Raw genomic sequence first — 112016 nt, 5'->3', positions numbered from 1 at the left:
GTCGCGGCTGCTGGACGGAGAATCCGGTGCGGGCCCGATCACTCAGTTCGACGCTGAGGCAAGCGGGGTCACCACGACCTATGCCTGCGAAGTGCCGCGCGGAGACGGTACCAACGGGACGTTCAACCCCGACGATTGGATGCCGCCGAAAGAGCAGCGCAAGATCGAAGACTTTATCCTGTATTCCATCGCAGCGGCCGACATGGCCTGTGCGGATGCGGGCTGGACGCCCGAGGACGAAGACGCGCGCCTGCGCACCGGCGTTCTGATCGGCTCTGGCATTGGTGGCCTTGGGTCCATCGCGGATACGGCCAACCTGATCCGCGACAAGGGCCCGCGTCGCGTGTCGCCTTTCTTTATCCCCGGTGCGCTGATCAACCTGGCCTCGGGGCAGGTCTCGATCCGTCACGGTTTCAAAGGTCCGAACCACTCGGTTGTAACGGCCTGTTCGACCGGTGCGCATGCGATTGGTGACGCCAGCCGTATCATCCGCGCGGGTGATGCGGACGTCATGGTTGCAGGTGGTGGCGAGGGCTGCATCTGCGAGATTGGCATCGCGGGCTTCAACGCGTGTAAGGCGCTGTCGACCAAATATGCCGATGACCCCAAAAAGGCGAGCCGTCCCTATGATGTCGACCGCGACGGGTTCGTCATGGGCGAAGGCGCGGGCATTGTTGTTCTGGAAGAATACGAACACGCCAAAGCGCGCGGCGCGAAAATTTACGCCGAAGTTCTGGGTTATGGCATGTCCGGCGACGCCTACCACATCACAGCGCCGTCTGAGGATGGCGATGGGGCCGAGCGTTCGATGAAAGCCGCCCTGCGCAGCGCCGGGCTGGAGCCGAAGGACCTGGACTATATCAACGCGCATGGCACTTCGACCATGGCGGACACGATTGAGCTGGGCGCCGTGGAGCGTCTGCTGGGCGACCACGCCAGCAACGCGACCATGACCTCGACCAAATCGGCCACCGGTCACCTGCTGGGCGCGGCTGGCGCGATCGAGGCGATCTTCTCGATCCTCGCGATCCGTGATCAGGTCGCGCCGCCGACGATCAATCTGGACAACCCGGCAGTTGAAACCCCGATTGATCTGGCACCCAACGCCAAACGCGAGCGTGAGATCAACGTGGCCCTGTCGAATTCGTTCGGCTTTGGCGGCACCAACGCGAGCGTGATTTTCGGAAAGGTCAGCTAAATGTGGCGGGCTTTGGCATCGAACGCGCTGACCATCCTGGTGGTCAGCCTGTTTCTGATCGGCGGTCTGATCCTGTGGGGGCAGTCGCAATACAAGGCCGAGGGCCCGCTGCAAACTGCCATGTGCCTGCAGGTCAAAAGCGGATCGAACATGAGCCGCGTCAGCCAGCAGCTTGAAGATGAGGGCGCCATCAGCAGCGCCATGATCTTCCGGATGGGCGCAGATTACACCGACAAGGCCCAGCAACTGAAAGCGGGCAGCTTTCTGGTCCGCGAAGGCGCGTCGATGGAGCAGATCATCGACGAGATCACCAGCAGCGGTGCCAGCACCTGTGGGTCCGAGATTGAGTATCGTATCGGCGTGACACGCGTGCAGACCCGTGTGCGCGAACTGGACCCGGCCACGCTGGACTTTGTCGAGATCGCTAGTTTCGAGGCCGGTGAAGAAGATGCCCCCGCTGAATACACTGAAAAGCGTCAGGACGCCGACACCCGCTATCGCGTCTCGGTCGCCGAAGGCGTGACCTCGTGGCAGGTGGTTGAGGCGCTAAAGGGCATCGACGCGCTGACCGGTGAGGTGTCCGAGGTTCCGGCCGAGGGTATGCTGGCCCCCGACAGCTATGAGCTTGCTCCGGGCGATGACCGGGCTGCCGTGCTGCAGGACATGCAGGAAAAGCAACAGTTGCGGATCAACGCGGTCTGGGAAAACCGGCAGGACGATTTGCCGATCAGCAGCCCCGAGGAGATGTTGATCCTTGCCTCGATAATCGAGAAAGAAACCGGTGTTCCGCATGAGCGCGGACAAGTCGCCAGCGTCTTTGTGAACCGGCTTGAAAAAGGCATGAAACTGCAGACGGACCCGACCGTCATATACGGTGTCACCAAGGGTCAGGGCGTGCTGGGTCGTGGTCTGCGCCGGAGTGAACTTCGCCGGGCAACGCCATGGAATACTTATGTAATCGATGGTCTGCCGCCGACGCCAATTGCCAATCCGGGGCTTGCAAGCCTTGAGGCCGCCGTTGCTCCGGAAGAGACCAATTACGTCTTCTTTGTAGCGGATGGAACAGGCGGGCACGCCTTTGCGGAAACTCTGGATGAGCACAACCGCAACGTTGCCAAATGGCGAGAGATCGAAGCCGAGAGAAACAGCTCGAGCAACTAAGAAAAGGGCCGCGTCGAAAAACGCGGCCCTTTCTCTTTTATGCGGCGGGGCGTCGGCGTGGACGGCGCCGTTTGGACGGCGCGGGTTTTGACGCTTCATTTGCCCCGTGCGGCCTGCGTCCCCGGAACCCGCCACGCTTGCGCGGTTTCTTGGGTTCGGCGAATTCGGGCATGGTGCCGCTGGCGACCGGGATGTCGATCTTCATCAACTTCTGAATCTGGCGTAGTTGATCCAGTTCATCCGGTGCGCAGAAAGCAATGCCTTCGCCTTCGCGCCCGGCGCGGGCGGTGCGGCCAATGCGGTGGACATAGTTGTCGGGCACCTCGGGCAGGTCATAGTTGATCACGTAGGCAACACCTGGAATGTCGATGCCGCGCGCGGCGACATCGGTGGCGACCAGCACGTTGATCTCTCCGGCGCGGAACGCCTTGATCGCGCGGTCGCGCTGACCTTGGCTTTTGTTGCCGTGGATCGAGGCGGCGTTGAACCCGTCCGCCACAAGGCCTTTCATCAGTTTCTCTGCCCCGTGTTTTGTACGGGCAAAGACCAGCGTCAGGGCGTCCATATCCGCTGAAAGAACCTCGCGCAGTTTCCGTGGTTTTTCGGCCCTGTCGAGGAAGTGGACAGACTGTGTGATCTTGTCCGCCGCCTTGCCCGGGGGCGAAACCTGCACCCGTTGCGGGTTGGTCAGATAGGACTGGCTGAGTTCCTCCATCAGCTTCGGCATTGTCGCCGAAAACAGCATGGTCTGACGCGGCGTGCCCAAAGCGGGCTCGATTTTGCGCAAAGCGTGGATAAAGCCCATGTCTAGCATCTGGTCGGCCTCATCCAGCACAAGATGACGTACCGTGCTGAGGTCGACGGCGCCACGCTCCATCAGGTCGATCAGGCGGCCCGGGGTGGCGACCAGAATGTCGGTGCCGCGCGACAGGAACGAGATCTGCTTGCCGATGGATTGCCCGCCGACGACGGTGGCGACGCGCAGTTTCGTTTTCTTGGTCAGGTTGCGCAGGCTCTCGGCGATCTGGTTCACCAATTCGCGGGTCGGCGCCAGGATCAGGGCTTTGACCGTTTTGGGGGCCGGTTTGCTGGGTTGCGCCAGCAGGTGATCAATCAGCGGCAGGCCGAAGGCCAGCGTCTTGCCGGTGCCGGTCTGGGCCAGCCCGAGGATGTCGTGGCCCTGCAGGGCCAGCGGGATCGCCTGGTTCTGGATCGGCGTGGGTTGGGTAAAGTTGGCGCGTTGCAGCGCGTCATTCAGGGCTGGGGCAAGGCCCAGCATGTCGAAGTCGAACAAGTATCATTCCTTTTTGATCCGGGACGGCTTTCCGCACCGGACACAAGCGTAAGGCCACGCAAACAGCGCGACCGGCAGGGTTTATGCGAAGCCTCGGGACATACGGGCGAGTCCCATATGTCCGGCCGTCGCATCAAGAACCCTGCGTGAAGGGGAACTGAGAGATGTGTAGTGCGCTGTGGGGCCGTGTCGGCCAGATGCTCACGCGTCAGCGCTTGGTCTGCGGCACATGCGACTTATGTGCGGGTTTGTCAAGCTTTGATATGGTTCACTGAAGGGGCGGGGGCAGGATAAGACCGCATCCCCGTCATTACCTGACCCCAGCGAGAACCGACCTCCGTGGTTTTGTTCCGACTGCAGCAAGCACGTCTTTCGCCGGGTGTTTAAACTAGACTGAAGAGGCACCGGCATCCTCATCCGCGTGAAGGTTTCATCATCTCATTGGCGACCCGTCCCACCACATCAAAGGAATGCGTTGTGTAGGGAATGTCCTCCTGTCATCGTACCCAGAGTAGCGGCCTGAAATGCTGGCAATCCAACCGTAATGCGCGTGGTCGTTCAGGTATTCTTAACTCGGAGCGTACTCTGGGTGTTGCGCCCCTGTTGCGCAAATCATTGACTTTGCGTGCTTATTCTCGTATAAGTTGTGTCATGCTAGAAGAAGTGGGCAACGGCCCCGGGGACACCCGGCGGCCGTTTTTCGTTTCTCTCGTGCGGAAAAACTCACGCATGAGGTCACAGGCAAACATGACTTTGATTACCCCGGAAGAGCGGATGTCCCAGACGGCGGAACTTTTGCAGTCGCTTGAGACGTCCATTCGCGGTTTGCGCCAAGCAGCGGAAGAACTGCACAGGCAAATCGGAACCGGGGAGGATGCAGACCTGGCTGGTACAGCCAAACAACTCGGGCAGTTAGAGGGGCTGATCCGAAGTTGTCAGAAAGTGGAGACAAGCTTTGTCGAACAACATCACAGACAAGCCGGAATTGCCCAAGGGGGGTATGCGCTCGACCTTGAGCGCGCTCGATTTGAAATCGGGTGCAGGTTGGCTCGCCTCCGCCGATGCTGCGGTTCGGGACCGATTTCTGAGTGAGATCGGGGAGGGGGGGCTATGTGCCCTCCCTTTCCTATTCGAGTTCTGGGCGATGCCGCATCAATTGCCGCCCGAGGGTGACTGGCGGTCCTGGGTGATCATGGGAGGGCGCGGCGCAGGCAAGACACGCGCTGGGTCCGAATGGGTGCGGTCGATGGTCGAGGGGTCCAAGCCGTTGGATAGGGGAGAGGCCAGCAGGGTGGCTTTGGTCGGTGAGACCTTCGATCAGGTGCGCGATGTGATGATCTTTGGCGACAGCGGGATATTGCACTGTTCGCCCCCGGACCGGCGGCCGCAGTGGAAGGCATCGGAACGCAAGCTGATCTGGCCTAACGGGGCCGAGGCGCAGGCGTTCTCGGCGCATGATCCCGAGGGATTGCGGGGGCCGCAATTCGATGCGGCATGGGTGGACGAGCTTGGCTGTGCGGCGATCGACAAAGGGTCCAATCAGCCGAACAAGTTTCTCGATCCCAAATCCTCGGAATCCAGCCTGCCGAAATACTCCAACGGTCTGCGTGACGATTTCATGCAGATGCAGTATCTGAAGGCGATGTTGGGCTATTGGTCCGATCCGGCGATCAACCCGGTTTCGGATGAATATGGTGGGCCGATGGTAGACATGGCGAACGCTTATGTCTGGGCCTGGGACGCACGCCCCTTTCCCACCTTCCCCAACCTCCGCAGCCAGTGGAGCGATGGTGTGAACTACCCACGCGGTCATTGGCTGAACGGGCGATCGGGAACGCGTACTCTGGCCTCGGTTGTCACGGAAATCTGCCACGGCGCCGGGGTGATGCATATCGATGTATCGCGGCTGTATGGCGTGGTACGGGGGTATGCGATTGAAGACGTGTCCAGCGCGCGTGCGGCCTTGCAGCCGTTGATGTTGCGCTACGGCTTTGATGCGATTGAACGGGATGGTGTGTTGCTGTTTCGGATGCGCGATGGTCGCAGACCGGTTGAGCTGGACAGTGATTTGCTGGCCGAAAGTGCGGACATTGAAGGACGTGTCGAATATCGCCGAGAGGCCGAGGCCGAATTGACGGGCCGCGTACGGTTGCGGTTTGTGCAATCGGATGCCGACCATGACGTTGTGTCAGAAGAGGCTGTCCTGCCGGATACCCGCACGCATTCCGTGTCGGTGAACGAGATGCCTTTGTCGATGACACGCTCGGAAGGCCGCCAGACCGCCGAGCGCTGGCTGAGCGAAGCGCGGGTTTCGCGTGAAACGGCCCGGTTTGCGTTGCCACCGTCGATGCTGCATCTGGGTGCGGGTGACGTCGTCACTCTGACCAAAGATGGGCAAGGTGCGCGGTATCGCATCGACCGTCTGGAGCAGGCCGATCTGCAATTGGCTGACGCGGTGCGGATCGAACCCGGCCTCTATGCGCCGTCCGATCTGCCCGATGACGAGGTGACCGCAAAGCCCTTTATCGCACCTGTTCCCGTCCTTCCCGTATTCATGGATTTGCCGCTGATCACCGGGTCAGAAGCACCGCACGCCCCGTATCTTGCGGCGTCGGCTAACCCCTGGCCCGGCAGCGTTGCCGTCTACTCGGCGGCCAGCGACGAAGACTATGCACTGCAAGAGGTCATCTCGGGGCAGGCGGTCATTGGGTTCACCGAAACGCCGCTCAGGCAGGCGGGTGCGGGTATCTGGGACGAAGGTGCACCACTGCGGGTCAATCTGGTCGACGGGGTGCTGGAATCGCGCCCGCGTGAGGCTCTGTTAAACGGCGCCAATCTGGCGGCAATCGGCGATGGGACACCCGGCAACTGGGAGGTTTTCCAGTTCGCAAATGCGACTCTGCAGGAGGCAGGTACGTATACCTTGTCCGGGCGTTTGCGCGGCCAGTTGGGGACAGATGCGACGATGCCCGATATCTGGCCCGAAGGGTCGATGTTCGTTTTGCTGGATCAGCGGGTTTATCAGACAAGCCTACTGCGGTCCGAGCGGCGGGTGACCAAACACTATCGCATCGGCCCGGCGACGCGGGGATATGACGACCCGTCCTTCACTCACCTTGTCGAAACCTTTGATGGCAACGGATTGCGTCCCTATGCGCCGGTGCATCTCAGGGCGGTTTCCTCGGCCACAGGCGACCAGCTGTCCTGGATACGCCGCACTCGGTTGGATGGGGACGATTGGGCCGGTCTGGACGTGCCGCTGGCGGAAGAGAGCGAATCCTACCTTGTTCAAATTCGCGTCAACGGCGCGCCTGTACGCGAACAGGTCGTGAGCGCGCCGAACTGGTTCTATTCGGCCGCGGCACAAACGGCGGATGGGCTCAGCGGGGCCTATGAGGTTCGGGTGGCGCAGGTCTCGGCCAGCTACGGTCCGGGCCTGCCGACCAGCCTGGCAGTCGGGTAAACCGCGACATGCGCCCTGTTTTACACGGAGATGTCAGCGCTGCGGCGCGTGCCCTGCTGGCCGCGCCGCCGGTGGAGCGCAATCGCCTCTGCTCCCGCATGATCCACGAAGCGGAACTGGCCGACAAACATGTTGGCCAGACCGGGCGGATTCATCCAATGTTCGGAAATGGCTCGTTGATGGCAGCGGCGCGCAGCAGGCGGCTGGCGGATGAACCGGGTTTTGACGACCCGCAATATTGTCAGTGTTTTGAAATGGTTCTGCGCCATCTGGTCCGGTTTCAGATCAACCGGACGCGCAGCTGACGCATTTGGTGGCGGCGAGGTCGAGGTCCAGCCGACCTTTGGGGATCTCGTCGCCGCAATCCTCGCAATACCCGAACTCACCTTCCTGAATGCGGGCCAGCGCGGCCTGCAAGCGTCGTGTCTCGATATCCCGATTGGCTTGCTGCGCTTTGGCCATGGCCTGATTCTGCAACGCGTCCATCCTGCTGAGACGGCCAACGGCCTGTTGGTCCAATTCGACAATGGCCTGCGCATCTTTTTCCGAGGCCGAATGATCCGCAATCTCGATCAATCGGGCCTGAATCCTTGCGGCAAAGCCTGCCAATTTGGTTTCATTCATTTTCGTTACCCTGCAAATCACGGGTTTGCGTTTGGTGTTTTTACAACTAAATGGCATTCTAGGCGCAGCAAAGGATCAAAAACCATGTTGGAAAAGCGCAGTCTCGTAAGACCGGTTGATCCGGTCTGGACCCGTATCACCACCGAAGCTCAGGCGGCCGTCGAGAGCGAGCCGCTTATGGGTGGTCTGGTGCACGCCTGTATCCTGCACCACCGCAGCCTTGAACGGGCTTTGTCATACCGGGTGTCGGCCAAGCTGTGCTCGAACGAGATGTCGATGATGGTGCTGCGTGAAATCGTGGACGAGGCTTATGCGGGTGACCCGTCGCTGATCGAGGCCGCGCGTGCGGACCTGATGGCCGTGTATGAACGCGACCCGGCGTGCCACCGCCTGTTGCAGCCGATCCTGTACTTCAAAGGCTATCAGGCGATGCAGGCCTATCGTGTGGCGCATTGGCTTTGGAACAAAGGCCGTCATGATCTGGCGTATTTCTTCCAGATGCGCTCGTCCGAGATTTTCGGGATCGACATTCATCCTGCCGCGAAGATCGGCAAGGGTATCATGATCGACCATGCCCATTCCATCGTGATCGGTGAAACGGCGGTTGTTGGCGACAATGTGTCGATGCTGCACTCGGTGACCCTTGGCGGAACCGGCAAGGAAGAGGAGCAGCGCCATCCCACGATCGGTGATGGCGTTCTGATCGGCGCCGGGGCCAAGGTTCTGGGCAATATTGAGGTGGGCCATTGCAGCCGCATCGCCGCAGGTTCAGTGGTGTTGCAAGAGGTTCCGGCCTGCACGACCGTGGCGGGCATCCCTGCCAAGATCGTGGGTGAAGCGGGCTGTGACCAGCCTTCGGTTTCGATGGACCACATGCTGGGCAAGGACCAGTAAGGATCTAAAGTGTTTTGCGTTTTGTCTGAGGCAAAGCTATCGAAATGCGCGTTCGACCGCAGGGTGAGGCAGCGTATTTCGATTCAAATCAAACGCAAAGCGATCTAGTTCGAGCGGTTGTTGCGCCGCTCCTGCCGCTCGCGCCTGCGTTCCTGGCGCCTTTGTTTCCGCAGTTCAATGCGTCGTTCGCGTTCGGCTTTCTGCTGCGCGATGACAGCGGGGTCGGTCGACTTGAATTTGGAATTTTCGCCGGGATAGCTGTTGGGTTTTGCGATGGCGGCGGCAGGTGCTGTGGTGGCCGTCAGCGCGACCAGAAGCAGGGTCTTGGTCAAATCAGAAAAGCGCATGGTCCACCTTTAAGTTGCAAAGCCGTCTGCATCAAAGGTGGGGGACTGCGGTTGCTTGGGCAACCAGCCGGGCGATCACGCTTGCTCACATCGTGGCGGTGATCGTGAGAGCACCCGCCGGGGCCTGACCCCGGCGGGTGATGTTTGATCAGGCCAGCATGACCATCGGGTTTTCCAGATTGTCGACGATGGCTTGCAGCAGCTCTGCGCCTAGCGCACCGTCAATCACCCGGTGATCGACCGACATTGTGACCGACATGACGGTAGCTACGGCAAGCTCGCCGTCAGCACCGACAACCGGTTTCTTGACGCCGGAGCCCACAGCCAGAATACCGGCATGGGGCGGGTTCACGATGGCGTCGAAATTGTCGATGCCGAACATGCCAAGGTTCGAGATCGCAAATGTGCCGCCCTGATACTCATGCGGCGCCAGCTTGCGTTCACGGGCGCGACCGGCAAGGTCCTTCATCTCGGTCGACAGTGCGGACAGTGACTTGGTGTCGGCATCCTGAAGGACCGGCGTGAACAGGCCGCCTTCGATGGCGACGGCGACCGCCACATCCGAAGGTTTCAGTTGCAGAACGCGATCACTGGCCCAGACCGCATTGCAGGCGGGAACTTGCTGCAGGGCGTTGGCGACAGCCTTGATGATGAAGTCGTTGACGCTGAGCTTCACGCCACGGCCTTCCAACTGCTTGTTCAGTTGGCCGCGGAATTTCAGCAGAGCGTCCAGTTTGATATCGCGGCGCAGGTAGAAATGCGGGATGGTTTGCTTGGCTTCGGACAGGCGCGCGGCAATGGTTTTGCGCATCCCGTCCAGCTTGATTTCCTCGTAGTCGCGACCCTCGTACATTTTGGCGACGGCATCCGCCGATGGGCCAGCCGGGGCTGCGGCTGCCGGGGCGGCTGCGGCAGGTGCAGCGGCAGGGGCCGGAGCGGTTGCCGTTGCGCCTTCGACATCAGCCTTGACGATCCGGCCATGCGGGCCGGTGCCTGCGATCTGTGTCAGATCCAGACCTTTTTGCGCGGCAATACGTCGGGCCAGCGGGGAGGCGAAGATACGACCGCCATCGGCCTTGGCCGGTGCTGCCGGTGCAGGGGCGGGCGCCTCGGACGCCGCTGGCGCGGCAGCCTCGTTGCCCGCGGCGGCTGCGGGTGCAGCCGCGGGAGCTGTGGTGGGTGCAGTGCCAATGTCATCGGCGCTTTCGCCATCTTCCAGCAGGACCGCAATCGCGGTGTTGACCTTGACCCCTTCGGAGCCTTCGGGGATCAGGATCTTGCCGATGGTGCCTTCGTCAACGGCCTCGAACTCCATCGTGGCCTTGTCGGTTTCGATCTCGGCCAGCAGGTCGCCGGACGAGACAGTGTCGCCTTCCTTGACCAGCCATTTGGCAAGGGTGCCTTCCTCCATCGTAGGGGAAAGGGCGGGCATCAGAATTTCTGTGGGCATTAGTGCTTACTCCCTTGGAGCGATCCCGAAAACTCCGGGTATTGATTCAAACGATCTGCAAACCCTGCTTCGATCTGAGCCAGAAGTTGGTCTGTGGAACCCGCGTCCGGGCGGTCTTGAAGCATTCCGTTAACAGCGTGCTGTGCGATATCGGCCAGGATGGAGCCCCAAAGGCGGGGCTCCTCATCGGGGTCAAACAGCCCGATATTCAATGTTATTTGATGCTCTTCATCAGCAATCCAGAAACGAACCATCTCGTGGGCAGTCTCATTAGTTTCTACTTCATCTGGTGGGTCGAGCGGCCGCATGACTGTTCCTTACCGGTAGGTCACTTGTTTGACGGCGGCGATCACCTCATCGGTGGTGATCAGGGCCAGCTTTTCGAGGTTCGCGGCGTAGGGCATCGGGACGTCCTTGCCGGTCAGCGTAATGACGGGTGCGTCGAGGTAATCAAACGCCTCCTGCATCACCACCGAGCTGATGTAGCTGCCGACCGAGCCTTGCGGCCAGCCCTCTTCGACGGTCACCAGACGGTTGGTCTTCATAACCGAGTTGATGATCGCACCGGTGTCCATCGGGCGGATGGTGCGCAGGTCGATCACCTCGGCGCTGATGCCGTCTTCGGCCAGCTTGTCGGCGGCCTCCAGAGCGTATTGCATCCCGATGCCAAAGCTGACGATGGTCACGTCCGAGCCTTCGCGCCAGATACGGGCCTTGCCCAGCGGCACGGTCAGGTCATCCACCTGCGGCACATCGAAGGAGCGACCGTAGAGGATTTCGTTCTCCAGGAAGACCACCGGGTTGGGATCGCGGATTGCCGATTTCAGCAGGCCCTTGGCGTCAGCCGCTGAATACGGCATCACAACTTTCAGGCCGGGAACCTGCATGTACCATGCGGCGTAGTCCTGAGAGTGCTGCGCAGCCACGCGGGCCGCCGCACCGTTGGGACCACGGAACACGATCGGGCATCCCATCTGGCCGCCGGACATATAGAGCGTCTTGGCGGCAGAGTTGATGATCTGGTCAATCGCCTGCATGGCGAAGTTGAAGGTCATGAACTCGACAATCGGTTTCAACCCCCCAAAGGCCGAGCCGACCGCGATACCGGCGAAGCCGTGCTCGGTGATCGGGGTGTCGATCACGCGTTTGGCACCGAATTCGTCGAGCAGACCTTGGGAAATTTTATACGCGCCCTGATATTCAGCGACTTCTTCGCCCATCAGGTAAACGTCTTCGTCGCCGCGCATTTCCTCGGCCATCGCATCGCGCAGGGCTTCGCGGACAGTCTGCTGCGCCATCTCGGCGTCGGCAGGCCAGTCGGGCGACAGGTCCACGACCGGAGCGGCAGGTGCGGCGGCAGGAGCGGGGGCCTCAACCGCCGCAGGGGCGGCCTCGGTCTCCGCTGCGGCTGCGGGGGCAGCCGCGGGCAGGGCGGAGGCGTCTTCGCCTTCTTCCACCAGAACGGCGATGGGGGTATTGACCTTGACGCCTTCGGTGCCCTCGGCGATCAGGATCTTGCCAACGATGCCTTCATCGACGGCTTCGAACTCCATCGTCGCCTTGTCGGTTTCAATCTCGGCCATGATATCGCCCGAGGATACGGTATCGCCTTCCTTGACCAGCCATTTGGCCAGCGTGCCCTCTTCCATCGTGGGCGAAAGGGCGGGCATGAGAATTTCGGTTGCCATGTCTTAATCGTCCTCTCAGGCGTAGATATCTGTCCAGAGCTCGTCCAGCGACGGCTCGGGGCTTTCTTTCGAGAATTCAGCGGCCTGGTTGACGATCTCTTTGATCTCTTTGTCGATCGCCTTCAGGTCATCCTCGGATGCATGTTTGCCGGTCAGCAGCAGCTCGCGCACGTGTTCGATCGGGTCGCTTTGTTCGCGGACCTTCTGAACCTCTTCGCGGGTGCGGTACTTGGCCGGGTCCGACATTGAGTGGCCGCGATAGCGGTAGGTCTTGACCTCGAGGATGTAGGGGCCTTTGCCTGCTCGGCAATGTGCAACGGCTTTCTCACCAGCGGCTTTGACCGCCAGCACGTCCATGCCGTTGACGATCTCACCGGGAATGCCGAACGCCTCGCCACGGTGGTAGATATCCTTGGTCGAGGTCGAGCGCGCCTGGGCCGTGCCCATGGCGTATTGGTTGTTCTCGATCACGAAGATCACCGGAAGGTCCCAGATCGCCGCCATGTTGAAGGTCTCATAGACCTGACCCTGGTTCGCTGCGCCATCACCAAAATAGGTGAAGGTCACGCCGCCGTTTTCCTTGTACTTGTCGGCAAAGGCCAGACCTGCACCCAGCGGGACCTGCGCGCCAACGATACCGTGCCCGCCGTAGAAATGCTTCTCTTTCGAGAACATGTGCATCGAGCCGCCCTTGCCCTTGGACAATCCGCCCTCGCGCCCGGTCAGTTCGGCCATCACGCCGCCCGGGTCCATGCCGCAGGCCAGCATGTGGCCGTGGTCGCGGTAGGAGGTGATACGCTTGTCGCCTTCCTTGGCTGCGGCCTCGAGGCCCACAACAACGGCTTCCTGCCCGATGTAAAGGTGGCAGAACCCACCGATCAGACCCATGCCATAAAGTTGGCCCGCCTTTTCTTCGAATCGGCGGATCAAAAGCATTTCGCGGTAGTAGGTTTTGAGCTCTTCCGCAGAAACGTTTGGTTTCTTTGTGGTTTTTCGCGCAGCCATCGTGGCGATCTCCCCCTTTCGGACAGATAGTTTAGCGTTAAACTATCTCATAAAGCATTTCCTGCTTTCTGGCGAGGGGAAATGTGACGCAGCGTCCGTTCCTGCGGAAACGGGCCGTTTTTTGTTGAATAGGATACTGGCGTGCAGAGAGTTTTCGTTGAAAACTCTGGCCCGGATCAGCGGATGACGATCTCATCCGAGCGGATCATGCCCAGAACCGAGCGTGCCTGTTGATCCAACAGATCGAGATCCAGATAGGTATCCGACAAGCGGCGGGTCAGGTTTTCCATCTCGGTGATCTCAGCCTCGAGCTTGGCGAGGTCGCGTGACAGGGCGTCCCGTTCCGCCGCAATCTCGACCCGTCGGAACAGGCCGTAGTCGCCCTGCACGGCGGCAAAGGTGAAGTACACACCCAGCATAAACGCCACCATGAAGAAAACGACTGCGCCCAAACCGGGCCGATGAGAACGGGACACTCTGTTTACCGCCGTATGAATTGCCTCAATAACGTGCCCTTTGCGAGCATCTGTCCGCACTATGTCACAGGTGATTCGGGTTGTGAATCCCCTGATTCGCAATTTTCCAAATTTGTTGGCGGCGCATTGTCAGCGCCATGCGTTCAGCGCGTGATTGCGGATCAGGGTCTGCTCTTCCATACAGGCCCAGTAGAACATCGGCGCCGCACTGCCGTCGCTTTTCAGTTCAGGCTCACAGGTTGCGTCGCGGGTTTTCAGCCAGGCGCGCTGTTCGGTCAGCAGGGCTTGTCCATTGCCACGCGCATCCGCCAGAGGTTTGACCTCTTTCCAGATACGGTTGAGTTCGCGGTCGGCGATTTCCCATTTTTCCTTGGCGCAGAAATTCGCATCCAGCTGAGTCTGACCACTGCAGCTGGATTGGGCAATAGCGGGCAGGGGAAACAGGGCAATGATCAGGCAGGCAAAAACTCTCATGGCAAAATCTCCACTGAATGTGAGGATTTTACCATGACTTTGAATACACGGCCAATTTGCGCGGTTCAGCCTTCCAGCGCGGCAACACCGGGCAGGGTTTTGCCTTCCATCCATTCCAGGAATGCGCCACCGGCGGTCGAGATATAGGAAAAGTCCTTAGCCGCCCCCGAGGCGTTCAGCGCGGCGACCGTGTCCCCGCCACCCGCGACCGACACCAACCGGTCCGAGCGGGTCAGCGCGGCGGCTTTCAACGCGGCGGCATTGGTGGCGGCGTCGAAGGGCTCGATCTCGAACGCGCCCAGCGGACCGTTCCAGATCAGGGTCTGGCTTTTGGAGAATACTTCGGTGATGGCGGCAACGCTTTCGGGGCCGGCGTCCAGGATCATGCCGTCCTCGGTGCATTGGTCGGTGGGCAGTACCTGATGCGGGGCGCCCGCTTCGAACTTGTCCGCGACGACGATGTCGGTGGGCAGGACGATGGTGCAGCCCGTGCTTTCCGCCTTAGCCAAAATTTCGGCCGCGGTGTCTTTCATCGCGGTTTCGGCCAGAGATTTGCCGACGTTCAGGCCCTGAGCGACAAGGAACGTGTTCGCCATGCCGCCGCCGATCACCAGATAGTCCACCTTGGTGATCAGATTGCCCAGCAGCTCCAGCTTGGTCGAAACCTTCGCACCGCCGACCACGGCGGTCACCGGACGTTTGGGCGCCCCCAGAGCGCCTTCCAGCGCCTCAAGCTCCGCCTGCATCAGGCGGCCAGCGCATGAGGGCAGCAGGCGGGCGATGGCCTCGGTCGAGCTGTGGGCGCGGTGGGCGGCCGAGAACGCATCGTTGCAATAGACCTCGCCCAGCTTGGCCATGCCTGCGGCCAGATCAGCATCGTTCTTGGTTTCAGCCGCGTGAAAGCGGGTGTTTTCCAACAGCAGCACCTGGCCGGGTTGCAGCGCCTCGGCGGCCAGTTCGGCCTCGGTGCCGACGCAATCGGCGGCGAACAGAACTGAGGAGCCAAAGGCATCTTCCAGCGTGGGGACGAGCTGCTTCAGCGACAGGTTTTCGCGCCGTTCACCACCCGGACGTCCGAAATGCGCCAGCAGGATGGGTTTGCCGTCGGCGGTCAGAATATCGCGAACCGTGGGCACGATGCGCTGAATGCGGGTCGCGTCGGTCACGACTCCGTCCACAACCGGCACGTTGATGTCTACGCGCACCAGCACGCGTTTGCCGTTCAAGTCCATGTCGTCGAGAGTTTTCCAGCCCATCGTGCAATCCTCGGAGATGTGAAACAGATTTAGGCGGTTCTTTTCCTGCATTTTGCCCTCAGGTCAATGCGTCACTTGGCATTCGCGCGCCCGCATCATAGGTATTTGCGCAAGTTAAACGACAGGAGGGCCTCATGGCCGAGATCAAGGATCCCGAAAACACCATCATCATCGAACTGAAGGGCGGCAATGTCGTCATCGAATTGCTGCCGGACGTGGCCCCTCTGCACTCGGCCCGGATGAAAGATCTGGCGCGCGGTGGTGAGTACGACAACGTGGCCTTCCATCGTGTGATCGACGGTTTCATGGCGCAGACCGGCGACGTGCAGCACGGCGATATGGAAGACGGGTTCAACCTGCGTATGGCGGGCACCGGTGGCTCGTCGCTGCCGAACGTCCCGGCCGAGTTTTCCAAGCTGCCGCATGACCGGGGTACGCTGGGCGCGGCACGCTCACAGAACCCGGATTCGGCCAACTCGCAATTCTTCATCAACTTCAAGGACAACCACTTCCTGAACGGTCAGTACACCGTTTATGGCCGCGTCATTGACGGGATGGAGCATGTGGATGCCATCGTACGGGGTGAGCCCCCTGCGAACCCGGATCGTATGATCAGTGTGAAGGTGGCAGCCGATGTATAAGCTGGCCGCTGCCTTTGCCCTTCTGGCCAGCCCTGCGCTCGCCACCGGGCTTCAGATCGAGATCGAGGGCGAGGGCGCAAACGGCACCGTCACCGTCGACCTGTTCGAAGATCTCGCCCCCAAACATGTTGAACAGATCAGCGCTCTGGCCGCTGAGGGCAAATACGATGGCGTGGTGTTTCACCGCGTGATCGACGGGTTCATGGCGCAGACCGGCGACGTTGAATTTGGTCGTATCGGTGGTGACATGCGCCGTGCCGGTACCGGTGGGTCTGATCGTCCTAACCTGCCTGCCGAGTTTTCGGATTACAATTATGACCGTGGTGTCGTGGGTATGGCGCGGGCACAGGATCCCGACAGCGCGAACTCGCAGTTCTTCATCATGTTCGAACCGGGCCCGTTCCTGAACGGCCAGTACACGGTTGTTGGTCAAGTGACCGAGGGCATGGATGTGGTCGATGCGATCAAGCGCGGTGACGGCCCGAACGGCGCCGTCATCGGTCAGCCGGACGTGATGAAAAAAGTCACGGTCACCGAATAAAGTAAAAAGCCCCGACGCATTCCGCTTCGGGGCTTTTTTGTATCAGTCGTCGCCCATCGCCTGCCAGATCAGCGCTCCGATGGCGGCGCCGATCAGCGGCGCGACCCAGAACAGCCAAAGCTGACCAAGGGCCGGTGCATCCGCAAACAAGGCCACTCCGGTGGACCGCGCCGGGTTTACCGACGTATTGGTCACCGGGATCGAGATCAGGTGGATCAACGTCAGACACAGGCCAATGGCGATCGGGGCGAACCCGTCAGGCGCAAAGTTGGATGTTGCGCCCAGAATGACGATAATGAAGAACGCGGTCATCACGATCTCGATTACCAGCGCGGACATCATCGAGTAGCCCTCGGGCGATGCCTCGCCATACCCGTTCGAGGCAAACCCGCCGACGCCCTCGAACCCGGGAGCACCGCTGACGATCAGATACAGGACAGCTGCGGCGGCAATTGCGCCGATGACCTGCGCGATCCAATAGGGGATCAAATCCTTGGCCGGAAACCGGCCGCCCATCATCAGGCCAAGGCTGACCGCCGGGTTGAAATGCCCACCCGAGATGTGGCCGACCGCATAGGCCATGGTCAGAACCGTCAGACCGAAGGCAAAGGAAACGCCCAGCCAGCCGATGCCGACATCTGCGACACCTGCCGCCAATACGGCGCTGCCGCAGCCGCCCAGAACCAACCAGAACGTGCCGAAAAACTCGGCCATGAGTTTTGATGACATGAAAATCCCTCCTGAAAACACTGATTTAAGGTTAATTCAATAATCGCATTTTGTGAAATACCGAGAAACGGGGAAATTCTAGACGAGCCGTTCAGAAATGATCCGACGTGTTTGAGTGGGCAGTTATGCCCAACTGACCGGGTCCAGACGGAACAGCTTCGACAGCTGTTCATATACCTCGGGCACGGAGGCTTTCAATTGTCGCGGCTGTTCGAAGAAAACCTCGACCGAGACGGCAAAGAACTCTTCGTGGCCAGTCGCGCCATAGGGATCAATGACAGTGTGTTGGCCGTGTTCCACCGCACGTACATGGGCGTCATAGGCGCTCAAAAAGACGCGTTCCCACTCGGCAAAGCTCTGCCCGTCATTCAGGATTGGAACGCCGTTGGTGCCGCCTGACAGGTCATCAATCTGATGCGCGAACTCGTGCAATACGACGTTTTGCCCGTCATGATCATTTGCCGCGCCTTTCCGGCTGTGTGACCATGACAGGATCACCGGCCCGCGATCCCAGCTTTCGCCGGTACGCACGATTTCCTTTTCGCTGACCACATAGCCGTCCTGCCGACGCTGGCGCGATTTGAAAGCACTGGGGTAGATCAGGATCGTTGTCAGGTGGTCGTACCAGAGGTCGCTGTTCACCAGCAGCAGGCTGGCCTGCGCGGCGATGGCCAGTTCCATCTCTTCGGTGACCTCCAGCCCGTCGCAGCCGTGAAACTGTACCTGATCCAGAAACAGGTTCACCTTGCCATCCAGCTTGGCGCGCAGGTCAGGGGGCAGGCGGCGGATCAGCGGTACCTGCTGTTCGATCACGCGGCGTTGGTGGTCGGTCAGAGGTGTGGCCAGCAATTCTTGCCGCGCCTGTGACCTGGACCAGTGGCGATACAGGAAATAACCCGCGATCAGCAGCAGGAGTGAGAAAAAGATCAACATGTCAGAACCCTATACCGACCGGTCCCATCGGCAAGGGCAAAAGAAAAACGCCGCAGGGTGACCCGCGGCGTTTGATCATTCGGATATCGGATCAGCGTTACTGCTTGACCTCGGCCGCCGGGTTGGCACCGGCCTTGGCGCTGCGGCCCGGGTTCAGCGGGTCGTCCTGACGCTGCACCGACCCTTCGAAATGCGCGCCGCTTTCGATGGCGATGGTCTTGTGGATGATGTCGCCTTCGACACGTGCGGTCGAGGTCAGGCGGACTTTTAGACCACGCACACGGCCCACGATGCGGCCGTTGATCACGACGTCATCGGCGGTGACTTCACCCTTGATGGTGGCGGTTTCGCCGATGGTCAGCAGATGCGCACGGATGTCGCCTTCGACCGTGCCTTCGACCTGAATGTCGCCGGTGGTCTTCAGGTTACCCGTGATGTGCAGGTCCGAGGACAGAACCGATGCCGGAGGCTTGGGCTTGGGCGCGGTGCTGGCCTTGGTTTCCGCCGGTGCAGGGGTCGCCGGTGTGGCCGGAGCGGCAGGTTTCGCCGCCTCGGGTGCATTGGATCCGGGCTCGTTGATTTTGCTCTTAGAAAACATTTCTCGCAGCCTTGATGTAAGTCATTGGGTTAACAGGTTTTCCGTTTACGCGCACCTCATAGTGCAGATGCGTGCCGGTAGACCGTCCGGTGCTACCCATATCAGCAATATGATCCCCGCGCGAGACCCTTTGACCAACCTTGACGCGGATCTTGGTGTTATGGGCGTAAAGTGTCTCAATTCCGAAGGCGTGGCGGATTTTGACCAGCCGCCCGAAACCGGATTGCCAGCCAGCATGTGTTACCACGCCATCTGCGGTGGCGTAGATGTCCGTACCCTGTGGGCCGGCAAAATCGACGCCATTATGCATACGCCGTCCGCCGGTTTTCGGGTCGCGGCGGGTGCCGAAACCACTTGTAAACCGCACCACGGTCTTCACCGGATTGGCGAACGGCGCTTTCTCGGCGGCAAGGCGGTACAGGTTCAACTGATCCATCTGCTGCAGCAGAACATTTGCGCGAATCTCGTCGGGGGTCAGGTCCTCGCCGCGCGTGCTGAATGAGATCGGGGTCAGGGGTCCGCCCATACCGCTGTAACCGCGGCGGACCTCTTCGATAATACGGTCGGTGGGCATACCGGCCTGGCGGAACATTTTGTCCAGTGGTTCGACCGAGATCACCATCGCCTCTTCCAGCTGGCGGAAGATCTCGTCGCTGCGTTCCTGCATCAGCTGGATTTCCAGCTCAAGTTCGTCGCGCTGGTCCAGGGCATCCTTGGCATCGGCCGCAATCTGGTCGCGCTCTTGCGCGGTGCGGGTCAGAGCCTCGGTCATGAAGTTCATCTGTTCGGGGGTGGCCAGAGCGGTCACGTACATTTCGCCGTCATCGGCCTCGACCTGTACGCTGGCCAGTTCGGTGCGGGCCTCTTCGCGCTGTTTCATGGTCGCGCGCAGGGTGGTCTGAATCACCTCGATCCCGGTCTCAAGCTCGCGGCGCCGATTTTCCGAGGCCAGCAGTTCCGACTGCATCGCCGAAATCTGTTTCAGCGCAGCGTTGAACCGGTCTTGCGCGGCCAGTGCCTCTTGAGCGCGGGCGTCGCGTTCAGTGGACAGGATGTTCAGACGTTCCTGATAGGTCGCCTGATCCCGTTTGGCCTGTTCGCGGAAGTTGCCCGACCCGATGCTGTCCATCAGCAGGATCGCCGTGGCGACCGCTGTCCAGCCAACGATCACCGCAACACCGGCGACGGCAGCGACCTGCGTTTCCGAACTGAGCCGGATGAACCGCGTGTCGTTATCGGATTTCAGAAAGACCCGGCGTTCCGGGAAATACCGCTCGAACAGTGAGTGTAGTTTGATTGCCAGACGTGTTCGCACGCGTCTTCACCTCTCATCCCCAAGATCGGGACCGGTTGTGAGTGATGTCCGTCCCTTGGGCGAACTGCATAGAGGGCACTTTTGCTTTGGGCAAGTTTGTTAACCAGTTCACACAAGAAAGCCTCATATTCCCGCCAATTCTCGGCGGGAATTTGCCGATAACGTCAAGTTGAGCGCGTTTATGGCGCGGTTCCGGGCGGTGGCAGGTCTTCGGTCAGCGGCCAGTAGAAGTCAGGCGGCAACCCGGCCTCGGCGCGTTTTTCTTCGTTGAACGGGGGTTTCAGCACCCCGTGGAAGTAGCGCCGCACCAAGTGGTGAAACACGTCCTTGGGGTCGGCATTTTCGCGCCCGCACAGGAAATGGAACCATTTCGAGCCATAGGCCACATGGCCGACCTCTTCGGCATATATGACCTCGAGCGCGGCGATGGCCCCGTCATCCTTGGCCTTGCGGAAGATGTCGATCATGCCGGGGGTGACGTCCAGCCCGCGTGCCTCAAGCACCATCGGAACCACGGCCAGCCGACCCATCAGGTCCTCGGCAGTGTCCTCGGCGGCGCGCCACATGCCGGCATGGGCGGGCAGGGCGCCATAGTGGCTGCCCATGCGTTCCAAACAATCGCAGACCATCTCGAAGTGGCGCGATTCCTCCTCGGCGCATTTGGCCCAGTCGTCATAGAAGCCGATGGGCATCGGTACGTGACCAAAACGGGCGATGATGTCCCAATGCAGGTCCACCGCGTTCAGCTCGATATGAGCAACGGCGTGCAGCAGGGCGATGCGGCCGGCCTCGGTTCCGGGCTTGCGTTTCGGGACCTCGCGCGGAGACAGCAATTCGGGCCGGTCCGGTCGCGCCGGTCGCAGCGGAGGTGTCGCGGTGCCGATCTCAATCGCAGGGGCCTCGCCCTTGCGCGACGCGAACCACGCGGCGGCATGACGCTTGGACAGGGCGGTTTTTTCCCGCCCATCCGCCGTGGTCAGAACTTCGGTCGCCATCTGGGTCAGTGTTTTCGACACCGGGTTTCTCCGCTTGGTCAGGTGTGCGGGTCTTAGACCGGATGGCGACCGTGGTCGAGAGGGGTCACAGGGCGCGGACGGCCTCCAGCACCTCATCCACGTGACCGGGCACTTTGACCTTGCGCCAGACGCGGGCGATCTTGCCCTCGGCATCGATGACAAAGGTCGAACGCTCGATCCCCATCGACTTGCGCCCGTACATGTTCTTTTCGACCCATACGCCGTAATCCTCGCAGACCGAGGAGCCCTCATCCGACAACAGCGGCGTGGTCAGGCTGTGTTTGGCGACGAATTTGTCGTGCTTGGCAACACTATCGCGCGAGATGCCGAAAACTTGAGCACCGGCATCGGCAAAGGCTTGAAGTTGTTCCGAGAAACCGATGGATTCCTTGGTGCAGCCCGGCGTATCATCACGGGGATAGAAGAACAGAACCACGGTGCCGCCGCGCAGGGCCGACAAGGTGACCTCGCCGCCTCCGTCGCGGGGTAAAGTGAAATCAGGGGCGATGTCTGAAACGTCGGGCATTGGAAACTCCGCTAAAGTTTTTTAAGGGCTGCCCGACATCATAGGGCGGCGCAAGCGGGTTGGAAGGCGTGGATAAAAAATTGGTGCAGCACGAAGACAAAAGTGCGACGCAGCCCGGGAAGCCCCGGCGACGTCGGTCGCGCCGTCGGATTGCTGCGCATTTTTCCATCTGGACGTGTCTGTCGATTGGCTTGCTGGTGTTTGCGGGCTGGTTCTTTCTGTTCGGCCAGAACCTGCACGCACCGGAATGGGTGCGCCACAAGGTCGAAAAACGGCTGGAGCAAAGCCTGGGTGGGCTGAAATTCAGCTTTGGCGACGCCAGTTTCATCGTCAACGAAGACTGGCGGCCGCGCCTGAAACTGACGGATGTAACGATCAGCGACGCCGCTGGGCAGCAGATTGCGCGGGTTTCGGACTTGCGCACTCGGCTGTCCATGCGTGGTTTGCTGCGGGGTCAGATTCGCCCGCGCCGCATCACTGTGCGGGGCGCGCAATTTGACCTGACCCGGGGTCTGGACGGGGCCCTGTCGCTGACCGTCGGGTCGGGCAGCGCCCCGGTACAGGAAGCCCCGGATCTAGCGCAACTGATCGAGCAGTCGGACGATGTGTTTCTGTCCCCGATCCTGTCAGGGCTGCGCTCGGTCGAACTTGAATCCCTGACGCTTGACTACAAGGACCTGCGATTGGGCCGCGCATGGGTGTTTGACGGCGGCCATATCACGGCCACCCGCAGCGGTGACGAAATGCATCTGGCCACCGGATTCTCGGTTCTGACTGGGCGCGACTATGCCAGTTCGATCGAGGCGAACTACACCAGTGTTCTGGGCACGCCCGAGGCACGGTTCGGCGTAGCGATAACCGATCTGCCCGCCGAAGACCTTGCCGGTCAGACCCTTGCACTGTCGTGGTTGCAGGTCCTCAAGGCGCCGATCTCGGGCGCGCTGCGCGGTAGTGTTGACGGCGATGCCGCGTTGGGTCCGCTCTTTGCCACTCTGAACCTTGGCGCGGGCGCGGTACAGCCAACGCAAGAGACCCGCCCGATTCCGTTCGAATCCGCCAGCACCTATTTCACCTACACCCCCCACCTTCAGGAGCTGGATTTCAACGAGGTGTCAGTGATCTCGGCATGGGGCGCGTTTCAGGGCGAGGGCAAGGCCTTTCTGAACGGGATCGAAAATGGCGCGCTGGATAGCCTGACCTCGCAGCTGAGCTTCAGCAGCATCAACATCAACCCGGCCAACCTGTTCCCAGAATCGCTGAAACTGGCGCGGGCGGAACTGGACATGCAGATGAAACTGGCCCCGTTCGAGCTGCACCTTGGTCAGATCATGGTTCAAGACGCCAACTACCGGCTGCTGGGCTCGGGCAAGCTGACGGGTGAACCAGAGGGCTGGGCGGTGCAGGTGGATGCGCATCTGGACCACATGAACGCGGATCAGCTGTTGAACTACTGGCCAGAGCGTCTGGCGTCAAAGCCACGGCTCTGGGTTGCGGACAACCTTTATGAGGGGCAGTTCTCGGACGTTGATTTTGCCTTGCGCCTGCAGCCCGAAAACAAGCCCGAGATCTATTTGGATTTCGGGTTCGATCAGGCAAAGATCAGATTTGCCAAGACCTTGCCGCCGCTTGTTGATGCGCAGGGGCAGGCCAGTCTGATCAACCGCCGGTTCACGGCCACGGCGGAATCCGGCGAGGTCATCGCCGATCAGGGCGGTGCGATTGATGCCACCGGCACGTCGTTCATCATCCCCGATACGGGCATCAAGGGGGTGTCTCCGTCGGTCACCCGGATCGCCGCCAAGGGCAGCGTTACGGCGGCAATGTCGCTGCTTGACCGGCCACCGCTTGAGTTGCTGACCAAGGCAAACCTGCCGGTTGATCTGGCAGACGGCGCAGTGAGCCTGACCGGAACCCTGTCGCTGCCGATGAAGAAAGGCTTGAAGTTCGAAGAAACCGAATTCCACTTTGCGGGTCACGTTGATGATGTGCAAAGCGACAAGCTGGTCCCCGGCTTTTCTGTCAGTGCGGCGCGGCTGGAGTTGCAAGGCGACCAGACCGGGGTCGAGGTTTCGGGCAACGGGCTGTTTGGCGATGTTCCGCTTCGGGCCGCATGGCGCCAGCCCATCGGCGGCACCGAACCGCAGCGCAGCGAGTTGACCGGGCAAATCGAACTGTCCCCCCGCCTGATGACCGAGTTGAAAGCCGGGTTGCCAAAGGGGATGCTGACCGGACAGGGTACAGCTGACATCACACTAGGTATCGGTGCGGGGACACCGCCGAAACTAACGGCGTCGTCCGATCTGGCGGGTATCGCACTGGCCATTCCGGAGCTGGGGTGGCGCAAGGGGGCAGGTACGACCGGCACGATGACCGTCGCGGCGACGCTGGGCAGCAACCTGCGGGTAGATGAGCTTAAGCTGGACGCCGCCGGGTTGCGCACCACCGCGTCGATTTCGTTCCGCGACGGGGATTTCGACCGTGTGCAGTTCAGTTCCTTCGATCTGGGCAATTGGCTGGCGGTGCCCGCCGAGTTGGTCAATAGCGGTGGTTCTGTTCCGGACATCCGGGTGCTGGGCGGCGTAATGAACCTTGGGCGCGCGAATTTCGGCAGCAGCGGCGGTGGCGGTACATCCGGCCCCGGACCCAGGCTGGATGTGGCGCTGGATCGTCTGCAAGTCACCGAGACCATAGCCCTGACCGGGTTCAAGGGAACGTTTCAGACCACCGGGGGCGTCAACGGTGCCTTCACCGCCAATGTCAATGGCGGCGCTGCGGTGCGTGGGCAGGTCTCGCCGCGCGCAGGGCGCAGTGCGGTGACGCTGACTTCGGGCGATGCAGGGGCGGTTTTGCGATCGGCCGGTATGATCACGCAGGCGCGCGGTGGGGGAATGGATCTGCGATTGGAGCCGGTCGCGGGTCCCGGCAACTACGACGTGAACCTGAAAATCTCTAACACCCGCATCAAGGACGCCCCGGCGATGGCCGCGCTGCTGAATGCCATCAGCCTGGTGGGGCTGCTGGACGAAATGGCCGGGCAGGGCATCTTTTTCGGAACCATCGAAAGCCGGATGCGTATCACCCCGACTCAGGTCAAGGTTCTCAGCGGCAGTGCGATCGGGCCGTCGATGGGCCTGTCTTTTGACGGCACCATCGACACGGTTAACGGATTGCTGAACCTGCGCGGCGCGATCTCTCCGATCTACCTGATCAACGCGATTGGCAGCGTCTTCACCAAGAAGGGTGAGGGTATTATTGGCTTTAACTATACCCTGACCGGGCCGTTGCAGCAGCCGAAGGTTTCGGTCAATCCGCTCTCGGGTCTGGCACCGCTGTTCCTGCGCAATTTGCTGAGGGCGCCGCCGCCCAAAGTCACCGACGGACCAAACGCAGTGCCGGTCAAACCGGATAAGCCGAAACGAACTTTCGGGGCACCCGCATCAGACCGTTGAACTGGGATGGAGTGCGCTGTATGGCGCGGCCATGAAACTCAGCGATTTTGATTTCCACCTGCCCGATGACCTGATTGCCACGCGGCCCGCCAACCCGCGGTCCTCGGCGCGTTTGCTGGTGGCCAACGGCGATGCGGTGACGGACGCGCATGTGTTCGATCTGCCCGATTGGCTGCAACCCGGCGACCGGCTGGTGCTGAACGACACCCGCGTGATCCCGGCGCGCCTGAACGGGCGCCGTCACCGTGACAGCGCGCAGGGGCCGGTGTCTGCCGCGATTGAGGCCACCTTGCTGGACCCGCAGGCAGACGGCACATGGGCGGCGCTGATCAAACCGCTGAAAAAGGTAAAACTGGGCGAAGAGATACAGTTCTCTGATGACCTCAGTGCCACGCTGGACCGGGTCGAGGACGGACAGGCCTATCTGCGGTTCAACCTGACAGGTGACGATTTCGATACCGCGCTGGAACAGGCCGGCGCGATGCCGTTACCGCCTTATATCGCCGCCAAACGCCCGGCGGACGATCAGGACAAGACCGATTACCAGACGATCTGGGCGCGCAACTCGGGCGCTGTTGCGGCCCCCACGGCCTCGTTGCATTTCGATCAGGCGTTGATGCAGGCGCTTCTGGCGCGCGGCGTGACATTCAGCCATGTGACCCTGCATGTGGGCGCGGGCACCTTCCTGCCGGTCAAGGTCGAGGACGTGACCACGCACAAGATGCACGCCGAATGGGGCAGGGTCAGTGCCAGCGCGGTCGAGGAAATCCGCGCCACCAAAGCCGCTGGCGGGCGGGTCATCCCGGTCGGCACCACGGCGCTGCGGCTGATCGAGAGCGCAGCGCGTTCGGGTCAGATCGAACCGTGGGAGGGCGACACCGACATTTTCATCTATCCCGGCTTCCAGTTCCACGTCACCGACGCGCTGATGACCAATTTCCACCTGCCAAAATCTACATTGTTGATGTTGGTTTCGGCGCTGATGGGGCAGGACCGGATGCGCGACGTCTATGTCCATGCGATTGAACGGAAATATCGGTTCTTCTCATATGGCGATGCGTCGCTTTTGATCCCGTAAAGGGCGCGATGTCGGGATCACGTCCCCGCAATGTCGTAGACAAGCGGGTTCCAAGCCGTTTTTCATATCAAAACGAATCTTTAAGTCCGGTCGGCAAATAATACGGAGACCCCAATGCTTCAGGTCCTTTCCAGCGCGTGGGCGCTTCTTCTTGGTATGGGGCTTCTGATGGTCGGCAACGGCCTGCAGGGTACGATCCTGGGTGTCCGGGGCGAGATCGAGGGCTTTTCAACGCTCGAGATGTCCTTTGTGATGTCGGCCTATTTCATGGGTTTTCTGGGTGGGTCACGACTTGCCCCCGAGATGATCCGGCGAGTCGGGCATGTGCGGGTGTTCGCGGCGCTGGCCTCGTTCATCTCGGCGGTCATGATCCTTTACCCGCTGATGACCAATCCGATTGTCTGGGTTCTGGGGCGCTTCGTCATCGGGTTCTGCTTTTCCGGGGTGTATGTCACCGCCGAAAGCTGGCTGAACAACGCGGCCAGTAACGAAAACCGCGGTCAGGCGCTGTCGCTGTATATGATCTTTCAGATGACCGGCATCATCAGCGCCCAAGGGTTGGTGGTGCTGGGCGACCCGGCCGGGTTTGACACCTTTGTAATCGCATCCATCCTGGTTTCGGTCTCTTTTGCCCCCATTCTCCTGTCGATTTCGCCCACACCGGCGTTTGACACAACCAAGCCGATGACCCTGCGCGAATTGTTCAATAGCTCTCCGCTGGGCTGTGTCGGCATGTTCCTTCTGGGCGGAGTGTTCTCGGCCCAGTTCGGCATGGCATCGGTTTATGGTGCCCGCGCGGGCCTGACGCTGGTGGAAATCTCAACCTTTGTCGCGGCGTTTTATATCGGTGCCCTGGTGCTGCAGTATCCGTTGGGCTGGATGTCGGATCGCATGGACCGCCGTTTCCTGATCATGCTGGTTGCGGGGGTAGGGGCGTGCGCTGCTGTGGTGGGCATGCTGTTCGGGCTGACCTTCCCGATCCTGCTGGGGGCGGCCTTTGTGATCGGTGGCATGTCGAACCCGCTATATTCGCTGCTGATCGCCCACGCGAACGACTTTCTCAATCACGAAGACATGGCTGCCGCGTCGGGCGGTCTGTTGTTCATCAACGGACTTGGCGCCATTGCCGGGCCGCTGATCACCGGTTGGCTTATGGGGGATGCTGTCTTTGGTCCTCCGGGCTTTTTCCTGTTCATCGCCGCGTTGCTGGCCACGATGGCGGCCTACGCGCTTTACCGCACGACACAGCGTGCCGCGATCCCGGTTGATGAGACCGGAACGATGTCGCCGTTCTATCCGACGGCCTCTCCGGTCGCGCTTGAGGTAGCCCAGGAAGTCGCTATTGAGGCCGCCGAAGCCGAGCAGGAAACGCAAGATGTTGCCCATGACACAAGATTATGACGCAAGTGTTGCAATTTTTTACTGTTACAAATCTGTAAAACGTCATTAAATGACCTTACGTCCCTGGGGAGGGCAACACGACGGAGTTAGGGCAATGGTAGGGCCTGAAGACGTATTGAGTTTTTGGTTGGATGAGGTCGGTCCCGAGGGGTGGTATCTGCAAGACGACGCCTTGGATGCTAAAATTCGCGAACGGTTTTTGACCACCTGGGAAGCCGCGAATGAAGGCAAGTTTTCTCTTTGGCTGACCTATCCCAGCGGGGTACTGGCTTACATCATTCTGATGGATCAGTTCCCGCGAAACATGTTCCGCGGCAGCGCCAAGGCGTTCTCGTCAGATCGCGCGGCCCTGTCGGCCGCCAAATGCGCGGTGGACAAGGGGTGGGACCTCAAGATTGACGAACCGGCGCGGCAGTTCTTCTATCTGCCGATGATGCACTCGGAAAACCTGTGCGACCAGGAACGCTGTGTTCGCCTGATGTGCCAGAACATGACGGACAGCGATCCAAGCAATCTGTTGCACGCACGGGCGCATCGCGAGGTGATCCGCAAGTTCGGACGGTTCCCCTATCGCAACGAAGCTTTGGAACGCCCGATGACCGAGCACGAAGCGGCCTATGTCGACATGGGCGGATACGGTGCCACGGTGCGTGAACTGCAAGCCGGCGGCTAGGACGACGGCACACATCCCCGAATTGCGATAATTCGGTCGGCAACCACGTCGGCCGATTTTTCTATGGCGGTGCTGATCAGCATGTCCGGGGACTCGGTGATTTCCGTGATGCGGGCTTGAGAATCCTGCATCCGCGCTTCGAGATTATCCAGCGTCACCAATGCGGTGGAAAGTCGTACTCTCTCGGCGATATCCGTCACGGCGCCATCTGCCTGAAGTTTGGTAAGATCGCTGCGCAGGGCGGCAAGCTCGCCCCGAACACCGCGAATTTCATCCTTGAGGGGCGCAACAACCTCCAGTTTTTCCTCGAAAACCGTGGTGATGCCTTCCACGGTCGAGGCCAGTTTCCACCCCAGAAACAGGCAGAGTGCCACCAGAATGAGGGTGGCGTTGAGCAGAGCAATCAGCAGATCCTTTAGTGTTTTGGCCATGGTAAGCCTTTCGAATGACTTGTGTTAAGGAATGAACGGGCGGACCCGGCCCCTATGTTCTAGCCATTGAGACTTGTCCGGTATAGGCTGAAATCCGCAGAAACTGGTGTCGTTGACCTTGCGTCGCTTTTGTCGCGGGCAAGGCGTGTTGATGCGTTGCGAAAATTAGTTTAATGGTAAACTAAATTTCATTCGACCTGTGCCGAGAGGAAACCATGGCTGCACAATCTTTTGATCTGATCGTAATCGGCGCCGGTCCGGGCGGCTATGTGGCGGCTATCCGCGCGGCACAGCTGGGCCTGAAAACTGCCGTGGTTGAGCGTGAACATCTGGGCGGTATCTGTCTGAACTGGGGTTGTATCCCGACCAAGGCGCTGCTGCGGTCTTCGGAAGTGTTCCACCTGATGGAACGCGCCAAGGATTTCGGTCTGAAGGCGGACAAGATCGGCTATGATCTGGACGCTGTGGTCAAGCGCTCTCGCGGTGTGGCGGCGCAGCTTTCGGGCGGCATTGGCCACCTGCTGAAGAAAAACAAAGTGACCGTGGTGATGGGTGAGGCAACGATCCCCGCCAAGGGCAAGGTCTCGGTCAAGACGGACAAGGGGACCGAGGAACTGACCGCCAAGAACATCGTTCTGGCCACCGGCGCGCGGGCACGTGAGCTGCCGGGTCTTGAGGCCGATGGTGATCTGGTTTGGACTTACAAGCATGCGCTGCAGCCACCGCGGATGCCCAAGAAACTGCTGGTCATCGGCTCGGGCGCGATCGGGATCGAATTCGCCAGCTTCTACAACACGCTGGGCGCCGATACGACTGTTGTCGAGGTCATGGACCGCGTACTGCCTGTCGAAGATGCCGAAATCAGCGCCTTTGCCAAGAAAGCCTTTACCAAGCAGGGCATGACCATCATGGAAAAGGCGATGGTCAAGCAGCTAGACCGCGCCAAGGGCAAGGTCACCGCGCATATCGAGGTGAAAGGCAAGGTCGAGAAACACGACTTTGACACTGTCATCTCGGCCGTTGGCATCGTGGGCAATGTCGAGAACCTGGGGCTGGAAGCTCTGGGCGTGAAGATCGACCGCACCCATGTGGTGACCGACGAGTTCTGCCGGACCGGTGTCGAAGGTCTCTATGCGATCGGCGACATCGCGGGCGCGCCATGGCTTGCCCACAAGGCAAGCCATGAAGGTGTCATGGTCGCCGAGTTGATTGCAGGCAAACATGCGCATCCGGTTAAACCCGAAAGCATCGCGGGCTGCACCTATTGTCAGCCGCAGGTGGCCTCGGTCGGGTATTCCGAGGCGAAAGCCAAAGAGCTGGGGTATGACATCAAAGTGGGTCGCTTCCCCTTCATCGGCAACGGCAAGGCCATTGCTTTGGGTGAGCCTGAAGGTCTGATCAAAACGATCTTCGATGCCAAGACGGGCGAATTGCTGGGCGCGCATATGATCGGCGCCGAGGTGACCGAAATGATTCAGGGTTATGTAGTGGGCCGTCAGTTGGAGACCACGGAAGAAGACCTGATGAATACGGTCTTCCCGCACCCGACACTGTCGGAAATGATGCACGAAAGCGTTCTGGACGCTTACGGCAAGGTCATTCACATGTGATCAGCGCGGTTAGGGGGCTCTGCCCCCGCCGCCCTTTGGGCGACTCCCCCGGGATATTTATAGACAGATGAAGCAGGGGATCCGCACTTCATCTGTCCGAAAATATCCCGGAGCGCGAGGCAGAGCCTCGCTAAATACTCACTTGTTCGTCAGCGCATCCAGAATGCGGGCCCAGGACCGGATGCCTTTGTGAAAGCTTTTCACGTCGTATTTCTCGTTCGGTGAATGGATGGCGTCGTCGTCATTGGCAAAGCCGACCAGCATAGAATCCAACCCGAGTTCGGTGTTGAAGTAGCCCACAACCGGGATTGATCCGCCCATACCGGTGAATACGGCCTCGCGCCCCCATTCATCGGACAACGCGCCGCGGGCGGCCTCGAATTCGGGGCGCTCGAGGTTCATGACCGAAGCCGGTGACCCTTCCAAGTCATTGTCCCATTCGACTGTGGCATCAGTCGACAGGCGCTCTTCCACATGTTTGCGGACCTTGTTGCGTAGGGCGTCAGGGTCCATGTCGCCGACGAGGCGGCAGGTAATCTTGCAATGCGCCTGCGACGGGATCACTGTTTTCGAGCCTGCGCCGTTGTAGCCGCCCCACAGGCCATTGACCTCGAGCGTTGGGCGGGCCCATTGCTGTTCCAGCGTCGAATACTCCTTTTCGCCGTGTGGCTGCGAGTAACCAACGGAACTTAGGTATTCGGCCTCGTCGAAACCGCAGCCTTCCCATTGGCGCAACTGGTCGTCCGGCACTTCGTGGACACCTTCATAGAAGCCTTCGACGGCCACACGCCCGGTTTCGTCATCATAGAAAGAGGCGACGATTTTCGAAAGTTCCCGCAGCGGGTTCAGGCCGGGGCCGCCGTAATGTCCCGAGTGCAGGTCGATACGGGGACCGGTGATGGTGAATTCATCCTTGAGCATACCGCGCAGCTGCGAGGCAATCGACGGCACGCCCCGCGACACCATTGAGGTGTCGCAAACCAGTGCCAGGTCAGCTTTCAACTCGGCGGCGTTTTCGCGCAGGAACGGTACCAGGGAAGGAGAGCCGGACTCCTCTTCGCCCTCGAAGAAAAAGGTGATGCGGCAGGGCAGGGTGCCGTGCACTGCTTTCCATGCTCGGCAGGCCTCTACAAATGTCATCAACTGGCCTTTGTCATCCGAAGAACCGCGACCGCGAATGACCGGGCCGTTGTCGGTGTCTTCGATGGCCGGGTCGAAGGGGTCGCGGTTCCACAGCTCAAGCGGGTCGACCGGCTGCACGTCATAGTGCCCGTAGAACAGGACATGCGGCGCGTTCCTGTCTTCTCCGACATGGCCAACGACCATCGGGTGGCCGGATGTCTCGCGCTTTTCGGCGGTGATGCCGATGCTTTGCAGGTCGGTCACCAGCCAGTCGGCGGCCTGATCCACCTGCGCATTATAGGCCGGGTCAGTGGAAATCGACGGAATGCGCAGCAGTTCCGTCAGGCGGTCGATCGAGGTTTGCAGATCAGCGTCGATGCGGTTCAGAACAGAGTCCAGCGACATGGGGGTCTCCTGCTTTTTGAGATTTGGCGGAACCCTATCAGCGCCACCGGCGCCGTCCAGTGCGCTTTGGCGGGAATATGATATAATGTCGGAAACGCTGGCACAGGCCTGCGTCGTTTCCTCGCGTCCGATAGCCGTAACTTTACTTGTCGGAACCAATGCGACGGGATATTTGATGCAAATCAAATATGTGATCCCAATGTTGTTTATACGTGATGGGCACAGGGGAACGCATCGGCGCTCACTCGGATTCGTTCGAGGCGGGCGTCAGAACAGGATGTCCGGCCGGTGGCGGCATTGGTCGGGCAGGTAAGGAGAAACCGGTGGACTATACTGCTCAGCTCGATACAGCGATTGCCAGGCTGCATGATGAAGGACGCTACAGGACTTTCATCGATATCGAACGCCGGAACGGCCATTTCCCGCATGCGGTCCGGACGCGTCCGGACGGATCGCAGCAGAACATCACTGTGTGGTGCGGCAATGATTATCTGGGCATGGGGCAAAACCCGGTTGTTCTGAACGCGATGCACGAAGCTGTTGAGGCAGCCGGAGCGGGATCGGGCGGCACGCGCAACATCTCGGGCACCACGGTCTACCACAAACAACTTGAGGCTGAACTGGCAGACCTGCATGGCAAAGAGGCCGCACTGCTGTTCACCAGCGCCTATATCGCCAATGATGCGACGCTGAGCACGCTGCCGAAACTGTTCCCTGGTCTTATCATCTATTCCGACGCGCTGAACCATGCCTCGATGATCGAAGGCGTGCGTCGCAACGGTGGCGCCAAGCGTATCTTCCGTCACAATGATGTCGCGCATCTGCGGGAACTGCTTGAAGCGGACGATCCCAAAGCACCCAAGCTGATCGCGTTTGAATCGGTGTATTCGATGGACGGCGATTTCGGTCCGATCGAGGCGATTTGCGATCTGGCGGACGAATTCGGCGCCCTGACCTATATCGACGAGGTTCACGCGGTTGGCATGTATGGCCCGCGCGGCGGTGGCGTGACCGAGCGTGATGATCTGGCGCATCGCATCGACATCATCAACGGCACGCTTGCCAAGGCCTATGGCGTGATGGGCGGCTATATCGCAGCCAGTGAGAAAATGTGTGACGCAGTGCGCTCTTATGCGCCGGGATTCATCTTTACCACCTCGTTGCCGCCGGCGGTTGCAGCGGGGGCGGCAGCGTCTGTTGCTCATCTTAAGACCGCGTCTGAACTGCGTGAGCAGCACCAGACCCAGGCCAAGATTCTCAAGCTGCGGCTCAAGGGGCTGGGCCTGCCGCTGATCGACCACGGCAGCCATATCGTGCCGGTGATCGTGGGGAACCCGGTGCACACGAAAATCCTTAGTGACCGGCTGCTGGATGACTTTGGCATTTACGTCCAGCCGATCAATTTCCCGACCGTACCCCGCGGAACCGAGCGCCTGCGCTTTACCCCGTCGCCGGTCCATGGGCCGGACGAAATGAACCGTCTGGTGGTGGCTATGGACGAACTTTGGTCACATTGTGCGCTAAATCGCGCCGAACTTGCAGGTTAACCTGACGCTAAAGTGTGCATCGTGTTTGTCGCGTGTTAAGCTTACGCTAACAAACTAAGCGGACGAATCGTTAATGGGACGATTCGCCGTTGGCGCGAAACACGCGCAGGCAGAATGGGGCAGCAGGGATGATTGGGCGCAGATCTCAGCGCGATTCCGAAGATGATACCGACGTCAGGCCGAAGGGCTATGACGATTATGAGGTACGGCTTGGCGACAGGATGCGCGGTGAACGCGCCACCATGGGCAAGTCTCTTCTGGATGTGCAGCGGGAATTGCGGATCAAGGCCAACTATATCGCTGCCATCGAAGACGCCGATCCCGAGGCATTCGACACACCCGGCTTCATCGCCGGGTATGTGCGTTCTTATGCCCGTTACCTGGGGATGAACCCGGACGAAACCTTTGCCGCCTTCTGCAAGGAAAGCGGGTTCGAGGTTGCGCATGGCATGTCGGCAGAGGCGTCGGTTGTCCGCAAACCTGCGGGCGGTCTACCCGCGCGGGGGCCGATGGGTCGCGATCCCTTCATTTCGCCTAACACGCCCTTTGTTCCGGGCAAGGAATCCCTTGTCAGTCAGATTGAGCCGCGGGCGATTGGCTCGTCGCTTGTTCTGATTGCCGTCATCTGTGGCATTGGCTATGGCGGTTGGTCGGTGTTGAACAAGATCCAGCAAGTGCAGGTCAGCCCGGTTGAACAAGCCCCGGTGGTTCTGTCCGACCTTGATCCGCTGGACACCGCTGGCACTGCCACGACCGAGGTTGCTGTCGCCGAAACCCCCAGCGCCGAGGCTCTGGACCGTCTGTATCGCCCGCAAGCTCTGGACGTTCCGGTACTGGTCGCCCGTGACGCGCCGATTTCCACGCTTGATCCGCGCACCGTCGGTACATTCCAGCCGCAGGAATTGCCCAAGGTCGAAGTGGCCGAGATTCACACCGTTGAACGCCCAGCCCTGCCGCAGGTGGTCGAGCAGATCGACACAACGCTCAAGATCGTCGCGGTCAACCCAGCCTGGATGCGGGTCACCGCTGCTGATGGCAGCGTGATTTTCGAAGGTACTCTGGGCACGGTCGAACAGGGCAGTGTGTTCGAAGTGCCCCTGACCGAAGAACCGCCTCTGCTGCGCGCGGGCGCGTCGGGGTCTGTGTTCTTCACGATGAACGGCGAACACTACGGGCCTGCTGGTGCACCGGGGACTGTCGCCAAAGGCGTGGTTCTGTCCAAGGATTCGGTTGCTGAGACCTATGCCGTGGCAGATCTTCCGGCCGAGCAGAACAGCACCATCACGCAGTTGATCGCCGAGTTTCAGGCGCAGGACACCGAAGACACCGCCGAGTGATCTAGCCATTGCGATGGCCCTTTAGGCGGACTATTTAAGACCCAACTCAGGCTGTCTTGGACCCGTCCTCATGTCGCTCAATCACGTTCGCCCGTGGCGCAATATCTATCGCCGCAAATCCCGTCAGGTCATGGTTGGTGACGTTGCCATTGGCGGCGATGCCCCAATCGCGGTCCAGACGATGACCAATACGCTGACGACCGATGTGACGGCGACGATCGCGCAGGTGCAGGCGGCGGCCGAAGCGGGCGCGGATATCGTGCGCATTTCTGTCCCGGATGAGGCGTCGTCGAAGGCCCTGAAAGAGATCGTCCGCGAAAGCCCAGTGCCGATCGTGGCCGACATCCATTTCCACTACAAACGCGGGATTGAGGCCGCCGAGGCCGGTGCCGCCTGCCTGCGGATCAACCCCGGCAATATCGGTGACGAAAAGCGCGTCAAAGAGGTGATCAAAGCGGCACGCGACCACAATTGTTCGATCCGGATCGGGGTGAATGCGGGCTCTTTGGAAAAGCACCTGCTTGAGAAATACGGCGAGCCGTGCCCCGAGGCGATGGTCGAAAGCGGGCTGGAACATATCCGCATTCTGGAAGACAACGACTTTCACGACTTCAAGATCAGCGTGAAGGCCAGCGACGTGTTCCTGTCCGCTGCTGCCTATCAGGGCATTGCCGAGGCCACTGACGCGCCCATCCATCTGGGCATTACCGAGGCGGGGGGGCTGGTCAGCGGCACCATCAAGTCCGCGATTGGTCTGGGTAACCTGCTGTGGATGGGGATCGGCGACACGATCCGGGTCAGCCTGTCCGCCGATCCGGTCGAAGAGGTCAAGGTTGGCTATGAAATCCTGAAATCCCTGGGCCTGCGCCATCGCGGCGTGAACATCATCTCGTGCCCGTCCTGCGCGCGGCAGGGGTTCGACGTGATCAAGACGGTCGAAGCGCTGGAACAGCGGCTGGAACACATCAAAACTCCGATGAGCCTGTCGATCATCGGTTGTGTTGTGAACGGCCCAGGTGAGGCCCTGATGACCGATGTCGGCTTTACCGGCGGTGGGGCCGGGTCGGGTATGGTCTACCTGGCGGGCAAAGCCAGCCACAAGATGTCCAACGACCAGATGATCGATCACATCGTCGAAGAGGTCGAGAGAAAAGCGGCAGAACTGGACGCGGCGCAGGAAGCGGCCGAATAGGCATCTGGCATGCCCGCCGTTCCGGGTATTGCGAATACGGCACCGCAAGTTTTTTAGCACCCGCCCAAAAGGGCGGGGCTGACAGTGTCACTTGGCAGAAGAATGCTTGGCGTGCAGATCAAACCAGCCGATGACAACCGCAAACAGGTTGTTCGGCGCGTTCTGCGCAGCGAGATTCAGACCTTTCTGAACCTTCATTGCGTCCTCATAAGACAGCCATTCGCCTTCTAGGTCCTCTCCGAACAGGCCGGACGCCCCGTCAGGGAACTGATAGTCAAAGACCTTGCCGTGCGGTGAGTGACGCGGAATTGTCTGGTAATGCGTGTATTTCTGGTTGGAGAACTTGAACTTGTCGTACCCGTTCTCATACAGAGTCTGCAGCATGTCCGAACTGCCATTCTCGACCGAAATATATGGGGGACGATCAGGCAAAGACATGATTTGCGCCAGGGCAACGCTGTCCAGCCCTTCGATGTCGATCTTGGCATAGCGGATTTGTTCCGAAACATCCTTAAGCAGCTTCGAGACGTCAATCGCCGGTACGACGATCTTTTCCGCACCTTCCGCCCGGCTTCCGATCTCTTCGTCGACCGAACTCCACTCGGTGTCAAACTTGTTCACATAAAATGTGACTTCTTCCGCATCCGAGTCGGTGATCGCGAAATTTTTGATGTCGATACCATCGATACCCAACTCGTCAAACTTCTTGGACACCTCTGCACAAAGGTCGGGAATGGCCTCAACAGAAATGACCTGGAAACCCCTTTTGCGATAGTAATACGAGTCTGTACCGTCATTCATGCCGATATCGACGATGATGCCCTGATCCGCGGGCGGAAACGCCGGTTCAGCGGCCGTTTTGACTTCGGGTATGTTGCTCAGGGGGGCGGTTTTTTGAGCGTTGTTTTTTCCGCGAAGAACACGGCCAGCCTGGCGCACCTTGGCGGCTGCACGGGACAAACCAGATTTTGTGTTATTGCTCATTCGTGCCTCTGGCTTTGGATCAATTACTTTGGTGCGTTCAATGCCCGAGACCAAAGTAGCGTTCAACACAAAAATTGTGAACTTGAAACTTAGTTGGCAGGCCGTTCAGAAAATGCGCTGATTACTGCTGATTGCCGGGCCTTCGGTCATCCTGACTTGGGTGCCGAATTTGGAAAACACCGTTTGTCAGGGCATTGGCCCCATGCCTGTCAAACTCGCGCCTCAATTGCGGATCAAGAACACGCTATAGTTGATTGGAGTGTTCTATGATTTCATTGAGACGCCGCTTATTCCGGGAAAGACGCAGGCTGGTCGCTATTGCATTGATGATGTTCGTCGCGGGGCTTGTCGCCGGTATCAACCAAGACCGTGTTGTGTTTGGAATACCCTTTCAGTTGGCTTGCGCAGTAGCATTCCTATTGCTCTTGACGCCTGTGCTGATGGCCATCGCGCTGTTGTTCCCGAAAGTTCGTACGGCAACGGAGTCCGTGGCATTTTCGTTGCCGGTAATTTGCATATTCCTGGTTATCGAGAAATCGGACAGCAGCTTCACCGAATTCTTTTTTTTGGTCGTCGCCATTATGATCTGTCAGTTGACGTTTGCTGTTTACGGTGGCGGTTGGGTGGATCGGTTCTTTCCGGCTCGCAGCAGGACATTTTACAGCAAAGTCAGAACTCGCCTCGCACCCGAAGAGCTTTGGCCATTCCTTGTCGTGACACCTGATGCAGTGGACATCTACGGAGATGAGAACACGGTGTCGATCGAATGGGTGGAGCCGGGCGCGAGTTTTCTGGAAGTCTCGCAGGTCGACGACCTGAGCCGCGTTGAAGAGTTGCAAACCATAGAACAGTTTGATCCTGGAGTGAAATTCGGAGTGCGCTTTAAGGCAATGAGCTCCAAAGAGGGCACGAACGGCTCAAGCGGAAGAATGACGCGGACGTTCGAAGAAACATCTACCGGCACCGACATGCAGACCACGCGCAGTTTTGACCGCATGTCGCCTATGGCCAGTTTTCGGTTTTGGTTGGATGATGGGTTTGCTCGGTTTGACGACAAGTACGTCGCCCGAGCCGAACAATTGTCCGGACTGTAGAAAGGCAAGGGGCGGTCAAACCGCCCCAATCCATCAGCTCTGATCTGCGCGCACACCGTCGGCGATCTGCTGCATCTGTGCGGCGGGAAGGAAACCGCGTAGCATTTCGGTACCCAGCACAAAGGACGGCGTGCCAGAGATTTTCATCCGTTGCGCCAGCGCGCGGGTCTGGGCGATTTCCTCAGTGACCTGATCGCTGTCCATCGCCGCGATGATTGAGTCACTGTCCAGCCCAAGCCCGTCCGAGATGCGGCGCAGGGTGACCTCGGTCGGTTCTCCGCTGAATTCCAGCAGCGCGTCGTGGACCTGTTTATAGGCATCGTCACCGGCGACGTGTTTCGTGGCAACGGCAAAGCGCGCGGACATGACCGAAGCGTCGCCCAGAATCGGCAGTTCTTTGATCACAAGACGGATATTGCCGTCTTCGGCCAGCAGGCTGGCCACTTCGGGCACGGCCCGGCGGCAGTAGCCACAGCGATAGTCCATGAACTCGACCAGAGTGATGTCCCCGTCGGGATTGCCGCCGACCCAGCTGTAGCCATCATTGAACAGCTCATCGGCGTTGGTCTGAACCAGTTCCTTGTCGGCGGCCGCTTCGGCAACGGCATTGCGCTGTTCCAGGACGTCGATCGCCTCGATGATCACCTCGGGGTTTTCCAGTAGATATTCGCGCACCTGTTTGCCGAACTCGGCCTTTTCGGCCTCGCTGAGGGCATTCAGGTCCAGTGCCTGTGCCGGGCCGGTGATCAGGGAAAGCCCCAGAAGGGCGGGTGCTGCATGTCTGAGGATCATTTCCGTTTCCTTTTTGATTTCGTAGCGCGTTCCGAGGCAATCAGCACATCCTGTGCCCGTTGCCAACCCGGTGACCCTTCGGGCAATTGCCTGACGGCGCGTTTTGCGTGGATGCCTGCATCGGCCAATCGGCCCTGCAAGGCATATCGTTCTGCGGTCACGGCCGAAGCCATGCCGTTGTTGCCGACCTTCGCATAAGCGACCCCGAGGTCTTGCATCAGGCGGGCGTTTCGGTAGTCTCGCTGCCTTGCTTTTTCAAGGGCTTGCAGGGCGTTCTTCGTCTGGCCTTGCGCCAACATGGCCCGTCCGTAACCGGCAAGGACCAAGGCGTTGTTCGGGGCCATGTCGACGGCCTGGCTATAGGCTGCAATCGCCTCTTGCACCTGCCGGTTTTCCAACAGGATCTGGCCTTTGAGCTCGTAATAATACGGATCGTCCGGACGTAGGGCCAATGCCGCGTCGATTGCCGCGCGGGCCCGCGCCAGATCGCGGTTTTGGTGATGGGCTGCGGCCTCGCGCATCAGGCGGATATCCTGCGCGCTTTCTTCCTTTGCGCGGCGCAGGGTCCAGCCCGGCGACCGCAGGAACGCCGACAATTTGCCTTTGACGCGGGCGAACCAGTAATCGGCATTCGGGTTCGGCTGCGCATTGTCCCCGAATTGTTCCATAAACGTCTCGGCAGCGCGCAGGCGTTCCCGGCTGGTGGGGTGCGAGCGCATATAAGGGTCCTGGTTGACCGTGCTCAGCAATTCCTGACCCGCGAATTTGCGATGCAGCGCCACCATGCCGCTGGGCGAGATACCGGCCCATCTGAGATAGCTGGCGGCGCTTTGGTCGGCCGAGGATTCCTCTGCCCGCGTATGCCCCAGAAAGCCGCGCAGCGCGGCGCTTTGGGTGCCCGCAGCAATGCCTGCGGCGGCCTCACCGCCGCCCGCTGCGGCTGCGATCAGGGCAAGGGCGGTGCCCAAGCCCGCATTTCGATTTGCGGCGCGCAGGTTTTCCACCCGCCGCGCCAGATGGCCATTGGCGATATGGGCGGCCTCGTGGGCGATGACGGCCTGCAGCATCTCGGGGCTCTCAACGGTCAGAATCAGCCCGTAATTCACGTAGATCGCGCCATAGTCGATCACGAAGGCGTTGAACGTGCTGTCGTTGACCACCAGTATCCGAACCCGGTTGGTGTTCAGCCCGGCTGCGCGCAGGACGGGAAAGGCCAGCTCACGCAGTCCGTATTCGATATCGGGGTCCCGGATCAGGCTTTGCGCGGTTGACGGCACAGCACTTGCCATCCATGTCGCTGCAACCAGCAACAGGGCCGGGATTGACGCCACCCTGGATAAGCGTTCAAAAGCCATGGCTGCAACATGGGAGATGGGCATGAGAAACTCAACCCGATCCGGGGTCGATCCCTTCATCGTGATGGACGTGATGGAGGCCGCGCGCAAGGCTGAAGAGGCCGGGCGCCACATCATCCATATGGAGGTCGGCCAGCCCGGAACCGGTGCGCCCAAAGGGGCAACCGCTGCATTGGCCAGGGCGATGGAGCAAGCTCCGCTGGGCTATACGGTCGCGTTGGGCCTGCCTGCGCTGCGGCAACGGATCGCACGGCTGTATGGTGAATGGTACAATGTCGATCTGAACCCCGACCGTGTGGTGATCACGCCGGGTTCGTCAGGCGGTTTTCTGCTGACCTTCACGGCGTTGTTCGACAGTGGGGATCGCGTTGGCATCGGCGCGCCGGGCTATCCGTCGTACCGACAGATTCTCAAGGCGCTGGGTCTGGTGCCGGTCGATCTGCCCACCGCGCCGGAAAACCGCCTGCAGCCGGTGCCGGGGGATTTTGCTGGGCTGAACCTGCAGGGGCTGATGGTGGCCTCGCCCGCCAACCCCACCGGCACCATGCTGAATCACGCCGCGATGGGGGCGTTGATCGAGGCCGCGCATGGGCAGGGCGCCTCGTTCATCAGCGATGAGATTTATCACGGTCTGGAATATGAGGCCAAAGCCGTCACCGCGCTGGAACTGACGGATGAGTGCTATGTGATCAACTCTTTCTCCAAGTATTTTTCAATGACCGGCTGGCGCGTGGGGTGGATGGTCGTGCCCGAGGATCAGGTGCGGGTGGTCGAGCGGATTGCCCAGAACATGTTCATCTGCGCGCCCCACGCCAGTCAGGTGGCCGCGCTGGCGGCGATGGATTGCGAAGAGGAATTGCAGGGGAACTTGGACGTCTACCGCCGCAACCGCGCGCTGATGCTGGACGGGCTTCCCAAGGCCGGGTTCACCAATATCGCACCGCCTGACGGGGCCTTTTACGTCTATGCGGATGTGTCCGACCTGACCGACGACAGCCGCGCCTTTGCAGCCGAAATTCTGGACAAGGCCGGAGTTGCCGTCACGCCGGGGCTGGATTTTGACCCGGCGCGTGGGCATCACACGCTGCGGTTTTCCTATGCGCGATCTTCGGCAGATATCGAAGAGGGCCTGCTACGGCTGCGTCGCTTCATGGCCGAGCGCGGTGCGATCACCGAACAGGCCTAGGGCGTTCACAAAACCGCTCGGGTCGGGTAGGCTGGCGGTCAAACGATCTCGGGAAAACTTGAGGCCATGAGCAGGATTTTCTACGTCATAGCGCTGATCTGGGCGCTGACCGGTGTTGCGTACGCGCATGATTTCAGTGCGCTTGCCCGCATCGTACCGGACCAAAGCCGCATCACCGATGACGGGCGTGCCGGTGTTCGGGTTGACCTTGGTCTCAGCCAGGGGGTGCCGTACCGGGTATTCACTCTGCGCGATCCCTACCGCATGGTGCTGGATTTTCAGGAAGTTGACTGGACCGGGCTGGATGCCGATACCTTCTTGCAAACCGACCGGATCAGCGGCGTGCAATTTGGAGCCTATGTTCCGGGCTGGTCGCGCATGGTGCTGGAGCTTGGCGCGCCGCTGGCCGTCGATACGTCGGAACTGAGGGTGGATGAAGTCACGGGGACGGCGCATTTGTCATTGAACCTGCGCGGCACCGATTTCGACAGTTTCACCGCCGGTGCAGGTGCGCCACGCCAGCCAGGCTGGGACTTGCCGGAACCCGCCGTGACACCGGCCAAGCCGGGCCGTGATGGTACGCGTCCCTTGCTGGTGATGCTGGACCCCGGACATGGCGGCATCGATCCCGGCGCCGAGGCTGGCGGTACGGATGAGAAAACCCTGATGCTGACCTTCGCGCGCGAGTTGCGGGAAACGCTTTTGCGGGCAGGGGGGTATCAGGTGGTGTTGACGCGCGTGGATGACCATTTCGTCAGCCTTGAACGCCGCATCGCTCTGGCGCATCGGGCGGGGGCGGATGTGTTCATCTCGCTGCACGCGGATATCCTGTCGGAAGGGCGGGCGCATGGGGCTGCGGTTTACACGCTGTCCGACGATGCCTCGGACGTGGCCAGCCATAAACTGGCCGAACGGCACGATAGGGGCGACTTGATCTCGGGCGTGGACCTCAGCGGTGCGGACGATCAGGTGGCCGACGTCCTGCTGGACATCGCCCGGCAGGAAACCCGACCCCGCACCGATGCGCTGGCGCGGGCTTTGGCCGACGGAATGACCCAGCAGGGCGGTCCGATGAACCGCCGACCAAACCGCACCGCGTCGTTTTCTGTGCTCAAGGCCGCGGACATTCCCTCGGTCCTGGTCGAGCTAGGATTTCTGTCCAGCCCCAGAGACCTAAAAAACATCCAAAATCCCGAATGGCGCAAGGGCATGGCGCTTGGCATTCTGAACGGGTTGGAGCAATGGCGTCAGGACGATCTGGTCAAGCGGTCCCTGATTGGCCAGTGACCCTGCGGCACAAACCGGCTATTATTGGCCATCGTGTTTTGACCCTGCGCCGCGTCATCCCTATATAGGCGGCAGCGCGAGTAAAAGGCAGCAACGTGATCCGTTTCATTCTTTCCGTTTTCGGGGCGATTTTCAGCCTCGTCACCTTGGGTATTTTCATGGCCGCGCTGGTGATTGGCGCGGTGTTCTGGATGTATGGCCGCGACCTGCCCAGCCATGAGTCGCTGGCCCAATACAAACCGCCGACGATCAGCCGGATTTACTCGGGCGAAGGCCAGCTGATCGACGAATTCGCGCAGGAACGCCGCCTGTTCACACCGTCCGAAGAGATTCCCGATCTGGTGAAACAGGCCTTTATCTCGGCCGAAGACAAGAATTTCTACAGCCATCAGGGCTATGACCCGCGTGGGATTGTCGCTGCTGCGATTGAGGCGGTGAAGTCCAAAGGTGAAACACTGAGGGGCGCTTCGACGATCTCACAACAGGTGATGAAGAATTTTCTACTTTCAGGTGACAAATCTGCGGAGCGGAAAATCAAAGAACTAATCCTATCCACTCGGGCCGAACGTGTGCTTTCCAAGGACCAGATTCTGGAACTTTACCTTAACGAGATTTTCCTTGGACAAAATTCATACGGCGTGACCGCTGCTGCGCAGACCTATTTCAACAAAACTTTGTCCGAACTTGCGCCACACGAAGCAGCATTTTTGGCGGCACTCCCAAAGAAACCTACGCATACACACCCAGTTCGCAATAAAGATTATGCGACGGATCGCAGAAACTACGTGCTGCGGGAAATGCAGCAGAACGGCTATATCGATCAGGCCACCTATGAGGCCGAGGTCGAATTGCCCCTGCGCTCAGTCCAGAACGGTGATTTCGAAAGTTTCCGCACCGCGCTGCCGCCACGTGACTACTTTACCGATGAAATCCGCCGCCAGCTGAGCGAGGATTTCGGTGAGGGTGAGTTCTTTACCGGCGGCTTCACCGTCCGCGCCTCGGTTGATGAGGAAATGCAGGTTGAGGCCGCCAAGGCGCTGCGTACGGCCTTGCAGAAATACGACCGGTCGCGCGGTAAATGGCGCGGCACGGGCGAGGTGATCCCCGAGGAAAAACTGGCCGACGAATCTCAGTGGCGCGACGCGCTGTCGATCATGGAGATTCCGCGCGATGTGGTGCTGCCGACGCAGTGGTACCCGGCGGTGGTTCTGAACGTGGCCGACCAGTCGCTGACCGTGGGGGTCGAGAATGGCCCGGCGGATGGTGTCATCCCGCGCTCGGACATCCAGTGGATGCAGGGCGATTTCGCGGCCAATTTCAAACGTGGCGACGTCATTCTGGTGATGGCCGGGGATGAGGGCCAATGGTCCGCCCGTCAGGTGCCCGAAGTGCAGGGCGGCTTTGTCGCGATGGACGTGAACTCGGGCCGTGTTCTGGCAATGCAGGGCGGGTTCTCGTATCAGGACTCGGTTTTCAACCGCGCCACGCAGGCGCAGCGCCAGCCGGGGTCGAGCTTTAAACCCTTCGTTTATGCCGCAGCTTTGGACAGCGGTTATAGCCCCGCGACCATCGTGGTGGACGCGCCGATCGAGGTGAACACGCCGCAGGGTCTGTGGCGGCCGAAGAACTCGTCGAACAAATTCTACGGCCCGACGCCGCTGCGTACCGGGATCGAGCAATCGCGGAATCTGATGACCATCCGTCTGGCCCAAGAGGTCACGATGCCGGTTGTGGCGGGCTATGCTGAACGCTTTGGTGTCTACGACCGGATGGGCGCGTTCCTTGCGAACTCGCTGGGGTCCGAGGAGACGACGCTGTATAAGATGGTCGCCGCCTACGCGATGTTCGCCAATGGTGGCGAACGGGTCGAACCAACTCTGGTTGACCGTATTCAGGACCGGTTCGGCAAGACGATCTATCGTCACGACGACCGCCAGTGTCTGGACTGTAACTCGGCTTGGTTGGAGCCGGATGAGTCACCAACCATCGAGACCAACCGAAGCCAGGTCATGGATGCAATCACGGCCTATCAGCTGACCTCGATGATGAAGGGCGTGGTGGACCGCGGCACGGCTTCAGCACATGTCAATCTGCCGGTTCCGACCGCAGGCAAGACCGGCACGACCAACGAATCCAAGGACGCCTGGTTCATCGGCTTTACTTCGAACATCGTGGCGGGTTGCTATATCGGCTATGACCGTCCGCGCCCGATGGGGCGGGGGGCCTATGGCGGCACAATGTGCGGTCCGGTATTCCAAAGCTTTATGGAAACAGCTGTCGAGAAATACGGTGGCGGTCCGTTTGAAGTGCCCGAGGGTGGCCATTTCATCAAGATCGACCGCTTCAGCGGCGCGCGCTTGCCTGCGGATGCGACCGGTGACTATGTCGTTGCCGAGTATTTCCGCGATGGTGTCGATGGCTTTATCGACCGTGTCTATGACGGTGGCTTTGCCATGGGATCAGACCTGCCGCTGTTCGAGGAAGCCAGCTCGGGCCGTCAGGTCACCACATCGACGGGCAACACCGTCACGGTTGGCCCCAATGCAAGTCAGGGCGATCTGTCAACCGGCGGCCTTTACTGACAACAGAAACGTTTCGGGTCACCGCTGTCTTGTGGTGGCCTGAACCTCTTGCTATCACGCACACCTGATTGAGAAAGTTGGGACAAGACCATGCGCGCCGAAACCCAGAATACCGTGGCGGAAATCGAAAAGTCGCTGGAGCTGCTGGCGCAGCGTATGGACTATGAAACCGCGCCTCATCGCCTTGAGGAATTCAACGCCCGCGTCGAGGATCCCAACCTGTGGGACAACCCCGAGAACGCGCAGAAACTGATGCGAGAGCGTCAGATGTTGGTCGATGCTATCGAGACCTATGAATCCATCAAGACCGATCTGAACGACAATATCGAGCTGATCGAACTGGGTGAGATGGAAGAGGACGAAGAGGTCGTCACTGATGCAGAAGACGCCATCAAAAAGCTGAAAGCCAAAGCCGCCAAGAAAGAGCTTGAGGCGCTGCTGGATGGCGAGGCGGACGGTAATGACACCTTCCTCGAGATCAACTCGGGCGCTGGTGGGACGGAAAGCTGCGACTGGGCTTCGATGCTGGCGCGGATGTATGTGCGTTGGGCTGAGAAAAAGGGCTATACGGTCGAGCTGCAGTCTGAGACCGCAGGGGAAGAGGCGGGGATCAAATCCGCCGCCTACAAGATTTCTGGTCATAACGCCTATGGCTGGCTGAAATCCGAAAGCGGCGTGCACCGGCTGGTGCGAATCTCGCCCTATGACTCGGCGGCCAAGCGGCATACCTCATTCAGCTCGGTCTGGGTCTATCCGGTCGTCGACGACAATATCGAGATCGAAGTGAATCCCTCGGAAATCCGCATTGATACCTACCGGTCTTCGGGTGCGGGCGGACAGCACGTGAACACCACAGACTCGGCTGTGCGGATCACGCATATCCCGACCGGAATCGTGGTGACCTCGTCCGAGAAGTCGCAGCACCAGAACCGCGACATTGCGATGAAAGCCCTGAAGTCCCGCCTGTACCAGCAGGAGCTGGACCGCCGGAACGCGGATATCAACGCGGCGCATGAAGCCAAGGGCGATGCGGGCTGGGGCAACCAGATCCGGTCTTACGTGTTGCAGCCCTATCAGATGGTCAAGGATTTGCGCACCAACCATGAAACCTCGGACACCAAAGGGGTGCTGGATGGTGATCTGGACGGGTTCATGGCGGCAACGCTGGCGTTGAACGTGGCGGGCAAAAGCCGGTCCGAGGCGCAGGGCGAAGGTTAACCGCAAACCTACGGGAAACTCGTGATGAATATGATCAAAGGCCACTGGCAACTGATCGTGATTGTCACGCTGGTGTTTGCGCTCTGGCATACTCCGGTCGTGCTTCCGCTGAAAATTCTTGTCGTTTTTCTGCACGAGCTTTCACACGCGATCGTGGTTGTTGTAACCGGCGGGTCGGTGGAAAGCTTCTCTATCTCTCCGCGACAGGGCGGGCTTGTGACCGCCCGAGGAGGCAATCGCTTTCTAAGCCTGTCGGCGGGCTACCTCGGATCATTGGCGCTTGGCATGGGGCTCTTGTTCCTTGCCCTGCGCACGCATTGGGACCGGGCCGTGCTGGGCGGCTTTGGCGCGGTCATGCTGTTGGTGACCCTACTTTACGTCCGCGAACCATTTGCGATGGTATTCTGTGGTGCTGTCGGTGCCGGGATGCTTGCCATGGCGTGGTATCTGAGCCGGCCGATTTGCGATCTGTTTCTGCGGATCATTGGGCTGACCAGCATGATCTATGTTCCCTATGATATTTTCGACGACACGATCCGCCGCGCGGGCATACGTTCGGATGCGTATATGTTGGCCAAGGAATTTGGCGGCACCACCATGCTGTGGGGCGGTGTTTGGCTTATCCTCAGCTTCTTGTCGATCTTTCTGTGCCTGAAGTATTTTCTTGGGCGTGACAGCAACCTGAGATTTGGTCAATCATCCAGTTGATCGCCGGTGAACATTGTCAAAAGATGTATTCAATCTGTGGGTTTAAATAGAGAATTGCCCCGGCTAGGCTGACCCCCAAGGAGGGACGAGCCAGGGATGGATTTGAGCCAGACGACTGCTATCGACTTGTTGAACGCGATCGCTGTGGGGCGGTTGTCGGCGGTTGAGGTGATGCAAGCGACATTGGACCGGATTGCCACTGTCAACGGGTCGGCAAATGCCATCGTTGCCTTGCGTGACCCGGATGATTTGCTGGCCGAGGCACGGGCATTGGATGCCGGGCCGAGCCGGGGGCCGCTGCACGGGTTGCCGATTGCGGTCAAGGATCTGGTCAATGTTGCCGGGATCGTGTCCTCTCAGGGCTCGCCGATTTTTAAGGATCATGTACCGCAGAGGGACGATCTGATTGCCGCGCGGATGCGGGCGGCGGGGGCGGTCCTGATCGGCAAGACCAATGTGCCGGAATTCGGGTTGGGTTCTCATACCTTCAACCCGGTCTATGGTGCGACACGCAACCCCTACGACGCGACGCGGACCTGCGGCGGGTCGTCGGGCGGCGCGGCCGTGGCGCTGGCGACCGGTATGGTGGCGCTGGCGGATGGGTCCGACATGATGGGCAGCCTGCGCAACCCGGCCGCTTGGAACAATGTCTACGGGTTCCGGCCCAGCTGGGGGCGGGTGCCGTCCGAGCCTGCAGGCGACGGGTATCTGCATCAGCTCTCGACGCTTGGCCCGATGGCGCGCACCCCCGAGGATCTGGGGCTGTTGCTGGATGTGATCTCGGGACCGGATCCGCGGCAGCCCTATGGGGACGCCAGCCCGTCAGCGTCGCCGGTTCAGGCCTGCGATATGCGGGGCCTGCGGATTGGTTGGCTGGATGACTGGGGCACGGCCTATCCGTTTCAGCACGGAATTCGCGAATTATGTCGCAGCGCGCTGGACGTGTTTTCGCAACTCGGGGCCAAGATCACCCCCGTTGCTCCCCCCTTTGCAGCTGAGCGGATTTGGAACAGTTGGGCCACGCTGCGCGCGTGGGGCGTGGCCGCCAGTCTTGCACCGTTGACCGAACGGCGGGCGGCGTTGAAGGATACCGCACAGTGGGAATTGGATCGGGGACAGGCCCTGACTGCGATGCAGGTGCATGAGGCCAGCGTAACGCGATCAGAATGGTTCCGGTGCGCGGCTGAACTGTTTCAGGACTATGACGCACTGATATTGCCCTCGGCACAGGTTTGGCCGTTCCAGATTGAAACGCCGTACCCGACGGATATCGCCGGGACTGAGATGGATACCTATCACCGATGGATGGAGGTCATGGTGCCGGTCAGCCTGATCGGCCTGCCATGCCTGTCAGTGCCTGTCGGGTTCGGGACCGAGGGGCTGCCGATGGGGATGCAGGTCTTTGGCCCGCGGGGATCGGACGCCCGTATCTTGTCAATCGGTGCGGCCTATCACGCCGCGACCAGATGGCCACAAAAACGACCGGCCTGATTTCAGGGCCGGCAAGGGAGGAGAGACATAATGGACAAACCTTTCGGCGTTCCCGACATGGGGCCGGTGAACACAGAGATGCTGCGCGAAGCGCTGCACAGGGCCTGGGTCGATTTCCGGCGTGCGCCGGTCTTTGGTTTGATGTTCGCCGCTTTCTATGTGCTGGCCGGATGGGCGATCGCCTGGGTAACGGTGCGAACCGGAACCTCGTATTGGCTGGTGCTGGCGGCAATCGGGTTCCCCCTGCTGGGGCCGTTCGCTGCGGTCGGGATGTATGAGGTGTCACACCGGTTGGAGCAGGGCGAGCCTCTGGATTTCAGCGCGATCTTTGGCGTTGTCATACAGCAGGGTCGGCGTCAGTTGCCCTCGATCTGCGCGATCATTGTGGTGATGTTCCTGTTCTGGTTCTTTCTGGGGCACATGATCTTTGCCCTGTTTATGGGCCTGTCGACGATGACCAATGTCTCGACGTCGCTGGAAGTGTATTTCACGGCAAACGGGCTGACGATGCTGGCCGTGGGAACTGCCGTGGGCGCGGCGTTTGCGACAATCCTGTATATGATCACCGTGCTTTCAATCCCGATGTTGCTGGACCGCGAGCTGGATTTCGTGACCGCCATGATCGCCAGCTTCAGCTATGTGCGGGATCATTTGGGAGTGATGCTGGTCTGGGGTGCGTGCATTGCCGCCCTGACCTTTGTGGCGATGATCCCTTGGTTTCTGGGCTTGCTGATCGTGTTGCCTCTGTTGGGGCACGCAAGCTGGCATCTCTATCGGTTGATCACGCAGGCATCGGCACAAGGGGCGGGATAGCTCAGCCGACAGCTTGCCGTGCCGGCTGTTCCGAGCGGCGCGCGGTGCGCGCCGCCGCCAGTATCGCCGAGGGGTTTTCGCCGAGATGGCGCAGCAGGATCCGACGCATAGTTGTTGCGCTGGCATTGGTTTTTGACAGGCAGATTGCAACCCCGCGCCAGCGGTCCGCGTTTTCGTCCGATCCGCGCGTTACCAGATAAATCCGGCTGTTCTGCGATTCCCGGCTGGACATCAGAATATAGATCTGCCGACCGGCGCAGGCGGCGATCCCCTGAACCTCGCGGTCGTTCGGGGCCGCTTCCGGCATTCCGGGGCGGGGCTCATACCCGCGCACCAGCGTGCATTGCGGAAGGCGGCGCGCGTGAAACAACCTGTGCCGCGAAGGCTGCGTTTCATCCAACTCGGTTTCGGTGGCATAGTAAAACCCGGCCGGAAACAGGTTCTCGGTCAGAGTTGCGGGACCCGAGCCCAGAAAATCGGTCAGGGCCGAGGCCGCAGGATGCGACGGTGCGCGGTCGATCTCATCCAGGGGTCGCAGCAGAATACGGGCATCGACTTCGAAAAAACGGCAGATACGATCCAACACATCCGGGCGGGGAAAGCTCTCGCCGCCGAGGTAACGGTTGAATTGCGTGCGGTTGATGCCCAGTTGCCGGCACAGTTCGGATACTGACGTGTATTGCCGCGCAAGAAGCCTGAGATTGGCACCGAACATTCGGCGCAGTTCGTCCGGGTTACGGATGTAATCGGTCATAGGCGTCTTCGGTTCCCGCGACTTGTTTCGATATACGCAACATGATCGACCAAGAGGTCGACTCAACGTAGAAATCGTACAGATGACACGAACGGGCGCATCCCAACACCGCGTCTTAATCCGAGGCTAACGTTCAATGCCACAAACGCAATAGGCTTTATCCTGTTTTGCGTGATCTTTTTGGGCTGTATTGCACTGGGGACGGTGAAGACGGCCAAATTCGGCGGACAAACCGGGGTTCCCCCACCCGCGCCAGACACGCCGACGGGGTGGGGGCAGTACTTACTCGCCGCGCAGCAGGGCCGCGACGCCGGTGCGGGCCACTTCGACCAGGCCCAGCGGGCGCATCAGATCGGCAAAAGCGTCGATCTTGTCCGGTGCGCCGGTGATTTCAAAGATGAAAGAGTTCAGCGTGCTGTCGACCACATTGGCGCGGAAGATATCAGCCAGGCGCAGCGCCTCGACCCGTTTATCGCCCGCGCCGACAACCTTGATGATGGCCAGCTCGCGTTCAACGGCGGGGCCTTCGACGGTCAGGTCGTGGACCTCGTGCACCGGGACAATTCGGCCCAGCTGAGCCTTGATCTGTTCGATCACCTGCGGGGTGCCGGTGGTGACGATGGTTATGCGGCTGAGGTGGCCAGTATGGTCCACCTCGGCCACGGTCAGGCTTTCGATGTTATAGCCACGGCCCGAGAACAACCCGATCACACGGGCCAGTACACCGGGTTCGTTTTCGACCAGAACCGCGATTGTGTGACGTTCCTGTACGTCCGAAAAGGTGGGCCGTAGGTTATAGGCCGAATGGCGGCTGGCGCCTTTTTTGATATGTAGGGCAGACATTTACGTCCCTTTCATCATCCTCGTGATGTCGGGCGCGTGGGGCGCCCAACGGTATTTCGTCAAACCAGAACCGATCCTTTGGAATCGATTACGCCCTGCGTTTCCGCCTCACCCAGCAGCATTTCGTTATGTGCCTTGCCCGATGGGATCATGGGGAAGCAGTTTTCATGCTTTTCAACGAGGCAGTCAAAGATCACCGGACCGTCATAGTTGATCATCTCCATGATCGCGTCATCCAGATCGGCAGGGTCCGAGCACAGGATACCCTTGGCGCCAAACGCCTCGGCGAGTTTGACGAAATCGGGCAGGGCTTCGGACCAGGAATGCGAGTAGCGCTCGCCATGCAGCAATTCCTGCCACTGGCGCACCATGCCCAGACGTTCGTTGTTCAGGATGAACTGCTTCACCGGCAGGCGATACTGAACCGCAGTACCCATTTCCTGCATGTTCATCAGCCACGAGGCCTCACCGGCCACGTTGATCACCAGTGCATCGGGATGGGCCATCTGCACGCCAACAGAGGCCGGGAAGCCATAGCCCATCGTACCCAGCCCGCCCGAGGTCATCCAGCGGTTGGGGTCTTCGAACCCGAGGTATTGTGCCGCCCACATCTGGTGCTGGCCAACCTCGGTGGTGATGTAGCGATCATGCTTTTTCGTCAGCTCTTCAAGACGTTGCAGCGCGTATTGCGGTTTGATGGTCTTCTCGCTGTTGGTGTAGGCCAGACAGTTGACCTTGCGCCAGTCGCTGATCTGCGCCTGCCACTTGGCGACCGCCGCCGCATCGGTCTTGCGCCCGCGCGCCTTCCAGACCTTGAGGATATCCTCAAGCACATGACCCACGTCGCCGACAATCGGAATGTCAACACGGATCACCTTGTTGATCGACGAGGGATCGATGTCGATATGCGCCTTTTTCGAATTCGGCGAGAATGCATCGATCCGCCCGGTGATCCGGTCGTCGAACCGTGCGCCGACATTGATCATCAGGTCGCAGTCATGCATCGCCAGATTGGCTTCGTACAGCCCGTGCATCCCCAACATGCCCAGCCAGTTTTCACCGGATGCCGGGTAGGCACCCAGACCCATCAGGGTCGAGGTGATCGGGAAACCGGTCGCATCCACCAGCTCGCGCAGCAGCTGGCTGGCCGCTGGGCCCGAGTTGATGACGCCGCCTCCGGTGTAGAAGACCGGCTTTTTTGCTGTCTCCATGGCCGCGACCAATTCGGTGATCTCTTCCAGATCGCCTTTCAGAACCGGCTGATAGTGCGAGGTCGAGGGTTTGGGGGACGTGTATTCGCCCGAGGCGAATTGAACGTCCTTGGGAATGTCGATCAGCACAGGACCGGGGCGGCCCGAGATGGCTACATGAAACGCCTCGTGAATGGTCTCGGCCAGCGAATCCGTGTCTTTTACCAGCCAGTTATGCTTGGTGCAGGGGCGGGTGATGCCCACGGTGTCGGCTTCTTGAAATGCATCCGAGCCAATCATGAAGGTCGGAACCTGTCCGGTCAGAACCACGATCGGGATCGAATCCAGCAACGCATCCGTCAGGCCGGTCACCGCATTGGTGGCGCCGGGGCCCGAGGTCACCAGCGCAACGCCGGGTTTACCCGTCGAGCGGGCATAACCTTCGGCGGCGTGGATCGCGCCCTGTTCATGCCGCACCAGAATGTGACGGATGTCGTTTTGCAGAAAGATCTCATCATAGATGGGTAGCACGGCGCCACCGGGGTATCCGAATACCGTGTCCACGCCCTGATCCTTGAGGGCCTGAACCACCATCTTTGCGCCGGTCATCTCACGTGTCATCTGCTTTGCTCCGTTCGCGACATGTGTCTTGCGTATTGCCAAAAAAAAGCCCCCGAGATTTTCGGAGGCGCATGGGTTCGAATATGGTTTACCGTTACCGGCCCATGCGCGTGGTTCCTACGATTACGACTAGCGTTTTCATCGCCAGAGGCTCCTTTTTTGCGTGCAGGGACATTATGAGCGGTGCGACGGGGCGTCAACAGGCAATCGTACCAATTTTGTAACCCGAATGGCGGATTTTGCGACATTTTATTGCGCAGATTGCCGCAGGTGGGGAATTTCCGCCAATTTGACGTGACCGGAGGGGAGAGAATCTGAATTTGAACTGGTCAGTTTGCGTCAGGGCGGTGTCTTAAACTGACATGAGACCTTCCTTTGCCTGCGGCACCCTGATCCCAACGGTTGCGGTCACGGAGGCGGTTCATGTTGGCGGATTTGGTTGATCTTGGTCGGTATCCCATCGATTGTCCGGGCTCGCGCGCATACGACCAGATGATTGCGGATTTGCGGCGGGAACTGGACGAGGACGGGTGCGCGGTTTTGCCGGGATTTGCCCATGAGGCGGGGCTTGAGGTGCTGGTCAACGAGGCCGACGCTGTCGCACCCCGGGCGCACCGGTCTTTCAATCGCACCAACCCCTATTTCACCAAGGATGACCCGAGCTTTGGGATCGGCCACCCGATCCGCCGTTTTTACGACCGCTCGAACGCTTTTGTTCCGGCGGACAGCTTTCCGCCAACCGGCCCGTTGCGTCGTATCTATGAGTTCGAAGGCTTCATGCCGTTCATCCGCGACGCCCTGAACGAAAGCGAAGACCGGTTCTTTCGCTATGACGATCCGCTGGCCGATGTGATCATCAACGTGGTGGAAAAGGGGCAGGGCTTTCCCTGGCATTTCGACACCAACAACTACACGGTGACGCTGGCCATCCAGAACGGTGAGACCGGTGGCACCTTTGAATATGTCCCGAACCTGAGAACCGCCGAGGATGAGAACTTCAAGGAAGTGGCGTCCGTTCTGGATGGGAACATGTCGCGGGTGCGGGAACTGGAGTTGCAACCGGGTGACCTGCAGATATTCAAAGGGCGCTACGCGCTGCACAGGGTGGCCCCGGTAGAGGGTACGCGCAGCCGTTACGTCGGGATTTTCTCGTTTGTCGAGGCCGAGGGGATGTGCGGCAGTGTCGAACGCACACAGCAACTTTATGGGCGGGTGCTGCCGCGTCATCACGAACGGGAAGGGCTGAGAAAGGACCAGTTGCTGGACTGAGGTGTGTTAGGCTGTGGCTGTGTTATTCAGCGGCCGGAGGGACTGGTGCCTCAGACTTTGCAGCTTACGCCTTTTGTTTTGTGCTCTTCCCTGCAGAAGCAGATAGATTTCTATTGTGACCGGTTGGGGTTCTCCTGCGGGTTCCGGCAGGACAATTATGCTTTTCTGTCTTTGGGCTCCGTGGCCATCCGGTTATTGGAATGCCCACCCCGCAAGGACGGTCTGCCGCTGGGGGATGATCAGTCGTTTTACATCGATGTGGACGGGATCGACGCGTTGTTTGAGAGCCTGCATCCGGGTTTGGCGGACCTGCCCGAGGGGCGTGTACGTCCGCCCTTCGATCAGCCCTACCAGCAGCGCGAGTTCCATGTCATCGACGAGGACGGCACGTTGGTGTTTTTCGGTCAGGACATCCGTCCGAGAGGGTAGGCCCTCCCGCCCGTTGTCGATGCGCCTGCGGCGCATCTCCGCCGGTTGGGCCGGGCAGCGCGTGCCGCGCTGCGGGTGCGCTTAGAAACCGGGGCTGGTGCCTTGCAGCACCCCATGTTCAAGAGCGTAGCGGGTCAGGCCGGCGGTGGATGATATCCCCAGCTTGCGTTTGATGTTCTTGCGGTGGGTTTCCACCGTGCGCACCGAGATTTCCAGTGCCAGCGCGACCTCTTTGTTCGATTTGCCCTGTGCCAGTTCCAGCAGGATGGTTTGTTCGCGGCCCGTCAAAGCTTCGCGTGCGCTGTCTTTCTTGGGTTCCAGCGATCCGCTTGCCCCGGTGCACAGGTATTGCTCGCCGCGCATCACCACGTCGATGGCCTGCTTGATCTCATCCGTGGGGACGTCCTTCAGCACATATCCTTTGGCGCCATGGCTGAGTGCGGTCGAGATGTATTCCGGGCTGTCATGCATCGACAGGATCAGAATACGGGTGTCGGGCAGGCGCTCGAGGATCATTTCGGTTGCGCTGAGGCCACCCAGACCGGGCATGTTCAGATCCATGAGGATGACATCGGGGCACAGATCGGCGACCCGATCTACAGCCTCCTGACCGGTGCCGAGCGTGCCAACCACAGCGATGTCGGGATAGCTTTCCAGGATCGACTGAATCCCTTCGGCCACCATCGGGTGATCGTCTACAATGAGAACTCGGACTGTCATGTACCGGCCTTTCGGTTCGGAGATGAATCCTCCCGCGGCGGGAGCAGGTGGCTGAGCGGCAGGCTGGCCTCGATCACGGTGCCGCCACGCGGGCCGCGTGATGACAGAATGCGTAGGGAACCGTCAAGCTGTTCGATGCGTTCCTGCATGTTGCGCAGGCCGATCCCGGCGCTGGTCTGGTCCTGTCCGTTGGGCAGGCCCCGACCGTTATCGGTGATGCGCATCGTGGCGCCCTTTTTGTGACCGCGCAGGTCGATGTTAACACGGGTTGCGCCAGAGTGGCGTTCGATATTCGTCAGGGCCTCTTGCGCAATGCGATAGAGGGCGATCTTGCTGTCCTGATCCAGCCGGTTTCGGAACACCACCGTTGTGAACTCGGTCTCGATCCCGGTGCGTTCGCGGAAATCGTCGGTCAGCGTTTTCAGGGCAGGGCCGAGGCCCAGATCGTCCAGGACACCGGGGCGCAGGTCGCGGCTGATGCGGCGGACCTCGGTGATGGCGGTGCCGAGATGGTCGATGCCTTTATCCAAGGGAGCACGGGCACCATCGTCATCGCCGCGATCCAGCCGTCGTCGTGTATTGTCCAACGCGTAGCGCACACCGACGAGGATCTGGCTGATCCCGTCATGCAGTTCGCGCGCCACGCGGCCACGCTCTTCTTCCTGCGCATCGAATACGCGCTGGGTCAGTTCCTTGAGCTTGGCATCCGCCAGCCGCCGCTCGCGGACATTCAGCAACATGCCCGAGGCAAAAACGATCAGCACCGCGGCCAGAACGATGCCGCCGATATACATGAAGGTGCGCTGCACGCGGGCTTCGACCTCGGCGCGGGCGTTGGCGACAGTGGCGACGATATCGTCGATGAACACGCCGGTGCCAACGGCCCATCGCCAGTCCTGCAAACCAACGACATAGGCGATCATCTGCGCCTCTTCCCCGGTCGAGGGTTTCTGCCACATGAAACTGTGCCATCCGGCGCCTTGCCGGGCTAGGCTGATGAGTTCGTCCACAATCGGGGTGCCGTCGCTGTCCGTCAGGCCTTCCCAGTTGCGATTGATGAATTCGGTCTGGCGGGGGCTGACCAGATTGGTGCCGTCATAGTCATAGACAAAAAAGAACCCGTCTTTTCCGTAGATCATCGCCGACAGGATTTGCGTCACGAGGTTTTTTGCAACCGCGTCATCCGGGGAAGCGCGCCCGTAGATATAGGCAAACCCGTTTCGGGCCTGCGTGACATAGTTCTTCAGCTCTTCTTTCTTGGCCTCGATCAGGCGACGTTCCAACGCCTGTATCTCGCGCTCAGCCGTGGCGCGGGATTCATGGGTCACCAGCACCGCGATTGCTGCCACCGCCACAACCAGCGGAATGGCAGCAACCAACGACAGTTTCTGGCCGTAGGTCAGCGAAATCAGGTTCCGGTATCCCCTCATGGTCGAATCGATACGCAAGACTGCGGAAAATTGCAAAATCTTTGGGCAATCAGATGCAGATGCGGCCTGAGAGGTCGGGGGTCAAAGGGATTTTTCACGGAATTGACCTGTCTCGCTTTCAAAAACCCAACCCTCTACGTAGTTGTTGGTATTCACATTCAATATCCGCTGTTTAAGCTGACGCACACTGATAACGACTGCACCCGGACTCTGTCCGGGTTTTGAATATGTAGGGGAGGAACACTCATATGGATCGTCGTTCATTTCTAAAAACATCTGCTCTGGGCGGCTCGGCAGCTGCTGCCACCACGCTGGCAGCTCCGGCTTATGCGCAGGGCAAGCGCACACTGACCATGGTGACAACTTGGGGGCGGGGGCAAGCTGGCGTTTTCGATGCCGCACAACGTGTAGCGGATTCGGTAGCTGCGATGTCGGATGGCTCGCTGAGCGTGGACATCAAGGCAGGTGGTGAACTGGTCGGCCCGTTTGAAGTGTTTGACGCCGTTAGCGCGGGGCAGGCTGATATGTATCACTCAGCGGACTACTATTATGTTGGGCAGCATCCCGGCTATGCCTTCTTCACCGGTGTTCCGTTTGGTATGACCACTCAAGAATTCAATACATGGTATTACCAGCAAGGTGGACATGAGCTTCACGATGAACTTGGCGAAATTTTCGGATTGAAGTCTTTTGTTGCCGGCAATACTGGCGCACAGGCAGGCGGTTGGTTCTCAAAGGATATAAACGGTCCTGAGGATTTTAATGGCCTCAAGTTCCGTATGCCGGGACTAGGCGGCGAAGTTCTAGGTCGCTTGGGCGCGTCTGTGCAAAACATCCCGGGTTCGGAAGTGTACCAAGCTTTGTCCTCGGGTGCGATTGACGGGACGGAATGGATTGGTCCCTGGGCTGACGAAAAGCAAGGGTTTTTCGAGATCACGAAGAAGTATTATACCGGTGGTTTCCACGAACCTGGTGTTGGGCTGTCTTGCGCTGTAAACCGCGAAGTCTTCGATGGTCTCTCGGCTGCTCATCAGGCCATCATCAGTTGTGCAACGGCTGAAACCAATCAATGGAACTATGCGCAATTCTTGTCAAATAACGGTCCGGCGCTTGGCCGCTTGCGGTCCGCGGGAGTCGAGATCCTTGAGTTCCCTGATAGTGTTTGGGATGCCTTCGGGGCGGAAACGGTTGCTGTTATGGAAGAATATCGCAGTGATGAACTATTCGCCAAGATTCACGACAGTGTGAGGGATGCGATTAAAAACACCTCGGGGTGGCTGTCGATTTCCGAGGGTGCCTATACCACACAGCGCGACCGAGTTCTTGGCTAAGCATCAGCCTTAAGATCAAACGGTTTCCCCGCGTTGCGCGGGGAAACCTTTCCCGTTGCACATGCGCGGTTCGGACAAATCCGCGATAAACAGCAGTGCAACCGATACGACCTGGGGACAACATGCAGGACGATAACGGTATCTCGTTCTTCGGCGCCCTGTGGAACGGACTGGTGTGGTTCGTTCAGAACATTGCCGAAGCCTTCTATAATTTCGGATACGCCATCACGCATCCGCAGCTCTGGCTGAACTGGTCGGACAAAGAAGCGATCATGCGCTTTGTCTACTATGGCGGATCGGTCGAGTTCTTCTTTGTGGTGTTCACCCTGTTTCTGGTGCTGACGGCCATCGGCCTGTATTACCGCAGCTTCATGTGGGGGATGGTGCGGGTTCTTGAAGGGTTCGCCAACACGACCGGGCGCTTCTTTGCCTGGGCGGGACTGCTGATGGTGATCCAACAGATCGTTATCGTGTTCATGCAGCGGGTGTTCGCCCGGCCGGATATGTCATTTGGTCTGGGTATCCCGTTCAGTCAGGACATCAGCTGGTACGCGGAAGAGCTGAAGCTATATAACGCCATGGTCGTCTGCCTGTGCTGCACCTATACCTTCGTTCAGGGCGGTCATGTGCGGGTTGATCTGGTCTATGCCGGGATCAGCCACCGGGCCAAGCGCGTGGTCGATATGCTGGGATCGTTGTTGTTCATGATGCCCATCGCCGTGCTGACCTGGATGTATGGCTGGTACTTCATGTGGCGGCATCTGATCGTGCCGAAACCCTCGGCCAGTGACGCGCTGGATCGATTGATCGCGAAGTCCCGCGCGCTGCGTTGGAACGTGGAAACCATCGGGTTCAGCCCGAACGGGTTCAACGCCTATTTCCTGTTCAAAATCCTGCTGGTCTGCTTTGCAGCCATGGTGTTCCTGCACGCGATTGCCTTCCTGTACCGGTCGTATCTGGAATACGTGGAAGGACCCGACAGCGTTGGAAAATACCTCGACAAGGACAGCCTTGGCGAGGGCGAAGAAGCCTACGAAGGCGCACATTAAGGACGGAGACCAAGACAATGCTATTCGGACTTGATGGCGTCGAGATAGGCCTCATTATCGTATTTCTATGCCTTTTCGGGGGCATCCTTTCCGGTTTTCCGGTGGCGTTTGCCATTGGCGGCGCGGGTATCATTTCCTTCGGGATCATCGCGGCGCTGGACAGTGCCGGTCTGCTGATCCATCAGGCGATTGACACCGGATCACAAGCCTATCGGGATCTGGTCAATTCCGGGGTCAAACCCGATACCGTGTCCACGTTCCGATACCCGGACTTACCCAGGATCGCCGAGCCGGTCTTTGTGCAGGGCTGGGAAACCGCGCTGGACCGCAATGTTTCGTTCATCGTGAACCGTATCAACGAGCGTGTTCTGGCCGGTCAATCCATCGAGACCCTGCTGGCCGTGCTGATGTTCGTGCTGATGGGGATCACGCTGGAACGTTCCAAAATCGCCAACGATCTGCTGACCACAATGGCGCGTGTCTTTGGCCCGCTGCCGGGTGGTCTGGCCGTGTCGATCGTGGTTGTTGGGGCGTTTCTGGCGGCCTCGACCGGGATCGTCGGCGCGACTGTGGTGACCATGGGCTTGCTGGCGCTGCCGACCATGCTGCGGAACAACTATTCGCCGGAGCTGGCGACCGGTGTAATTGCGGCCTCGGGTACGCTGGGGCAGATCATTCCGCCCTCGATCGTGATCGTTCTGCTGGGTACGCTGGCCGGAGACCTCTATTCCACTGCGCAGGAAACCCGCGCGGTTGATGCCGGATGTACCGACGCGCTGACCTATCTGGGTGAGCCTGCGGTGGTCTCGGTGGGCACGCTGTTTCAGGCGGCGCTGCTGCCGGGGATCATGCTGGCCTTGCTCTATGCGCTCTATGCCTTTGGTTATGCGCTGCTGAACCCCGAAAAGGCCCCGGCGGTCGAGATTTCGGGCGGCAGTGGTGAGCCGATCACCCGCGCCGAAGGCCTGACCTGGCTGTTGGGTGCTCCGGTCGCGCTGATCGTCGGCGTGGTCATGCTGGGCAGTGCGGGTGTGATTGGCAGCCAGAACATCAACGTGTCCGCCTTCTCGGATATCGGCGCTGGTGCCTCGTTGCGCACCAACGTGTCCGCGGAATGTCAGGCATCGATGATCGAACTGCACGGTCAGTCCGCCTGGGATCAGGCCGTGGCCGAGCAAGAGGCCATTGACGCCGCTGGTGGAGCGGCCGCATCCACCCGCCTGAACGAGGAAGAACTGGCCGCAGCGCAGGAAGCCAAGATTGCGGCGGCTGCTCCGATTGGCAATGGCGTCGCCGTGGTTGTGGTGCTGCTGGGTCTGACCTTGCTGATGGGGCGCGGTATCGCACCGTCGAAATCGCCGCAGCCGCTGATCCTCGGGACCATTGGCCTTTTGCTGATGCTGCTGGTTGATTTGGTGCTGATCGCGCCTACGACCTCATCCGGGGCCACGTTCCTGTTGCTGGCGCTGCCGTTTGCACTGGCGATCTACGGGGCCAAAGAGGCGGCGATCCGATGTTCAACCAATGACCTGATCCGGGTGGTCTTTCCGCCGCTGGTTCTGATCATCGCGGTGCTCGGCTCGATCCTCGGCGGCGTCACCAACCCGACACCGGCGGCTGCGCTGGGGGCGGGCGGAGCGATCATGCTGGCGGCCTATCGCAAGCTGCAGGATCAGGAGCGCTCGGGCAAGGTGATCATCTGGTCGACCTTTGCTGTCATCATCTGTCTGGTTCTGGGCGTGAACTTCGACCTGCGCGTCAATCAGGGTAGCGTCACGGTCGAGACCTGGATTGCGTTTGTTCTGGCTTATGCGGCGTATCTGTATGCGCTGTTCGGCCTGATCTACGCCTGCTGGGTCCTGTTCTCCAGCGGGGTTCTGACCCCTGTGGTGCGCGAGACGGCCAAGGTGACCTCGATGGTCTTTACCATCCTGATCGGGTCGCAGCTGTTGAACCTGGTGGTGATCTCGTTCGGCGGTGAGCACTATATCCAGCAATTCCTCAAGAGTTTTGACAACGAGTTCACGGTCTTCCTGATCGTGATGCTGGTGCTGTTCTTCCTGGGCTTCGTGCTGGATTTCCTTGAGATCATCTACATCGTGATCCCCATCGTGGGCCCGGTGATCTATGGCGGGTCGTTCGATCCGAAATGGGTGACGATCATGGTGGCGGTGAACCTGCAGACCTCGTTCCTGACGCCACCGTTCGGCTTTGCGCTGTTCTACCTGCGGGGCGTTGCGCCGAAAGAGGTGACGACGGGCCATATCTATCGCGGCATCGTGCCCTTTGTGATCATTCAGGTGGTGGGGATTGCGATCCTGTGGTTCTTCCCGTCGATTGTGACCATTGTGCCGGATCTGATCCCGAAATGATCTGTTGCATGACCAAATGGAAAAGGGGGCCGTATGGCCCCCTTTGCTTTGCTGCCTTGGGGAAGGGGCCAGCCCCTTCTTGGCCTGCGGCCAATTCAACCCCGAGATATTTTTGGCCAGATGAAGAGCGGATCAGGTGAACTGGATCAGGTCCCAGCGATTGCCGAACGGGTCGCGCCAGACAGCGACCGTGCCGTAGGGTTCGTGTCGCGGGTCTTCTTCGAAATGGACCCCTCTGGCGCGCATTTCGCGGTGGTCGCGGTCGAAGTCATCGGTTTGCAGGAAGAAGCCGACGCGACCTCCGGTCTGGTTGCCGACGGCGGCGATCTGGTTCGGGCCGTCAGCCCGGGCCAGCAACAGTGAGGCACCGGCTGAACCCGGAGGCGTCACCAGCACCCAACGTTTGCCGCCACCCAGATCAATGTCCTGTGTCAGGGTGAAGTTCAGTGTCCCGGTGTAGAACGCGATGGCGGCATCGTAATCCGGCACCACAAGGGTGACGGCAAAAAGGCTCTGGCGCATGGGAGTCAGCCCTTGGTCGGGTGGCGGTCGGGCAGTTGGATGCCTGCGACCTGTTCGGCGATCGGGGCCGTGGACAAGGGGTGATGACTGGCGTCCGCCAGTGCAGCCGGATTGTCGACGCGGTTCCAGTTGCCCTGAATGTAGGCCTCGAGGCCGGAAAAGCGCGCCTTGTATCCCATCTTGGGGCTGCCGGGCACCCAATAGCCGAGATAGACGTAAGGCAGTCCGGCCTCGCGCGCGATGTCGATGTGGTCGAGGATCATATAGGTACCCAGAGAGTTTTGCGGCTGCTCCGGGTCATAGAAGGAGTAGACCATGCTCAGCCCGTCATCCAGAACATCGGTCAGGCTGACGGCGATCAGGTTTCCGGTTTCGGGGTCGGCGTATTCCACCACGCGGCTGCGGATCGGGGTTTCCTCGATCATCGCAGCGAACTCGAACACGTCCATGTCAGCCATGCCGCCATCGGCGTGGCGGGTATCCAGATAGCGGCGGAACAGTTCGTATTGTTCATCCGTTGCCCAGGGCGAATTTGCCCGGCGGCGCAGGTAGGCGTTGCGCTTGGCGGCGCGTTTCTGGCTTTTGCTCAGGCGAAAGGCCGAAACGTCGATCCGGGCTGACAGGCAGGCGGCGCAATCGGTGCAGGAGGGGCGGTAGAGTACGTTCTGCGACCGGCGAAACCCTTGTTGCGACAGGGAATTGTTCAGCTGATCGGCGCCTTCGCCCTGTAGGGCGGTGAACAGCTTACGCTCCATCCTGCCCTCAAGGTAGGGGCAGGGCTGGGGGGCCGTCACATAGAATTGCGGCGCGATTGGCAGCGTGTGTCGCATGAAGGTTCCGTGTTTCCTGAGATAGGATGATAACAACGGTTCCCTGAGCCGCCAAGTGATTCAATTGGCTGATCATTATGCCCGCTGGTTGATCATGACGGTGCCCAGGAACGCATCGGTCAGGCCCTGACAGCGCGCGCTGGTCAGCATCATGATGACCGAGATGATCTGGACCACAAAGAACGCCATGCTGACAAAATACCCTGCGGTATGGGCCACGGCCTTGCCCGTATCCATCCGGGCGCCAAAGGCGTCGCGCAATTCGATACCCATGAAACGCATCCCCAGCGTTGCCGATCCGTTGGCAATTGTGACGACGCGGTAAACGAAACTGATGACGCCGTAGATCAGCGGCAGAAAGAACAGCCCCGCGCCGAGTGTCAGGAAAACCGGCACGATGCACAGCAGCGAGATTAAGGCGATGTCAAAGAGCCATGCGACAAAGCGTTTGGTTGCCACCGACTGATAGAATTCGGGTTGGCTGTCTGGATCGGGCAGGTGGGTCATTCAATGTAATCCGCGTCGTTGATAAGGGGACCCTGTCCCGAAATCCGGGACAGGGCAAGGTTGGATCAGGCGGGTTCGCCGTTTTCGGCCTCATCGCGGTTTTCGCGGGCGCGTTCGTCCATGAACTGGTCGAATTCGGCCTTGTCCTTGGCTTCGCGCAGGCGACGCAGGAAGGCCTCGAAATCTTGCTGCTCGCGCTCCAGCCGCGCCAGGGTGTCAGCCTTGTAGGCGTCAAACGCGCTGTTGCCCGAGGGTTTCATGGCGCTCATGTGGCTGTGCCAGGATTTGCGGCGGCTGCAGGATTTGCTGAACATGCGTTTGCTCCAGATCATGTAGGCCAGAAGGGCCAGGCCAACGGGCCAGAAGAAGATGAACCCAAGAACCATGGCGGCGATCCAGGCCCCTTTGCCCTTGTCATCCATCCAGGCTTCGGCTCGGGAAAGCCATCCCGGGTTTTCAGGGACGGCGTGGTCGGAAAGTGCAGTCATTTGTGGTCTCCGGGGTTGATGTAAATTGTTTTCACATTTTTAAGATGGGGAGCGTGCGGCCTGTTGCAAGGGGTCGATGTGAAAAAGATTTACATTGGGTGTGCCGACGCGTTCTTCGGTTGACCTCACTCCGGATCAGGCGCAGGTTTCGCACATGCAAAATACTGACGACACGACACCTCCGGCGCTGGACGAAATTCTCAATCTGGAAAAGCAGGTTTGGGCTGCGCTGGTTGATGGCAATGCCTCGGCCGACCGGGCGCTGCTGAGTGCGGATTTCCTGGGGGTGTACCCCACCGGTTTTGCCAATCGCGACGATCATGTCGGCCAGTTTGCCGATGCGCCGACCATGGCCCGGTATGAGTTGAGCGAGACAAAACTGCGAATTCTGACTCCGAACATCGTGTTGCTGACCTATCGCGCAGACTATCAGCGCCCCGGATCAGAGGGGTGGGAGGCGATGCTGATCTCCTCTCTTTGGGAGCGCCGACTGGGTGTCTGGGTCAACAGTTTCAGCCAGGATACACCGTTGGAGGCAAAATGACCGGCCCGCTGACCATCCACCGCGTTCCGCGTGCCTTTGATGTCGCGTTGGGTGATGAGGCGCTGAATGCAGTTTCCGGCCTCACGACCGAACAGGGGGAACTGATCGCCGGGGCGGCAGGGTCCAGCCCCTATCTGAAAGGTCTGATCGAGCGCGAACGTGATTGGTTGCCGCAGGCCTTGCAGCAGCCGGATCAGGCGCTGGCTGATGTCATGGCTGCGGCAAAAGCTCTGCCGCCGGATCAATTGAAACCGGGCCTGCGGCAGGCGAAACGGCAAATGGCGCTGCTGACCGCACTGGCCGATCTGGCTGGGGCGTGGCCGTTGGAGAAGGTCACGGCGGCGCTGACGGATTTTGGAGCGCTGGCGGCGGATGTGGCCGCCAAGGCCGAGATCGCGGCACTGATCCGGCGTGGGAAGCTGCCCGGCATGGGACCGGATGACGTCGAGACCGCCGCCGGGATGATCATTCTGGCGATGGGTAAGATGGGTGCGCATGAGCTGAACTACAGCTCGGATATCGACCTGATCGTGCTGTTCGATGAAACCCTCTTTGACCCGGATGATTTCTACGACGCACGGCAAGGCATGGTGCGGGCGACGCGCAATTTCTGCGCCACGCTCAGCGACAAGACCGCTGATGGCTATGTCTTCCGCACCGACCTGCGCCTGCGCCCCGATCCTGCCGTGACTCCGGTCTGCATGGCGGCTGAGGCGGCCGAGCGGTACTATGAAAGCCTTGGCCGCACCTGGGAACGCGCCGCTTATATCAAGGCACGCCCTTGCGCTGGCGATCTGGCCGCGGGTCAACGCTTTCTGGATACCCTGCGCCCCTTCGTCTGGCGCCGCCATTTGGACTTCGCCGCCATTCAGGACGCCCATGACATGCGCCTGCGCATTCGCGAGAACAAGGGCACTGGGGGGGCGCTGACCATTCCGGGCCATGACATGAAGCTGGGGCAGGGTGGCATCCGTGAGATCGAGTTCTTCACCCAGACCCGCCAGTTGATCGCCGGAGGCCGCGACCCCGATCTGCGTGTTCGCGGCACGGTGCCCGGTCTGGCCGCGCTGGCCGAAAAGGGGTGGGTGCCGCAGGAGGTCGCCGACAAGCTTACCGAACATTACCGCGCCCATCGTGAGGTCGAGCACCGCATCCAGATGGTCCATGACTCGCAGACCCACAAGGTGCCTCAATCGCAGGACGGGATCGACCGCGTCGCTTGTCTGATGGGCATCGACAGCACCGCGCTGACCGCCGAGTTGACCCACCGTCTGACCGAGGTGCATGAGTTGACCGAAGGGTTCTTCGCGCCCGGCTCCTCGACCCCGGCTCCGGCCAAAGAGGCTGAATTCGACCAAAGCGTTCTGGCGCGCTGGCCCACCTATCCGGCGCTGCGCTCGCAGCGGGGCGCGCGGATTTTCGAACGGCTGAAACCCGAACTGCTGTCGCGCCTGTCGAAAACAGCGAAGCCGGAGGAGGCGCTGATGGCGCTGGACGGGTTCCTGTCAGGTCTGCCCGCCGGAGTGCAGCTGTTTTCCCTGTTCGACGCCAACCCACACCTGATCGACCTGTTGGTGGACATCGTGGGGACGTCGCACGCGCTGGCGGGACATCTGTCGCGCAATGCCGCCGTGTTTGACGCCGTGATTGGCGGCAGTTTCTTCAATGACTGGCCGGGGCAGGCAATCTTGCAGGCCGAACTGTCACAGGCGTTACAGCAGGAGGCGGACTATGAAACGCAGCTGGATTACGCCCGCCGCTGGTGCAAGGAATGGCATTTTCGCATCGGGGTTCACCACCTGCGCGGGTTGATCGACGGATCGCAGGCCGGGCAGCAATATGCCGAACTGGCCAGCGCAGTGATCGCCGCGATCCTGCCCTGTGTCGTCGAACAATTCGCCAAGAAACACGGCCCCGCGCCAGGACGTGGCGCAGCGGTGTTGGGTATGGGCTCGATCGGGGCAGGGCGGATCAACTCGCAGTCCGATCTCGACATGATCGTGATCTACGACCCGCAAGATCAGGATATGTCCGACGGTCCGCGCCCTCTGGCCACGCGCACCTATTACGCCCGGTTCACGCAGGCGCTGATCACGGCGCTGTCGGCGCCGATGTCGCAAGGGCGGCTCTATGAGGTCGACATGCGCCTGCGCCCCTCGGGCAATCAGGGGCCGGTGGCGACCAGTTGGGCCAGCTTCACCAACTATCAGCGGAACGAAGCCTGGGTGTGGGAGCATCTGGCCCTGACCCGCGCCCGCGTGGTGGCCGGAGACGCAGGGCTGGCACAGGATATCGAGACCTTCCGCGTTGATTTTCTGAAACAGCCCGAAGACCGTGAAAAAGTCCTGCGCCAGGTGGCCGAGATGCGCGTCCGTCTGGCGGCGGCCAAAACTCCGGCCGGGATATGGGATGCCAAGAACGGTCCGGGCCGGATGATGGATATCGAACTGGTGGCGGAAACCGGGGCGTTGCTGTCGGGCGTTGCGCAGCGCGACGTGCAGTCCGGGCTGCAGGGGGCTGTCGCTGCCGGATTGCTGGACGTCGCTCAGGCACAGACGCTCAGGGACTGCTACGATCTATGCTGGTCGGTGCAATGCGCGGCCCGGCTGCTGTCGGGCAAGGTGATCGAGGCCGACAAGATCGGCGAGGGCGGCGCGGCCTTCCTGTGCCGCGCTACCGGGTTCGAACAGGTCGAACAGCTTCAGGCCGCCTTGCAGGACGGGTATACCACCGCCGCCGGGATCATCGGCAGCGTGATCGAGGAGGGGAAAGATGCCGCGCAGTGACGATCCGAATGATCACAAGGGCCTGATCCGAGAGGCTTATCGCATCGACGGCATCACGCTGCCCGAATGCCGCAGCATCTTTCTGGACTGGGCGCTGAGCCTGCCGGCCGAGCGCGACCAAAAGCAGGCCCTGACCGAGCTGCACGCGGTCTACGCCGCGCAAGAGGCTGATCACCCGATGACTCAGGTGCTGGCCGAAGGGCTGCAATCGGCGCAGGCACCGAAACGGCGTGGTGGCTGGCGATCCCGGCCTCGCTAGGGCTTCCCCCCCGACGTGTTCACCACTATGAGGGCGTCATGACCCAAGCCACTGACCGCCCCCGTATCCGACTGAAACCCAAAGCCAACGCGCGCGGTCTGCGCCATGGCTTCCCGTGGGTCTATGCTAATGACATCGTCACCGACCGCCGCACGCGCAAAATCCCCGCTGGTGCGTTGGCCGTGCTCGAGGATGAAAAGCGCGCGCCTATTGCTTTGGTCGCAGTGAACCCCGAGTCCAAGATCATGTGCCGTGTTCTGGATCGCGATCTGGATGCCGAACTGAACGCAGAATGGTTCGAAACCCGCCTGCGCCGCGCGTTGGACATGCGCGAGCGCCTATTCGACGCGCCGTACTACCGCCTGATCCACGCCGAAGCGGACGGTTTCCCCGGCGTGATCGTAGACCGGTTCGGGGATGCCTGCGTCATCCAGCCCAACGCCGCCTGGGCCGAGGCGCATCTGGACTCGCTGACTGATGCTCTGGTCCGCGTCGCCGGGGTTAAGACCGTGCTGAAAAACGCCTCGGGCCGCACGCGGGGCTTGGAAGGGCTGGATGACGAAAACCAAACCCTGCGAGGAGTGGCGCCCGATGCGCCCCTGCCGGTTCCGATGAATGGGGCCACCTATATGGCCGACCTGACCGGCGGACAGAAAACCGGCCTGTTCTACGACCAGCGGCCCAACCATGCCTTCGCGGCGCGGCTGGTTCAGCCGGGCGCAAAAGTGCTGGACGTATTCAGCCACGTGGGCGGCTTCGGATTGGCAATGCTGGCCGGAGGGGCGGCGCAGGCCCTGTCGGTCGACGGATCAGCCGCCGCCCTCGATCTGGCCGCACAGGGTGCGCAGGCCTCGGGTTGCGCTGATCGCTTCGAAACCCGACAGGGCGATGCTTTCGACATGCTCACACAACTGGGCGAAGAGAGTGCGCAATTCGACGTCGTCATCTGCGACCCACCCGCCTTTGCGCCCTCGAAACAGGCGCTGGACGCTGGGCTTCGCGCCTACGAACGTATCGCACGTTTGGCGGCGCCGCTGGTGAAACCCGGCGGCTATCTCGGCCTGTGCTCCTGTTCCCATGCGGCAGATCTGGGTCGGTTCCGTGATGCGTCTTCGCGGGGCATTGGCCGGGCAGGGCGGCAGGCGCAGTTGATCCATACCGGCTTTGCTGGACCCGACCACCCACAACTGCCGCAACTTGCCGAAAGTGGCTATCTCAAAGCCGTGTTCTATCGGCTGTGAAAGCCGTTCTGGATACCTGCGTCATTTACCCCACGGTGATGCGAGAGATGCTGCTGGGCGCGGCCAAGCGCGGCCATTTCCAGCCCATTTGGTCCGCCCGAATCCTCGAAGAATGGGCCCGCGCCGCCCGCAAACTGGGCCCTACGGGCGAGGCACAGGCCCGCGCTGAAATCGCCCTCGCGCAGGCGCATTGGCCCGACGCGGAACGCGCGGTCCAACCGGGTGTCGAACAGCGCCTCTGGCTGCCCGACAGCGCGGATATACACGTTCTCGCAACGGCCATTGCGGCCTCGGCGGATGTCATTGTCACTGTCAATGCCAAGGATTTCCCCAGAAATATCCTGTCGGAGGAAGGGCTTGAGCGCAGAGACCCCGACAGCCTGCTGCAGGGGTTCTGGCAACAAGATCCAGATGGCATGGCCGAAACAGCCAACCGCGTCCTGGCCGAGGCCAACCGCCTGTCCGGAGATCAGTGGACCCTTCGTGCGCTGATGAAAAAGGCACGCCTTCCGCGTCTGGGCAAAGCCCTCACCGCTTAAACCCGGATCCCTCTTCATCTGGCCAAAAATACCTCGGGGAGCCGCCATTGGTTCGAGCGCCAATGGCGGCGGGCTGGCCCCTCGCATCCGAATCTATCCGCCCGAGCCCCAACGCCGTTCAAGCGCTTCCAGCGCCGCAATCCGCTCATCGGTATTCGGATGGCTCATCAACCAAGCCGGAACCACACCGGCGCGTTGCTGGGTTAGGTCTTCCAGCTTGTGAAACAGGGATTTTTGCGGCCCGATCCCGATGCCGGCCTTGGTCAGCAAAGCGGCGGCGTATTCATCGGCCTCATACTCATCCCCGCGCGAAAGACGCGAGGCCAGAAGATGCGTCAGCATGTTGGCAATCCACGCGCCGATAAAGGGAATGAACCGGGCAAACAGCATCATCAACGCCGCGCGCAACGCGTTCTGGCCCGAGAAATCGATCATCCGCCGCCGCGCGTGACCCAAGGCCACATGCCCCAATTCATGTGCGATCACGCTGGCCATTTCGTCGGCCGAGACTTCTCCGTTACGGAACTTGCGATAAAACCCGCGGGTGATGAATATCCGCCCGTCCGGGGCTGCCAGCCCGTTCACCGGATCAATCTCATAGATATAGACGGGCACCCGGTCGATCTCCAACGCGGCTGCCAGCCGGTCGGTCATGCGTTTCAGCGCCGGATCGGCCAGTTCGGTCGATTTTGCATCCAGTTCCCGATGGGTGCGCCAGACGGAAATCCGGTACATCACGACGGCATAGGCGATGGCCAGCAGGATTGGGGTCAGGCGAAGCATGGGTTAGATATGGGTTGGCCAGCACGACAGAGCAACACAAATCTGCCTATTCAGCCCGGCACGCTTGGGTTTCGCCGCCATACAGGTCGCGGCAGGTGAGCATTTCCCCAATGTGAGGTATGATAGGGACATTTAGTCAGGAGCCGTCCTTTGTCCGATCCCTATTCCGATCTCGCCGCGCAACAGAAACACATGCAGGAACGCATCGCCGACGCCATGGAGGCACGTTGTCTTGAACCGGCGCAAAAGGCGATCAGACGAGCCTATCTTGCCGATATCAACCTTTCGGCCGGGGCAAAGGCGCTTGAGATGGGGTCGGGGACCGGGCATGTGACCGAGGACCTGTTGCATCTGGCGGGGGCGACCTCAGCCATCGGGATTGAGCCGTCTCCGGTCATGGTCGCCCGCGCAACGGAACAGTTTTCTGACAATCCGCAGCTCAGCTTCGAAATTGGCGATGCCAAGAACACCGGTTTCCTTGACGAGTCGTTCGACATGATCCTGATGCATACCTTGCTGTGCCATGTGCCCCAGCCGCGGGAGGTTCTTGCCGAGGCCCACCGGTTGCTGAAACCGGGTGGTGTGTTGGCGATTTGCGACGGGGATTACGATACCGCAACAGCCCAGATAGCCGACTATGACCCGCTGGATCAGCTTGTCCGCTTTATGATCAACCAGAACGTCACCAATCTGTGGATCATGCGTCAGATATCGGGGTTGCTGGACGAATTCGGATTCCGGCTGGGGGCGCGGCAGGGGCACGGTTACGTGGCCGAGGGCGACGCCACCTATTTTCTGACGGTCATCGACCGGGGCGCCGACCGGATGTTCGAAGAGGGGATATTGGGGTCTGAGACCGCAGCCGCGCTGAAGAAGGAGGCGCGGGACCGGGTGGACAAAAACACCTTCTTCGGATTCATGTCCTATGTCAGTCAGATCGCATACAAGCCCTAACCCCCGGCGAGGGCCGCCTTACCGCGTCAGTTCCCGCATCCCTTGTTCCAGCCCGGCCAGTGTCATCGGTACCATGCGGTCTTCGAAAATCTCTTGAATCATGCCGATGGAATGGGTGTAGCCCCAGTATTTTTCGGGCACCGGGTTGATCCACAGGTTCGATGGCCATTGTTCGCGCGCACGTTGCAGCCAGACCTGTCCGGCCTCTTTGTTCCAGTGCTCGTTGGCACCGCCGGGATAGGCGATCTCATACGGGCTCATCGAGGCGTCGCCGACGAAGATGCACTTGTAGTCCGAGCCATAGGTCCGCAGCACCTCATGCGTCGGGGTCTGCTGATCCCAGCGGCGGCGGTTGTCGCGCCAGACGCCCTCGTACAGGCAATTGTGGAAGTAGTAATATTCCAGATGTTTGAACTCGGTGCGCGCAGCCGAGAACAGCTCTTCCACCACCTTGATATGCGGGTCCATCGAGCCGCCCACGTCCAGAAACAGCAACACCTTGACCGCGTTGTGACGCTCGGGGCGGGTTTTGACATCCAGATAGCCGTGCTCGGCGGTGGCGCGGATGGTGCCGTCCAGATCCAGTTCCTCGGCCGCACCTTCACGCGCCCAGCGGCGCAGGCGTTTCAGGGCGACCTTGATGTTGCGGGTGCCCAGTTCGACCGTGTCGTCCAGGTTCTTGAATTCGCGCTTGTCCCAGACCTTGACCGCGCGCTGATGGCGGCTTTCCTTCTGGCCGATGCGGACGCCTTCGGGATTGTAGCCATAGGCCCCGAAGGGGGACGTTCCGGCGGTGCCGATCCACTTGTTGCCGCCCTGATGTCGGCCTTGCTGGTCTTTCAAACGCTCGCGCAGCGTCTCCATCAGCTTGTCGAAACCGCCAAGCGCCTCAATCTCGGCCTTTTCTTCATCGCTTAGGTGTTTCTCGGCCATCTTGGCCAGCCAGTCTGCGGGGATGTCCACCGCGTCGAGCACCTGATCAAAGCTGATCTCGTCCAGACCTTCGAAACTGGCCGCAAAGGCGCGGTCGAACTTGTCGATGTTGCGCTCGTCCTTCACCATCGAGACGCGGGCGAGGTAGTAGAACGCCTCGACATCATAGGTGGCCAGACCCTTTTTCATGCCCTCCAGAAAGGTCAGGTATTCGCGCAAGGATACGGGAATGCCAGCTTTGCGGAGGTTTTCGAAAAAGGGCAGGAACATCGCTTACCCTACAAACCTGACAAGGATCAGCGACAACACCAGCCCGACCAGCGCAAAGGCGATGCCATAGCCGGCCGCGTATTGGGCCATGTCGGCGCCGTTACCGTTGCGTTTGCGTGCCGTCAGCGCCCCAAGGATTGCCCCCAGTATCGCCATTCCCAAAACCACGACCATGCGTTATCCGCCCCTGTTGTTGGGGGGCCCTTCCGCAACATCCTGCATCAGCGACCGGGCCACCGTCTCCGAGCCGAACCCGTAGCGCGCCCACCCCAGACTGTCCAGCCTGACGGAACGTGCCTGAGCAGTCCGCCCCGCCTGGTTGAGCGCTTCGGATTTCAACAGCAGCAGCGTCGCCAGTTGCGAGGCATTCTCGGCGCGCGTCATTACGTCGATGGCCTTGTTCAGCTCGGGCAGAACCTCGGGTCCTTTGCCTTGCGCCAGCGCATAGGCGGCGGTCTGGGTGGTGATATAAGCCTGATGCACTTCGGTGCCGGGGGTGGTGCGCAGGAATTGCAGGGCGGTCTGGTAGTTGCGCAATGCCTCTTGCGGGTTGTCGAACTGCTCCATGCGGCCCATCACGTAGTACGGATAGGCGCGGCGGTGGTCCGTCCATCCCTGTTCCTGCCCGATCCGGGCGGCCTTTTGGGCGTCTTTCAGACGTCTCTGTGCCCCGCGTGTCGGCCGCAGAGATTTCTGAATCGCATTGATCCACTCACGCGGTGTGTCGGAAACCGGTTGCGTGGGCAGGGCGTCTCCGCGCGGGTTCAGGCGGCTGAGAATGCCGGGCAGGGCGGCTTCGACCTGTTCGCGGGTCATGCCGCTGCGCAATTCGGGCGCATAGGCCGTGCGCAGGATCAGCATGTCAAACCCGGTCAGAACGGTGTGAATGTTGTCGTCGTTGAACACTGAATCCGGCAGGTGATAGAGGTCGTTCAACGGCCCCAGCGCCTGCGCGATCTCTTCATGCAGGCAGTCGCGCTTTTCCTGCGGACTGACGTCGTAGGGGATGAACACCCCCAGACGTTCACGGCTGCGCAGGCGGGACCAGCTGCTTTTCTGTTTCCGCCGGTCGCGTCGGTATTCCTCGAAGCTTGAGGAATTCGGCACCACGAAACAGGCCGCCTGCGGCAGGATGGCATGGATCTGTTCCTGGCTGACGGCCTCGACGGTGATGTTGGCAGCACCACTTGAGACCTGGCTGATGTTGATCCCGGCCTCGTTGCGCAGGCGGTTCAGCAAGCGGGTCAGGTCGCGCTGCATCGACGGGGTAGGGGCTCCGGTCAGACGCACGGTGATCGGGGTTTCAAACCGGGTGAACACCGGCAGCTGCGCGCCGCCCTCCAATGCGAAATGCAACGAGACGAAATCGGCCGCGATATTGGCGTTCGAGCGCCCGGGGGGCGTCGGGGCCGAACGGGTGAAAGACTTGGCTGGCGGCAGCTTTTCTTCAATCGCCTGAACACGGGTCGGAACCTCGATCGGCTCTACCGTCGCGCAGCCCGCCAGCGCCAGGGCGGCAAGGATCGCGGCCCATCGCGTCATGGGCGCTGATACCGGATGAACGGGGTCTGCTTGCCGATGCGGTCATACAGCTTGCGGGCCGTGTGGTTGAAATCCTGCGTCAGCCAATAGACCGAGGGGGCGCCTTGCCGGTCGGCCTCGTCATACACCGCCTGGATCAGGGCCCGCCCGATGCCGGTGCCGCGTGCCTCGGGTCGGGCAAACAGGTCCTGCAGATAGCAGACGGATTCGACTTTCCATGCGTGGCGGTGAAACAGGTAGTGGGTCAGGCCCAGCAGTTGCCCGTTGACCTCGGCAACAAAGCACGAGAAATCATGCGGATCGTCGCCCAGCAGGCGGGCAAAGGTGGTGTCATAGACCTCATCCGGCACGGTCGTTTCATAAAATGCCAAATAGTCCCGCCACATGTCGGACCATTCAGCGCGGTCTTCGGACCGCAACGCGCGGATGGTCAGAGTGTCAGCCAATCAGATTGCCCCGTTTTGTCCGGTCTTACATAGCCCGGATGCACCGGGCCGCCACCTGCAATGCTGACAGGCTGATCTGCCCAAGGCAAGCGGCGATCACCGAAGGTTCAGCAGCCTCAACGTTTGGCGCGCGCCATGAAGGCCAAACGTTCGAACAGATGCACGTCCTGTTCGTTCTTAAGCAGCGCCCCGTGCAGCTTGGGCAGGGCATTGGCGCCGTCGCGTTTGAGGTCCTCGGAGGTCAGGTCCTCGGCCAGCAGCAGCTTCAGCCAGTCCAAAACCTCGGATGTCGAAGGCTTCTTCTTCAGCCCCTGTGTCTCGCGGATTTCATAGAACTGGGTCAGCGCGGTGGTCAGAAGCGCATCCTTGATGCCGGGGTGATGCACCTCGACGATCCGGCGCATGGTCGCCTCATCCGGGAAGCGGATATAGTGGAAGAAGCAGCGGCGCAGGAACGCATCGGGCAACTCCTTTTCGTTGTTCGAGGTGATGATCACGATGGGACGGTGCCTGGCGCGGATCGTCTCGCCGGTCTCGTAGACGTGGAACTCCATCTTATCGAGCTCTTGCAGCAGGTCGTTGGGAAACTCGATATCGGCCTTGTCGATCTCATCGATCAGCAGAACGACCTTTTCGTCGGCATCGAACGCCTGCCACAGCTTGCCCTTGCGGATATAGTTCGACACGTCATGCACGCGCTCATCGCCCAGCTGACTGTCGCGCAAGCGGCTGACGGCATCATATTCATACAGGCCCTGCTGCGCGCGGGTGGTGGATTTCACATTCCACTCGATCATCTTCAGACCCAGCGCACCGGCCACCTGTTTCGCCAGTTCGGTCTTGCCGGTTCCGGGCTCACCCTTGACCAGCAGGGGGCGTTCCAGCGTCACGGCAGCGTTTACCGCAATGGTCAGGTCATCGGTGGCAACATATTCTGCGGTGCCTTGGAAACGTGCGGTCATGGGCCCCTCGTGTGGTTTCGCGCGATCTGTGCCGTTGGGGTTACAGAGAGGCGATGATTTTGACAAGCGGGCCGCGGCGTCCCGAACCGCGAACTTCGCCGCGACTCCGGTCCGTTTTGCTTGATTCGGCGGTTATTGGATGCCCCGCTGGTTGTGGTTTGCCACAGAAATGCCCAACGAATTCCGCAGAAAAACAAGGTTTTGTTGTTACATGTCTCATATTTAGACAAGGCCAGAGGCGTGACGAATCAACACGGCGTTTGTGTAGTGACATTCCCATGCGCGTCAGATAAACGCTCCGCAGAAGGGAGAGCCAAATGTCAGGTGAAACAACCGCTACCGACGTTTCTGGCCATACCGAGGGAGCAAAGATGAAGCAGGAAGTTTTTCTGTCGGAGGACTACCGTCCGGCTGAAGATGAGCCTTTCATGAATGACCGTCAGCTTGAGTATTTCCGTCGCAAGCTGCTGGATTGGAAGAACGAACTATTGGCGGGCAGCCGCGACACGATCGAAGGGCTGCAGGACAACACCCGTAACATTCCGGACGTTGCTGACCGCGCGAGCGAGGAAACCGACCGCGCGCTCGAGTTGCGCACCCGCGACCGTCAGCGCAAGCTGGTGGCCAAGATCGACTCGGCCCTGCGCCGCATCGACGAAGGTGAGTACGGCTATTGCGAGATGACGGGCGATCCGATCTCGTTGAAACGTCTGGATGCGCGTCCGATCGCAACCATGACGCTTGAGGCACAAGAGCGCCACGAGCGCCGCGAGAAGGTTCACCGCGACGATTGATCGCTGGGAAATTCGGGAAAACTCGAACGCCGGGGCCTGTGGCTTCGGCGTTTTTGCGTTAAGGCGGTGCCATGAATATCGACGGTCTGAAATTCAGTGTCATCGGCGGCGGTATCGGGGGGCTGGCGGCCGCTCTGGCGCTGCGGCAACGCGGCGCGCAGGTCACGGTTCTGGAACAGGCTGCGGCCCTGACCGAGGTCGGCGCAGGGTTGCAGATCAGCGCCAACGGCATGGCGGTTCTGCGGGCGCTTGGCGTCGCGGGGCCCGAGCCCGAGTACGGGCAGCTGTCGCACGGAACGACTCTGCGTGATTACCGAAAAGGCCGTGTGATCAGCAAGGTGCCCGCGCCCGCGGCCGGTCCGACATATTATTATCATCGTGCCGATCTGCTGGACCTGCTGCACCGGGCGGCGCGGGATGCAGACGTAGATATCCGGCTGGACGCGCGGGTGACGCAGGTTGTCAAATACCCAAGCGAGGCTGACGTCGTGCTGGACAGCGGCGAGCGGCTGCGGTCGGAATGCGTCATTGCCGCAGACGGAGGGCGCAGCACAATCCGCCCTATCCTGAACGGTTCCGAGACGCCTCAGTTCACCCATCAGATCGCCTGGCGCGCAACGATCCCCTGGTCGCTGCGCGAAGAGATACCGCGCGCGTCGCTGACCATGGGGCCGGGGCGACATGTGGTCACCTATCCGTTGCGCGACCAACGTCTGATGAATGTGGTGGCGATTGAAGAGCGCTCGGACTGGCAAGATGAAGGCTGGCGTCTGCAAGGCGATCCGAAGGATTTGCGCGCTCGTTTCGCTGATTTTGGCGGCCCGGTGCGCGACATTCTGGCCGAGGTGACCGAGACCCATCTCTGGGCCCTGTTCCTGCGCCCCGTTGCGCAAAACTGGCAAAACGGGCGTCTCGCCTTGCTGGGGGATGCCGCGCATCCGACGCTGCCCTTCATGGCGCAGGGCGCATGTCTGGCGCTGGAGGATGCGTGGATTCTGGCCCGCGCGTTCAAAGACCAATCGGGGGTTAAACAAGCCCTTGCCGCCTATGAAACCCAACGCCGCCCAAGGGCAAGGCAAGTGGTCGCCGCCGCCGGAGCAAATGCGCGTAACTTTCACCTGCGAGGCCCCATGCGACTGGCGGCACAGATGGCGCTGATGGCCGTTGGAGCGCAACTGGCAAAGAAATACGAGTGGATCTACAGCTACGACGCCACCGCGTGATCGGTTAAAGGTCGAGATCAATCCAGACCGGCACGTGATCCGATGGCTTTTCGTGCCCGCGCACCGCTGAGTCAATCTGGCAGTCGCGCATCAGGTCAGCGGCCTGCGGCGTCAGTAGAAAATGATCGATGCGGATGCCGTCATTCTTGTTCCACGCCCCGGCCTGATAGTCCCAAAAGGAATAATGACCGGGTCCCTGAGTGCGCGCGCGGAAGGCTTCGGTGAACCCGAGGTTCAGAATCTTGCGAAACGCGGTGCGGCTTTCGGGACGGAACAGGGCGTCTTCGCGCCAAGCATCCGGGCGGGCCGCGTCTTCGGCTTGCGGAATAATATTGTAGTCACCTGCCATCAATGCCGGTTCTTCGCTGGCCATCAAGTCGCGCGCGCGAAGATACAGCCGCTCCATCCACGCCAGTTTGTAGTCGTATTTCGGACCGGGGGCCGGGTTGCCGTTGGGCAGGTACAGTCCGCAAATACGCAGCGCCTGTTTGCCAATCACCGTAGCCTCGATCCAGCGCGCCTGTTCGTCTTCATCATCGTCTGGCAGGCCGCGAGACACGTCTTCCAGCGGTAACTTGGACAGGATCGCCACGCCGTTGAAGCTTTTCTGCCCGTGCGTTTCGACGCTATAGCCTCGCTCTTCGAACATCTCGCGGGGGAAGTTCTCGTCGACCGACTTGATCTCTTGCAGCAGAACAACGTCCGGCTGCGCGTCGTCAAGCCACCGGGGCAGAGCCTCGGCCCGCGCTTTGATGCCGTTGATATTGAACGTTGCGATTTTCATGCGCGATCCTCCGGTGGCTTATGGCAACCTATCGCCCAGAACCAACCCAACGGCAAGGCGGTTGGCTTGGTTGCGAGGCTCTGCCTCGCGCTCCGGGATATTTTTGGACAGATGAAGAAACGGATTCTTAACCATTTTGAGTGAAGAAGATCGGGCGGTACAGGCGGGGACGCCGATGACCGCGACAGGTGAAGCTCTCCGGCGGAAGGTCGGAGAGCGGATCCCTGCTTCATCTGTCCAAAAATATCCTGGGGGTGTGGGGGCAAAGCCCCCACCGGCGCTTACATCGAAAAAGACGTGCCGCAGCCGCAAGAGGACGTGGCGTTTGGGTTTTCGATCACAAAGCGCGCACCGATCAGTTCCTGCGTGAAATCGATTACCGCGTTTTCCAGAAACGGCAGGGAAATTGAATCCACGATGACTTTCTGGCCATTGCCTTCCAGTACAAGGTCGTCCTCTTTCGGCTCGTCCAGCGCGATTTCGTATTGAAAACCGGAACATCCGCCGCCTTCCACTGCAACGCGCAGGGCTTGCCCCTGATCGGCCGCGCCGATCTCGGCCAGACGCTCAAAGGCGCGTTCTGTGACTGTTGGGGGCAGATTCATGCCGGACTCCAAAGGTTTATTTCCTTACCACAGTACAATATATGAAACCTAAGGACAGGCGACAAGGACAAGACCTTTGGACAGAGCGGGTTTTGCCTCGGACCCAGGCCGCGCAAGAGGGCGGCTTGTGCCGGAGGAGGAGAGCAGTTTTCGGTCATGCTTTCAGCGTGATCGCGACCGTATCATTCATGCTAGCGCGTTTCGGCGGCTCAAACACAAGACGCAGGTGTTTGTCGAGCATGAAGGTGACAGCTATCGCACCCGTTTGACTCATTCGATCGAAGTGGCACAGGTCGCACGCACGATTTCTGGGGCCTTGGGCCTGAACCCAGAACTGACCGAGGCGGTGGCGCTGGCCCATGATCTTGGACACACACCGTTTGGCCATACCGGGGAAGACGCTCTGCATGCGTTGATGGGGCCCTATGGCGGATTCGACCACAACGCTCAGGCAATTCGGATCGTCACCAAGCTGGAACGGCATTATGCCGAGTTTGACGGATGTAACCTGACTTGGGAGTGTCTTGAGGGCATTGCCAAGCACAACGGGCCGGTCGTCGGGGAATTGCCCTGGGCTCTGGACGAGTGCAATGAGTGCTTCGATCTGGAACTGCACACCCATGCCAGTGCCGAAGCGCAGGTGGCCGCGCTATCGGACGACATCGCCTACAACAATCATGATCTGCTGGATGGCCTGCGCGCCAACCTTTTTACAGACGATGAAATCCTGCAATTACCAGTTGTGGGCGACTGCTATGCAGAAGTGGATCGCCAATACCCCGGTCTCGACCCCTATCGCCGCCGGCATGAGGCGCTGCGGCGGGTGTTTGGGGTCATGGTGTCCGAGGTGATCGACACGTCGCGCGGGCTGATCGCCGCGTCAGGCGCGCAGACGGTCGAAGACATCCGGCACCTTGGCTATCCGGTTGTTCAGTTCTCGAACGGCCTATGGGCGCAACTCAGGGAAATTCGCGCTTTCCTGTTCACCCGGATGTATCGGGCCCCCAGCGTGATGGAAGTGCGCGCCGAAGTCAGCGCAGTCGTGCAGGAGTTGTTTCCGATATACCTCAATGATCCCAAGCAGATGCCCGCGCGCTGGCACCACGATATCGAGGCCGCGCAGGACGAAACAGCACTGGCCCGGATTGTGTCGGACTATATCGCCGGGATGACGGACCGCTTCGCCTTACAGGATCACAAACGGCTGACGGGCGGCTAATTATTCAACCCCGATATAGGCCAGCGCCCACACCTGTTGGCCGGATTGTTTTTGCGCCAGTTCCGCATCGTCGGTTGGGGGGAAGACGATCATGGTGGGGCCATATCCGCCAATCCCCATTGGGCTGCCATCCGCGTGGGTCGCGACAATCGGCTGATGCGCCGTGATGCTCTGCCACGGAATTTCTGACTGATAGCCGTCCAGCGCCATCGGCTTTGCGGTTTTGCCCGCGGCACCTGCCATCGTCATCACGTCAGACAGAAGCGGGCCTGAAAAGGCGATGTCGCGTTGGTTGCCTTCAGGGCCGTAGGTGATCGTGATCTCGACCTGTTCCAGACCATCCAGTAGGGCGGCGTCAAACCCGGCGGCCCCGTCGTGCTGAACCTCAAGATACCCCAAAAGGCCACCGTCATTCTCACCCCGGGCCGGCAGGTTGGCTTCGGTGACTGCGCCGCCCAGCGTCAACAAAACGTGGCCTTGCGGCGCAGGCATTTCGGCCCAGGCCGGCAACGAAATGGTCAGGGCGATGGCGAGGGGCAGGGCTAGGCGCATGAAACGGTCTCCGGGTTGGTATTTCCTGAGACCTTAGCCCCGTTTACGGTTAATCCAAGCGGAAACTGATCGCTTGCATTGACCTTGCCGCTTTGCGTGGTAAACCGCCGGGCAAGCAAAAGGACATCCGAAATGAACCTGTTTTCCGAGATCCGCGGCCTTGTACTGGACGCGCTGGCACAGATGCAGTCCGAAGGCGCGCTGCCCGAGGGGCTGAGCTTTGACAACGTGGCGGTCGAACCGCCGCGCGACGCCGCACATGGCGACATGGCGACCAACGCGGCAATGGTGCTGGCGAAACCGGCCAAGATGAAGCCGCGCGACATTGCTGATGTACTCGCTGGAAAACTGGCCGCCGATGATCGGATCACCAGTGCCGAGGTGGCTGGACCGGGCTTTTTGAACCTGCGTCTTGCTCCGTCTGTCTGGCAGGGTGTGCTGGCAGCGGTGCTGGAGAAGGGCACGGACTATGGCCGCTCGACCATGGGTCATGGGCAGAAGGTGAACGTGGAATATGTCTCGGCCAACCCGACCGGCCCGCTGCATGTGGGGCATACGCGGGGCGCTGTGTTCGGCGATGCGCTGGCCAGCCTGCTGGCCTATTCCGGCCATGACGTGACCCGCGAATACTACATCAATGATGGTGGCGCGCAGGTAGATGTACTGGCGCGCTCGGCCTATGAACGCTATCGCGAGGCCAACGGCCTGAGCCCCGAGATCGCCGAGGGGCTTTATCCGGGTGACTACCTGATCCCGATCGGTGAGGCGCTGAAAGAAAAATATGGCGACAGCCTGATCAACAAGCCGGAAAGCGAATGGCTGGACGAGCTGCGCGAATTCTCGACCGATGCGATGATGGACCTGATCCGCGCTGATCTGAAGGCGCTGGGCGTTGAGATGGATGTGTTTTTCTCTGAGAAATCGCTCTATGGCACCGGCCGGATCGAGGCCGCACTGGAGTCACTGACCGAGAAGGGCCTGATCTACGAAGGTGTGCTGGAGCCGCCAAAAGGCAAAAAGCCCGAGGATTGGGAACCGCGCGAGCAGACCTTGTTCAAATCGACCGAACATGGAGATGACGTCGACCGTCCGGTGAAGAAGTCCGACGGCAGCTGGACCTATTTCGCCCCGGATATCGCCTATCACTATGACAAGGTGACCCGTGGCTTTGACGCGCTGATCGACGTGTTCGGAGCGGACCACGGCGGCTATGTCAAACGGATGAAGGCGGCGGTGTCGGCTCTGTCCGATGGCAAGGTGCCGCTGGATATCAAGCTGACGCAGCTGGTGAAGCTGTGGAAGAATGGCGAGCCGTTCAAGATGTCCAAGCGGGCAGGGAACTTTGTCACCCTGCGCGATGTGGTCGATCAGGTGGGCCCGGATGTGACCCGTTTCGTGATGCTGACCCGCAAGAACGATGCGCCGCTGGACTTCGACTTTGACAAGGTGCTGGAGCAGAGCCGCGAAAACCCGGTGTTCTACGTGCAATACGCCCATGCCCGCGTCATGAGCGTGCTGCGCCGCGCAGCCGAGGCCGGGATTGCCACAGATGATGCGACCCTTGGCGGAGCTGACCTGAGCAAGAACGACCATGCCTCGGAACTGACCGTGGCCAAGAAGCTGGCCGAATGGCCGCGTCTGGTCGAAATCGCGGCGCGGACCAACGAGCCGCACCGCGTTGCCTTTTACCTGTATGAACTTGCAGGGGATTTCCACGCTCTGTGGAACAAGGGTAACGATGAGACGCAATTGCGGTTCATTCAGGATGGCGATGTTGCCACAAGCCAGTCAAAAATCGCATTGGCCCGGGCTGTTTCTGTTGTGATTTCAGCGGGCTTGGGTATTCTTGGCGTTACCCCGGCGCAGGAGATGCGGTAACTAACACCGCCCGAAGCACCGGTTCGAGGTAGGCAAGAAATGACCCGCGCGCCACGTTTTAAGGCGCAATCGGGCGGTGAGGCGGATATGGCAAGTTACGATTACTCGGGGCAGATGCGCCCCGAGCAGATGCATTACACGAATCAACCGCATCCTCAGGATGGGTACGAGTATTCCGACGACATGCACGGATATGAAGAGGCTCCGCGTGCAGCGGGGCTGAGCCGTATCGTCAACGCTATGGGGGCGGTTGCGTCCCTGGCTCTGGTCGCCGGGATTGGCGTCTGGGGGTATAAGCTGGTGATGCGCGATGTGTCCGGCGTACCGGTCGTGCGCGCCATCGAAGGGCCGATGCGCATTCAACCCGAAAACCCCGGCGGAACGCCTGCGGATCATCAGGGGCTGGCCGTCAACGCCGTCGCCGCGGTGGGAACCGCTGCGCCGCCAGCGGATCGTCTGATCCTCGCGCCGCGCCCGGTATCACTGACCGACGAAGACACGCCGGTTGAACCGCTGAAGCCCACTCCGGCCGTGCATGTGGTTCAGGAAGAGATTTCAAACCAAGAGGCCGCGCAGCTGCGTCAAGGCACGGTGGACGCGCTGGTTTCCGAGCTCGCAGGGGATGCCGCCCGGATTGATGAACCGGCGGAAGAGGGCGTGCAGCTGGCCGCCCTGTCCTTGCCCGAGGAAGAACCTGCGATCGATCCCGCCGATCTGGCCGCGCAGCGGCCCGATCCGGAACTTGCCGCGTTGCCGGGGGTCCGTCGATCTCTGCGCCCGATCACGCGTCCGGCCCGGGCAACGCCCAGCAGCATTACGTCGAACAGCAGCACCGAAGCCGCAATCAACGCTGCCGTCAAAGCGGTCGTCGGGGTGGATATCGACCCTGATACGCTGTCCAAGGGCACGCGCATGGCACAGCTTGGTGCTTATGAAAGCTCGGACGTTGCGCGCGCTGAATGGGATCGTCTGAATAATCGATTTGGCGATTATATGGATGGAAAACAGCGTGTTATCCAGAAAACCTCACGCGGGGGCCGGACCTTTTATCGCCTGCGCGTTTTGGGGTTTGATGACCTGAGCGACTCGCGTCAGTTCTGTGCCGCGCTCGAGGCACGTGGCGCGGATTGTATCCCGGTGGCCGCTCGGTGAGTTTCGGTGCGGCGATCACCGACGCCGAAGGCCTGCGCCTGACGCCTCAGGAAAAGAGACTATTCCGCGAGATGAACCCGTTCGGGTTCATTTTGTTTGCCCGCAACATCGACACAGCTGATCAGGTTCGCGCCCTGTGCGATGATTTCCGCGAGGCCGTGGGCCGCAATTGCCCCATCACCATCGATCAAGAGGGCGGCCGGGTGCAACGCCTACGCGCGCCTTTGGCCCGCGAATGGCTGCCGCCGCTGGATCACGCCGTGCGGGCTGGTGATCAGGCCGAACGGGCGATGTATCTGCGCTATCGTCTGATCGCGGACGAGCTGTTCGGGTTGGGCATCGACAGCAATTGTGCGCCGATGGTCGATCTGGCGCGTGAGGACACACACAAATTTCTGAAAAACCGCTGCTATGGATCTGATCCCAAACAAGTTTCGCGGCTGGGAAGGGCCGTTGCCAAGGGCCATCTGGATGGCGGTGTTCTGCCCGTCATCAAACACATGCCGGGGCATGGCCTATCCACGCTCGACAGCCACCACGACCTGCCGCATGTGGACCTGACGCAGGGCGCGCTGGAACAGGCCGATTTCGCGCCGTTTCGCGATCTGAACGATCTGCCGATGGGGATGACGGCGCATCTGGTCTATGACCGGATTGACCCGCAGCCAGCGACGATCTCACCCACCATGATCGGACTGATCCGCGACAAGATCGGATTTGACGGGCTGATCATGACGGACGACATCTCGATGAAGGCCCTCAGCGGCGCGCCCGAGGACATCGCCCGTCAGGCGCTGGACGCCGGGTGCGATGTTGTTCTGCACTGCAATGGCACGTTCGACGCGCGCGCCAAGGTTCTGGATGCCGCTGGGGAAATGACCGAACAGGCCGGGAAGCGCGCAGAAAAGGCGCTGGCGATGCGGCAAAAGCCTGCGGAACTTGACATCCATGCCGCCGAGGCGGAACTATCTGCCCTAATGGGCGGGCAGGTATATGAACGATAATCTTTTCAGCGAAGACCCGGTCTCGGTCGCGGATCGCCTTGCGGCCGAAGCTTTGATCGTTGACGTCGACGGGTTCGAAGGCCCGTTGGACGTACTGCTGACCCTGTCGCGGACGCAAAAGGTCGACCTGCGAAAAATTTCGGTTCTGGCGCTGGCGCAGCAGTATCTGTCCTTTGTCGAAAAAGCCCGCGCGCTGCGGATCGAACTGGCCGCCGACTATCTGGTGATGGCGGCCTGGCTGGCCTTTCTGAAATCGCGCCTGCTGCTGCCGCCCGATCCGGATGACGAAGGCCCGTCGGGCGAGGAACTGGCCGCACATCTGGCGTTCCAATTGGAGCGCTTGCAGGCCATGCGTGACTCTGCTGCCCGCCTCATGGCGCGCGACCAGTTGGGCCGCGATTTCTTCAAACGCGGGCAGGGTGAGGATATCACCCGCATCCGCACAGTCACCTATTCCGCCACGCTGCTGGACTTGATGCAGGGGTACGCCCGCATTCGCACCCGTGACGAATTCCGCCCGTTTGTGATGGACCGCGACGCCGTGTTCACGATGGAACAGGCGCTGGAACGGATGCGGCCGCTGATCGGGTTCGCAGGCACCTGGACGGATATGGAAACCTATCTGCCCGACGGCTGGGATGCTGATCCGGTGCGTCGACGCTCGGCGACGGCGGCGACCTTTGCGGCCTCGCTGGAGCTGGTGAAAGAAGGACATATGGAGATCAAGCAGAGCAAAACCTTTGCCCCGATCCATCTGCGCAAGAGGACTGACACACGTGACTGACGCCCCCGAAGATGAAGGCACCGGCACTCTGTTCGAAGCGCCGCCCATTGCGGAACAGGAACGGATGGTCGAAGCCGTGCTGTTCGCCAGCGCCGAACCGGTGACGATTGGTGATCTTGAGGCGCGAATGCCCCATGGCAGCAACGCGGCGCAAGCGGTTGAAATGCTTCAGAAACGCTATGAAGGGCGCGGTGTGCGTGTGGTGCGCGTGGGTGAGGCCTGGGCCATCCGCACGGCCCCGGATCTGGGTTTCCTGATGCAGAAGGAAACGGTCGAGACACGGAAACTCAGCCGGGCCGCGATCGAAACGCTGGCAATTGTCGCCTATCACCAGCCCTGCACTCGGGCCGAGATTGAAGAAATCCGCGGTGTGTCGGTGTCGCGCGGGACCATCGACCAGCTGTTGGAAATGGAGTGGATCCGTCTGGGCCGCCGTCGCATGACGCCGGGTCGCCCGGTGACCTTTGTGGTGACCCCGCAATTCCTTGATCATTTCGGGTTGGAAAATGCCCGCGACCTGCCGGGTCTCAAGGAATTGCGCGCTGCAGGTTTGCTGGAAAACCGGCCTCCGCCGGGCACCATCCCCATGGGGGAAGGGCGCGAGGACGAAGAAGACGAAGATCAAACCGAACTGTTCGAGGAAGAGTGATCGCGCAGCCCTTTTGTTGCCGCATAAATCACCTATGTTGGGGCTCAGAAAACGGAGTTGAGCAATGAACGCCAATCAGATCATCAATATGATCGTGCGCCAAGTTATGCGCCGCCTTGTCAATTCGGGCGTGAACAAGGGATTTGACATGGCCGGTCGGGTGGGGCGCAAGGCCAATCAACCGTCGCCCCGGCAGGATGACTCGGATGCGGGTCGCGGAAACTCCAACAATCGCGGTTGAAGCCAGATCGGGCGCGGGTGCCCGCCCTTAACCAACTGCTTTGAAGTGCTTGGACAGTTTCAGCCCTTGTCCCTGATAGTTCGACGCAATGCCCGCGCCGTATAGCTGCGTGGGCATCTCGGCCATCTTCTCATAGACCAGCCGTCCGACGACCTGACCGTGCTCCAGCACGAAGGGCGCCTCGTGGCAGCGGACTTCAAGCACACCGCGCGACCCTGCGCCACCGGCTTCGGCGTGGCCAAAGCCGGGATCGAAGAATCCTGCGTAGTGCACCCGGAACTCACCGACCATTGCCAGATAGGGGGCCATTTCGGCGGCGTACATCGGCGGGATGTGGACGGCCTCTCGACTGACCAGAATATAGAACGCGCCAGGGTCCAGAATGATGCGACCATCACGAGTGCGCACTTCTTCCCAGTATTCCTGCGGATCGTATTCACCGATCCGGTCCAGATCGATCACGCCGGTATGCGGCTTGGCGCGGTATCCCACCAGATCGGTATCAGGCAGTTGCAGATCGACCGAGAATCCCAGCCCGTCCTGAATCACCGCCGGGCCATCGACTAACGGCGAGTCGGTGTGCAGCGCCGTCAGTTCCGCGTCGCTGAGCACCGCCTGGCCCTGACGGAAGCGAATCTGGTTCAGCCGCATTCCCGGACGCACCAGAACCGAGAAGGAGCGGGGGCAGATCTCGGCGTAAAGCGGGCCGGTATAACCCGCAGGCACCCGGTCGAACTCGGTGCCGCCATCGGTGATGGCGCGGGTCAGCAGGTCCAGCCGCCCGGTCGAGCTTTTGGCGTTGGCAACAGCGGTCACGCTATCGGGCAGGGCCAGCGATTCCATAAGCGGCACCAGATAGACGCAGCCTTTTTCCAGCACGGCGCCGTCGGAAATGTCGATGCGGTGCATCTCGAACTCGGACAGACGGTCGGCAACCGAGCGCCCTTCGCCCGCCAGAAAGGATGCGCGCACGCGGTAAGCTACTGTTCCCAGACGCAAATCAAGGCTGGCTGGTTGAACCTGAGCAGGAATGACCTCGGGGCTGGCGGTGATCTCACCGCGCGCAATCATGCCTTCGATCTGCTGGTTTGGGCATACACCTGTCATTCCGATCCCCCCTGATGCCAGAGCGGGATCTGGCCTGTCTGCCATAAACGTCGGTGTGATTTGGTCGGGCTAGCAGGACTCGAACCTGCGACCTTCCGTCCCCCAGACGGACGCGCTACCAGGCTGCGCCATAGCCCGACGTTGAGGTGTTCATAAAGACTTTCCCGGCGGGGGCAAGAGGAAATCATCGCCTTTTTTCTTATCCCGCCGATCGATTTTCAATGCGGTTCAGAACGGCGCGCAAGTCCTTTGCCACCGGTGCGATCTGTTTCAGCAACTGATCGTCAAAGTCGGTGCGATTCCACGCCTGCGTTGCGATTCCACCCAGCAGGGGGCTTTCATCCAGGTATTCCGGTTCGGCCTGTGGAGCGGCCTGTTCCGGTACTGCAGGTTTGGCCTGAGGGGCCTCTGCCGCTTGCGGGGGCGTGGATTCGGGTGCGGAATCGCCCAAGTCCAGATCGATCTGTTCGCTGGCCTGGGCTGGTTTTGATGTGAAGGGAACGACAACGCTGTCGTTTTGCGGGGTCTCCGGCTCGGCGACCTCATCCAGTCCCTGCGACAGCGCCGCGACATGGGCCACGCCTTGTTCGCGCAGGATACGCTGAACACCCTTGATGGTGATGCCGTCCTCGTGCAGCAGTTTCTTGATGCCGCCCAGTAGGCGCATGTCATTGGGTCGGTAATATCGCCGACCACCGGCGCGTTTCACCGGTTTGACCTGATTGAAACGGCTTTCCCAGAATCGCAGGACATGAGCCTGAACGCCCAGCCAATCCGCAACTTCACTGATCGTGCGAAACGCGTCGGGGGACTTGCTCATGACCGTGCCGCCCTGATCTTACTTGCGGTTCCCTGCCGCGACGCGATCCTTCATCAGGTGCGACGGGCGGAAAGTCAGAACCCGGCGGGGTTGAATCGGAACCTCTTCGCCGGTTTTGGGGTTGCGGCCGATGCGGGCGGTTTTGTCCCGAACGCTGAAGGTGCCGAATGACGAAATCTTCACCTGTTCGCCGCGCACCAAGGCGTCGGACATGTGGTTCAGAACGCTTTCCACCAGCTGCGCACTTTCGTTGCGTGACAGGCCAACCTCGCGAAAGACGGCCTCGCTCAGATCCATTCGGGTCAGTGTTTTATCGCCCATACCATTTCCCCTGTTGATACCAGAGAATAGGGCGAGGGGAAATTCGCTGTCAATATCAATGAATTGCAGGTCTGTGTGTAAGCCGTTTTGCGCCGGTTACCAGCGCAGGACAACCGCACCCCAGGCCAGACCGCCGCCAATCGCCTCGGTTACGATAAGATCGCCTTGCTTGATCTGGCCGCGCTGTTTGCCCACGGACAGGGCCAGCGGAATCGATGCCGCCGAGGTGTTGCCGTGGTCCTGCACGGTGACGACCACGTTATCCATCGGAAGACCCAGCTTCTTCGCGGTGCCCTGAATGATGCGGATATTGGCCTGATGCGGCACGATCCAGTCGATATCTGAATTGCCAAGACCCGCCGAGCCCAATGCGGTTTCTGCGGTTTTCGCCAGTTTTTCAACGGCATGGCGGAAGACCTGATTGCCTTGCATCCGCAAATGGCCGGTCGATTGGGTCGACACGCCGCCATCCACATACAGCAAATCCTTGTACCGACCGTCCGAATTCAGGTCGGTGGCCAGAATGCCGCGATCATCGGAGGTGCCTGCGCCCTCTTGCAGTTCCAGCACCAGCGCACCCGCCCCGTCGCCAAACAGAACGCAGGTCGACCGGTCGGTCCAATCCATGATTCGCGAAAAGGTCTCGGCCCCGATGACCAGAACCCGTTTGGCCTGACCGGACAGGATCAGTGCATTGGCGTTGCTGAGCGCAAAGACAAACCCGGCGCAGACGGCCTGAACGTCAAAGGCAAAGCCCTTGGTCATGCCCAGCCGCGCCTGAACCATGGTTGCCGCAGACGGAAAGGTCAGATCAGCGGTCGAAGTTGCCACGATGATCGCGTCGATATCGTCCGCCGTCAGGCCCGCATCGGCCAGCGCGGCCTCGGCCGCCTTGGTGGCCAGATCCGAAGTGGATTCATCATTGGCAGCAAAATGGCGGCGTTCGATCCCCGAACGGGTTCTGATCCACTCATCCGTTGTATCGAGCGTCTTTTCAAACTCGGAGTTCGGAACGACGCGCTCTGGCAAATAATGTCCGACACCTACGACAACTGAACGGCCTGCCATGTTGGGTACTGCCTTTTTTGTTATTCGCCGGCCTTTGGCGGCGTGTGGGCGGCATCTTGTGCAAGCTCGGCTGTTGATGCAACCCGTGCCGCCAATTTTTCGGCAAAACCAGACTGGGCCAGGGTAAAGGCCAGTTTGACTGCCGCCGAGACTCCGGTGGCATCGGCGCCACCATGCGATTTGACCACGGTACCGTTGAGGCCAAGGAAGACCCCGCCATTCACACGGCGCGGGTCGATACGTTTCTTGAGGCGATTGAGCGACGTGATCGCCAGCACCGAGGCCAGGCGCGACAGCGGTGAGTATTTGAACGCCTCGCGCAGCAGGTCACCGATCAGGCTGGCGGTGCCTTCGCCGGTCTTGATCGCGACGTTGCCGGTAAAGCCATCGGTTACAATGACATCCGCCTTGTCGCCGGGAATGTCGCTGCCTTCGACGAAGCCGACGAATTCGAAATTCGCCTGCTCTGCGAATTCCGCGATCATTGCGTGGGCCTCTTTCAGTTCGGCTCGGCCCTTGTGTTCTTCGGTGCCGACATTCAGCAGGCCGATGCGCGGGCGTTCCAGTGCCATGCCGTTGCGGGCATAAGAGGCCCCCATCAGCGCATATTGCAGCAGATCCTTGGCGTCGGCGCGCACATCCGCACCCACATCCAGCATCACGTTGAACCCCTGCGGGTTGCGTGACGGCCACAGAATCGCAATTGCCGGACGGTTCACGCCCGGCAGTTTGCGAAGCCGCATCATCGACAGCGCCATCAGCGCGCCGGTATTGCCACAAGAGACAGCGCCGTGGGCCTCGCCATTGCGGACCGAATCCAGCGTCGACCACATCGAGGTCTGCTTGCCGTTGCGAACAACTTGGCTGGGTTTGTCCTCCATCGTGACCACATCGGGGCAATCACGAAAAACGACGCGCCCCTGCAGGACACGCCGTTTGGCGACAAGTTTGCGCAGAACCTGCTCAGGTCCGTGCAGAACGAAGGCGATATCGGGGTTCTTGTTTGCCGATTTGGCAATGCCCGCAACCACAGTTGCGGGCCCCGAGTCTCCGCCCATAGCGTCAACCGAGATGGTAATCCGTCCGGCGTGCGTGGGCTGTTCCGTCATGCCTTGCCTGCGCTTTTAAAGGCTTAGGCCGCGTCTTCGTCCAGATCGATTTCGTCGGCTTGTGCGACGACTTCACGATCATCGTAGTGACCGCAGGATGCGCAGACGTGGTGCGGGCGCTTCAGTTCACCGCAGTTCGGGCATTCGTTCGGGTTTGCAGCAACCAGAGCGTCGTGTGCGCGGCGGTTGTTGCGACGCGACTTGGAAACTTTGTTCTGTTGGACGGCCATGGTCTCAACCTTTGTCTACTGAGGGTCAGCAGATTCGCCGCCGACCGGGTTTCATTCTTCGTTTTTCTCGTGGTTTGACGCGCGTTTAGGGTACGAGCCCCACGTTGTCCAACCCAAATTCCGATGAGCGCGCGAAAATACTGCGATTCTCGACATGTTCAAGCGATTTTTCTGAGCGCCTGCTATGACAGGAAAACAGACCTATGTCACTCGTCTTTTTTCAGCGCATCGCGCAAACCTGCCAACCCGGCAAAGGGCTTGGCATCTTCGTCCGTCATCGCCTGTTTTCCGGGTTCTGTAAAGTCGGCCTGATCCAGCGCGGCCCCGTCCTTGCGCGGGTATTGGGGCAGGGCGAGAGACAGCGCCTCGATCATCACCAGGGCCGGGTCGATCTCAGGGCCGAGAGGTTCGGATTCGTCGCCTTCGGGGATTTCGAACTCTTCCTCATCGGGGTCTGACCAGTCCGCCACAAAGATCCGCGTAACCGGGATGTCGATGCGCGTGGTCACCGGTTCCAGTGTCACGACGCAGGGCTGAATCACCGTGGCGCCCAATTTTCCGTTCAGCGCCCAGTCGCGTTTGCCCTGTGCCCTTACGTCACCCGTAAAGCTGAGCTTGCGCAGGCCCAGCAGGCCCAGATCGTCCCGGATCGCCTCCAACGCCTTGCTGTCCGGGCGTAAGTCAAAGGGGGTTGGGGCGTTTTGGGGCAGGTCGGCCACCCGCAGAGATGTCTGGTTGCTCATTCGTGACCCTTTCCTGTGTTGAACCGGGGCTGCGGTTTGATGTAAGCGGATAGGGTCCGCATAGGGCCAAGGCAAGAGGGTGTAAATGTTGAAGGTTGTGAACAGGTTGAAACCGGCGTCCAGAACGCTTGTCTTTGCGGCCTGTCTGGCAGCGGCCAGCGCGTGTACCCCGGTCTTCAAGAATCACGGATATATCCCTCCTGCGGAAGACCTGGCCGAGATCAAGGTCGGCGTCGATACCCGCGACAGTGTGCTGGAAACCGTTGGCGCGCCCAGCTCATCCGGTGTGGTGCGCGATTCCGGGTTCTACTACGTTCGGTCCCGCGTTCGGCATTACGGACCGAAGAAACCCGAAGTCGTCTCGCGCGAGCTGGTCGCGATCAGTTTTGATAACCGGGGCGTCGTCCGAAATATCGAACGGTTCGGGCTAGAGGATGGCATCGTTATAACGCTGGATCGCCGCGTGACCGAATCGACCATTCAGGGTCAGGGCTTTATCCGTCAGCTGTTGGGTAATATCGGCAACTTCAACCCGGCCAATATCCCCGGCGCGACGCAGTAACGAAAGCCATACCTTGCTATGGTCACATGACAGTCACACATGGTGTGATAGTGACGCCGCAAGACGTAACGGGTCAGCAACCGCGGAGGATGCGACCATGGCATTATTGCTTGGCAAAGGCCGCTATCGCGCCCGGCTGGCGCAATCGCCACAGGATGTGGCGGCTGCGCAGCGGTTGCGCACGCTGGCTTTTGGCACGAATCTGACTGATCAGGACGATTTTGATCCGGTCTGCGCCCATATCCTGGTCGCGGACATGCGAGAAGGCGGGCAGTTGGTCTGCTGCTTCCGCATGCTGACGATGGAAAACGGCGCTGAGGTCACCCGCAGCTATTCGGCGCAATTCTACGACCTTTCGGCGCTGCAAGGGTTCGACGGGCGCATGGTCGAAATGGGGCGGTTCTGCATTCATCCCGACTGGACTGACCCGGACATCCTGCGCGTCGCGTGGGGGGCGATGACGGCTTATGTTGATCAGAATAAGGTCGAGATGCTGTTCGGCTGTTCCTCATTTGCCGGAACCGAGACCGAGGATTATCTCGACGCGTTTGCCATGCTCAAACACCGGCATCTGGCGCCGAAACGCTGGTTGCCACGGGTGAAGGCTCCGAACGTGTTCCGGTTTGCGGCCCGCTTGCGACGCAAGCCGGATGCGAAAAAGGCGATGCTGCGGATGCCGCCCTTGCTGCGTACTTACCTGTTGATGGGGGGCTGGGTCAGCGATCATGCGGTGGTGGATCGCCATATGAACACGCTGCATGTCTTCACCGGGCTCGAGATCGGCGCGATTCCCCCAGCCCGAAAACGTCTGCTGCGGGCGGTGGCCGGGTAGAATGAGTATTTCTGAAAAGATGAAGCCGGGGCGTTGACGCCTTCTGTCTACCGGTTTAGCTGGCGGGCATGGCGAGAATTCCTTTGTTGCAGATGTCCGGCATTTCCCTGACCTTTGGGGGTGATCCGGTGTTTTCCGAGCTTGATCTGGTGGTTCAGCCGGGTGACCGCGTTGCCTTGGTGGGGCGGAACGGGTCGGGTAAATCCACACTGATGAAAGTGATGGCCGGTCTGGTTGAACCTGATCACGGCGACATCGTGGTGCCTCCGGGCAAGTCTGTTGGGTACATGGAGCAGGACCCCGGCATGGAGGGGTTTGCCACGCTGGGCGACTATGCTTCGAGCGGGTTGGAGCCGGGCGAGCTGTATAAGGTCGAGCGCGCCGGTGAGGGGCTGAAGTTCGATCCGTCTCGTGCGGTCGAAACCGCCTCGGGCGGGGAACGGCGGCGGGCAGCATTGGCCAAGCTAATGGCCGAGGCCCCCGACCTGATGCTGCTGGACGAGCCGACCAACCATCTGGATATCGAAGCCATCGCGTGGCTGGAACGCGAACTGGGATCGACCCGCGCGGCGTTTGTCCTGATTTCGCACGACCGGGCGTTTCTGCGCGCGCTGACCCGCGCGACCCTATGGATCGACCGCGGCGCCGTGCGGCGGCAAGAGCAGGGGTTTGATGCGTTTGAAACGTGGCGCGATAAAGTCTGGGACGAAGAGGATCAACAACGCCACAAGCTGAACCGCCTGATCAAGTCCGAGGCCAAATGGGCCGTGGAAGGCATCAGCGCCCGACGCAAGCGCAATCAGGGCCGGGTGCGGGCGCTGCAGGCGTTGCGGGCCGAGAAGGCGGCGCAGATTAAACGTCAGGGTTCGGCGGCGATGACGTTGGAGTCAGGGCCGAAATCCGGGCGAAAGGTGATTGAGGCCAGGGGCTTGGCCAAGTCTTTTGACGCGCAGCAGATTGTGCGAAACTTTGATCTGTTGGTCCAGCGCGGTGACCGTGTGGCCTTTGTCGGCCCTAACGGTGTGGGCAAAACGACCTTGTTGAAGATGCTGTTGGGGCAGGAGCAACCGGATGAAGGCTCGGTGACACTGGGCACCAACCTTGAGATCGCCGTGTTCGACCAAACCCGCGCGCAATTGGACCCGGAAATGAGTCTGTGGGACAGCCTGACCGGCGACCCCGAGATGCGCGTGTCCGGCAAAGCCGATCAGGTGATGGTCGGTGGTCAGCCCAAACATGTGGTCGGCTACCTCAAGGAATTCCTGTTCGACGAACGGCAGGCAAGAGCGGCCGTTAAATCTCTGTCTGGCGGTGAAAAAGCGCGGTTGCTGTTGGCCAAGCTTATGGCCAAATCCTCGAACTTGCTCGTGCTGGACGAACCGACCAACGATCTGGATGTCGAGACACTCGACCTGTTGCAAGAACTGCTTGATGACTATGACGGCACCGTCTTGCTGGTCAGTCACGACCGGGATTTTCTGGACCGGGTCGCTACCACGACTATCGCGATGGAGGGCAATGGCCGCGCGACTGTCTATGCAGGCGGATGGTCGGACTATATCGCGCAGAGGGGCGATATTCTGCCGAAGAAGGAAGAAAAAACAAAGTCCTCCAAGCCGAAGGTAAAGCAGGATAGCCAACCGAAATCCGGCCTGTCGTTCTCGGAAAAGCACCGGCTTGAGAAACTGCCGGCCGAGATCGAACGCCTTGAGGCCGAGATCGGCAAGCTGGAAGAACTCATGTCCGATCCGGAACTCTTTACCCGCGAGCCGGTCAAGTTCCAGAAGGCGACAGAGGCTCTGGTTGAGCGGCAGGAAAAGCTGGCCGCCGCCGAGGAAGAATGGCTGGCTTTGGAAGAGAAGGCCGAGGGCGCTTAGGGCAGCGGACGGGCAGGGTTGCCAACCACCGTTTCTCCGGCCGCGACGTCTTTGGTAACGACGCTGCCCGCGCCGATGGTGGCGTTGTCGCCGATGGTGATGCCGGGCATCAGGATGGCGCCCCCGCCGACCCAGACGTTCCGGCCGATGGTCACAGGCAACCCGATTTCCAGACCCTGCGCCCGCTCAGCCGGGTCCTTGGCGTGCTGGGCGCAATAGATCTGAACGTGCGGGCCGAACATCGTGTCATCTCCGACCCGTACAGGTGCCGTATCCAGAACCACGCAGCCGGCGTTGACATAGACCCGCGCGCCGAGGTGGATGTTCATCCCATAAGCGCAATGGAACGGGGCTTCGAGGAAACAATCCGGCCCGATGCTGGCCAGTAGTGCCCGTAGTTCCGGCGCCATCGCGCCACGGTTATCCGGGGGGCACGTATTATGCGCATGAACCGCGCGCCGGGCTTGTGCACGCAGGGCGTCCAGTTCCGGGTCCAGACAGCTATACCACTGCCCGGCCTGCATCTTCTCCCACTCGGTCATGGGGCAGATTTACCGCATCCGCAGGGCGCCGTCGATGCGGATGACCTCTCCGTTCAGGTAGCCCATCTCGATGATGAACCCGGCCAAACGGCCATATTCCTTTGGGTCGCCCAAGCGGGCGGGGTTGGGAACGTCGGCGGCCAGTTGCTGTTGCACCTCTTCGGGCAGACCGGCCAGCATGGGGGTCATGAAAATGCCCGGCGCGATAGTCATCACCCGAATTCCGGTCGAGGCCAGATCGCGGGCCATCGGCAGGGTCATTCCCACCACGCCCCCTTTCGAGGCCGCGTAGGCTGCCTGACCCTTTTGCCCGTCAAAGGCCGCGATCGATGCGGTGTTGATGATCACCCCGCGTGCGCCATCGGGATCAGGGTCATTCCTGGCCATCTCGGCCGCCGCAAGGCGCGAGACGTTGAAGGTGCCGACCAGATTGATGTCGATGGTGCGCTGGAAGGCGTCCAGCGCGTGCGGGCCGTCCTTGCCGACCGTCTTGATGCCATAGGCGATACCGGCGCAGTTTACCGCTGCCGTAATCCGGCCCATTTTGTCCGTTGCCTGCGCAATCGCTGCCGCGACCGAGGTCTCGTCGGTCACGTCCGTTTCCGCGAAATGCCCACCGATTTCCGAGGCAACCCGCGCGCCGCGTTCGGCGTCACGGTCCAGAATGGTGACCTGCGCGTCCTGGCTTGCAAAATGGCGGGCGGTGGCCTCACCCAGGCCCGAGGCCCCGCCGGTGACGATCGCGGCTGTGGTGGACAATTGCATGACGGCTCCCTCCCATCAGGATATGAACGTATGTTCATTTAATCTGACGATTTAGGTGATGTCCATCATTTTTGGCGCCTGCTTTCTATGATTTCGGGCGTTTCTCAAGCCTTTCTCAGAAGACCTTTATGTCTGCTTAATGCGCGGGTCTCACATCGATACCAGGCGAAATGACGCGTCAACGAGGCGTCGTGCAAGGAGACAATCGTTATGGTTAAGAGTTTGAAGGTTGGAATTCCCGTGCTGGTGACGGCTCCGTTTCTGACCGTGATGGCAGTAAGCAGTGCAGCCGCAGCCCCCGAAGTGTGCAATTGGAAAACGGCGCGGGATGCGGCAAACCGCGGAGACTATCAGACGCTGTGCGATTGCCAGCAGGTGACGCCTAGCTTTCTGAAACGTTTGCAGGTGCGGTCGGATTTCCCAACGACGCTGCTCAACACAACTGCTCAATGTCCGGGTTTGGCAGCTTTGCTGACCGATCAGCCGACCGGCTCGATCAGCGCATCGGCAAGTCTGGGAGAGGTGCGCGGCAATGACCAGTTTGCTGGGTCCGGTTCGGACAACGGAAATGACTCGGGCTCGGGCGGTGGTGGCGGGGGCGGCAACCCCGGTGATGGCGGCGGCCCCGGTGACGGAGGAGGTGATCCCGGCGATGGTGGTGGCGACCCTGGCGACGGTGGTGGCGATCCTGGTGACGGCGGCGATCCCGGCAATGGTGGCGGCGGAGGCAACGGCGGCAACAATGGCGGCGGCAACAATGGCAGTGGAAACGGTGGCAACAATGGCGGCCCCGGTAACGGGAACGGAAACAACGGAAACTCTGGCAATGGCGGAGGAAACAACGGCGGATCCGGCCCCGGAACCGGCAACGGCGGTAGCAACAACGGTCACGGGAATGGCTCTGGCCATGGCGGCGGCGGTCACGGCAACGGTGGCAGCAACGGCGATGGCAAAGGTGGCGGCAAGGGCGGCCACGGCGGCGGCAAAGGCGGCAAACGCTAAACCTGCGAAGGTTTGAGGCCGCAATGCTGAAAAAGAAAACGGCCACCCGATCGGGTGGCCGTGATGTTTGCTGTTTGGGGCAGGATCAGCCCAGCTGCACTAACGCGTGACGCTTTTTACCGGCGCTCAGTTTGATCGGCGACGACAGTGCACCCGCGTCGATCATCAACCCGGCATCCGTCAGCGGGGCGTCATCCAGCTTGGCGCCGTTTTCGGCGATCAGGCGCTTGGCCTCTTTCCCCGACTTTGCCAACCCCGATTTCACGATGACTTGCACGATGGACATGCCGTCACCCAGTTCAGCGGCGCTGAGCGTCAGGGTCGGGAGATCGCCCCCAATGCCGCCTTTTTCGAATACTTCGCGGGCGGTGGCTTCGGCGGTCGCAGCAGCTGCGGCACCGTGGGCCAGGGTGGTCACTTCGTTGGCAAGACGGATTTTGGCCTCATTGATCTCGGATCCCTGCAGGGCGCCCAGACGGTCGCACTCATCCACCGGCATTTCGGTGTAAAGCTTCAGGAACCGGCCAACATCCGCATCGGTGGTGTTGCGCCAGAACTGCCAGAACTCATAGGGCGAGCGCATGTCGGCGTTCAGCCAGACCGCACCGTCCTGAGACTTGCCCATCTTCTTGCCGTCGCTGGTGGTCAGCAGGGGCGAAGTCAGGCCATAAATCTCGTGATCCAGCACGCGGCGGGTCAGGTCGATGCCGTTGACGATATTGCCCCACTGGTCACTGCCGCCCATCTGCAGAACGCAGCCGTAACGGCGGTTCAGCTCAAGGAAGTCATAGGCTTGCAGGATCATGTAGTTGAACTCGAGAAAGCTCAGCGACTGTTCACGATCCAGCCGCGATTTCACGGATTCAAACGAAAGCATCCGGTTGACCGAGAAGTGCCGTCCGATATCGCGCAGGAAATCGAGGTAGTTCAGACCGTCCAGCCACTCGGCATTGTTCAGCATCAGCGCCTTGTTTTCGGCGTCGCTGTCATAGTCGATATAGGCCGAGAACACCTTTTTGATGCCGGCGATGTTTTCGTCGATCTGTTCGGGGCCCAGCAGGGGGCGCTCATCCGCGCGGAAGGACGGATCACCCACCTTGGTGGTGCCGCCGCCCATCAGGGTGATCGGCTGGTGGCCGGTTTTCTGGAACCAGCGCAGCATCATGATCTGGATCAGGCTGCCCACATGCAACGACTTGGCCGTTGCATCAAAGCCGATATAGGCCGGCTTGCATCCACTCATCAGCGCTTCGTCAAGGCCCTGATAATCGGTGCAGTCGGCGAGAAAGCCGCGCTCGATCATCGTGGCGATGAAATCCGATTTGGGATGGTAGGTCATAGCGTGCCCTTTGGGTTGAAGTTGCGGGGCACTGTATAGGCGGCGCTTCAGGCAAGGAAAAGGCACGTTTTCATCGAAAGCGCTGCGATGTCAGCTTTTGGTCGGGGGCAGGCGGAAGGCATAGCCCATCGCAATCAGGTTCAGCACCGCCAGCGCCAGGATCGGCGTCACCGGATCGTGCAGATGCGCCACCGCGCCAAGGATCGCGGCAAAGACCATACCGACCAGCCCGGCGCTGACATCGCCGAGGGCAACGAGATAGGGGCGCTCTTTTTCCGAGGTCATTTCTATGATGTAGAGGTAGCGCCCGTAGATCACTCCGTTCCCGCCCAGCGACAGCAGCAGGATGACCAGCGCATAAATCCAGACATTCTGCGCATAGCCCATGAAGGTGAAGGCCAACGCCAATAGGGCCGAAACCGCCGAGATCAGGCAGCCCAGCCACATCACCGGCTTGACCGAGATCCGCCCGCTGAGCCAACCCCAGATGATCGAGCCGAGCACCATCCCAAGGCTTGCGGCCATGACGAAGTAACTCAGCGAGTGTTTGGTCCCCACATGAAAGGTCGCCGCGTGGATCGTGTAGAAAGGCATCGCCAGTTCCACCGAGACAAAGATCAGCCGGGCGGTCAGGAACTTGCGATACCACGCATAGGCCATGCCGGTTTTGAAGCCGGTCACCAGTTCGGCCAGCGGTTTGGGTTTTTCCGCTGGCGCAGGCGCACGGGCCTGTTCCTCTTCCAGCAGGCGGACACCTGCAAAGCTGATCCCGGCGGCGAACATGGCAATGACCCCACACCAAAGCACAACGATATGTCGCTGCATCGGTTGGTCCGAGGCCAGAAGGTCTCGGGTGATCCAGACGACAAGAATGGCCAGAATGCCCGAGATCGTGGCCTGCGCGAACACCATCCGGTTGCGTTTTTCATTGGGGACAGAGATGCCGTAAATCTGACTGGTGCCCAGACTGGCGATGCCCTGACACAGCCCCATGATCAAAGCGGTCGTCAGGAACAGCAGCACGATCATCACATTGGGCAGGTTGGTCGCGAACAGGGCCACGATGGCCAGAATCGCGGCGGTCAGGATGTTGGGCACGTAGACCGCCAGTTTCGCGCGGGTCACCCGATTGATGAACGGAGACATGAAGATCTCGGCGATCAACCGTGATCCGGTCACGAAAGGCAGCAGCAGACCGGCGAAGAACGTCGGTGCACCCAAGGCCAGATACAGGAACGGCAGCACCAGATTTGGGTTCACCAACTGCCCGCCAATCGTCGCCAGCGATCCGGACCAGAAGATCAGCTGGTAATTGCGCCCTTCGGCGGGTTGCTTGGGTGTCTCGGTGTCTGTCATGGCCGTCCGCTCGGGATGCAGATGGCCGCAATGGTTACTCAGCCCGCGCTGTCACGCAACTGCCCCTTGGGTTTGATGTGGTTGCAAGCGCGCACATGGCGTCAAAAATACACGCGGAAGGTGCGTTCCGGCTTGCCTTGGGCTGCTTGAAACGTGCAGGTTTGGCGCGCCGCGTCGGGCAGTCGACGCCAATAAACACAAGAGGTGAGCGTGAACCGGGCCATCAGGAAAAGCGGGCCAATCAAGGCCCTGGGTGCGATGTCTGGCACATCGCTGGACGGTGTGGATACGGCAGTGGTTGAAACCGACGGGCACCGGATTATCGGTTTTGGTCCCAGCGGTTATCGCGCCTATACCGACGCCGAACGCGCCGACCTGCGCGCCGCCCTTGGCCAGTGGCACGGACCTGCGGTGGACAACGCGGCCGAACTGGTGACCTTTGCCCATGCCGAGGCGCTTTCGGAATTCGAAGAGGTTGATCTGATTGGCTTCCATGGTCAGACCCTTGCGCATGAACCAAGCGGGAAGGGCACGTTGCAGGTGGGCGACGGCAAGGGGTTGGCGCAGGCGCTGGGCGTGCCGGTCGTCTGGGATTTCCGCAGTGATGATGTGGCGATGGGGGGCGAGGGTGCCCCGCTGGCGCCGTTCTTCCACTTTGCCTGTGCCAAATGGATCGGCGCGACCGAACCGCTGTGTTTCCTCAACCTCGGTGGCGTTGGTAACCTGACTTACGTGGACCCCAGCTTTGACGGGCCGGAAATCCCCGGGGCGTTGCTTGCCTTTGACACTGGCCCGGCCAATGCGCCGGTCGATGATCTGATGCAGGCCCGGCTTGGCTTGCCGATGGACCGCGACGGCGCGGTGGCACGTGGCGGGACCGTTGAAACCGGCGCGCTGGAGCTGTTCTTGGCCGAGCCCTTCTTTACCCGCATCCCGCCGAAATCCCTGGATCGCAACGACTTTGCCGAGATGATTGGGCTGGTGCGGGAACTTTCCGACTCTGATGCCGTTGCAACCCTGACGGGCATGTGCGCAGCCGGCGTGGTGCAGGGGATGGAGCACTGCCCCAAACCTCCCGCCCGCGTGCTGGTGACCGGAGGCGGGCGCCACAACCCGGTGCTTATGGAGATGCTGCGCGTGTCGCTCGATTGTCAGGTCGAACCGGTCGAGGCCGTGGGACTGGACGGAGACATGCTCGAGGCGCAGGCCTTTGCCTATCTGGCCGTGCGGGTTTCGCGTGGTCTGCCGACCTCATGCCCGGGTACGACGGGCGTCAAGGCGCTGGTTGGGGGCGGCGTGTTGAGCGCGGTTTGAGGTTAAGGGATGGATTATGATGGTGAACAGAGCGTTGTCGCAGACCTGAACCTCAGACCGCAGGACCGTTTTTCGAATCCAAAAGGTTATGCCCTCGGGGCGGAATACGATGCGCTTTATTGTTCGTTTAAAATCAACGCACCGAAAACCTCGGGGATCTACTGGATCTTGGCTGACGAAGTCGTTGTTTACATCGGCCGAGCGAAAAACCTGCATAACCGCCTAAGCGTTCAATACGGTACGGTTTCCCCGCGGCATCCGTTTAAGGGTGGGCAACTGCAAAAGTGCCGAACCAACGCGAAGATCAATTCCATTTTATCCGCAGGTGGCCGCGTTACTTTCAGATGGCGGGCTTGTGACGATTATTTCGAACAGGAACATGCGTTGTTGAAGTCACCAGACACCAGACCGGCATGGAACCTGCGCGCCTGACAATGGGCACGACCGTTTCAGGATGCCATCCTCTGGGGGGCGTGAAAGGGCATATCAGTTTGAATGGTCATCTGAGAGACCGGACATACTCACCCGTAAATTCCGTGTACCCGTCCGAGGTGGACAGCAGGTGCGCTCGCGTCCAATCGTGCAAGGCCGGCAATTGGTGGAAAGGCACGTTGGGAAAGGCATGGTGCTCCGCATGATACGGCATGTTCCAAGCCAGAAATCGGACGACTCGGTTGGTAAAGGTGGTGCGCGAGTTTTCCAGCATGTTGGCGACCGGGGGGCATAACCCGTGCTCGGCCAGCAGGTAGAGGCGCAGAAAAGGCTGCCCGATCAGGACCGGACAGAACCACACCCAGAACAAAAGCGGCGTGTAGAACAGGCTGACACAGGCGAAAATGTAGAGAGCCAACAACAGCCGCGCCTCGGTCCGCATGGCGTGGTGTTGGGGGCCGGGCAGGTATGGCGCGTTGATCTGGCCAAAAGCGTTTTGCAGCAGCGTCTTCGCCATTCCGGTCCAATAGGGCCAACCACTGAGATAGATCAGTAACTCGGGCCAGTTGTCTGGCCGCGGTTTACCCGCAAGCTCGGGGTCTTTTTCGGGGTGGTTGGTCCATTTGTGGTGCGCCAGGTGAAAATACCGGAACCACGTGAAAGGCAAGGCAATGGGGATCGAGATCAGATGCCCGATGATGTCATTCAGCCATCCGTTGCGAAATGGTGTCTTGTGAGTACATTCATGGCTGAGGGTGAACAGGAAGACCAACAGCACCCCCTGGGGCATCAAGAAAACAGGCCAAAACGGAACCTTGAGCGCGATACAGGTGGTCGTAGTCGTCAGCCCAGCAAGGTAAAGCGCAAGATGCCGTATCCCGGCCGTGTTCGAGCGGTGCTGCAGTCTGGCTTTCACCGGGGGCGGTATTGACGATATGAGGTCGCGGTGATCCATGCCTTAGGTGCGGGAAATATCAAAACCCGGTTTGGCCAGCACGAACCCGTCAAACTCGAACCCCGGTGAGACGGTGCAACTGACCAGAGTGTAATCTCCGGTCGTCTGCGCCGATTGCCAGTGGTTTTCGGGCACGATGACCTGCGGTGCGCCCTTGGTCAGGTCCGGGGTCAGCAGGTGGTCGGTCGCGGGGCCGTCATCCGTGGGGCTGAGCGACAAGGTCAGCGGCGCGCCAGCGTGATACAGCCAGATTTCGGTGGCATCGACGCGGTGCCAGTGGCTGCGCTCATCCTTTTGCAGCAGGAAATAGATACAGGTGCCGGTAGCGCGGCCTTCGTTATCGGCGCGCCATGTCTCGCGGAACCAGCCTCCTTCGGGGTGGCGGGACAGGTTCAGGTGGTCGATGATCTCTTGCGCGGTCATGGGGGCCTCGGAGTTGTTTGGCGCGATTATGCACGCAAGGACGCGATCCGCTATGGTATTCGTGTGGTTCAGCAATATGTTTGCGGCATGACCCTGACGATCCCGTTTGACAACAGCTACGCCCGGCTTCCCAACAGCTTTTATGCGCGGCAGGCGCCAATACCGGTGCGCGCGCCGCGGCTGGTCGCGTTTAACGAAGAACTGGCGCAAATCCTGCGCATCACGCCCGGTGACGTGCATGAGATGGCCGACGCTTTTGCGGGTAACACTCTGCCTGATGGGGCCGAGCCGATTGCGCAGCTATACTCGGGGCACCAGTTCGGCAGCTATAACCCTCAGCTTGGCGACGGGCGTGCGGTTCTGCTGGGGGAAACGGTCGGAACGGATGGCATTCGGCGGGACATTCAACTGAAAGGGTCCGGTCCGACACCGTTCAGCCGCCGTGGCGATGGCCGGGCCTGGCTGGGGCCGGTGCTGCGCGAATACGTGGTGTCCGAGGCGATGCACGCGCTGGGCATCCCGACCACCCGCGCCCTGGCGGCGGTTGAGACCGGTGAGATCGTCCTGCGCGAAGGCCCGATGCCCGGCGCGGTGCTGACCCGCGTGGCGCAAAGCCATCTGCGCGTGGGCACGTTTCAGGTGTTCGCCGGGCGCGGGCAGACCGACAACCTGCGCAAACTGACCGAATACGCCATTGCCCGCCACTATCCCGAAGCCGAGGGGCCAATGGGCCTGCTACGCGCGGTGCGGGATGTGCAGGCGCAGTTGATCGCACAGTGGATGAGCGTGGGGTTCATCCACGGGGTGATGAATACCGACAATTGCTCGATTGCCGGTGAAACCATCGACTATGGGCCTTGTGCCTTCATGGACAGCTATCATCCGAATACGGTCTACAGCTCGATTGACCAGATGGGGCGCTATGCCTATTCCAATCAGCCGGACATTGCGGTGTGGAACCTTGCGCAATTGGCTACGGCGCTGATCCAGCAGGTCGATGACCCCGAGGCTGCCGTCGAAGAGGCCACCGAGATCGTGCACGCCATGCCGGGTCTGATCCACCAGGAATGGCAGGGCCGGTTCCGCGCCAAGATTGGCCTGACCTCTGAGGAGGACGGCGACGAAGCGCTTATTACTGATCTGCTGACGCAAATGGCACACAACAATGCCGATTTCACCAACACGTTCCGGACGCTGGGCAGTGACAACGCTCGCGATCAATTCCTGACGCCGGAGGCCTTTGACGCATGGGCCGTCGGTTGGCAGGCACGGCTGGAACGGGAAGAGGATCCGCGGGTGGTGATGAGCACCGCCAACCCGGCCTTTATTCCGCGCAACCACCGAGTTGAGCAGATGATACAGGCGGCCGTTCAGGGCGACTATGTCCCGTTCCATCGTTTGACCAAGGTTCTGGCGCAGCCCTACGACGATCAGCCCGAGGCGGCCGACCTGACCTATCCTCCGACCGAAAAGGAAGTGGTCCACGCGACGTTCTGCGGGACGTGACTTGGCCTTCAAATAGGCTGAGAAAACGGTTCTCTGCCTGTTCCGGATAGTTATACTTCCCGCTGCCGGGAGGATGCGACGTGAATCAGGACACAAAATTCAAACGCTTCAAAGCGCTTCACGATATGGATGAGGCATTTGTTATTCCGAACCCTTGGGATGCGGGCTCTGCGCGATTGCTGGCCAGCATGGGGTTTGATGCATTGGCGTCTACAAGTGCCGGATACGCCTTTTCAAAGGGTAAGCGGGATTCATTTGCCAGCCTTGGACGGGACGAAATTCTGTTGAACGCGGCCGAGATTGTTCAGGCAACGGATTTACCGGTAGCTGCGGATTTGGAAGACGGGTGTGGCGCCGCCCCGGAAACCTGCGCTGAAACAATCAGGCAGGCAATCGATATTGGCTTGGTCGGCGGCTCGATCGAAGACGCGACGGGTGATGAAAGCGATCCGATCTACGCGCTGCCAATTGCGGTTGATCGTATTCGTGCGGCTGCGGACTCGGTGTGGGGAAAACCCTTTCTGTTGACCGCCCGGGCCGAGGGGTTTCTTTGGGGTCGAAAAGACCTGTCAGAAACAATCAAGCGTCTGCGGGCGTTCTCGGATGCGGGGGCAGATGTTTTGTACGCGCCTGGGCTTCCGGATATCGACGCGATTCGAACCGTATGCAGCGCCTTGGACAAGCCCGTGAATGTTGTCATGGGGCTGCAGGCTCCGTCCTATACCGTCGCGCAATTGTCCGAGGCCGGGGTCAAGCGGATCAGCGTGGGGGGATCGTTTGCCCGCGCGGCATTCGGAGCGTTACAGCGAGCCGCGCGTGAAGTCAGGGTTAACGGAACCTTTGACTATGCCCGTGATGCGATGTCCGGGGATGAGATCAGCGAGGTAATGTCGCAACGCAAGCTTTCTGATCGCCAATGACGTCCTTTTGACGTTTCAGATGCCACCGCACCAAAGCTAGGGGTTGAATTGACATTCCCTTGCCGCAACTCGTGAACCGGGGACAGGAAAACTGTCACTTCAAATCACCCCGCGGCTTACCCTCAAGGAAGAATGCTGCATAATGGGTGTTCCAGGGGAATATTCAGATTTGATTTAGGGAGCACGGAATGCGCTACTCCATATTGCTGGAAGACGCAGAAGGCGTCTCGTATTTTGAAGACCGGGACGTTGACCTTGAACTCAAGACCTTTGCCCCGCCCGCAGCCGCGTTTCACGTTTCCGGGGAATATGATGCCTCGCGCTTTGTCTTCCTTACTTTGCCTGCAGGGTGGAAAGGGATACCGCACCGCTCTCCCAAGCGGCAGCTTGCGACGGTTCTGTCGGGGACGTTTCGTGTTCAGGCAGGGTCGGGTGAGGTCCGCGACTTTACCGCCGGTGATCTGTTCTGGGCGGAGGATGTCACCGGAACGGGCCATGCGTCGTCCGCCGAAGGGGGCGAGCCTGTCAATTTGATGGTTACGCAGTTTTGAGAGTAATCGGATAGACGCGCACCGCTTCTTGCCAATCACAGGACGTCCATGACCCAAGCCTCAACCCTGCGCATTGCCAGCTATAACATCCAGAAATGTGTTGGCCTGGACTTCCGGCGGCAGCCGCAGCGCATCATGCAGGTCATCGACAGCATGAAAGCCGATATCGTGGTGCTGCAAGAGGCCGACAAACGCCTGCCGCCGCGACCCGCCGCCTTGCCGCACTTCTTGCTGGATGAGGCCGGGTGGCAGGTCGTAGATCTGGGCGGGGCGGGCAGTCTGGGGTGGCACGGGAACGCGGTGATCTGGCGTGGCGATGCGCTTCAGGTACGGCAGACCGGTCACCACGATCTGCCGGGGTTGGAACCCCGTGGGGCGGTGCGGGTGGAGTTCGACACCCATATTGGACCGCTGCGGGTGATGGGGATGCATCTGGGTCTGTTGCCCGCGTCCCGGCGGCAGCAGATCACCCATATCCGCCGTTTCGACGAAGAGTTGAGCCAGATGCCCACCGTTTGGGCTGGCGATTTCAACGAATGGTCGCGCCAGCCGGTGCTGGATCATCTGGCCCCGGATATGCGCTTTTTGCCGCCCGTTCCCAGCTTTCCGGCCGCGCAGCCCTTGGGGGCGCTGGACCGGATCGCGCTGGGCGCGGGGCTTGAGGCGGTGGTGCATGGGGTGCACGACGCGCGGCCTGCGCATATCGCATCCGACCATCTGCCGATCTGGGCCGATTTGAGGCTGGCGCGGGAAACCGCAATTCCGCGGTAGCGCCAGCCGCATAGACGTATTAAGACAGAAACCCGAACCACTCTGGGGATCACATATGTCCGACACGATCATCGCCCGCTGCGAAGCCAAAGGCCTGCGTATGACCGGCCAGCGCCGTACGATCGCGCAGGTTTTGCAACAAAGCGAAGATCATCCGGATGTCGAGGAGCTGTATTCCCGCGCCTCGCAGGTGGATTCGGGGATTTCCATCGCCACCGTCTATCGCACCGTGAAACTGTTCGAAGAGGCCGGGATTCTCGAGCGTCTGGAATTCGGTGACGGGCGTGCGCGCTATGAAGATGCCGAGCGCGACCACCACGATCACCTGATCGACATGCAATCGGGTGAGGTGATCGAATTTGTCGACCCCGAGATCGAAGCGTTGCAGGAAAAAATAGCGGCCAAGCTGGGCTATAAGCTGAAAGGCCATAGGCTGGAATTGTACGGCGTGCCGCTGGATCAGGACTGATCCATCACAAAACGCGAACAGCGGGTCCACGGGAAATCATGATTTTTGGCCGGTTAATGCTTGCCTGAACGGGTGTCTTGCGTATTGGGTGACGTAAGGGGCGGCGCTTTGCGCCGCGGAGTTTTACGGAAATGACCATGAACAACGTAAACGGCATTTTGCTTGTCGTCGGCGCTATGGCGGCTTTTGCGCTTGAGGACATGTTCATCAAGCTGCTGTCGGGCACCGTGCCGACCGGCCAGATCATGGTTGTTCTGGGCGTGGTCTGTGGCTTTCTGTTTGCGGTATTGGCGCTGGCCACCCGCAAGCGCATCCTTGATCCGGTGGCCTGGAAGCCCTTGCCGCTGGCCCGCGCCGCGACCGAGATGGTCGGGGCGCTGACCTTCGTCACCGCACTGTCGCTGGTGGACCTGTCCACCGTGGCCGCCGTGTTCCAGGCGCTGCCGCTGGTTGTCACCATGGGTGCCGCGCTGTTTCTGGGGGAAAAGGTCGGCTGGCGGCGGTGGAGCGCCGTCGGGGTCGGCTTCATCGGCGTTCTGATGATCATCCGGCCGGGGTTTGAAGGGTTTCAGCCCGACTCTCTGTTCGTCGTGGCAACCGTAATTGCCATCGCTGCGCGGGACCTGCTGACCCGCAAGCTAGATCCGCGGGTTGCGTCTTCGGTGGTGGCCTTGCAGGCCTATTTTGCGGTGGCCGTGTCGGGTGTGGCGCTGATGGTGTTTACCGCACAACCCGTTATTCCGCTGCAATCAGCGCAGATTGGCCCGTATTTGGGCGCCGTCGGTTTTGGCGTTCTGGGCTATTACGGCATCGTCACTGCCATGCGGATCGGCGAGGCTTCGGCGCTGATGCCTTTCCGCTATACCCGGCTGATCTTTTCGATCATGGCAGGGATGCTGATGTTCGGGGAACGCCCTGATTTCGTGACTCTGTCCGGGGCCGCGTTGATCATGGGGTCGGGCATGTACACCTTTATTCGCGAACGCAAGCTGGCCCGCGAGATGGCGCTTGCCGCCTGACGGATCGTCGCACGTTGGCGCAAACAGCAACCTGTTAGCCCTAAAGCTCCGATTATGTACGTGTTAGCGTTAACATGACCGGTTTACTTTTTACCCGGTAATGCTATGAGGCGTGCAACTGATTTCAGCCACAGGGACGGGCCTCATGAGCACCATCATCGACATTCACGCACGCGAAATTCTGGACAGCCGGGGCAACCCGACGGTCGAAGTGGACGTGATCCTGGAAGACGGCACCATGGGCCGCGCGGCGGTGCCCTCGGGTGCATCGACCGGTGCCTATGAGGCGGTGGAAAAGCGCGACGGTGACAAAAGCCGCTACATGGGCAAGGGTGTGCTGGAAGCCGTCGCTGCCGTGAACGGTGAGATCGCCGAGGAACTGGTGGGTTTCGACGCAACCGAGCAAGTTGCCATCGACGAGGCAATGATCGAACTGGACGGCACCGAGAACAAGGGCCGTCTGGGCGCAAACGCCATTCTGGGTGTCTCGCTGGCGGCCGCGAAAGCAGCGGCGGATTTCACCACGCAGCCTCTGTACCGCTATGTCGGCGGCACCTCGGCCCGCGTTCTGCCGGTGCCGATGATGAACATCATCAACGGCGGCGAGCATGCGGACAACCCGATCGACATTCAGGAATTCATGATCATGCCGACCTCGGCCGCGAATATCCGCGAGGCGGTGCGCATGGGGGCCGAGGTTTTCCACACGCTGAAGAAAGAGCTGTCGGCCGCTGGTCTGGCCACCGGTGTCGGTGACGAGGGCGGCTTTGCTCCGAACATCGCCTCGACCCGCGAAGCGCTGGATTTCATCCTGAAGTCCATCGAAAAGGCAGGCTACAAACCGGGTGAGGAAATCCACCTGGCGCTGGATTGCGCTGCGACCGAATACTACAAGGACGGCAAATACGTTTTGTCCGGTGAGGGTAAGACTCTGACCTCGGACGAAAACGCGGCCTATCTGGCGGCGCTGGTCAATGACTATCCGATCATCTCGATCGAAGACGGCATGTCTGAGGATGACTGGGACGGCTGGAAGGCGCTGACCGATATGCTGGGTGACAAGGTGCAGCTGGTAGGCGACGACCTGTTCGTGACCAACCCGGAACGTCTGGCTCAGGGGATCGAAAACGGCTGCGCCAACTCGATGCTGGTCAAGGTGAACCAGATCGGTTCGCTGACCGAAACCCTGCGTGCTGTGGATATGGCGCACCGGGCGCGCTATACCAACGTGATGTCGCACCGCTCGGGCGAGACCGAGGACGCCACCATTGCCGATCTGGCCGTGGCAACCAACTGTGGTCAGATCAAAACCGGCTCGCTGGCGCGGTCGGACCGGTTGGCCAAGTACAACCAACTGATCCGCATCGAGGAATCGCTGGGCGAGGTTGCGGAATATGCCGGGGCTTCGATCCTGAAGCGCTGATCCGGCAAAAAACAGCCCTGCCTGAAACCGGGCAGGGCTCGTCAGGATGAAGGCCAAGTCATGGTAGAAGCGCTGATCTTTGACGTGTTCGGTACCTGCGTAGACTGGCGCAGTTCCATCGCACGCGAAGTGGCAGCGGTTCTGCCGGATCTGGACGCCCTGGAATTTGCAGATGCGTGGCGGGCAGAGTACGACCCCTCGATGGCGGCCATTCGTGAAGGGGGCAGGGGCTATGTGCCTCTGGATGACCTGCACCGCGAAAATCTTGAGGTCGTGGCCACCCGTTTTGGCGTCACGCCCCCAAATCCCGCCGATCTGACCGCCGCATGGGAACGGCTGGACCCCTGGCCCGACGTGGTGCCGGGATTGCAGGCCCTAAAGCACAACAGGATCATCGCGCCCTGTTCCAACGGTTCAATCGCGTTGATGACCCGGCTTGCGAAATATGGCGGATTGCCCTGGGACTGCATTCTGGGGGCCGAGATCGCGAGGAACTACAAACCCAAGCCGCAAGTTTATCTGGCCAGTTGTGCCGCGCTGCGTCTGCCCCCCGACCAGGTCATGATGGTCGCTGCGCATAATAATGACTTGTATGCCGCCCGGCAGGCGGGTTTGAAAACCGCTTTCGTGGCCCGCCCGACCGAGTGCGGGCCGTCTCAATCCCATGATCTGCAGGCTGAAGGGAACTGGGATATTGTCGCCGAAGATTTTATGACCCTGGCGGACAGGCTGGGTTGAAGAGGGTCGCCGCCCAAAAAAATCGGAATTTTTTTGTTGTGTAATATCCTGAAAAGGCGACCGCTTTTTCGGAAAGCGGATTCTTGGCCGACATAAATTGGGTTATGTGTGAACTTTTTCCTATTTGTGTCAAATTGAGCTGACCTATTCTGGCGGCATTACAGAAAGGAGAACACCATGACTGGTTCGAAATTCCTTCTCGTAGCCTCAGTGATCAGCACTGCATTCTTGGCGGCCTGCGCAGGGCCGGGCACTTACCCGATAACCGGTGATCCGGTGTCTGCGAATGATCCGGTTCAGAGTATGGACATGCCCACATATGTCTTCCGCGGCGAGTCCCGCTAGGAGCGATTGAACCGATCATGGGTCTTTGCGGTCGTGATGGGGACGTTCGTCAGAGCTTTCTGGACATCAGCATGTAACGCTCACGCGGTCTGAAGCCGGTGCGCAGATACAGTTTCTGGTTGGCTTCGCTGCTACGATCGACTTCCAGATGCAACGCGGTCAGACCGGCCCCGGCAAGGGCTTTGGGCAGGTCCAACAGCACCTCGGTCGCGATCCCGCGGCCCCGGACGGCGGGGCGGATGTAAATCTCGTCGACGAAACCGTCCATGCCGCCGAACTCGACCGACCAGCCGAAGGTCAGGACGATATAGCCAAGCGGCGCGCGGCCGGGGCCTATCAGGTAGATACAACCGTGTGGTATGCCCTCTAGCAGGGGGGCCAGCGCGTTACGGGTCTGATCGACATCCTGTTCGATACCGGCCTCGGTGTGAAAGGCGGTGACCAGCCCCATCAGGCGATCCAGGTCTGCGGGGCGGGCAAGTTTCAGTGCGGCGCTCATAGGCGGGCCAGCCTTTCTGTTAGCAGGTCAAAGAATCCGTCGGCATCGATTTCACCCATGAACATGGCGTTGGGTGCGTGGTCCGTGACGCGCCACCAATCGGCGACGGTCATGCCCATTGTCAGTTCCGACTGTGTTTCGATCTGCACGTTGATGTGACGACCCGAGAACAACTCGGGGCGGATCAGATAGGCGGTCACGCAGGGATCGTGCAGCGGCGCACCCTCGGAGCCGTATTTCTCCTTGTCGAACCGCTCGAAGAAATCCGTCATCTCGGCAACCGCATGACCGACCTTTGAATCCAGCGCGCGGAACGCGTCATTGCGGTGTTTGGTGACCAGCGCGTCATGGGTCACGTCCAGCGGCATCACCACGATATGAACGCCGGATTTGAATACAATTTCAGCGGCTTCGGGATCGACGTAAATGTTGAATTCCGCTGCCGGGGTAATGTTTCCGACTTGAAAATACGCCCCGCCCATCAGCACGATGTCCTGAACCCGATCAACGATGTCGGGCGCTTTCTGAAAGGCGGTGGCGATATTTGTCAGCGGCCCCAGCGGGCAGAGCGTCACGGTTCTGGGCTCATGCGCACGCAGGGTGTCGATGATGAAATCAACCGCGTGACCCTCGGCCAGAGGCATTTGCGGATCGGGCAGGACGGGTCCATCCAGCCCGGTCTTACCATGCACATGTTCCGCCGTGACCAGAGGCCGGTTCAGCGGGCGGTCGCATCCGGCAAAGACCGGAACATCCGTGCGCCCGGCCAGTTCGCAGACGATCCGCGCGTTCTTGGCAGTCAGTTCCAGCGGCACGTTGCCGGCAACGGCGGTGATCCCCAGAACATCAATCTCTTCCGGGCTGGCCAGCGCCAGCAGGATGGCGACGGCGTCGTCCTGTCCGGGGTCGGTGTCGATGATGATTTTGCGGGGTGCCATGCTCTGCCTCCGGGGTCTTGAAGCGCGGACACTCGCAAGTGTCACCGCGCTTGTCCAGCGGTTTCAGGCCCCTGTCGCGGCGTCCACAGGCGGGAGTTTGCCGTTGGCGCGGTGCTCCTCGGTTTTCACCTCGTCCCAGAGTGCGTCCATCTCGGCC

112 protein-coding genes and 1 tRNA gene (2 of these 113 only partly in view) are annotated in these 112016 nt (G+C 60.4%); 57 read left to right on the top strand and 56 right to left on the bottom strand.

Features of this window, described 5'->3' with window-relative positions; all coding sequences use genetic code 11:
• Together fabF and mltG are read left to right on the top strand one after the other, a co-directional pair.
• On the top strand, positions 1-1198 hold the 3' portion of the coding sequence (gene fabF, locus ACR0DO_RS06205) for a beta-ketoacyl-ACP synthase II (RefSeq protein WP_480557200.1). Its footprint begins 68 nt before the window's first position; only the last 1198 of its 1266 coding nucleotides appear in the window; its start codon lies off the left edge, out of view; the stop codon is at positions 1196-1198.
• Positions 1199-2359, top strand: coding sequence for an endolytic transglycosylase MltG (gene mltG / locus ACR0DO_RS06200; protein WP_480557199.1), 1161 nt, complete (start codon positions 1199-1201; stop codon positions 2357-2359).
• A gap of 37 nt (positions 2360-2396) precedes the next feature.
• On the opposite strand, the gene ACR0DO_RS06195 is transcribed toward mltG, so the two are convergent.
• Positions 2397-3653: a DEAD/DEAH box helicase gene (locus ACR0DO_RS06195; protein WP_480557198.1), complete on the bottom strand. Its 1257-nt coding sequence runs from the start codon at positions 3651-3653 to the stop codon at positions 2397-2399.
• 1000 nt (positions 3654-4653) lie between these two features.
• On the opposite strand from ACR0DO_RS06195, the gene ACR0DO_RS06190 reads away from it, so the two are divergent.
• Together ACR0DO_RS06190 and ACR0DO_RS06185 are read left to right on the top strand one after the other, a co-directional pair.
• Complete coding sequence (locus ACR0DO_RS06190; protein ID WP_480557479.1) at positions 4654-7116, top strand: phage tail protein; 2463 nt, start codon at positions 4654-4656, stop codon at positions 7114-7116.
• Positions 7117-7124: 8 nt separating this feature from the next.
• The gene (locus tag ACR0DO_RS06185; RefSeq protein ID WP_480557197.1) at positions 7125-7421 is read left to right on the top strand and encodes a DUF7742 family protein; all 297 of its coding nucleotides are present in this window, start codon (positions 7125-7127) and stop codon (positions 7419-7421) included.
• Here the strand turns inward: ACR0DO_RS06185 and ACR0DO_RS06180 are convergent.
• A complete protein-coding gene (locus ACR0DO_RS06180; protein WP_480557196.1) occupies positions 7402-7740 on the bottom strand; it encodes a TraR/DksA family transcriptional regulator in 339 nt (112 codons plus the stop codon). The two genes, ACR0DO_RS06185 and ACR0DO_RS06180, sit on opposite strands and share 20 nt — an antisense overlap.
• A gap of 84 nt (positions 7741-7824) precedes the next feature.
• Between ACR0DO_RS06180 and cysE the strand changes: the two genes are divergently transcribed.
• Complete coding sequence (gene cysE, locus ACR0DO_RS06175; RefSeq protein WP_480557195.1) at positions 7825-8634, top strand: serine O-acetyltransferase; 810 nt, start codon at positions 7825-7827, stop codon at positions 8632-8634.
• Between the two features lie 104 nt (positions 8635-8738).
• Here cysE and ACR0DO_RS06170 read toward each other — a convergent pair whose 3' ends face one another.
• The 8 genes from ACR0DO_RS06170 to ACR0DO_RS06135 form a co-directional block, all read right to left on the bottom strand.
• Complete coding sequence (locus tag ACR0DO_RS06170; protein ID WP_480557194.1) at positions 8739-8966, bottom strand: hypothetical protein; 228 nt, start codon at positions 8964-8966, stop codon at positions 8739-8741.
• Between the two features lie 163 nt (positions 8967-9129).
• Positions 9130-10431, bottom strand: coding sequence for a pyruvate dehydrogenase complex dihydrolipoamide acetyltransferase (locus ACR0DO_RS06165; protein ID WP_480557193.1), 1302 nt, complete (start codon positions 10429-10431; stop codon positions 9130-9132).
• Positions 10431-10739, bottom strand: a complete 309-nt coding sequence (locus tag ACR0DO_RS06160; protein ID WP_480557192.1) for a DUF5076 domain-containing protein — start codon at positions 10737-10739, stop codon at positions 10431-10433. Before ACR0DO_RS06160 ends, ACR0DO_RS06165 begins: the two co-directional genes overlap by 1 nt.
• A 9-nt stretch (positions 10740-10748) precedes the next feature.
• The gene (locus ACR0DO_RS06155) at positions 10749-12119 is read right to left on the bottom strand and encodes a pyruvate dehydrogenase complex E1 component subunit beta (RefSeq protein ID WP_170443385.1); all 1371 of its coding nucleotides are present in this window, start codon (positions 12117-12119) and stop codon (positions 10749-10751) included.
• Positions 12120-12134: 15 nt separating this feature from the next.
• Positions 12135-13124 (bottom strand): pyruvate dehydrogenase (acetyl-transferring) E1 component subunit alpha, encoded by a 990-nt coding sequence (gene pdhA, locus ACR0DO_RS06150; protein WP_170443387.1) that lies wholly within the window; start codon positions 13122-13124, stop codon positions 12135-12137.
• A gap of 176 nt (positions 13125-13300) precedes the next feature.
• The gene (locus ACR0DO_RS06145) at positions 13301-13600 is read right to left on the bottom strand and encodes an FtsB family cell division protein (RefSeq protein WP_170443389.1); all 300 of its coding nucleotides are present in this window, start codon (positions 13598-13600) and stop codon (positions 13301-13303) included.
• Between the two features lie 129 nt (positions 13601-13729).
• Positions 13730-14074 carry a lysozyme inhibitor LprI family protein gene (locus ACR0DO_RS06140; protein WP_480557191.1) on the bottom strand — a complete coding sequence of 115 codons (345 nt, stop codon included), beginning with the start codon at positions 14072-14074 and terminating at the stop codon, positions 13730-13732.
• 65 nt (positions 14075-14139) lie between these two features.
• Positions 14140-15330: a phosphoglycerate kinase gene (locus ACR0DO_RS06135; RefSeq protein WP_480557477.1), complete on the bottom strand. Its 1191-nt coding sequence runs from the start codon at positions 15328-15330 to the stop codon at positions 14140-14142.
• Between the two features lie 134 nt (positions 15331-15464).
• On the opposite strand from ACR0DO_RS06135, the gene ACR0DO_RS06130 reads away from it, so the two are divergent.
• Positions 15465-15971 carry a peptidylprolyl isomerase gene (locus ACR0DO_RS06130; protein WP_170443396.1) on the top strand — a complete coding sequence of 169 codons (507 nt, stop codon included), beginning with the start codon at positions 15465-15467 and terminating at the stop codon, positions 15969-15971.
• Complete coding sequence (locus tag ACR0DO_RS06125) at positions 15964-16512, top strand: peptidylprolyl isomerase (protein WP_480557190.1); 549 nt, start codon at positions 15964-15966, stop codon at positions 16510-16512. The genes ACR0DO_RS06130 and ACR0DO_RS06125 overlap by 8 nt, the downstream gene beginning before the upstream one ends.
• Positions 16513-16554: 42 nt before the next feature.
• On the opposite strand, the gene aqpZ is transcribed toward ACR0DO_RS06125, so the two are convergent.
• From aqpZ to ACR0DO_RS06095, 6 genes are all read right to left on the bottom strand, one after another.
• On the bottom strand, positions 16555-17241 hold the full coding sequence (gene aqpZ / locus ACR0DO_RS06120) for an aquaporin Z (RefSeq protein ID WP_170443399.1): 687 nt from the start codon (positions 17239-17241) through the stop codon (positions 16555-16557).
• A gap of 123 nt (positions 17242-17364) precedes the next feature.
• Positions 17365-18174, bottom strand: a complete 810-nt coding sequence (locus ACR0DO_RS06115) for a M90 family metallopeptidase (RefSeq protein ID WP_480557189.1) — start codon at positions 18172-18174, stop codon at positions 17365-17367.
• 97 nt (positions 18175-18271) lie between these two features.
• Positions 18272-18772, bottom strand: coding sequence for a bactofilin family protein (locus ACR0DO_RS06110; RefSeq protein ID WP_480557188.1), 501 nt, complete (start codon positions 18770-18772; stop codon positions 18272-18274).
• Entirely contained in the window at positions 18762-20087 is a 1326-nt protein-coding gene (locus ACR0DO_RS06105; protein ID WP_480557187.1) for a DUF5930 domain-containing protein, read from the bottom strand. Before ACR0DO_RS06105 ends, ACR0DO_RS06110 begins: the two co-directional genes overlap by 11 nt.
• Before the next feature lie 179 nt (positions 20088-20266).
• Positions 20267-21082 (bottom strand): ferritin-like domain-containing protein, encoded by an 816-nt coding sequence (locus tag ACR0DO_RS06100; RefSeq protein ID WP_480557475.1) that lies wholly within the window; start codon positions 21080-21082, stop codon positions 20267-20269.
• An 85-nt stretch (positions 21083-21167) separates the two neighbouring features.
• The gene (locus tag ACR0DO_RS06095; RefSeq protein ID WP_170671911.1) at positions 21168-21629 is read right to left on the bottom strand and encodes a peroxiredoxin; all 462 of its coding nucleotides are present in this window, start codon (positions 21627-21629) and stop codon (positions 21168-21170) included.
• Between the two features lie 197 nt (positions 21630-21826).
• Between ACR0DO_RS06095 and ACR0DO_RS06090 the strand changes: the two genes are divergently transcribed.
• The 4 genes from ACR0DO_RS06090 (at position 21827) to ACR0DO_RS06075 (ending at position 28230) form a co-directional block, all read left to right on the top strand.
• Complete coding sequence (locus ACR0DO_RS06090; protein ID WP_480557473.1) at positions 21827-25078, top strand: YhdP family protein; 3252 nt, start codon at positions 21827-21829, stop codon at positions 25076-25078.
• Between the two features lie 31 nt (positions 25079-25109).
• Positions 25110-26156, top strand: a complete 1047-nt coding sequence (queA, locus tag ACR0DO_RS06085) for a tRNA preQ1(34) S-adenosylmethionine ribosyltransferase-isomerase QueA (RefSeq protein WP_480557186.1) — start codon at positions 25110-25112, stop codon at positions 26154-26156.
• Positions 26157-26270: 114 nt separating this feature from the next.
• Positions 26271-27557 carry an MFS transporter gene (locus tag ACR0DO_RS06080; RefSeq protein WP_170443414.1) on the top strand — a complete coding sequence of 429 codons (1287 nt, stop codon included), beginning with the start codon at positions 26271-26273 and terminating at the stop codon, positions 27555-27557.
• Positions 27558-27651: 94 nt separating this feature from the next.
• On the top strand, positions 27652-28230 hold the full coding sequence (locus ACR0DO_RS06075) for a DUF924 family protein (RefSeq protein WP_170671903.1): 579 nt from the start codon (positions 27652-27654) through the stop codon (positions 28228-28230).
• Here ACR0DO_RS06075 and ACR0DO_RS06070 read toward each other — a convergent pair.
• The gene (locus tag ACR0DO_RS06070; RefSeq protein WP_480557185.1) at positions 28227-28661 is read right to left on the bottom strand and encodes a hypothetical protein; all 435 of its coding nucleotides are present in this window, start codon (positions 28659-28661) and stop codon (positions 28227-28229) included. The genes ACR0DO_RS06075 and ACR0DO_RS06070 overlap by 4 nt on opposite strands.
• Positions 28662-28876: 215 nt before the next feature.
• On the opposite strand from ACR0DO_RS06070, the gene lpdA reads away from it, so the two are divergent.
• Positions 28877-30271, top strand: coding sequence for a dihydrolipoyl dehydrogenase (lpdA, locus tag ACR0DO_RS06065; protein ID WP_480557184.1), 1395 nt, complete (start codon positions 28877-28879; stop codon positions 30269-30271).
• Positions 30272-30409: 138 nt separating this feature from the next.
• On the opposite strand, the gene ACR0DO_RS06060 is transcribed toward lpdA, so the two are convergent.
• A complete protein-coding gene (locus ACR0DO_RS06060; protein WP_480557183.1) occupies positions 30410-31798 on the bottom strand; it encodes a M20/M25/M40 family metallo-hydrolase in 1389 nt (462 codons plus the stop codon).
• A gap of 323 nt (positions 31799-32121) precedes the next feature.
• Between ACR0DO_RS06060 and hemA the strand changes: the two genes are divergently transcribed.
• The 3 genes from hemA (at position 32122) to ispG (ending at position 35874) form a co-directional block, all read left to right on the top strand.
• Positions 32122-33345 (top strand): 5-aminolevulinate synthase, encoded by a 1224-nt coding sequence (hemA, locus tag ACR0DO_RS06055; RefSeq protein ID WP_480557182.1) that lies wholly within the window; start codon positions 32122-32124, stop codon positions 33343-33345.
• A gap of 128 nt (positions 33346-33473) precedes the next feature.
• The gene (locus tag ACR0DO_RS06050; protein WP_480557181.1) at positions 33474-34682 is read left to right on the top strand and encodes a helix-turn-helix domain-containing protein; all 1209 of its coding nucleotides are present in this window, start codon (positions 33474-33476) and stop codon (positions 34680-34682) included.
• A 70-nt stretch (positions 34683-34752) separates the two neighbouring features.
• Positions 34753-35874 (top strand): flavodoxin-dependent (E)-4-hydroxy-3-methylbut-2-enyl-diphosphate synthase, encoded by a 1122-nt coding sequence (ispG, locus tag ACR0DO_RS06045; protein WP_480557180.1) that lies wholly within the window; start codon positions 34753-34755, stop codon positions 35872-35874.
• Between the two features lie 87 nt (positions 35875-35961).
• On the opposite strand, the gene ACR0DO_RS06040 is transcribed toward ispG, so the two are convergent.
• Positions 35962-36858: an FkbM family methyltransferase gene (locus ACR0DO_RS06040; protein WP_170443428.1), complete on the bottom strand. Its 897-nt coding sequence runs from the start codon at positions 36856-36858 to the stop codon at positions 35962-35964.
• Between the two features lie 266 nt (positions 36859-37124).
• Between ACR0DO_RS06040 and ACR0DO_RS06035 the strand changes: the two genes are divergently transcribed.
• Complete coding sequence (locus ACR0DO_RS06035; RefSeq protein WP_480557179.1) at positions 37125-37952, top strand: hypothetical protein; 828 nt, start codon at positions 37125-37127, stop codon at positions 37950-37952.
• A 33-nt stretch (positions 37953-37985) separates the two neighbouring features.
• On the opposite strand, the gene ACR0DO_RS06030 is transcribed toward ACR0DO_RS06035, so the two are convergent.
• On the bottom strand, positions 37986-38744 hold the full coding sequence (locus tag ACR0DO_RS06030) for a DsbA family protein (protein ID WP_170443432.1): 759 nt from the start codon (positions 38742-38744) through the stop codon (positions 37986-37988).
• The gene (locus ACR0DO_RS06025; RefSeq protein ID WP_480557178.1) at positions 38741-40123 is read right to left on the bottom strand and encodes a M48 family metalloprotease; all 1383 of its coding nucleotides are present in this window, start codon (positions 40121-40123) and stop codon (positions 38741-38743) included. Before ACR0DO_RS06025 ends, ACR0DO_RS06030 begins: the two co-directional genes overlap by 4 nt.
• Between ACR0DO_RS06025 and ACR0DO_RS06020 the strand changes: the two genes are divergently transcribed.
• From ACR0DO_RS06020 to ACR0DO_RS05990, 7 genes are all read left to right on the top strand, one after another.
• On the top strand, positions 40122-41285 hold the full coding sequence (locus tag ACR0DO_RS06020; RefSeq protein WP_480557177.1) for a pyridoxal phosphate-dependent aminotransferase: 1164 nt from the start codon (positions 40122-40124) through the stop codon (positions 41283-41285). The two genes, ACR0DO_RS06025 and ACR0DO_RS06020, sit on opposite strands and share 2 nt — an antisense overlap.
• A 66-nt stretch (positions 41286-41351) precedes the next feature.
• Positions 41352-42572 carry an N-acetylmuramoyl-L-alanine amidase gene (locus tag ACR0DO_RS06015; protein ID WP_480557176.1) on the top strand — a complete coding sequence of 407 codons (1221 nt, stop codon included), beginning with the start codon at positions 41352-41354 and terminating at the stop codon, positions 42570-42572.
• A 95-nt stretch (positions 42573-42667) separates the two neighbouring features.
• Positions 42668-45154: a penicillin-binding protein 1A gene (locus ACR0DO_RS06010; protein ID WP_480557175.1), complete on the top strand. Its 2487-nt coding sequence runs from the start codon at positions 42668-42670 to the stop codon at positions 45152-45154.
• Between the two features lie 90 nt (positions 45155-45244).
• The gene (prfB, locus tag ACR0DO_RS06005) at positions 45245-46372 is read left to right on the top strand and encodes a peptide chain release factor 2 (protein ID WP_170443442.1); all 1128 of its coding nucleotides are present in this window, start codon (positions 45245-45247) and stop codon (positions 46370-46372) included.
• Positions 46373-46396: 24 nt separating this feature from the next.
• Positions 46397-47080, top strand: coding sequence for a M50 family metallopeptidase (locus ACR0DO_RS06000; protein ID WP_480557174.1), 684 nt, complete (start codon positions 46397-46399; stop codon positions 47078-47080).
• A 96-nt stretch (positions 47081-47176) separates the two neighbouring features.
• Positions 47177-48571, top strand: coding sequence for an amidase (locus ACR0DO_RS05995; protein WP_480557173.1), 1395 nt, complete (start codon positions 47177-47179; stop codon positions 48569-48571).
• Positions 48572-48601: 30 nt separating this feature from the next.
• Positions 48602-49384 carry a DUF2189 domain-containing protein gene (locus tag ACR0DO_RS05990; protein WP_480557172.1) on the top strand — a complete coding sequence of 261 codons (783 nt, stop codon included), beginning with the start codon at positions 48602-48604 and terminating at the stop codon, positions 49382-49384.
• A gap of 1 nt (position 49385) precedes the next feature.
• Here ACR0DO_RS05990 and ACR0DO_RS05985 read toward each other — a convergent pair whose 3' ends face one another.
• The 3 genes from ACR0DO_RS05985 to ACR0DO_RS05975 form a co-directional block, all read right to left on the bottom strand.
• Positions 49386-50138 (bottom strand): helix-turn-helix domain-containing protein, encoded by a 753-nt coding sequence (locus ACR0DO_RS05985; RefSeq protein WP_480442742.1) that lies wholly within the window; start codon positions 50136-50138, stop codon positions 49386-49388.
• 282 nt (positions 50139-50420) lie between these two features.
• The gene (gene ilvN, locus ACR0DO_RS05980; protein WP_170443449.1) at positions 50421-50981 is read right to left on the bottom strand and encodes an acetolactate synthase small subunit; all 561 of its coding nucleotides are present in this window, start codon (positions 50979-50981) and stop codon (positions 50421-50423) included.
• A 59-nt stretch (positions 50982-51040) separates the two neighbouring features.
• On the bottom strand, positions 51041-52792 hold the full coding sequence (locus ACR0DO_RS05975; protein WP_480557171.1) for an acetolactate synthase 3 large subunit: 1752 nt from the start codon (positions 52790-52792) through the stop codon (positions 51041-51043).
• Positions 52793-53215: 423 nt separating this feature from the next.
• On the opposite strand from ACR0DO_RS05975, the gene ACR0DO_RS05970 reads away from it, so the two are divergent.
• Together ACR0DO_RS05970 and ACR0DO_RS05965 are read left to right on the top strand one after the other, a co-directional pair.
• Positions 53216-54061: a HalD/BesD family halogenase gene (locus ACR0DO_RS05970; RefSeq protein ID WP_480557170.1), complete on the top strand. Its 846-nt coding sequence runs from the start codon at positions 53216-53218 to the stop codon at positions 54059-54061.
• A gap of 3 nt (positions 54062-54064) precedes the next feature.
• Complete coding sequence (locus ACR0DO_RS05965; protein ID WP_480557169.1) at positions 54065-54490, top strand: bleomycin resistance protein; 426 nt, start codon at positions 54065-54067, stop codon at positions 54488-54490.
• Between the two features lie 81 nt (positions 54491-54571).
• Here the strand turns inward: ACR0DO_RS05965 and ACR0DO_RS05960 are convergent, their stop codons facing one another.
• Positions 54572-55210 (bottom strand): response regulator transcription factor, encoded by a 639-nt coding sequence (locus ACR0DO_RS05960; protein WP_480557168.1) that lies wholly within the window; start codon positions 55208-55210, stop codon positions 54572-54574.
• Positions 55207-56640, bottom strand: coding sequence for a cache domain-containing protein (locus tag ACR0DO_RS05955; protein ID WP_480557167.1), 1434 nt, complete (start codon positions 56638-56640; stop codon positions 55207-55209). The genes ACR0DO_RS05960 and ACR0DO_RS05955 overlap by 4 nt, the downstream gene beginning before the upstream one ends.
• Before the next feature lie 248 nt (positions 56641-56888).
• Between ACR0DO_RS05955 and ACR0DO_RS05950 the strand changes: the two genes are divergently transcribed.
• From ACR0DO_RS05950 to ACR0DO_RS05940, 3 genes are all read left to right on the top strand, one after another.
• A complete protein-coding gene (locus ACR0DO_RS05950; RefSeq protein ID WP_480557166.1) occupies positions 56889-57971 on the top strand; it encodes a TRAP transporter substrate-binding protein in 1083 nt (360 codons plus the stop codon).
• A gap of 122 nt (positions 57972-58093) precedes the next feature.
• Positions 58094-59020, top strand: a complete 927-nt coding sequence (locus ACR0DO_RS05945) for a TRAP transporter small permease subunit (protein ID WP_480557165.1) — start codon at positions 58094-58096, stop codon at positions 59018-59020.
• A gap of 17 nt (positions 59021-59037) precedes the next feature.
• Positions 59038-61392 carry a TRAP transporter large permease subunit gene (locus ACR0DO_RS05940; RefSeq protein WP_480557164.1) on the top strand — a complete coding sequence of 785 codons (2355 nt, stop codon included), beginning with the start codon at positions 59038-59040 and terminating at the stop codon, positions 61390-61392.
• Between the two features lie 132 nt (positions 61393-61524).
• Here ACR0DO_RS05940 and ACR0DO_RS05935 read toward each other — a convergent pair whose 3' ends face one another.
• The 4 genes from ACR0DO_RS05935 to ACR0DO_RS05920 form a co-directional block, all read right to left on the bottom strand.
• Positions 61525-61914, bottom strand: coding sequence for a VOC family protein (locus tag ACR0DO_RS05935; RefSeq protein ID WP_480557163.1), 390 nt, complete (start codon positions 61912-61914; stop codon positions 61525-61527).
• 5 nt (positions 61915-61919) lie between these two features.
• Entirely contained in the window at positions 61920-62744 is an 825-nt protein-coding gene (locus ACR0DO_RS05930; RefSeq protein WP_480557162.1) for an arginyltransferase, read from the bottom strand.
• A gap of 75 nt (positions 62745-62819) precedes the next feature.
• Entirely contained in the window at positions 62820-63251 is a 432-nt protein-coding gene (locus ACR0DO_RS05925) for an RDD family protein (protein ID WP_170671863.1), read from the bottom strand.
• 65 nt (positions 63252-63316) lie between these two features.
• Positions 63317-63739 carry a DUF2852 domain-containing protein gene (locus tag ACR0DO_RS05920; protein ID WP_480557161.1) on the bottom strand — a complete coding sequence of 141 codons (423 nt, stop codon included), beginning with the start codon at positions 63737-63739 and terminating at the stop codon, positions 63317-63319.
• 154 nt (positions 63740-63893) lie between these two features.
• Between ACR0DO_RS05920 and ACR0DO_RS05915 the strand changes: the two genes are divergently transcribed.
• Genes ACR0DO_RS05915 through ACR0DO_RS05895 form a run of 5 tightly spaced genes read left to right on the top strand, consistent with a single transcriptional unit; the run spans position 63894 to position 69108 of the window.
• Positions 63894-64283 (top strand): DUF4440 domain-containing protein, encoded by a 390-nt coding sequence (locus ACR0DO_RS05915; protein ID WP_480557160.1) that lies wholly within the window; start codon positions 63894-63896, stop codon positions 64281-64283.
• The gene (locus ACR0DO_RS05910) at positions 64280-67069 is read left to right on the top strand and encodes a [protein-PII] uridylyltransferase family protein (protein ID WP_480557159.1); all 2790 of its coding nucleotides are present in this window, start codon (positions 64280-64282) and stop codon (positions 67067-67069) included. The genes ACR0DO_RS05915 and ACR0DO_RS05910 overlap by 4 nt, the downstream gene beginning before the upstream one ends.
• Entirely contained in the window at positions 67056-67328 is a 273-nt protein-coding gene (locus ACR0DO_RS05905; RefSeq protein WP_170443478.1) for a hypothetical protein, read from the top strand. Before ACR0DO_RS05910 ends, ACR0DO_RS05905 begins: the two co-directional genes overlap by 14 nt.
• Positions 67329-67366: 38 nt before the next feature.
• Positions 67367-68569, top strand: a complete 1203-nt coding sequence (locus ACR0DO_RS05900; RefSeq protein WP_480557158.1) for an RSP_2647 family RNA methyltransferase — start codon at positions 67367-67369, stop codon at positions 68567-68569.
• Positions 68566-69108, top strand: coding sequence for an RSP_2648 family PIN domain-containing protein (locus ACR0DO_RS05895; protein WP_480557157.1), 543 nt, complete (start codon positions 68566-68568; stop codon positions 69106-69108). The genes ACR0DO_RS05900 and ACR0DO_RS05895 overlap by 4 nt, the downstream gene beginning before the upstream one ends.
• Positions 69109-69201: 93 nt before the next feature.
• Here the strand turns inward: ACR0DO_RS05895 and ACR0DO_RS05890 are convergent, their stop codons facing one another.
• Entirely contained in the window at positions 69202-69891 is a 690-nt protein-coding gene (locus tag ACR0DO_RS05890; RefSeq protein ID WP_480557156.1) for a M48 family metallopeptidase, read from the bottom strand.
• A 150-nt stretch (positions 69892-70041) separates the two neighbouring features.
• Here ACR0DO_RS05890 and ACR0DO_RS05885 point away from each other — a divergent pair, with 150 nt between their 5' ends.
• A complete protein-coding gene (locus ACR0DO_RS05885) occupies positions 70042-70845 on the top strand; it encodes a methyltransferase domain-containing protein (protein ID WP_480557155.1) in 804 nt (267 codons plus the stop codon).
• An 18-nt stretch (positions 70846-70863) separates the two neighbouring features.
• Here ACR0DO_RS05885 and ACR0DO_RS05880 read toward each other — a convergent pair whose 3' ends face one another.
• From ACR0DO_RS05880 to ACR0DO_RS05860, 5 genes are all read right to left on the bottom strand, one after another.
• The gene (locus ACR0DO_RS05880; protein ID WP_480557154.1) at positions 70864-72048 is read right to left on the bottom strand and encodes a vWA domain-containing protein; all 1185 of its coding nucleotides are present in this window, start codon (positions 72046-72048) and stop codon (positions 70864-70866) included.
• A 3-nt stretch (positions 72049-72051) separates the two neighbouring features.
• Complete coding sequence (locus ACR0DO_RS05875) at positions 72052-72222, bottom strand: hypothetical protein (RefSeq protein ID WP_480557153.1); 171 nt, start codon at positions 72220-72222, stop codon at positions 72052-72054.
• 3 nt (positions 72223-72225) lie between these two features.
• Positions 72226-73590 (bottom strand): DUF2927 domain-containing protein, encoded by a 1365-nt coding sequence (locus ACR0DO_RS05870; RefSeq protein WP_480557152.1) that lies wholly within the window; start codon positions 73588-73590, stop codon positions 72226-72228.
• Positions 73587-74036, bottom strand: a complete 450-nt coding sequence (locus ACR0DO_RS05865; RefSeq protein ID WP_480557151.1) for an N-acetyltransferase family protein — start codon at positions 74034-74036, stop codon at positions 73587-73589. Before ACR0DO_RS05865 ends, ACR0DO_RS05870 begins: the two co-directional genes overlap by 4 nt.
• A gap of 116 nt (positions 74037-74152) precedes the next feature.
• On the bottom strand, positions 74153-74998 hold the full coding sequence (locus tag ACR0DO_RS05860) for an AAA family ATPase (protein ID WP_170671843.1): 846 nt from the start codon (positions 74996-74998) through the stop codon (positions 74153-74155).
• Between the two features lie 371 nt (positions 74999-75369).
• On the opposite strand from ACR0DO_RS05860, the gene dksA reads away from it, so the two are divergent.
• Together dksA and ACR0DO_RS05850 are read left to right on the top strand one after the other, a co-directional pair.
• Positions 75370-75792, top strand: coding sequence for an RNA polymerase-binding protein DksA (gene dksA, locus ACR0DO_RS05855; RefSeq protein ID WP_170443495.1), 423 nt, complete (start codon positions 75370-75372; stop codon positions 75790-75792).
• Positions 75793-75863: 71 nt separating this feature from the next.
• Positions 75864-77015 carry an FAD-dependent monooxygenase gene (locus ACR0DO_RS05850; RefSeq protein ID WP_480557150.1) on the top strand — a complete coding sequence of 384 codons (1152 nt, stop codon included), beginning with the start codon at positions 75864-75866 and terminating at the stop codon, positions 77013-77015.
• Positions 77016-77019: 4 nt separating this feature from the next.
• Here the strand turns inward: ACR0DO_RS05850 and xth are convergent, their stop codons facing one another.
• Both xth and ACR0DO_RS05840 read right to left on the bottom strand, forming a co-directional pair.
• Positions 77020-77799, bottom strand: coding sequence for an exodeoxyribonuclease III (gene xth / locus ACR0DO_RS05845; RefSeq protein ID WP_480557149.1), 780 nt, complete (start codon positions 77797-77799; stop codon positions 77020-77022).
• A 281-nt stretch (positions 77800-78080) separates the two neighbouring features.
• Positions 78081-78404, bottom strand: coding sequence for a HesB/IscA family protein (locus ACR0DO_RS05840; protein WP_480557148.1), 324 nt, complete (start codon positions 78402-78404; stop codon positions 78081-78083).
• A 76-nt stretch (positions 78405-78480) separates the two neighbouring features.
• Here ACR0DO_RS05840 and ACR0DO_RS05835 point away from each other — a divergent pair, with 76 nt between their 5' ends.
• A complete protein-coding gene (locus tag ACR0DO_RS05835; RefSeq protein WP_480557147.1) occupies positions 78481-79623 on the top strand; it encodes a deoxyguanosinetriphosphate triphosphohydrolase in 1143 nt (380 codons plus the stop codon).
• On the opposite strand, the gene ACR0DO_RS05830 is transcribed toward ACR0DO_RS05835, so the two are convergent.
• A complete protein-coding gene (locus ACR0DO_RS05830) occupies positions 79624-80175 on the bottom strand; it encodes a putative pterin-binding protein (protein WP_480557146.1) in 552 nt (183 codons plus the stop codon).
• A 132-nt stretch (positions 80176-80307) separates the two neighbouring features.
• Here ACR0DO_RS05830 and argS point away from each other — a divergent pair, with 132 nt between their 5' ends.
• The 6 genes from argS (at position 80308) to ACR0DO_RS05800 (ending at position 85883) form a co-directional block, all read left to right on the top strand.
• A complete protein-coding gene (gene argS, locus ACR0DO_RS05825; RefSeq protein ID WP_480557145.1) occupies positions 80308-82053 on the top strand; it encodes an arginine--tRNA ligase in 1746 nt (581 codons plus the stop codon).
• 39 nt (positions 82054-82092) lie between these two features.
• Positions 82093-83205 carry an SPOR domain-containing protein gene (locus ACR0DO_RS05820; protein ID WP_480557144.1) on the top strand — a complete coding sequence of 371 codons (1113 nt, stop codon included), beginning with the start codon at positions 82093-82095 and terminating at the stop codon, positions 83203-83205.
• On the top strand, positions 83202-84209 hold the full coding sequence (nagZ, locus tag ACR0DO_RS05815; protein WP_480557143.1) for a beta-N-acetylhexosaminidase: 1008 nt from the start codon (positions 83202-83204) through the stop codon (positions 84207-84209). Before ACR0DO_RS05820 ends, nagZ begins: the two co-directional genes overlap by 4 nt.
• Positions 84199-84993, top strand: a complete 795-nt coding sequence (locus ACR0DO_RS05810; RefSeq protein ID WP_480557142.1) for a segregation and condensation protein A — start codon at positions 84199-84201, stop codon at positions 84991-84993. The genes nagZ and ACR0DO_RS05810 overlap by 11 nt, the downstream gene beginning before the upstream one ends.
• Positions 84986-85642, top strand: a complete 657-nt coding sequence (scpB, locus tag ACR0DO_RS05805; protein WP_170443512.1) for an SMC-Scp complex subunit ScpB — start codon at positions 84986-84988, stop codon at positions 85640-85642. Before ACR0DO_RS05810 ends, scpB begins: the two co-directional genes overlap by 8 nt.
• A gap of 64 nt (positions 85643-85706) precedes the next feature.
• Positions 85707-85883, top strand: coding sequence for a hypothetical protein (locus ACR0DO_RS05800; protein ID WP_480557141.1), 177 nt, complete (start codon positions 85707-85709; stop codon positions 85881-85883).
• A 27-nt stretch (positions 85884-85910) separates the two neighbouring features.
• Here the strand turns inward: ACR0DO_RS05800 and ACR0DO_RS05795 are convergent, their stop codons facing one another.
• The 8 genes from ACR0DO_RS05795 to ACR0DO_RS05760 form a co-directional block, all read right to left on the bottom strand.
• Positions 85911-86990 (bottom strand): 2'-deoxycytidine 5'-triphosphate deaminase, encoded by a 1080-nt coding sequence (locus ACR0DO_RS05795; protein ID WP_480557140.1) that lies wholly within the window; start codon positions 86988-86990, stop codon positions 85911-85913.
• Positions 86991-87051: 61 nt separating this feature from the next.
• A tRNA-Pro gene (locus ACR0DO_RS05790) sits at positions 87052-87128 on the bottom strand.
• Positions 87129-87189: 61 nt separating this feature from the next.
• Positions 87190-87810, bottom strand: a complete 621-nt coding sequence (locus ACR0DO_RS05785; RefSeq protein ID WP_480557139.1) for a MerR family transcriptional regulator — start codon at positions 87808-87810, stop codon at positions 87190-87192.
• A gap of 18 nt (positions 87811-87828) precedes the next feature.
• Complete coding sequence (ihfA, locus tag ACR0DO_RS05780) at positions 87829-88131, bottom strand: integration host factor subunit alpha (protein WP_008755922.1); 303 nt, start codon at positions 88129-88131, stop codon at positions 87829-87831.
• 96 nt (positions 88132-88227) lie between these two features.
• Positions 88228-89199, bottom strand: a complete 972-nt coding sequence (locus tag ACR0DO_RS05775; protein WP_480557138.1) for a beta-ketoacyl-ACP synthase III — start codon at positions 89197-89199, stop codon at positions 88228-88230.
• Positions 89200-89219: 20 nt separating this feature from the next.
• Positions 89220-90308 carry a phosphate acyltransferase PlsX gene (plsX, locus tag ACR0DO_RS05770; protein ID WP_170443520.1) on the bottom strand — a complete coding sequence of 363 codons (1089 nt, stop codon included), beginning with the start codon at positions 90306-90308 and terminating at the stop codon, positions 89220-89222.
• A 23-nt stretch (positions 90309-90331) separates the two neighbouring features.
• A complete protein-coding gene (gene rpmF, locus ACR0DO_RS05765; RefSeq protein WP_008756996.1) occupies positions 90332-90538 on the bottom strand; it encodes a 50S ribosomal protein L32 in 207 nt (68 codons plus the stop codon).
• Between the two features lie 206 nt (positions 90539-90744).
• On the bottom strand, positions 90745-91281 hold the full coding sequence (locus tag ACR0DO_RS05760) for a YceD family protein (RefSeq protein ID WP_480557137.1): 537 nt from the start codon (positions 91279-91281) through the stop codon (positions 90745-90747).
• An 85-nt stretch (positions 91282-91366) separates the two neighbouring features.
• Here ACR0DO_RS05760 and ACR0DO_RS05755 point away from each other — a divergent pair, with 85 nt between their 5' ends.
• The 3 genes from ACR0DO_RS05755 to ACR0DO_RS05745 all read left to right on the top strand — a co-directional run bounded on the left by ACR0DO_RS05755 (position 91367) and on the right by ACR0DO_RS05745 (position 94552).
• Complete coding sequence (locus ACR0DO_RS05755; protein WP_170443524.1) at positions 91367-91843, top strand: outer membrane protein assembly factor BamE; 477 nt, start codon at positions 91367-91369, stop codon at positions 91841-91843.
• Between the two features lie 97 nt (positions 91844-91940).
• Positions 91941-92675, top strand: a complete 735-nt coding sequence (locus ACR0DO_RS05750) for a GNAT family N-acetyltransferase (RefSeq protein ID WP_480557136.1) — start codon at positions 91941-91943, stop codon at positions 92673-92675.
• Between the two features lie 68 nt (positions 92676-92743).
• Positions 92744-94552, top strand: a complete 1809-nt coding sequence (locus tag ACR0DO_RS05745) for an ABC-F family ATP-binding cassette domain-containing protein (RefSeq protein WP_480557135.1) — start codon at positions 92744-92746, stop codon at positions 94550-94552.
• Here ACR0DO_RS05745 and ACR0DO_RS05740 read toward each other — a convergent pair.
• Positions 94549-95094: a sugar O-acetyltransferase gene (locus tag ACR0DO_RS05740; protein ID WP_480557134.1), complete on the bottom strand. Its 546-nt coding sequence runs from the start codon at positions 95092-95094 to the stop codon at positions 94549-94551. The two genes, ACR0DO_RS05745 and ACR0DO_RS05740, sit on opposite strands and share 4 nt — an antisense overlap.
• A gap of 9 nt (positions 95095-95103) precedes the next feature.
• Positions 95104-95859, bottom strand: coding sequence for a 3-hydroxyacyl-CoA dehydrogenase (locus ACR0DO_RS05735; protein ID WP_480557133.1), 756 nt, complete (start codon positions 95857-95859; stop codon positions 95104-95106).
• A gap of 210 nt (positions 95860-96069) precedes the next feature.
• Here ACR0DO_RS05735 and ACR0DO_RS05730 point away from each other — a divergent pair, with 210 nt between their 5' ends.
• Entirely contained in the window at positions 96070-96861 is a 792-nt protein-coding gene (locus tag ACR0DO_RS05730; protein ID WP_480557132.1) for a hypothetical protein, read from the top strand.
• An 85-nt stretch (positions 96862-96946) separates the two neighbouring features.
• On the opposite strand, the gene tyrS is transcribed toward ACR0DO_RS05730, so the two are convergent.
• Together tyrS and ACR0DO_RS05720 are read right to left on the bottom strand one after the other, a co-directional pair.
• Complete coding sequence (gene tyrS, locus ACR0DO_RS05725) at positions 96947-98200, bottom strand: tyrosine--tRNA ligase (RefSeq protein ID WP_480557131.1); 1254 nt, start codon at positions 98198-98200, stop codon at positions 96947-96949.
• Between the two features lie 90 nt (positions 98201-98290).
• Positions 98291-99556, bottom strand: a complete 1266-nt coding sequence (locus tag ACR0DO_RS05720) for an MFS transporter (RefSeq protein WP_480557130.1) — start codon at positions 99554-99556, stop codon at positions 98291-98293.
• 210 nt (positions 99557-99766) lie between these two features.
• Between ACR0DO_RS05720 and ACR0DO_RS05715 the strand changes: the two genes are divergently transcribed.
• Positions 99767-100870 carry an anhydro-N-acetylmuramic acid kinase gene (locus tag ACR0DO_RS05715; RefSeq protein WP_480557129.1) on the top strand — a complete coding sequence of 368 codons (1104 nt, stop codon included), beginning with the start codon at positions 99767-99769 and terminating at the stop codon, positions 100868-100870.
• Between the two features lie 9 nt (positions 100871-100879).
• The gene (locus ACR0DO_RS05710) at positions 100880-101302 is read left to right on the top strand and encodes a GIY-YIG nuclease family protein (RefSeq protein ID WP_480557128.1); all 423 of its coding nucleotides are present in this window, start codon (positions 100880-100882) and stop codon (positions 101300-101302) included.
• 67 nt (positions 101303-101369) lie between these two features.
• Here the strand turns inward: ACR0DO_RS05710 and ACR0DO_RS05705 are convergent, their stop codons facing one another.
• On the bottom strand, positions 101370-102257 hold the full coding sequence (locus ACR0DO_RS05705; RefSeq protein ID WP_480557127.1) for a fatty acid desaturase: 888 nt from the start codon (positions 102255-102257) through the stop codon (positions 101370-101372).
• A gap of 3 nt (positions 102258-102260) precedes the next feature.
• Positions 102261-102680: a cupin domain-containing protein gene (locus ACR0DO_RS05700; protein WP_480557126.1), complete on the bottom strand. Its 420-nt coding sequence runs from the start codon at positions 102678-102680 to the stop codon at positions 102261-102263.
• 87 nt (positions 102681-102767) lie between these two features.
• On the opposite strand from ACR0DO_RS05700, the gene ACR0DO_RS05695 reads away from it, so the two are divergent.
• The 8 genes from ACR0DO_RS05695 to ACR0DO_RS05660 all read left to right on the top strand — a co-directional run bounded on the left by ACR0DO_RS05695 (position 102768) and on the right by ACR0DO_RS05660 (position 110077).
• Entirely contained in the window at positions 102768-104186 is a 1419-nt protein-coding gene (locus ACR0DO_RS05695; protein ID WP_480557471.1) for a protein adenylyltransferase SelO, read from the top strand.
• Between the two features lie 80 nt (positions 104187-104266).
• Positions 104267-105106, top strand: a complete 840-nt coding sequence (locus ACR0DO_RS05690) for an isocitrate lyase/PEP mutase family protein (RefSeq protein ID WP_480557125.1) — start codon at positions 104267-104269, stop codon at positions 105104-105106.
• A 188-nt stretch (positions 105107-105294) separates the two neighbouring features.
• On the top strand, positions 105295-105657 hold the full coding sequence (locus tag ACR0DO_RS05685) for a cupin domain-containing protein (protein WP_170671805.1): 363 nt from the start codon (positions 105295-105297) through the stop codon (positions 105655-105657).
• 48 nt (positions 105658-105705) lie between these two features.
• A complete protein-coding gene (locus ACR0DO_RS05680) occupies positions 105706-106428 on the top strand; it encodes an endonuclease/exonuclease/phosphatase family protein (protein ID WP_480557124.1) in 723 nt (240 codons plus the stop codon).
• Between the two features lie 55 nt (positions 106429-106483).
• The gene (locus ACR0DO_RS05675; protein WP_170671801.1) at positions 106484-106897 is read left to right on the top strand and encodes a Fur family transcriptional regulator; all 414 of its coding nucleotides are present in this window, start codon (positions 106484-106486) and stop codon (positions 106895-106897) included.
• A gap of 137 nt (positions 106898-107034) precedes the next feature.
• On the top strand, positions 107035-107916 hold the full coding sequence (locus tag ACR0DO_RS05670; protein ID WP_480557123.1) for a DMT family transporter: 882 nt from the start codon (positions 107035-107037) through the stop codon (positions 107914-107916).
• 145 nt (positions 107917-108061) lie between these two features.
• Positions 108062-109339, top strand: a complete 1278-nt coding sequence (gene eno, locus ACR0DO_RS05665) for a phosphopyruvate hydratase (RefSeq protein ID WP_480557122.1) — start codon at positions 108062-108064, stop codon at positions 109337-109339.
• A gap of 60 nt (positions 109340-109399) precedes the next feature.
• Positions 109400-110077: a haloacid dehalogenase type II gene (locus tag ACR0DO_RS05660; RefSeq protein WP_480557121.1), complete on the top strand. Its 678-nt coding sequence runs from the start codon at positions 109400-109402 to the stop codon at positions 110075-110077.
• Positions 110078-110471: 394 nt separating this feature from the next.
• Here the strand turns inward: ACR0DO_RS05660 and ACR0DO_RS05655 are convergent, their stop codons facing one another.
• The 3 genes from ACR0DO_RS05655 to mazG all read right to left on the bottom strand — a co-directional run.
• Positions 110472-110921, bottom strand: coding sequence for a GNAT family N-acetyltransferase (locus ACR0DO_RS05655; protein ID WP_480557120.1), 450 nt, complete (start codon positions 110919-110921; stop codon positions 110472-110474).
• Positions 110918-111859 (bottom strand): nucleoside hydrolase, encoded by a 942-nt coding sequence (locus ACR0DO_RS05650; protein ID WP_480557119.1) that lies wholly within the window; start codon positions 111857-111859, stop codon positions 110918-110920. Before ACR0DO_RS05650 ends, ACR0DO_RS05655 begins: the two co-directional genes overlap by 4 nt.
• 63 nt (positions 111860-111922) lie before the next feature.
• A protein-coding gene (mazG, locus tag ACR0DO_RS05645) for a nucleoside triphosphate pyrophosphohydrolase (RefSeq protein ID WP_421598542.1) crosses the window boundary here: on the bottom strand, positions 111923-112016 show its end. Its footprint extends 764 nt past the window's final position; only the last 94 of its 858 coding nucleotides appear in the window; its start codon lies beyond the right edge, outside the window; it ends in the stop codon at positions 111923-111925.

This window comes from Ruegeria sp. AM9 (genome assembly GCF_056540565.1).
This window is presented reverse-complemented; position numbering and strand designations above follow the sequence as displayed.

Bases quoted from the DNA above. Each gene is read 5' to 3' on its own strand.
- ACR0DO_RS05990 (WP_480557172.1), top strand. From the start codon at position 48,602: ATGGACAAACCTTTCGGCGTTCCCGACATGGGGCCGGTGAACACAGAG.
- ACR0DO_RS06080 (WP_170443414.1), top strand. From the start codon at position 26,271: ATGCTTCAGGTCCTTTCCAGCGCGTGGGCGCTTCTTCTTGGTATGGGG.
- cysE (WP_480557195.1), top strand. From the start codon at position 7,825: ATGTTGGAAAAGCGCAGTCTCGTAAGACCGGTTGATCCGGTCTGGACC.
- ACR0DO_RS05935 (WP_480557163.1), bottom strand. From the start codon at position 61,914: ATGCGCCAGAGCCTTTTTGCCGTCACCCTTGTGGTGCCGGATTACGAT.
- ACR0DO_RS05955 (WP_480557167.1), bottom strand. From the start codon at position 56,640: ATGAGGGGATACCGGAACCTGATTTCGCTGACCTACGGCCAGAAACTG.
- ACR0DO_RS05730 (WP_480557132.1), top strand. From the start codon at position 96,070: ATGGTTAAGAGTTTGAAGGTTGGAATTCCCGTGCTGGTGACGGCTCCG.
- ACR0DO_RS05875 (WP_480557153.1), bottom strand. From the start codon at position 72,222: ATGGTCGTGGTTTTGGGAATGGCGATACTGGGGGCAATCCTTGGGGCG.
- ACR0DO_RS06130 (WP_170443396.1), top strand. From the start codon at position 15,465: ATGGCCGAGATCAAGGATCCCGAAAACACCATCATCATCGAACTGAAG.
- dksA (WP_170443495.1), top strand. From the start codon at position 75,370: ATGAAGCAGGAAGTTTTTCTGTCGGAGGACTACCGTCCGGCTGAAGAT.
- ACR0DO_RS06185 (WP_480557197.1), top strand. From the start codon at position 7,125: ATGCGCCCTGTTTTACACGGAGATGTCAGCGCTGCGGCGCGTGCCCTG.
- ACR0DO_RS06020 (WP_480557177.1), top strand. From the start codon at position 40,122: ATGAGAAACTCAACCCGATCCGGGGTCGATCCCTTCATCGTGATGGAC.
- ACR0DO_RS05930 (WP_480557162.1), bottom strand. From the start codon at position 62,744: ATGCGACACACGCTGCCAATCGCGCCGCAATTCTATGTGACGGCCCCC.
- ACR0DO_RS05905 (WP_170443478.1), top strand. From the start codon at position 67,056: ATGCCGCGCAGTGACGATCCGAATGATCACAAGGGCCTGATCCGAGAG.
- ACR0DO_RS05890 (WP_480557156.1), bottom strand. From the start codon at position 69,891: ATGCTTCGCCTGACCCCAATCCTGCTGGCCATCGCCTATGCCGTCGTG.
- tyrS (WP_480557131.1), bottom strand. From the start codon at position 98,200: ATGACCTACCATCCCAAATCGGATTTCATCGCCACGATGATCGAGCGC.
- ACR0DO_RS06190 (WP_480557479.1), top strand. From the start codon at position 4,654: ATGCGCTCGACCTTGAGCGCGCTCGATTTGAAATCGGGTGCAGGTTGG.
- rpmF (WP_008756996.1), bottom strand. From the start codon at position 90,538: ATGGCCGTCCAACAGAACAAAGTTTCCAAGTCGCGTCGCAACAACCGC.
- xth (WP_480557149.1), bottom strand. From the start codon at position 77,799: ATGAAAATCGCAACGTTCAATATCAACGGCATCAAAGCGCGGGCCGAG.
- ACR0DO_RS06160 (WP_480557192.1), bottom strand. From the start codon at position 10,739: ATGCGGCCGCTCGACCCACCAGATGAAGTAGAAACTAATGAGACTGCC.
- ACR0DO_RS05880 (WP_480557154.1), bottom strand. From the start codon at position 72,048: ATGTTCCTGCCCTTTTTCGAAAACCTCCGCAAAGCTGGCATTCCCGTA.
- pdhA (WP_170443387.1), bottom strand. From the start codon at position 13,124: ATGGCTGCGCGAAAAACCACAAAGAAACCAAACGTTTCTGCGGAAGAG.
- ACR0DO_RS05760 (WP_480557137.1), bottom strand. From the start codon at position 91,281: ATGAGCAACCAGACATCTCTGCGGGTGGCCGACCTGCCCCAAAACGCC.
- ACR0DO_RS05970 (WP_480557170.1), top strand. From the start codon at position 53,216: ATGTTGGCGGATTTGGTTGATCTTGGTCGGTATCCCATCGATTGTCCG.
- ispG (WP_480557180.1), top strand. From the start codon at position 34,753: ATGTCGCTCAATCACGTTCGCCCGTGGCGCAATATCTATCGCCGCAAA.
- plsX (WP_170443520.1), bottom strand. From the start codon at position 90,308: ATGACGGAACAGCCCACGCACGCCGGACGGATTACCATCTCGGTTGAC.
- ACR0DO_RS05810 (WP_480557142.1), top strand. From the start codon at position 84,199: ATGAACGATAATCTTTTCAGCGAAGACCCGGTCTCGGTCGCGGATCGC.
- ACR0DO_RS06030 (WP_170443432.1), bottom strand. From the start codon at position 38,744: ATGATCCTCAGACATGCAGCACCCGCCCTTCTGGGGCTTTCCCTGATC.
- ACR0DO_RS06050 (WP_480557181.1), top strand. From the start codon at position 33,474: ATGATTGGGCGCAGATCTCAGCGCGATTCCGAAGATGATACCGACGTC.
- ACR0DO_RS06070 (WP_480557185.1), bottom strand. From the start codon at position 28,661: ATGGCCAAAACACTAAAGGATCTGCTGATTGCTCTGCTCAACGCCACC.
- lpdA (WP_480557184.1), top strand. From the start codon at position 28,877: ATGGCTGCACAATCTTTTGATCTGATCGTAATCGGCGCCGGTCCGGGC.
- ACR0DO_RS05670 (WP_480557123.1), top strand. From the start codon at position 107,035: ATGAACAACGTAAACGGCATTTTGCTTGTCGTCGGCGCTATGGCGGCT.
- mltG (WP_480557199.1), top strand. From the start codon at position 1,199: ATGTGGCGGGCTTTGGCATCGAACGCGCTGACCATCCTGGTGGTCAGC.
- ACR0DO_RS05685 (WP_170671805.1), top strand. From the start codon at position 105,295: ATGCGCTACTCCATATTGCTGGAAGACGCAGAAGGCGTCTCGTATTTT.
- ACR0DO_RS06015 (WP_480557176.1), top strand. From the start codon at position 41,352: ATGAGCAGGATTTTCTACGTCATAGCGCTGATCTGGGCGCTGACCGGT.
- aqpZ (WP_170443399.1), bottom strand. From the start codon at position 17,241: ATGTCATCAAAACTCATGGCCGAGTTTTTCGGCACGTTCTGGTTGGTT.
- ACR0DO_RS05995 (WP_480557173.1), top strand. From the start codon at position 47,177: ATGGATTTGAGCCAGACGACTGCTATCGACTTGTTGAACGCGATCGCT.
- ACR0DO_RS05755 (WP_170443524.1), top strand. From the start codon at position 91,367: ATGTTGAAGGTTGTGAACAGGTTGAAACCGGCGTCCAGAACGCTTGTC.
- ACR0DO_RS05800 (WP_480557141.1), top strand. From the start codon at position 85,707: ATGAACGCCAATCAGATCATCAATATGATCGTGCGCCAAGTTATGCGC.
- ACR0DO_RS05655 (WP_480557120.1), bottom strand. From the start codon at position 110,921: ATGAGCGCCGCACTGAAACTTGCCCGCCCCGCAGACCTGGATCGCCTG.
- ACR0DO_RS05745 (WP_480557135.1), top strand. From the start codon at position 92,744: ATGGCGAGAATTCCTTTGTTGCAGATGTCCGGCATTTCCCTGACCTTT.
- ACR0DO_RS05850 (WP_480557150.1), top strand. From the start codon at position 75,864: ATGAATATCGACGGTCTGAAATTCAGTGTCATCGGCGGCGGTATCGGG.
- ACR0DO_RS05950 (WP_480557166.1), top strand. From the start codon at position 56,889: ATGGATCGTCGTTCATTTCTAAAAACATCTGCTCTGGGCGGCTCGGCA.
- ACR0DO_RS05985 (WP_480442742.1), bottom strand. From the start codon at position 50,138: ATGACCGATTACATCCGTAACCCGGACGAACTGCGCCGAATGTTCGGT.
- ACR0DO_RS05795 (WP_480557140.1), bottom strand. From the start codon at position 86,990: ATGACAGGTGTATGCCCAAACCAGCAGATCGAAGGCATGATTGCGCGC.
- prfB (WP_170443442.1), top strand. From the start codon at position 45,245: ATGCGCGCCGAAACCCAGAATACCGTGGCGGAAATCGAAAAGTCGCTG.
- ACR0DO_RS05940 (WP_480557164.1), top strand. From the start codon at position 59,038: ATGCTATTCGGACTTGATGGCGTCGAGATAGGCCTCATTATCGTATTT.
- ACR0DO_RS05720 (WP_480557130.1), bottom strand. From the start codon at position 99,556: ATGACAGACACCGAGACACCCAAGCAACCCGCCGAAGGGCGCAATTAC.
- argS (WP_480557145.1), top strand. From the start codon at position 80,308: ATGAACCTGTTTTCCGAGATCCGCGGCCTTGTACTGGACGCGCTGGCA.
- ACR0DO_RS06125 (WP_480557190.1), top strand. From the start codon at position 15,964: ATGTATAAGCTGGCCGCTGCCTTTGCCCTTCTGGCCAGCCCTGCGCTC.
- ACR0DO_RS05925 (WP_170671863.1), bottom strand. From the start codon at position 63,251: ATGACCCACCTGCCCGATCCAGACAGCCAACCCGAATTCTATCAGTCG.
- ACR0DO_RS06180 (WP_480557196.1), bottom strand. From the start codon at position 7,740: ATGAATGAAACCAAATTGGCAGGCTTTGCCGCAAGGATTCAGGCCCGA.
- ACR0DO_RS05840 (WP_480557148.1), bottom strand. From the start codon at position 78,404: ATGAATCTGCCCCCAACAGTCACAGAACGCGCCTTTGAGCGTCTGGCC.
- ACR0DO_RS05775 (WP_480557138.1), bottom strand. From the start codon at position 89,199: ATGGCAGGCCGTTCAGTTGTCGTAGGTGTCGGACATTATTTGCCAGAG.
- ilvN (WP_170443449.1), bottom strand. From the start codon at position 50,981: ATGTCTGCCCTACATATCAAAAAAGGCGCCAGCCGCCATTCGGCCTAT.
- ACR0DO_RS06115 (WP_480557189.1), bottom strand. From the start codon at position 18,174: ATGTTGATCTTTTTCTCACTCCTGCTGCTGATCGCGGGTTATTTCCTG.
- ACR0DO_RS05945 (WP_480557165.1), top strand. From the start codon at position 58,094: ATGCAGGACGATAACGGTATCTCGTTCTTCGGCGCCCTGTGGAACGGA.
- ACR0DO_RS05910 (WP_480557159.1), top strand. From the start codon at position 64,280: ATGACCGGCCCGCTGACCATCCACCGCGTTCCGCGTGCCTTTGATGTC.
- ACR0DO_RS05860 (WP_170671843.1), bottom strand. From the start codon at position 74,998: ATGACCGCACGTTTCCAAGGCACCGCAGAATATGTTGCCACCGATGAC.
- ACR0DO_RS05710 (WP_480557128.1), top strand. From the start codon at position 100,880: ATGGATTATGATGGTGAACAGAGCGTTGTCGCAGACCTGAACCTCAGA.
- ihfA (WP_008755922.1), bottom strand. From the start codon at position 88,131: ATGGGCGATAAAACACTGACCCGAATGGATCTGAGCGAGGCCGTCTTT.
- ACR0DO_RS06140 (WP_480557191.1), bottom strand. From the start codon at position 14,074: ATGAGAGTTTTTGCCTGCCTGATCATTGCCCTGTTTCCCCTGCCCGCT.
- ACR0DO_RS05660 (WP_480557121.1), top strand. From the start codon at position 109,400: ATGGTAGAAGCGCTGATCTTTGACGTGTTCGGTACCTGCGTAGACTGG.
- ACR0DO_RS05705 (WP_480557127.1), bottom strand. From the start codon at position 102,257: ATGGATCACCGCGACCTCATATCGTCAATACCGCCCCCGGTGAAAGCC.
- ACR0DO_RS05920 (WP_480557161.1), bottom strand. From the start codon at position 63,739: ATGACTGCACTTTCCGACCACGCCGTCCCTGAAAACCCGGGATGGCTT.
- ACR0DO_RS06040 (WP_170443428.1), bottom strand. From the start codon at position 36,858: ATGAGCAATAACACAAAATCTGGTTTGTCCCGTGCAGCCGCCAAGGTG.
- ACR0DO_RS06060 (WP_480557183.1), bottom strand. From the start codon at position 31,798: ATGTCGCTGGACTCTGTTCTGAACCGCATCGACGCTGATCTGCAAACC.
- ACR0DO_RS05680 (WP_480557124.1), top strand. From the start codon at position 105,706: ATGACCCAAGCCTCAACCCTGCGCATTGCCAGCTATAACATCCAGAAA.
- ACR0DO_RS06100 (WP_480557475.1), bottom strand. From the start codon at position 21,082: ATGGCGACCGAAGTTCTGACCACGGCGGATGGGCGGGAAAAAACCGCC.
- ACR0DO_RS05830 (WP_480557146.1), bottom strand. From the start codon at position 80,175: ATGCGCCTAGCCCTGCCCCTCGCCATCGCCCTGACCATTTCGTTGCCG.
- ACR0DO_RS05975 (WP_480557171.1), bottom strand. From the start codon at position 52,792: ATGACACGTGAGATGACCGGCGCAAAGATGGTGGTTCAGGCCCTCAAG.
- ACR0DO_RS06035 (WP_480557179.1), top strand. From the start codon at position 37,125: ATGATTTCATTGAGACGCCGCTTATTCCGGGAAAGACGCAGGCTGGTC.
- eno (WP_480557122.1), top strand. From the start codon at position 108,062: ATGAGCACCATCATCGACATTCACGCACGCGAAATTCTGGACAGCCGG.
- ACR0DO_RS06075 (WP_170671903.1), top strand. From the start codon at position 27,652: ATGGTAGGGCCTGAAGACGTATTGAGTTTTTGGTTGGATGAGGTCGGT.
- ACR0DO_RS05900 (WP_480557158.1), top strand. From the start codon at position 67,367: ATGACCCAAGCCACTGACCGCCCCCGTATCCGACTGAAACCCAAAGCC.
- ACR0DO_RS05735 (WP_480557133.1), bottom strand. From the start codon at position 95,859: ATGCAATTGTCCACCACAGCCGCGATCGTCACCGGCGGGGCCTCGGGC.
- ACR0DO_RS05700 (WP_480557126.1), bottom strand. From the start codon at position 102,680: ATGACCGCGCAAGAGATCATCGACCACCTGAACCTGTCCCGCCACCCC.
- ACR0DO_RS05870 (WP_480557152.1), bottom strand. From the start codon at position 73,590: ATGACGCGATGGGCCGCGATCCTTGCCGCCCTGGCGCTGGCGGGCTGC.
- ACR0DO_RS05960 (WP_480557168.1), bottom strand. From the start codon at position 55,210: ATGACAGTCCGAGTTCTCATTGTAGACGATCACCCGATGGTGGCCGAA.
- ACR0DO_RS05785 (WP_480557139.1), bottom strand. From the start codon at position 87,810: ATGAGCAAGTCCCCCGACGCGTTTCGCACGATCAGTGAAGTTGCGGAT.
- ACR0DO_RS05650 (WP_480557119.1), bottom strand. From the start codon at position 111,859: ATGGCACCCCGCAAAATCATCATCGACACCGACCCCGGACAGGACGAC.
- ACR0DO_RS06095 (WP_170671911.1), bottom strand. From the start codon at position 21,629: ATGCCCGACGTTTCAGACATCGCCCCTGATTTCACTTTACCCCGCGAC.
- ACR0DO_RS05915 (WP_480557160.1), top strand. From the start codon at position 63,894: ATGCAAAATACTGACGACACGACACCTCCGGCGCTGGACGAAATTCTC.
- ACR0DO_RS05820 (WP_480557144.1), top strand. From the start codon at position 82,093: ATGACCCGCGCGCCACGTTTTAAGGCGCAATCGGGCGGTGAGGCGGAT.
- ACR0DO_RS06110 (WP_480557188.1), bottom strand. From the start codon at position 18,772: ATGTTTTCTAAGAGCAAAATCAACGAGCCCGGATCCAATGCACCCGAG.
- ACR0DO_RS05740 (WP_480557134.1), bottom strand. From the start codon at position 95,094: ATGACCGAGTGGGAGAAGATGCAGGCCGGGCAGTGGTATAGCTGTCTG.
- ACR0DO_RS06165 (WP_480557193.1), bottom strand. From the start codon at position 10,431: ATGCCCACAGAAATTCTGATGCCCGCCCTTTCCCCTACGATGGAGGAA.
- ACR0DO_RS05695 (WP_480557471.1), top strand. From the start codon at position 102,768: ATGACCCTGACGATCCCGTTTGACAACAGCTACGCCCGGCTTCCCAAC.
- ACR0DO_RS06155 (WP_170443385.1), bottom strand. From the start codon at position 12,119: ATGGCAACCGAAATTCTCATGCCCGCCCTTTCGCCCACGATGGAAGAG.
- ACR0DO_RS05675 (WP_170671801.1), top strand. From the start codon at position 106,484: ATGTCCGACACGATCATCGCCCGCTGCGAAGCCAAAGGCCTGCGTATG.
- queA (WP_480557186.1), top strand. From the start codon at position 25,110: ATGAAACTCAGCGATTTTGATTTCCACCTGCCCGATGACCTGATTGCC.
- ACR0DO_RS06025 (WP_480557178.1), bottom strand. From the start codon at position 40,123: ATGCCCATCTCCCATGTTGCAGCCATGGCTTTTGAACGCTTATCCAGG.
- ACR0DO_RS06135 (WP_480557477.1), bottom strand. From the start codon at position 15,330: ATGGGCTGGAAAACTCTCGACGACATGGACTTGAACGGCAAACGCGTG.
- ACR0DO_RS06000 (WP_480557174.1), top strand. From the start codon at position 46,397: ATGAATATGATCAAAGGCCACTGGCAACTGATCGTGATTGTCACGCTG.
- ACR0DO_RS05750 (WP_480557136.1), top strand. From the start codon at position 91,941: ATGGCATTATTGCTTGGCAAAGGCCGCTATCGCGCCCGGCTGGCGCAA.